This is a genomic window from Ruegeria sp. HKCCD6428 (assembly GCF_013110595.1).
Lineage (GTDB): Bacteria > Pseudomonadota > Alphaproteobacteria > Rhodobacterales > Rhodobacteraceae > Ruegeria.
In genome coordinates, this window is record NZ_WVQX01000012.1 from 1 (window position 1) to 109,819 (window position 109,819).

Sequence of the window (109,819 nt, forward strand, 5' to 3'; positions counted from 1 at the left end):
GGCTCATAACCTGAAGGTCAGAGGTTCAAATCCTCTCCCCGCAACCAACTTCCAGCAGCCCGTTCGATCTACAAACAGTCCACTGGACTGTTTGCTTAACGATCAAACCTCGTCAGGCTCATAACCTGAAGGTCGCAGGTTCAAATCCTGCTCCCGCAACCAATAATTCCTCAACTAAAGCAATGCGTTAAGGGTCGGATCAAGCGGCAATGCCGCCGCGCGCCAACACCCCGTGGAAGCACTGTGGAAGCAAGCGACACACAAACCGCGTGTGGCGAACGCGCAACAAACGAAGCTTGCGCAAATTCCAACAAATGAGCCCGTAGCGGTCATTGCCAGTATAGCCGATCGATAAATCCGCTATGAGAGTGCTCCCAAAAACTGGCGATTTTGAGAAAGAAGTTGGCACAGATTAAAAAGGCACATAACTCTTAGGTAAGTAAATCTAATCCGAAGACACTGCCACCATGCCGAGTGATAGGATTAGCAAATGAAGCATCTGGTCTTAGCTACTATTTTGACTTCTAGCGCCGGGGTCGTGTCAGCCCAGAGCCTAGATGGAAACGCGCTGTGGGAAGTTTGTAGCAGTACTGTGCGCAGCGACGAAGCGTTCTGTTCCGGCTACGTTTTTGGCGTAAATGATGGTGGAATGTACACTGCGCTTGCCGCACAACAAAACGTCGAAGGGTCGAGCCTTCAAGAAACGATGAGAGCGGTCACGGATGTCCTCGGATACTGCACTCCGAACACTGTCAATTCAGTGCAGATGGTCGATGTGTTTGTAGCTTACTTGAAAGAGAACCCCGAGCTTCGCCACATACCCGCACAAATTCTGTTTACGAATGCTCTGACGGAAGCATTTCCCTGTGAATAGGAGCCGGTCCAACGGAAGTTTTTGTCCACATAGCCGCTGTCCACGGCGCAAAATCACTGCATCTTTGATTTAAAGTCCGCTTCCTGTGCATTGCCGACGTCGCTGAGACCCAGTCTTGCACTAGCAGCGAAGGGCAGCTCAGTGGCCCTTACTCAAGACAACCGATACTTCCCGCGCGCTTTGGACAACCTTTCAGGGAGCGGTGTAGAGTTTTCTTCAATCAGCCGAGCCAAAACATCCGAATGGTTCTCCAAAAAGTCGCCAAAACTGTCCGCAGACACGTCCGAAATCGCTGCGCGCGTTACAAACAGCCCTGCAAGCTGCGCGTCCAATTCCCGCATCTTCGCAGCCCGGTTAGCTTTAACTACATCGCTGGGCAGAACGCCCGCACAGTTCTGCAATAGGTCGTTGCCAACCACAGCCTCAAATTGGTGCCAAAGTTCGTGGGTGGGCCATCGGGCGCGGTTTCCGTCTGCGGTCGGCATGCAGTAACGAATGCGCCCCAGCGCGTCTGTGAAAGCGTCCCCGATGATATTATTCACATCCTGCCAATTCCGCATTTCGAAGCGGTTGCGGAGTTGCTTGGAGCCAAGCCGCACCTCAAAGCGCCAGACCTGACTTGATGCCCGGTCAGTCAGATCAAGGGGCGGTTTGCCCGCAGCTTCCAGTGCCGCATTCCAGATGGTTAGCCAGCCCATCTTGTTCTGCTGGATCACTTCGGCCCGCTTGTCATAGATCGCCAATTGCCGGTTGGCGACGGCCCCGGCACGCAGGCCAACCACACGCGCCCCGCTGGCAACCGTCGCGGTTTCATCAACGCCCGTGTATTCCGTGACTTTGGTGCCGGGTGGAACAACCAAGGCTTCGCGGTCGGGTTCAAACCAAGGGGCCAGCAAGTCCACGGCGAAGTCAGCCCGCGCGACCCGCAATTGCGTTTCTACATATTTGATGCCAAACGCTTCCATGCAGTGACGAAAGTGTTGCTCAGCATCTTCCAGACCGCCTGTAGCAAGGCCAAAGGCGCGAAAGTCGACGGTGATGCCGGGATTGTTGGAAATACGGTCCTGCGGGTCTTGGAACAGCCATACGGCCCCGTGGTCGCCTGTATGAGCGGTAAAGCCTCTTGCACCTTTGCTGGTCACGTTGAGTGACACGGTGCCAAATTCAAGGACGCAATCTCCGTAGGTTTCTTTGGCATGTTGCTTGGCAGATGCCAGTTCTTCGCGAAAGTCGTCGGGGATATCGGCTTGAACAGTAAATTTCAGCCCATCGAAGCCCGAATGCAGGATAGTAGCTTCCATTTACGCTGACCTTCGCTTTCGTATTCGTGGAGGGGGGTGTTACAAGACCCCCCTCAATCGCGGCATACCCTGCCGCTGGGATAATTGGCGATGTGGGGAAAAGAGTGCGGGGGCTTATGCCCCCTTTGTGCCTCCGGCGGGGCAGCATTTGTTTTGGGGCCGGAGCGAAGCCGCTCCGGCGCTGCCATCACCTGGCATTGGTTTGACGGCCAATCCAGATTTCGGCGCGCTCCGCGCATTTGGCAATATTGAGCAGGTCCGAATGGTGGAAGCTGTTCGAATTGCGCCATTCGCCGGTGTCGGTTTTGTAGGCGCGGGACATATCGACCGAATAGAAGCCGTCATTATCCCAGATGGTTGCAGTGATCAGTCCAATTTTGAATTTCTGTGCAGGCTGATTTGCCATGGTTCAGTGTCTTTCTGTTGATGTTTGAGGAAAGGGACGCGGGACCGTTTCGACCGCGCCCCGTCAGAGCCATTCCGGCCCCAAAATCCCGCGCAGCGCTGCCAACCCTGCGCGGGCAAAACTCAGGCTGCGGTGTAACTGCTGGTGTTGCCGTAGCGGCGCGCCTCAGCCCATTCCAAAAGCTCACGGCGGCGGTAGCGGACAGACCGACCCGACTTGTAGAATTTCGGGCCAAACCCCGTCACGCGCCATTTCTGGATGGTGCGCACGCTCTGACACAGGAAGTCGGCGGCTTTGCTTTCGTCGATAAAGCCATCGAGATAATCTGTCGCGGGGCGGTTGTTGTCGTTTGCAGGTTCGTTGATGAGCATCGATTTACTCCGTGTTGAGTTGCTGATGCTCTAGACTTGGACAAATCCCCAATCTCTAAAAATATCTCTAAAATCCCAAACAATTTATAGATTTGAGATTTTCTTCAAATCATTGAAAAACGGTGAAAAAATTCTGTGAATCGTTTTGTCCGACATCTGAGCAGGTGGCACGTCTAGGTCTGGACGGTTCAATTCAAGCCACCGTCTGACTTTAGGGTAGTGCGACATTTGCGATGCCGTTGGGTCTATTTCGCCAGCTTCATGGAGCGCATGAAAAGCTGCTTCGATGTCAGATTTGACCGATGGTCTACCCGGCGCGCGCGACGGTGTGGTGTCTACATGACCGCGCTCAAGGATTTCATTTCGAATACAATTGGTGGTGAGACGTACCTCAATGAACTCCAATCCCCTAAAGCTCAGTTTTCCCTCATCCCAATTGCAGCGGCCAGACCACGCTGCGTTAGGAATTGCTATCGGGGTACTGGCAACTTTCCTTGGCGGCTCAAAGCCATAGGCGTGAAGATGGCCGCCCGCGATGTATTTTAGGATGTTCTCTTGTAGGGTTTGTCTAACAGTATTGCGTGCCTCTAGGATTTTCTGTGGTCCCTCCAGCAGCATTTGAAATTTGGTGACTGCGTCTGCCTCCATAGCCGAAGCTTTGGTCATTCCATCTTCAAGGGCGCTGATGGCTGACGATCTCTGCAGCTCTTCCCAGCGTTCCTTTAACTTAGGCTCCGCATACACGACCCAAGCTTGGGTCATAGCAAAGCCACTACGCCACAAACGGTCTAGCTGGTTGGTTGTTGGTTGGCTCACTGCTCCGCCCTTTCAAATGCCCGGGATAGGTACGCGATGTAGTGAGTAAAGTTAATAGGGTGCAACGTCCCCTGTATATCTTATGTACGGGACACAAACTTAACCTGCGTACAGCTAGACCGATCATTAGGGCACCTCTGTTTCAGAAGGGCAATGTCCGCCATGCGGACAAAACAGACATTCCCTGCAGGTGCTATACATGAAAAATCACCGGCAGTCAGACGACACGAGTAAAGCAAAGTGGGTGTTGTCGCGGCGTTCGATTGAGCTACGTCACGTCGGGGCTGATAACTCGGAAAACGATTGGGAGAAGTGAATGAAAGAAATTGTTAAGTCTGCCAGTCTCATTACTTTCGCTGCAGCGCCCGCGCTTGCTCAAGAAACTGTCACGCCCAAGACATACATCCGGGCTGAAGTCGACATGTCCTTCTCCCAGTTCCAGCTTAATGCTGGAAGTGACGTGAACCGCTTCTACTACATCCGCAAGCCGACGCCACTGGACGCGCAGGCCGTGGTACGGATGAACCGCGATACGCTTTATGCCGGCTCCGTGGTCGATACCGAGGGCGGCGCAACGATCACGATTCCTGAGTTTCCGGATGACCGCTATTTCTCTATCCTCGTCATCGACAACGACCACTACGCGCCCGTGGTCTTCTACGAGCCGGGCACTTACGAGATCCCGGGCGACACCAAATATGTCGCTCTGATCATGCGGATCCAGATCATGGACCCGAGCGATCCGGCGGATGTGGCGCTCGTCAACGATATGCAGAACAAGTTCGTCATCGAAGCGGCAAGCCACGATCTCTTCCCCGAACCGCAATGGGACGTGGACAGCATGCTCGCCCTGCGTGCCGAGTACGAAAAGGAATTCCAGAAGTTCAGCCAGTACGAGCCCGACTGGATGGGCCCGCGAGGCGAAGTGAACGAGGAAACCCGCCATCTCGCAGTCGCTGGTGCCTGGGGGCTCTTCCCGGAGAAAGATGCCGTCTACATCAACTACACCGGCCCGGCCTCAGCGGAAGCCTGCTATACGGCGACCTACGAAGTGCCGCCCAATGATGCCTTCTGGTCGATCACCGTCTACGGCGCCGACGGCTTCATGGAGAGCGACAACAACATTGTTAATGACCGCAACGTGAGCCTGAACGACGACGGCACCTTCACTGTGCACTACGGCGCTGAGGTGCTCTGCGGCGCACAGCCCAACCGCGTCGACATCAGCGACGGCTGGAACTTCTTGATGCGCATCTACCGCCCCGGCCAGGCCGTGCTCGACCGGACATACACATTGCCAGACGTCACGGAGGCAAACTGATGACCCGAACATTTGCACCTGTGTTTTTCGTCGGCATGATCTTTGCCGGTGCGGCCATGGCTGATGGCACCCAGGTCACTCTCGACAATTTTACGATCGCCGAAACTGACAAATACATGTCGGAGCACTCTGCTGAGCATGAAGTGAACACAATCCGGCATTCGCGCGAGCCATCCAGTCCGGACAACCAGTTCGTAATCACCGAGAACAAGGATGTGCTCTATAGCCATGCTGTCGTCGATACGATGGGTGGTGCGACGATCACCAATCCTGACTGGGATTACCTTTCGATGATCCAGATCATCGACGAGGCGCACTATACTCTGCACGTGCTTTATGCTGGCGAGAGCGTCACTCTGACCCCTGAGGACCTGACCACAGGCCGCTACGTGTTTCTCAACATGCGAACCGGGTTGAAATCAACGGATGAGGCCGGACTTGCAGAGGCGCACGCGCATCAGGATGGCTTCCTGATTGAGGCCGCTTCGACAGAGCCCTATGCGCCCAAGGGGTTCGATACCGAAAGCCTCGATGTTGTCAGGGCCTCGCTGGTCGCTCGAGCAGCAGAAGCAGACAAGCCGGAGTTGTTCTTTGGCCGCCCGGAGGATGTTGACCCGGAAATGTTCCTGATTGCCACAGCGAAAGGGTGGGGCGGCTTGCCTTACAAGGATGCTGTCTACATTTCGACGATCGTTCCTGAGGGCGCTTCGGCTGAAGGCGCATGTTCCGAGATGACCCTGCCGTCCCCACCTCTGAAATTTGACGACGGTGCGTTTTTCTCGGTGACGACCTACAGTGCAGAAAGCTGGATCGTCGAAGAGAACTTTGCTCTGAACAATCGGGCGGCGGAAGAGAACGCGGACGGTTCCATCACGTTCCGATATAATTGTCCGGGGCAGCCAAACAACATCGACGTGCAACCCGGCTGGACGCAGGTCATCCGCCTCTATCAACCGGAAAGTGCCGAAGCTATTACGGATTACGTGGCCCGAATTACCTCAGAGGTTAAGGTCGTTCCTATCAAATAGCGAACACGCACCTGCAAGTCTTACAGATCACCGCCGGGCACTGCCCCTCCCCCTGATATGCCCGGTGGTTCCGGGGCGGTGCTCTTCCTGTCGCCGCCCCGTCTCAGACAGAGCGAGACTGGCTGATATTTTCAACGTTTAGCGCATTCTCAAAACGGCCGATCGAGTAAATTCTTAGCAGTGATCCGTTGAGCCCTTTTGTCCGAGTGTCCGACATCGGTGCCCCAAAGTTCTTTGCGCTGTGAATGAATGACCTCTTTTAATTTGCGGCGCAGTCATTGGATTTGGCAAAAAGTTCGCTGCATTTGCGAAAGGCGAACCAATAGCACCTCCGCTTCGGGCTCAGAGCGGTCATTGGAGGTATCGGCTCGAGGCGAGGCTTTTTACTACCCTACGTATACGCGGAGTTGTGTTTGCCTCGGGTGGGCAGAAAATCCCTATGTAACGTATCGTATACGTAGGCGCGCTACGTAATGTAGGCAGCCTACGTATACGTCTTTGGAGTTGGTCGCCCTTAATGCCTTACCTAACCAGACGCAGCCTCCTGCCGGTTTCCTGCCCTCCGACCAACGTATTGAGTCGCGACGCATTTTCTTCTGCAGCCTGCCGTACTGGATCATCTGCCAAATGCGCATACCGCATGGTGGTCTGAATCTGACTGTGACCCAGCAACCGCCCGACCATCTGGATCGGCATGCCCGATGACACGGCGTTTGATGCATAGGTGTGGCGCAAGTCATGAATACGAACATCATTCAAACCGGCCCGCTTACGTATACGACGCCATGGCTTTTGCAGGTCGGTCGCGTAGTGGCCGGGAACAGCCCCGGTGATTACATAAGGGTTGTCAGGAAGCCGTGGTAGGGTGCTCAGAACCGCTCGGGCCGGTTGGGGCAGGGGAATGCGCCGCGCGCCCGTCTTGGTGTCAGGAAGCTCCATTCCTGCGTCTGTGATGAAAGACCATTGCAAGGTTTGAATCTCACCGAGACGGCACCCGGTCAGGATTAGTAGCCTGAAAGCGGCGACGACAAAGGGCGACTCCGAGCCATCCCGTTCCGCGTCTGTCAAAGCCTGCCCGAGTCGTTGCAACTCATCTTGGTTCAGAAACCGTTCCCGTTTCTCTTCGCGGTATTTTGGGACATGGCGACAGGGGTTCGACCCGTCAGGTCGTAAACCCCAGATTTCCGCCAGATTGAACATCTTGGACAAAACGCCCAACGTCCGGTTGGCTTGATAGGGTTTGTCCCGAAACTTGTGGTGCAGTTCGGCAATATCTTTCCGTTCCACGTCGACCACTTTGAAGCTGCCAATTGCTGGAACGATAAACAGGTCGATTGCCCTGCGATACTCCCCTTGGGTGGACGGCTTGCAGCGTTCCTTGACGTGGGTATCAAAGAACCGCTCGCACAGAGCCGCGACCGTGGGCGCGCGGCGATGCTGGGCAATCTCTTCGGCGGGGTTCTCACCCTTAGCCACTTGCCCCATCAGTTCCTTTGCCAGCTTCCGGGCCTCGTCGACGGTGATCTTGCCATGTCTTCCGATGGAGACGCGTCGTGTCCGTCCGCCTTTGCGATACTGCGCCTGATAGGTCTTTGCCCCAGAGGGCATGACACGGACACCAAACCCCGCAATCTGGCTGTCCCAAACAAAGTAGTCTTTCGCCTCAACCGGTAAGGCTTCTACGGCGCGTTTGGTCAGTTTGGGCATCCCTCATCCTTTCTCTGTCATCGCCCCGTGGAAGCATTATGGAAGCAACTGGAAGCGGTTCATGGCGTAAGAGGTAGGAACGGGGCGCGCTTGTCGTCAATAATAAAACAACGATTACAATAAGATAGGGAAAATCAGCGTTTTCTAGCGTAGTTGGTGCAGGCGGCCATAAGCTATCTCATAACCTGAAGGTCGCAGGTTCAAATCCTGCTCCCGCAACCTGCGTCGCAATTCCCAAAACAAACCCTCAAACCAAAATCAATCCAACTGATCCAATGGATCAATGGCTTCTCCGCGACAGCCTCGCAAAACGAAACTCACAGACACAAAAGACGCATAAAACGATTCCTAAGGGCCAAATCTTATCTATTAGATTTGGATAAATGCTCTTAATCCATGATTTAACACCATACTGAGTGATATTAACGTTGAAGACGCTCGCGCACCGATTTCCATTGGCTTTTTGGTTTGGAGCCGACAACAAGCATGTCGACACTGCGGATAGATCGGCGCTTCCGACGATATTGCTGAGGATGACAACTCTTCGCTTCTTTTAAATGTGACCCGCTCAAACGGCGAAGTCATTTACGACCCGCTCGCCGCATGAACACCGATTGAAATATCGAGAAGACATCGCAACAAAAAATTGCTCACTCAGCCAACGTCGTTATCGCTTTAGTGCACCTAAATCCATCATCTCAATGGATTACAGGCCGATGATGCACTAACAATCAACTTGGACCAGTCTGATGAGGATGCTCAGGATGACTTGGAGCCGTGGGAGAGAAGCGTGAGATACGTTGTCAAAGGTGTTTTCATTTGTTGCGCTGTTGCGCTTGTTTTTGTCTTTGCGGCCTGGCTATTCCTGTCCTCCGCGTTGTTTTCTTCTGTCAGGGCCACTTTTGTTGAGAACCTGATCAGTAAGAAACTTGGTCAGGACGTCAGAATAGAAGATGAAGTGCGTCTCGGTCTGGGTCGGCAGTTGCAGATATCAGCGGCGGGGTTGGTACTACCCGGGGCGCCGGAAGCAGATGCGACGCTGGCGGCAATCGACAAACTTGAATTCGAGGTTTCCGCGCGTGACCTCTGGAACAATAAGCTTTCTCTAAGTGGCCTTTCTATCTCGGGTTTTCACCTGAATCTGATCACTGACAAGGATGGCGTTGGAAATTGGCACTCTGTTTCTCAACCGAATGCAGCAGCTTCGCAAACCGCAAAACCTCCTATGCTACCGGTCGCCGGAATTCTGTCGGACCGCACAGTTGACCTGACCGACATCACCATTTTTTATCAGAATGAATTGAATGGGATTGAACTGAATCTGCAGCTTCCTGAACTGCTTTTGAAGCGTGACGATCAAACCAACACGGCCTCTGCGGCTGGGGAAGGTTCGCTGAACGGCGAGTGGTTTGAGCTCAGCGGAACGTTTCCAGCGGAAGACCCGTTTCGGATAACAGCGGTTTTTGAACAAGTCTCTATTCTTGCCGAAGAAGTCCCTCAGGAAGCCGGGCTTGAGGTGAGGACGACTATAGAGATTGTGGAACTTGGCCAGCTTCTCGACATCCTGAAACTTGATCGAGTATTGGAAGGCTCTGGGCGTATTGGCGCAACGTTCCATACGGCGAATGGCACTTCCCGCATCGATGATCTGGCCGTGCTGGCGGAGTTGGATGGTGGTCAAAGCCTCTCGCTGAACGGGCAAATCGGGGAATTGGGAAACCCCGAAGATGTATCGCTGACAACACGTATTCGGTTGTACCCGGAAAATGCTGAACCAGCCCCCGCCGCATCACGATATGATCTTAAACTTGTTGCGGTTGATATGGTAATGGATAGTGTTCCTGGGCAGGTTCCTCAGCGACAAATGGTTATCAAAACCAACGGGTTCACATTGGACACCTCGGGCGAAGGCCCGCCTCCAATCAAGTTTTCCGAGCTATCCAGAACACCCGAAGGCGCCTTGCGTGTTGGAAGCATCAACCTGAGAATTGGGAACCCGGCTGATCCGTTTGTCATTTTGAACGGCTCGGTCGATGATGCGCTGAGGTTGCAAGGCATATCAGCTGAAGGTCTGATGGATATTCCGGCAAGCAGTCTGATCTCTCCAGAGTTGTTGGGGCCGGACGACCAGCTTGGCAGGTTTTCCGGCAACTTTCATTTGAACGGCGGCATAAATCAGCTGACTTTAACGAATCTGGATGGCCGGACAAGCGAAACGGAAGTCTGGAATCTCGAGGTGCATGGCAAGGTCAAGAACGTGCTCAAATTCGAGGACCTGGATCTGGCAATTGATGTCGATGTCCCATCCGGGGCGGATCTGTTGGAGGCGCTGTCACTTGAACGTGTCGAAACCGGTCCTGCGCGGTTTGAAATCGGGCTTGTCAGCCAGGGCACTGACTGGAACGCAAATGCTGCTGTCGAGGTAGCCGACTCTGTCCTGCAAATCGTGGCCGATCTTGATGATGCAACAAGTGCCCCTGTATTGCGGGGTACTATTGAAAGTGAGCTGATCAAGGTGGATCAGATTCGCACCATCATTCAGGCCGTCGCACAGTTGAGGAAGTTAGGCGGTTCAGAGGCGGACGAGGAAGATGCCGATCAAGAAGACAGTGCCACCGGTCCGCTGAGAGATGTGACGCTTGAACCTATCGGCCGTTCAATTCTCTTGTCCGGTATGGATATGGATGTTGATATTGAACTTCGGCATATCGAAGGCGCCAGAGGCATAAGCAGTTTGCAGAGTGATCTGACCCTCAACGAAGAAGAGCTTAAGGCCGGGCCGTTGAAGTTTGAATACGGAGGCGCCCATTTCGACGTCAGCGGGCAAATGGATCTGTCGAATGACGCGCATCTGCTTACTTTGACCGGCAAGGCGGGCGGCTGGCAGCTGGATGACATCCTCCACAATCTGAACTTCAAAAAGGGCGCCAGCGGTACGATCTATGCTGATTTTTCGGTGACCGGCGGAACTGATTCACCAAAACATTTTGCCAACACCATGAATGGCAGTGCTACAGTTTCAATGCGGGACGGCTCGATCGAAACGCAGCTTCTGGATCTGGCGGGGCTTGGGGTCTTGCCTTGGGTATTTACAAAAGAAAAACAAAAGGTTGCGCCAATCGTATGCTTGCGCGCGCCGATCAATATTTCAAATGGAAATTTTTCGACCAAACAAACCACCCTGGAAACAGATCATGTCCAGGTTGTTGTTTTTGGCGATGTTAATGTGGCGGGAAAATCTCTGGATTTGAATCTGCAACCCCGAAAGATTGGCGAACCCCTTTCGAAAAGCCCCTGGCCAGTGACTTTGAGGGGTCCATTGTCCAAGCCGAACGTCAAGGTCAAGGATGGGCCGAAAAGGCTGAAACGATCTGATGGTGCGGATATAATGCCGGCCAAAAGAAAACTCTGTGTTCCGGATATTTTGCAGCTCCAATAGTGGGCGAGCGGCTCGGTACCTGACCGAACCCAGAGTTCGTGAAGGATCGTAATGTGACTGCTAAAGATGTCTGTTTTGGGCAAGGAGCGTGGATTGAAGGCCAAACCACGCTAGATGTCCAACGTCTTGTGGGCACCCGGAACCCCCGTGTTTGCGGCAAGGCCTGGATCATCAGTCACAGGCTTCCACAGCTTCCAAAACAGGTCCGGCACTCCGTGCATGCCTAAAACTAGCCAACAGCATACGCACACTGACACCGTGCAACGCGGCAATTGACTGCAATCTTCGGGGATAACACCAACTACCCCATGCCGCCTTGCGACATGCAAAAGGTTGCTTGTTTGCGAAAGCCCGGAGCCCAGCTAGGATGCAAGATACTGATTTTCGAGAGGTTGAAATGAAAAACCTGTTTCCGTCCCTGCCCGAAGACGCGAATCTGGGCCACGTCTATCGCGCTTTCCCGGAGAAATTTGGACCTCTGGCAGAGTACCAAAATCGTGTCATGCGGGGCGACAGTGAACTCAGCATCGCGGAACGAGAGATCATTGCAGCCTATGTCTCCGGATTGAACGCCTGCGCTTTTTGTCATGGCGCGCACACCGTGCATGCCAAGGCTTTCGGCATTGATGTCAGCACCATCGAGGACTTGATGGATGATCTTGAAAGCGCGGATATCGACGACAGTCTAAAACCCATTTTGGCTTATTCCGGGAAATTAACAACCAGCCCCTCCCGCATGACTGAAGCCGATGCAAAAGCAGTCTACGATGCCGGCTGGTCCGAGAATGCGCTGTTTGACGCTATACAAGTTTGCGGTTTGTTCAACTTGATGAATCGTATGTTAGAGGGCACCGGAATTACCGAGTATCATTCAGATACTAATTCCGCCGGTGAAGACGTGCTCGACAACCTGCGTAGCAAAAGGTGCTACCTTGATTTTGGCAAGGCAAACGGGCTTTTCGCATGACTTCTGATCTGTTGGTCTGGGCCAGGGGCCTCGCAAAAGCGTATGGCGGGCGTGGCACAACAGCTTGAAACGGTAATCCAAATCAACAGGCCCGCCGGATCGGCGGGCCTTTTTGAGCTCTGCGTTGTCAGTCTTTCGTGCCGACGTTTTCTTCGAACGCAACCTTGAAGGCGGCCTGTTTCTCGGGGCTGGCCTCGGTTTGATATTTCGATTTCCATTCATCCATCGTCATGCCGTAGAAAATCTCGCGGGCTTCATCCTTGCCCAGTTCGATTCCCTTTTCGTTTGCCGCTTCCTGGTACCAGCGCGACAGGCAGTTGCGACAAAACCCGGCGAGGTTCATCATGTCGATGTTCTGAACGTCCGTGCGGTCTTCCATCAGGTGTTTTTGCAACCGGCGAAATGCGGCAGCCTGAAGTTCAATTTCGGTTTGCTTGTCCATGATCTGGCTCCGGATGGCGAATGAGTTGCTTCTGACCTAACAATCCAGTGGACCCGTTACAAGAAACGGACGTGCCGAAGCGCCTTTTCACATCAATTTCAATGCTAGCCAAGGCACGATGCAGAAAACCAGCGTCAGGATTTTGTAGTTCGCAAGATACCTGAAATAGGCGCGTTTCACATCCGGGCGTTCCATCCGAAACATCCTGCCGTGAATGTCGGCAATCCAATCCTGCAAAAGCAGAACCATCAGGGTGGTAAACAGAAGCACCGCGATATTGAGCACGGCCATCCAACCAAAAAACGTCGTCAAAAACTCTTGTGTCATGATGACCCCCTTTCCCAGTTGATATGGGACATGAAGGCCGTGCTCACAACAGCGTGATGAGCGGAAAAGCACGCGCAGGACTTGCGGTCAAAGGTCGCTGGCTTCCAATGCATCTTGCAGGATCACCGCCAATCGCTCGGCCCATTCCCTTTGCCCCGCATGGTCTGCGATCAAGTCGTTGCGCAGCTCGATCAGTGCGTTGGGGCGTCCAAACGCGGTACAGTGTTTGTCGATCGCATCCCCCGGCAGAACTCCGGTATACGGCTGGTTGACGCCAACGCACAGATCTTCCTCGGCCTGAAGCCTTTCGATCAGCGGGCCAGAGAACCGCTCGTCCGAGGTGTGCAGCACGCCAATGTGCCACGGGCGCGGCTCACGACCGCGCAGCTGGCGGGTGAAGGAATGCATCGAAACGATCACAGCATGGGGCAGGGCCGCCATTTGTGCCAGTGCCTCGTGGTAGGGGCGGTAGCACATATTCAGGCGACGTTCGCGCTCGTCATCATCTGCATGGCGATTTCCGGGTATGATTGACCCATCATAGAGCTTCATCAACAGCGTGGGATCGTCCTCACCCCGGTTCGGATCGATGACCAGCCGCGAGAAGTTGGCGGCAATCACAGACGCGTTCAGGATCTCGCCCAAGTGTTTCGACACCTCATACGCGCCGACATCATAGGCGATATGGCGTTCCATATCCTCGCGCGGCAGGCCGAGGTCGCCGCCATTTACGTCTGGGGGAACAGTGTTGGTTGCATGGTCGCATGTAATCAGCCAGCGAGACGGGCGATCCGCACCGTGGACGAAAAATGGAGTGTATGTCATGAGCCTGTCATCTTGTTTGCCGCTGGTGTAGGGCAGTTGCTTTGAAAAGGGAATTGCGCAATAAGCATCGAGATGATGTTTGCGGTAACATTTTGCGTAAGCCGATCTGCAAACTTGAGAAGACGTAAGGAGGTCTATGCCAATGCGACGCCTGAGAAATGTGAAAATCGTGGCGACGCTGGGGCCAGCGTCAAATGACTATGAAACGATTCGTGCGCTGCACGAGGCTGGCGCGGATGTCTTTCGTTTGAACATGAGCCACGGCAGCCATGATGAGATCCGCGAACGGCACAAGATCATTCGGCAGGTGGAAAAGGACCTGGACAGCCCGATTGCCATTCTGGCCGACCTTCAGGGGCCCAAGCTGCGCGTTGGTGTCTTTGCCAATGAGGCAGAGGAGCTGGAAGAAGGTGCGTCCTTCCGGCTCGACCTCGACCCTGCTGCGGGCGACATCAACCGGGTCTGCCTGCCGCATCCCGAGATTTTCGCGGCGCTTGAGCCGGGCGCGCGCCTGCTGGTGAATGACGGCAAGATCCGACTGATCGTTCAGGACTGCGGGCAGGATTTTGCAAATTGCACGGTCGAGGTGGGTGGCACGATCTCGAACCGCAAGGGTGTCAACGTTCCTGATGTGGTGCTGCCGCTGGCGGCTTTGTCGGCCAAGGACCGAGAGGATCTGGAGTTTGTCTGCCAACTGGGTGTGGACTGGTTGGCGCTGAGCTTCGTGCAGCGCGCCAAGGACGTTTTCGAGGCCCGCGCGCTTGCGGATGGTCGCGCGGCGATCCTGTCCAAGATTGAAAAACCTGCGGCAGTTGAGGCGTTTGACGATATTCTTGATGCGTCGGACGGGATCATGGTGGCACGCGGCGACCTGGGCGTGGAACTGCCTGTTTCTGCCGTGCCTCCGATCCAGAAACGACTGGTCCGTAAATGCCGTGGGGCAGCCAAGCCCGTCATCGTCGCCACACAGATGCTGGAAAGCATGATCGAAAGCCCGATGCCGACCCGTGCCGAAGTGTCGGACGTTGCGACGGCGATCTACGAAGGCACTGATGCCATCATGCTCAGCGCGGAATCGGCAGCCGGTGCCTATCCGATCGAAGCGGTGCAGACGATGAACAAGGTTGCCATCGAAGTCGAAGCCGACCCGACATATACGCAGATCATCGCAGCCTCGCGTACCGCCAAGGGAACCACCGTTGCGGACGGGATTGTTGCCGCCGCGCGTGAAATAGCCGAGAAAACCGATATCAAAGCGATCTGCTGCTTTACGCAAAGTGGCACGACAGCCGCATTGACCGCGCGCGAACGTCCCGGTGTTCCGATTATCGCGATGACGTCGCTGATGGGAACGGCGCGCAGACTCTGTCTGAGCTGGGGTTGCAACTGCGTCATGACGCCCGAGCTCGAACGGTTCAAAAGCGCGGTTGTAAACGCAGCGCGCGCCGCAAGGGCAGGGGGCTTTGCAACTGAAACCGACCAGATCGTTGTCACCGCCGGGGTGCCGTTCAACGTACCGGGTACCACCAACATTCTGCGCGTGGCGCCCTGTGACGAGCGACTGATCTACAGCACGGATCCCGAATAACCGGAACGGGTATCAAGGCCCGGACACCCGTTGGCCAACCGGCTCTTTCACGGCCTCCATGACCGTGAATGAGCTGGTTTGGTGAATCCCGGGCAGCTTGTTGATCTTCTCACCCAGTATCATCCGGAAATGCGCGATATCGCGGGTGCGGACTGTCAGAAGATAATCGAACGACCCTGCCACCATCAGGCAGCTTTCGATTTCCGGCACATCGCGTACGGCCTCGTTGAATTTTTCCAGGGATTGCTCGGCCGTTGCGGTCAACGACACCTGTACGACGGTCAGAAGGGCCAGCCCCATTCTCTCTTTGTCGACGATGGCGCTGTAGCCCTTGATATAGCCGTTCTTTTCCAGTCGTTTCACACGCTCGGAACAGGGCGTGTTTGTAAGGTTTACGCGCGCCGCAAGCTCAACTATTGAGAGCCGGCCATTGGCCTCAAGCTCGTGCAGGATGCGTTGATCGATATTGTCCAATTCTCTACTAATCAGTAAAACTTCCTGTTATTTTAGTGTAAAACGACAATTTCCACTGAATATAGACCAAAAAAATCCCCAATTCCTAGTGAAAATTCCTGATACTTACCAAAGGGCGGTCTTATTGAAAGTTCCAAGTTCCGGCTGCCCTGCCGGGGGCACGGGCCTCGGCCAAATGAAAAATAATGGAGGAACGACATGACAACAAAGATTGTCATAGGACTCGACGGGACAGAGACCGGTGAGCGCGTGATTACCTTTGCCAAAGATTTGGCAAAGTTGATCGGGTCGTGTGAACTGGTGGTCGCTTATGTGATTGAATGGTCCCCTTACACCTTTCAGACACCGGAAGAAAACGCACAGCGTCACAAACGACGGGAAGAAGAGGTTGATCTGGCGACGTCGCGGATCGTGACACCTGCCGTTGAGGCCCTCAGAGAGGCTGGTTTTGAAGCGCAGGGTGTTGTTCGCCACGGTGACGTGGCCGAGACCTTGAACGCCATTACAATGGAAATGGGCGGCTCGCAGATCGTTGTCGGCCGGTCTTCGGCGGACGGGATCAAGAAACGTATCTTCGGCAGCTCGACCCAGAACCTTGTGATGCATGCCGATGTTCCGGTCACGGTTGTGAACTGAAGGGAGGGACAAAATGAGAATGCTTAAACAACTCGGCGCCTCAATGGCAGCCGCTATTGTCGCCAGCCCTGCCTTTGCGCAAGAAGCTCCGGGGCTTGATGAAAAAATCAACCAGACTTTCGCTGATCTGACCGGTCCATTCGTCAGCTTCATCTTCGCGCCATTCCCCGGGACCAGTTTCCCATGGATCGTGATGTGGCTGGTGATCGCTGCGACGGTCTTCACGCTGTATTTTGCTTTTGTGCAGATGCGGTTTTTTGGCCACGCAATCAGTCTTGTCAAAGGTGACTATTCCGACCCCAATGATGCGGGCGAGGTCAGCCATTTTCAGGCTCTGGCCACGGCGCTTTCCGGTACGGTCGGTCTGGGGAATATCGCGGGTGTTGCTGTTGCCGTCGGCATCGGCGGACCGGGCGCAACCTTCTGGATGATCCTGGCGGGTCTCCTGGGGATGGCGTCGAAATTCACCGAATGTACGCTGGGCGTGAAGTACCGCAACGAGTACGAAGACGGCACCGTCTCGGGTGGCCCGATGTACTATATGTCCAAAGGGTTCAACGAACTGGGCTTGCCGGGTGGCAAGATCCTGGCGGTTTTGTTCTCTATCTTCTGTATCCTTGGCGCGCTGGGTGGGGGCAACATGTTCCAGGCCAATCAGGCGCATCAGCAGATCGCGGGAATCGTGGGTGACTATCCGGGCTGGATTACCGGGCTGGTCTTCGCAGCGGTTGTTTTCATGGTCATCGTTGGTGGCCTGAAGTCTATCGCACGGGTGACCGAGAAGGTGGTACCGTTCATGGGCATTCTCTATGTTCTGACCGCTCTGGTCATCATCTTGATGAATGCGGATATGATCGGCTGGGCCTTTGGCCAGATCTTCGCCGGTGCCTTCACCGGTCTGGGTGTTGCAGGCGGCATGGTCGGCGCGCTGATCCAGGGCTTCAAACGTGCGGCGTTTTCGAACGAAGCGGGTGTTGGCTCGGCAGCGATTGCACACTCGGCTGTTCGGACCAAGGAGCCGATCACCGAAGGCTTCGTTTCCTTGCTGGAACCGTTCATCGACACCGTGGTGATCTGCACGATGACCGCTCTGGTCATCATCATCACCCAGCAATTGATCATCGATCCCGAAACCGGCAACTACATGCTGAATGAGGCCGGCACGGCGATTGCCACTGTTGACGGCAACTCGGGCGTCAGCCTGACCTCTGCCGCCTTCGGCAGCGCGTTCGGTTTCTTCCCGTATATCCTGGCGGTTGCGGTGATCCTGTTTGCCTTCTCGACCATGATCAGCTGGTCATACTATGGCCTCAAGGCCTGGACCTACCTGTTCGGTGAGGGCCACACCAAAGAGCTGGTGTTCAAGATCATCTTCTGCATCTTCGTCGTCATCGGTGCCGCAGCCAACCTTGGCCCGGTCATCGACTTCTCGGATGCGGCGATCTTTGCGATGGCGGTGGTCAACGTCTTTGCGCTCTACTTCCTGATGAAAGTGGTGCGTCAGGAGCTGGCTTCGTATTCCGAGCGCCTGAAAACCGGTGAAATCCGGAAATTCGAACACTAAACCCAATCACTGGGGCGGCCTTTGTCGCCCCAGTGCCCGATCAGCCGGCAAAAAGCGCAGAATCTGATCCAAACCCCCTTGCCAGTATGACCGAACTTGCGTAAACGGCGCTTCTGATCGCGTGACCGGCCGAGATGGCATGCCGAGTCGCGTCTGGAACCGAACCCGAAAAAGGAGACGGAAATGCCTAAGATGAAGACAAAGTCGAGCGCCAAGAAGCGCTTCAAGGTGACTGCGACCGGTAAGGTCCTTGCTGGCCAGGCCGGCAAACGTCACGGCATGATCAAGCGGACCAAGAAATTCATCCGCGACGCCCGTGGCAACACCACCCTGTCCGCCCCCGACGCCAAGATCGTCAAGGGCTACATGCCCTACGACCGCTAAGAGGAGATTAAGACATGTCCCGCGTTAAAGGTGGAACCGTAACTCACGCCCGTCACAAGAAGGTCATCAAGGCCGCCAAAGGTTACTATGGCCGCCGCAAGAACACCTTCAAGGTTGCCCGTCAGGCCGTCGACAAGGCCAATCAGTATGCAACCCGCGACCGTAAGAACCGCAAGCGCAACTTCCGCGCACTGTGGATCCAGCGGATCAACGCTGCTGTGCGCTCGCATGACGAAGCACTGACATATTCCCGCTTCATCAACGGCCTGACCCTGGCCGGTATCGAAGTGGACCGCAAAGTTCTGGCCGACCTGGCCGTGCACGAACCGGAAGCGTTCGGCGCGATCGTCGCCAAAGCTCAGGCTGCTCTGACAGCCTGATCCTCTTTCGAGAGACAGTGAAAGAAAGGCCGTCCCATTTTGGGGCGGCTTTTTTGTTTTCCATAGATTGGACGTCGGTGTTTAGCACACTCTGGACATCGTCCAGCAGTCGTGCGCACCTTAAACTATGTCGCTGGTACAAGACTTTGAGCAAGTTTTAGAAACTGCCTTGCCACGCGATCCCAGCTTTCGGCGGATCGAACAGACGGCGATAGACAGTTGCATTAGTGATGCTCGAAGATACGCTTCAGAAGGTCTAAAAGAGGCCTTTCTGTTTTCAACAATGCGCCTACTGGCACTTCCCGACAACGGGCACACACGGCTGATTCCGAATGATGCCATCTCGGTGCTCCCGCTGAGATTCGTGAGCATCGGAACTGCCATCCAGTTAGTTGGTACGGCACCGGAAACAACGGCGCCCAGAGGAAAGCTGGTTGCAGTCAACGGCACACCGTTAAGTCAAATCGAAGCCGCCTCAGAAACATTTCTGGCAGGAACGCGCCAAAGGAAACGGGTAATCGGATCGATTATACTCGTGTGGCCCTATGCTTTGGCTCGTCTCGGTTTTTCCTCAAAAGACGAAACGACCGAGTATCGCGTGCAAGACGAGAACGGTCAGATGTCCGAATTCGAAGTGGAAAACGGCCATACGGTTCCTGCATCAACGCTCTACCCGAGAAACGAGCATGGCCGGGCCGATCCGGCTTGGACACCCGAGAGACTTATGGAGACTAAGGGCTGGCGGGGACTTGGGCTTGCGATACTGTTGCCCAGTTTTCTCGATTCAGGAGAAGGTGCGCTGCCGAAAGCCATCTCAGGTGCAGCAGAACAAGTAAGCGTTTGCTCGGAAAAAACGCTCTTGATTGACATTCGTGGAAACACCGGTGGCGACTTTCTCAAAACGATGCCCTTGATCGACGCCATCTCTGAAAACGCAAGCAGGCAGGTTGTTGTGCTTGTCGATAAATTCACGTTTTCGGCTGCGATAGTTTTTGTCGCCATCCTCAAACATCGATTGGGACCTAGGCTCAAGCTCATAGGGGAAGAAATGGGTGACGGGTTGACGTTTTTTGCCGAGGGAGGTTCGCTCGATTTGCCAACCAGCGGGGCGGTCGTTCGATACTCATCGGCTTTTCACGATTGGGAGAACGGAACCAGCGATGCAACCACACCAGCCGAGATCGCGCGGCAACTAGTTCCGGCTGGAACACTGGATTTGGATTGGGAATTGATCACCGAACCTAGCGCTGAAGATGCACACGGCGCGTTCTATCAACGAATTCTCAGAAGTCTGAGAAATTAGACGAATGGCAGGAAAGCCCGCGTAGATGCCACGCGAACGCAAAAAAACCGGCGCATTCAGCGCCGGTTTTCGTAAATTCATTGAGGGAACTCACCCGAACACACGCCCCAGCGCGCCATCGACCGCGTCGGTGATCTGGTCGATGTCATCAGCCGTGGCGATCAGGGCGGGCGAGAAGCACAGCGTGTTGTTGCGGCTTGGGATCGAGCGGTTTGTGACACCGATGATCACGCCCTGGTTCATACAGTCGGCCACTACCGCCTGTGCCAGTTTCTCGTCCACAGGCTCTTTGCTGGCACGGTCTGCAACCAGCTCGGCACCCAGGAACAGGCCCTTGCCGCGCACGTCGCCGATGACCTTGTGCTTTTCCATCAGTGCCTGAAGGTTGCCCATCATGCGGTCACCCATGGCCGCGCAATTGCCCAGCAGGTTTTCATCCTCGATGATGCGCATGTTTTCGATCGCAGCAGCCGGACCGGCAGTGCAGCCACCAAAGGTCGAAATGTCGCGGAAATAGCTCATCGGGTCCGAAGCATCATCCTTGAACATGTCAAAGACCTCCTCGGTGGTGACCATGCAGGCAATCGCGGCATAGCCCGAGGCCACGCCCTTGGCCATGGTCACGAAATCCGGCTTGATTCCGTATTGCTGATAACCGAACCATGTGCCGGTGCGGCCCACGCCGCAGACAACCTCGTCGATATGCAGCAGCACGTCGTATTTCTTGCAGATCTCCTGCACGCGCTGCCAGTAACCCTCGGGCGCTTCGATCACGCCGCCACCTGCGGTCACCGGCTCAAGGCACAGCGCGCCAACGGTGTCGGGGCCTTCGCGCAGGATGACCTGTTCGATCTGGTCTGCCGCCCATTCGCCGAAATTCTCTTCGGGGGCACCGTCCAGTTCGTGCTTGCGATATTCCATGCAGTGGGGCACGCGCACGAAATCAGGTGCAAAGGGGCCGTATTGTGCGGTGCGCTCGTCCTGACCGCCTGCCGACATGGTTGCCAGCGTCGAGCCGTGATAATCGCGGTCACGATACAGAATCTTGGTCTTTTTGCCGCCGTACTTCTTGTGCGCGATCTGGCGCACCATCTTGAAGGCTTTCTCGTTCGCCTCGCTCCCTGAGTTGGTGTAATACACGCGGCTCATGCCGGGCATCTTGTCGATCAGTTGCTCGGCAAAGATCGCGCCGGGGATCGAGCCGGCCGAATTGGCGAAATAGCACAGTTTCATCAGCTGGTCGTAAACGGCCTTGCAGATCGATTCGCGGCCATAGCCGACGTTGACGGTCCAGACACCGCCGGAAACCGCATCCAGATGCTCTTTGCCTTTCTGGTCCCAGACGCGCATGCCCTTGCCTTCGACAATGATGCGGGGGTCATTGGTTTCAAAGGGTTTGTGCTGGATCAGATGATGCCAGATATGGGCGCGGTCGGCCTCGACCACGCGGGAAAGATCGTTTTCGTTGAACGTGCCGTCCATGACAAGTCCTTTCAGTGAGGTGCGGTGCACGGGGTGCGGAAATGGTGTGCCCCGGCATATGTTTAAGATGCTTCAGATCACCGCGAATGGCCGGATCTAAGTAGGGCCAGATCGCACCATCCCGTATTGCCAGTCAATAAGGGTATCGTAATACTACGGATTTGTCAGAGCACCAAGTTTGTGCTCAAGTCGCGCAAACCGAGTGCAGGGAGGATCAGCAGTTGGTAGCGACGAATACCTATGAGCGTCATTTGGACAAATGCCGGGCGAATTACACACCCTTGTCGCCCCTCTCTTTCATTGAGCGCACGGCGCAGGTTTATCCCGATTACCCGTCGGTCGTCTATGGTGAGCGGCGGTATACTTGGGCTGAAACCTATGCCAGGTGCCGCCGGCTGGCGGGGGCCCTGAATGCGCGGGGTATCGGAAAGGGTGATACCGTTTCAATTATCGCCGCAAACATCCCCGAGATGTACGAAGCGCATTTTGGTGTGCCCATGGCGGGTGCCGTTTTGAACGCCATCAACACGCGTCTGGATGCTCCGATAGTCGCTTTCATCCTGAACCACGCCGAAGCCAAGGCCTTGTTGGTTGACCCCGAGTTTTCCGGCGTCGTGAAAGAGGCGCTGGAGCAGGTTGATCATGATATTCTGGTAATCGACATCGAGGATCCCAGCTTTGAAGGCGGTGAAAGGCTTGGCAGCCTGACCTATGACGCCCTGATATCAGAGGGAGACCCCGAATTTGACTGGTCACTGCCCGAGGATGAATGGGACGCGATCACGCTGAACTATACGTCCGGCACAACGGGCAATCCCAAGGGCGTGGTTTATCACCACCGCGGCGCCACGCTGAATGCACAATCGGATTTGCTGGACTGGGATATGCCCAAGCATTCGATCTATCTGTGGACCTTGCCGATGTTTCACTGCAACGGATGGTGCTTCCCCTGGGCCATGGCCGCCAATGCGGGCGTGTCCGTCTGTCTGCGCGCCGTGCGTGCCGAGCCGATCTATGCGGCATTCCGTGATGAGAAGGTCACCCATTTCTGCGGTGCTCCCATCGTTTTGAACATGCTGGCCCACGCGCCGGATGAACTGAAAGACTTTGACCATCAGATCAAGGTTATGACCGCGGGCGCTCCGCCGCCGGCCGCCGTGATCGAAGCGATGGAAGCTATGGGGGTCGAGGTCACGCACGTTTATGGCCTGACCGAGACCTATGGGCCCTCGGTCGTTTGTGCGTGGAAGGATGAATGGAACGACAAGGGACCCGAAGACCGTGCTGCCCTGAAAGTAAGGCAGGGCGTGCGGTATACGGCGTTGTCTGGCCTGATGGTGGCCGATCCCGAAACGATGGAGCCCGTGCCCGCGGATGGCGAAACCATGGGCGAGATCTTTATGCAGGGCAACGTGGTGATGAAAGGGTATCTCAAGAACCCTGATGCCACCGATGGGGCCTTCAAGGGCGGCTGGTTCGCATCCGGCGATTTGGGCGTCATGCATCCGGATGGCTATATCGCGCTCAAAGACCGGTCCAAGGACATCATCATTTCAGGCGGCGAGAATATCTCCTCCGTCGAGGTCGAGGGCATTCTCTACAAACACCCGGCAGTCATGGAAGCCGCGGTTGTGGCCCGGCCAGACGAGAAATGGGGCGAAACCCCCTGTGCCTTTGTCGAGCTGAAGCCCGGTACAACCGCGACCGAGGCAGAGCTGATTGCCTTTTGCCGGGACAACATGGCCCATTTCAAAGCGCCCAAGACCGTGGTGTTTGGCACCCTGCCGAAGACTTCAACCGGCAAAGTGCAGAAATTCGTTCTGCGGGATCAGGCGCGGGCGCTGGGCTGAAGCGTGTCAAAGATCGACAGGTCCAGATCCAGCATTTCACCCATCCAGATCGCGCGATCGCGGTGATCGGCCAGATGGTCTCCGGTTTCCGGGTGGGTGAAAACCGTAAGGCCCCGGCGGTTCAGCATCAACCACGGAGTGACCTGATCGAAGGCATCAGCCGCAAAACTCAATTGGCAGCTCCAGCGCGGGTGGGGGCCGACATTGCGGCTATGCATGCGTCCCATCCGGACGGGGAACAGACGGGCGGCCTCTTCGCAGACCTGTTGCGCCGTGTGCTGCGTGTCGGCGTCGTAATAGACATGGGCGTGGTATCCGGTGATCTCGGGCATCAGAACCTCTTTTGCTTTGATGAAACAAAGCTAAGTCCGATTGCGACGGACGCCTAGGCACACCGGCACACAGGACCTGTGCAAGCTTATTGGGGTGCGTGCCTGTCAGGATGCGCCGCGACAAATGCGGGGTGATCGGCGCAGGCCTTTTCGACACCCAGCAGACGCGGCATGTCCGACAGGTCGACCTTCCACCGGCGTGCATTGTAGATCTGCGGGATCAGGCAGATGTCGGCGAGGCCGGGCTGTGAACCGACACAATAGGGGGTTTGTTCAAACTCACCCAACATGGTCTCGAAGGCCTGCAACCCCGGCCGTATGAAGTGCCGCATCCACTCTCCGGGCATGTCGGTCGGGTCTTTGCTGAGGGTGGTCGCATGGCGAGCAACTGAAAGGTTGCAAACAGGGTGAATGTCCACCGCAATCGCATAGGCCAGCGCCTGCACGCGCGCGCGCCCTGCTGCATCGTCGGGCAGAAGGTTCAATTCACGTGTCTTGTCCAGATAGTCGAGAATGGCCAGAGACTGTGTCAGCCGCTGCCCGTCAATATCCAGCACCGGAACCAACCCTTGTGGATTTCGCGCGATATGTGCATCGCCCTTGTGTTCGCCGCCCACCAGGTCGACGACAACCGCGCGATAGTCGATCCCGGCCAGATTCAGAGCGATCCGCACCCGATAGCTGGCCGAGGACCGCCAATAGTCATAAAGGACGGTTTTGCTCACATTCGAATCCGTCACTTGTCGACCAGGGTGGCGGCGCGAATAGCGTCAGACAACACCGCCTTGTCGCCGATGTGATTGGCCAGCACCAGAACCAGTCGGGCGTTCAGCGCGTCACTGCCGGCTTTTTCAAGCCCTTCATGCGCGGCCAGCAGCTCGGCATAGAAGTCGTCAGCATCGTCGATATTCGGGGATAGGATCAGGTCAGACATCGCGCTCACTCCTTGCCACAGGCTCTGCGGATTGCATGGCGGAAACTGTTTTCTTCATAACTGTCCCGGCGCGCCGCCACGTGCTGATCAGGACGGATCAGGTAAACCGCGCTGGTTGCGTCGCCCAGATAGCGACGTTTCAGCGCCAGGGTCTGGTCATCCTTGACCGACAGCGCCAACCGCGTGACCTCGACCCCGTCTTCTTCCAGCACTTCTGGGGCATCCGTATCAATCGTCAAAAGGGTGAATTTGCCTGCCAGTTTGGGCAACAGGAACGCATCACCCAGCGGCGCATCCGGGCAGGCCGAGCCGGGGCGCGTTTCGGCTGGGCCATCCAGCGCGTCGGCAGAATTCAGGGTCGAGCCGTCATAGGTGCAAGGTTGACTCAGGCGTCCTGAATTCACCAACGGACGCGCAAATTCGTACTTCTCGCTGAGGTCCAGAACCGCATCCCGCAGAACCCGCGACATTTCGGATTTCGGCGTGATGAAATCGGTGGAGCGGCTGGATTTCTGGATGTTCTCATCAGCCCCGTGCACGCGTTCCGCGTTGTAGCTGTCCAGCAGGCTTTCTGGGGCTTTCCCATCCAGCACCAGTTTCAGTTTCCAGCACAGGTTGTCAGTGTCTTGCAGGCCGGAATTGGCACCGCGCGCGCCAAAGGGGCTGACTTGGTGCGCGCTGTCGCCGGCGAATAGGACACGCCCTTTGCGGAAGCTCTCCATGCGGCGGCACTGGAACGTATAGATTGAGACCCACTCCAGCTGAAACTCGACGTCATCGCCCAGCATCGCCTTGAGGCGCGGGATCACATTCTCGGGGCGCTTTTCGCGTTCCTTGTCGATGTCCCAACCCAGTTGCAGGTCAATACGCCAGACATTGTCGGGTTGTTTGTGCAAAAGCGCGGATTGCCCGCGATTGAACGGCGGGTCAAACCAGAACCAGCGTTCCGAGGGGAAATCGGCATCCATGATCACGTCCGCGATCAGGAAATTGTCTTCGAAAACACGCCCTTCGAAATCGATGCCCAGCATGCGCCGGGTGGGCGACGCGGCACCATCGCAGGCGATCAGCCATTCGGCCTCGAGTGTATAGGGGCCTTCGGGGGTTTCGACCTCCAGCCGAACGTGATCTTCGTGCGTACCGATTGCGTCAACCTTGTTGCGCCCGCGAATTTCAATCGGTGCGCCTTTTGCCTGCAACTCGCGCACGCGTTCCACAAAGAAGTTTTCAAAATGGTATTGCTGCAAGTTGATGAAGGCCGGGTTGGCATAGCCTTCGTCCGGCTGAAGGTTGAAATCATAGACCTGACGGTTGTCGAAAAAGACCTTGCCCCGGTCCCAAAGCACGCCTTTGTCGACCAATCGCTGGCCGCAACCCAGCCGGTCCGCAATTTCCAGCGTGCGCTGAGAAAAACAGATGGCGCGGCTGCCGAAGCTGACTTTGTCATTCTCGTCCAGAACCACAACTTCGACCCCTTGCTGGGCCAGATCGATGGCGGCGGCCAGACCAACCGGCCCCGCACCGATCACGATGACCTTGTGCCTGACGGGCGTCGGGCTGTCCTGATCCGGGCTGCGTTCATATCCGTAAAGCGGCGTTTCAAAGATCTTGTTCATGGGCTCCCCCCCGAAACAGATGCACCGATGTGCTGCATGTCCTGTCCCCCGGCGACGGGCGCCGGAGGTCTTAGTTTATGGTTCCATCGAATCCCGCCGCAAAAAACGATCTGGATCAAACTCGACCGTTTTTCGTCAGCCTTGCAGGGCTTCCCACATCTCGAGGTCGCGCTGGGCGGTCCAGATGCGGGGCGTGTCAATGCCGCGCGCCTCGTCATAGGCGCGGGCCACGTTGAACGGCAGGCAGTGCTCGTAGATTGCGTAGTCGGCGAACTTCGGATCACATTCAGCGCGGACTGCGTCCCAGGCCTCTTTCAGGGACCCGCCGCGCGCCGCGACCTTCGCCGCCGGCCGGTATGTGCTTTCGACAAAATCGCGGGTGTTCTCGATGGCCGCATTCACCATGTCCTTGCCAACCAGCGCATCGCCGCGCCCCGGTGCGATGGCGTCGACATCGAACCACTTGATCTCGTCCAACGTGTCACCCCAATCGCTGAAATGACCGTCACCGCAATAGCAGGCCGAGTGATATTCGACGATATCGCCGGTGAACATCACGTTCTGATCCGGCACATGGATGACGATATCGCCTGCCGTATGCGCGCGCCCCAGATGCATCAGGTCGATCCGGCGGTTGCCCAGATACACCGTCATCGTATCGCTGAAGGTGGTGGTGGGCCATGTCAGGCCGGGGATGCTTTCATGCCCTTCAAAGAGGCGCGGGAAGCGCTGGAATTCGCTGTCCCAGTCTTCCTGACCCCGCTCGACGACCATGGCGCGCGCCATGTCCGACATCAGGATCTGCTGCGCGCCGAACGCGCTTGCGCCCAGAACACGCACTGCGTGGTAGTGGGTCAGGGCCACATGCGTGATCGGTTTGTCGGTGACGGAACGCACGCATTCGATTACCTTGTTTGCCAGACGCGGAGTCGCCTGCGCCTCGACGATCATCACGCTGTCGTCACCGATGATCACACCCGAATTCGGATCGCCTTCGGCGGTGAAGGCATAGAGCCCTTCTCCGACTTCAGTAAAGCTGATCTTTTTTTCCGACATGTCCCCCTGGGACGCGAATGCCTTGGCCATCGTGGGTTCCTTATCGTGAATATGGGTTTTCAAGAGCGGGCAAAACGGTGCCGACACATTCACCGAAGCCGATCGTGTAGCCGTCGCCACGAGCTGCGCCGGTAAGGGTCAACGTGTCGCCATCCTCGATGAAGCTGCGGGTTTCACCGCTGTCCAATGTCAGAGGTTCCTTGCCGCCCCAGCTAAGCTCCAGCAACGAGCCACGTTCAGGTTTGGTTGGCCCGGAAATGGTTCCCGATCCCAGCAGGTCGCCCGTGTTCATGGGGCATCCTGATGTGGTGTGATGCGCCAATTGCTGCGCAGCGGAATAGTACATCTGGTTGTAATTGGTCCGGGCAATCGTCGTGGCGGGTTGTCCGGCAGGTGCCATGGTGATCGCCAGATCGATGTCATAGAGCATCGGGCCGCAATCCTTGAGGTGATCCAGCAGCTCGAACTCGCGGGGCGGCGTATCACAGCGGAATGGCTCCAGCGCCGCCTTGGTCACGATCCACGGGCTGATCGAGGTTGCCGTGGCCTTTGCCTGAAACGGGCCCAGCGGCTGATATTCCCATGCCTGAATGTCGCGCGCAGACCAGTCATTCAGAAGCACGTAGCCGAAAATATTGTCATCCGCTTCTTGCACGGTGATCGGACCATCTGAGGGTGTTCCGACAATCGCGCCCATCTCAAGCTCGATGTCAAAGCGACGGCTGGGCAGGAAGGCGGGCAAGTCCTGATCGGGGGCTTTCAGCTGACCCCAAGGGCGGCGAATTTCCGTTCCAGATACCACGACCGAAGATGCCCGGCCGTTATAGCCAATCGGAATATGCAGCCAGTTCGGCGGCAAGGCGTTTTCCGGCCCCCGGAACATGGTGCCCACGTTGAAGGCATGGTTTCGGCCTGCGTAGAAATCGGTGTATTCGCTGACCGCAAAGGGCAGATGCATTTCCGCATCTTCTTGTTTGACAAGCAGCGGCTCGACCTTGGCTTGTTCATCTGAACCTTCGGCCAGCAGGCTGATCAGCCGCTCGCGCAGCGCGGTCCAGACGGCTGGACCTTCTTCCATGAGGGGGTTCCAGAACGGCATGTCGAACAGAGGCTCATCGGTCAGGGAGATCAGACCCTCGGCCTCGGCTGCGGTAACGTCAAGGATCATGTCACCGATGGCCACGCCGCAACGCGGATCATCACCTTCGGTCGAGAAGACACCATAAGGCAGGTTGTTCAGTGGGAACGGATGTGTCGCGTCATTGGCCGACGCCACCCATGAAGTCATCAAAGGCATGTCTTGCCCCTATTTTGTTATGTTCTCAGAGGTTCGGAAGGATTCTGGCTTTGGAACGGAGATAGCAATAGCACGAAGCCGCCGCGGTTGTGGCATGTCATATGCACGAGGCGTCGCTGCACACCGATTGCCGAGGCGTGTCGGGTCGGCAACCGGTTCAACTCCGGCGTGTTCAGCGCGGGCAGGACGACGGCAATGAAACTGAACCAATGGCGGTTCATTTCTTGCCCGGCGTTCCGTCGAACTTCTTCTCAAGCGATGTCCAGCAGTCGATGTAATCATCCTGCAACGGCGCCTCGGTGGCGGCAAACGGGGTCAGGTGCTGCGGGAAGCGGGTTTCGAACATGAACGACATTGTCTGGTCCAGCTTGTCCGGCCCCAGGTTGGAGTATGACGCCTTGTCGAAGGCTTCCCTGTCGGGGCCATGCGGGATCATCATGTTGTGCAGGCTTGTGCCGCCGGGAACAAAGCCCTGAGGTTTCGCGTCGTACTGGCCGTAGATGTTGCCCATCAGCTCGGACATGATGTTCTTGTGGTACCACGGCGGGCGGAACGTGTCTTCCATCACCATCCAGCGTTCGCGGAACAGGACAAAGTCGATATTGGCCGTGCCGGGCTGGCCGGACGGAGCCGTCAGAACGGTAAAGATCGACGGGTCGGGGTGGTCAAACAGGATCGCGCCGACGGGGCAATAGTTGCGCAGGTCGTATTTGTAGGGCGCATAGTTGCCGTGCCATGCCACGACATCCAGAGGACTGTGGCCGATCCTGGTGGTGTGGAATTGCCCGCACCATTTGATTGTCACGGTAGAAGGGGTTTCACGATCCTCATAAGCGGCCACCGGTGCCTTGAAGTCGCGCGGATTAGCCATGCAGTTGGCACCGATTGGTCCGCGACCCGGCAGTTCAAACTTCTGACCGTAATTCTCGCAGACAAAGCCGCGCGCAGGGCCTTCCAGAACCTCGACCCGGTACAGCAAACCGCGTGGAATGATCGCGATTTCCTTGGGTTCCAGGTCGATGATTCCCAGTTCTGTCGCAAATCGCAGGCGCCCTTCCTGTGGCACAACCAGCAATTCGGAATCAGCCGAGAAGAAATAGTCATCCACCATGGATTCCGTGACCAGATAGATGTGGCTTGCCATGCCGACCTGCGTGTTCACGTCACCTGCGGTCGTCATGGTCCGCATACCCGTCATCCAGTTCAGACCTTCATCGGAATGCGGGACAGGATCCCAGCGGTACTGGCCAAGGCTGATTACATCCGGATCAATGCAGGGGGCCGATTTCCAGTAGGGCAGATCGATTTTTTCATAACGGTGTGAATGCTTTACGGATGGGCGAATTCGATAGCACCACGTACGCTCAGGCGGGTTGGCGGTAAAGGCCGTGCCACTCAGCTGCTCTCCGTAAAGACCATAGTTGCACCGTTGCGGGCTGTTCATGCCTTGCGGCAGGGCCTCGGGCAGGGCCTCGGTTTCAAAGTCGTTCCCAAAGCCTGGCATATAGCCTGCATGAGTTCCGACAGGCGTCGCAGCCTGTGTCAGCGTATGCGGATCAGTCGGACGATTCATTGCGTTTTCCTCCGTTTGCTGCTTGTCGGTTAATAGTTGATTTTGTAACTAACAAGCATGACACACGATGAATCCGAAAAAAATGATGACTTTTATCTGCAAAATTTTCTGCCCTTCCTGCTGAATCAGGCGGCCGAACGGGCTTCGCTTGAGTTTCAGGCAGTTTACAAGGGCCGTTATGGGATGCTCAGAACCGAATGGCGGGTATTGTTCCATCTGGGTTTGTTTGGCGAGATGACCGCCAAGGAAATCGGTGAGCGCGCCAGAATGCACAAAACCAAAATCAGCCGTGCTGTCGCCAAGCTGGAACAGCGTCGATACCTGAAACGCACACGGGACGAAGCGGATCGGCGGGCGGAATGGTTGACACTAACACCAGCAGGGCAAGCTGTGTATCGTGACCTGCGCGGCGTTGCTGCCAATTACGATGCGAAACTGTCAGGCCTGTTCAAACCGGAAGAGGCTGCGTTGTTGCGACAAATGCTGCAAAGGTTGGCTGGTTTGGACTGACCTATGGCAATTGATGCGACCTGCCCCCAAATGGGGATCATACTTGATACGGACAACAAAATGACATTGCCAGATTCCGCTTCAGTTTTCTCACATTCCCTGATTGATTGGCTGGTCAACAAGGGGCTAGAGGGCGCCGGGCAAGAAGAGCTGTTGGAAGGGTTTTGTGCCCGATTGGTGGAAATGGGTATTCCGTTGATGCGCTTTCATGCGGCGCAGTCGACCCTGCATCCGGTTTACGGAGGTACCGGTTACAGCTGGTACAACGGCGCGGGCGGAGAATCCGAGAAGTTTGAATACACGGAAACGCCCAGCGAAGTTTGGCAGCAAAGCCCACTCTATGCGCTGCTGAACGATGATCTGGATGAAATCCGGGTCAAACTGGTTGACCATAATGAACCCAGCCGCTTTCCTTTGTTGAATGATCTGCGTGAAATCGGAGCGACAGACTATTATGCCACCGGCCTGTCATATGAAGGGACCAGTCAACTGCGCCCCGACGGCACGAAGAAGGTCAGCGATGGTGTTCTGATGTCCTGGACCAGCGACGCACCGAACGGATTCGAAGACAGCGATCTGAACAAAATACAAACTGTACTGCCGCATCTGGGGCTGGCGCTCAAATCCGCCAAGAACCAGGATCTGGCCAAGGATCTGATGCGGGTTTATCTGGGGCGGGATGCCGGTCGCCGGGTTCTGTCGGGTGAAATTCGGCGTGGGTCTTTGCAGCAAATCGATGCTGTGATCTGGAATTTCGACCTCGAAGGCTTCACCACGCTGTCCGAAGACCTGCCTGGCCATGAGATCATCGACATGCTGAACGACTATCTGGCCGTCGCGGTGGGTGTGGTGCATGACAAGGGCGGCAACATCCTGAAATTCATGGGTGACGGCCTGATGGCAATGTTCGATGTCGGAGAGATCGACGAAGACGCCCGTGCCGCGCTTGATGCTGTGCCTTTGTTGCAGTCCCGCATGGATGAACTGAACGCAAGGCGCCGCGCGCAAGGTCTGCCGGTGGCCAACTATACGCTGGCCCTACATTCGGGCGAGATTCTCTATGGCAATATCGGGTCCGAGACCCGGCTGGACTTCACTGTGATCGGCCCGGCTGTCAACCAGGCCGCCCGCATTGCGGGAATGCACCGGTCTTTGGGTCAAAGGATCCTGATCTCGGACGATGTCGCCCGCGCTGCACAGCCCTGCGCGCAGGAGCTTGTCTCGGTCGGCCGCTACATGCTGCGCGGCGTGAATGAGCCGAAAGAGTTGTTTACGGTATACAGTCCCGGCGGGCCATCAGAATCCGATTGAATTTGCGGCTATTCCTTCCAGCGGTTCCGAAACTGAAAGGCTTGATGGAACGCCTTTAACCCGCCGGGTTTGAGCGGCGGTTTGGACCGGATGTTCGACTATAGTGTGAATATGAACATTAAGCTGGTTAGAGCCCAAAGCTGTCGATGACTCATCTCACAGCAGTCCTGCCCAATGAGCGATAAACGCTGAGGTAGACTCTGGTCCTTGTTTGCAATGGCCGTGCAGGAATTTGTTTCCGCCGGATGAACCTTTGCCAGGTAAAGGCAAAGATTGAATTAAGAAATCCGCTGCGGCATTGTCCGGCCCATGGAATTTCTGGACTTCGGACATAACCCTTGGTTGGTGGTTACATCGTTCGTTGTGGCGCTAGTTGCTGGGGCCACGGGATTGTCTTTGACGAGGGATTTGTCCGAAAAGTCGCTTTCACAACGCAGGTTGGCCATCGCGTTGGGTGCCGTTGCTTTGGGTGGTGGGATCTGGTCAATGCACTTCGTAGCTATGCTTGGCCTAAGGCTGCCCATCCTGTTTTACTATGATGCCGCAATCACGCTCGCATCTGCGCTTATTGCGATCCTTATGGTCGCCTTGGCGCTTGTCCTTTTGCATTTCACTGAGCGTTCCAAGGGGATCATCATTGCTGCCGGAGCAATCGTAGGCGCGGGCATCTTGGCGATGCACTATGTGGGAATGGCTGGCATGCAGCTTTGCAAACCCGTTTATACCCTTCAAGGGGTGCTCGGGTCGTCGGTATTGGCTATTGTCCTGTGCATTCTCGCGATCGGCATTGCCTATAATGAGCGTTCCAACAGGACCATCGCGATCGGCACGCTGTGTTTTGGCGTAGCTGTCTTTTCAGTGCATTTCCTGGCCATGGCAGGAACCAATTTTGTAGCCTTGAAGGATATCCGAGAGTTTGGGCCCGTCATCAGCAACGAAGTCATGGCCGTTGGGGTGATCCTGTCGAGCTTTGTTATCTTCGGCGCATTTTTGTGGGTTGGAACAACTTATCTTGTGCCTACGCAAGCCACAGAGATCCCGATGACAGGCGTGGCCCAAGACGAGCCTTCACCAGATCAGACCCCACCTATTCGCATCCCCTGTGAAAGAGACGGAGGCAAGGTCTTTATTGCCGCGCCTGACGTTGCATTCGTCAGGGCGGATGGTCACTATACGCAGGTCTACACCCGCACAGAAAAGTACTTTTGCGTCTGGCCGATCACTGAAGCGGTCAAACGGCTGGAGCCAACCGGCTTTTTGCGCGTGCATCGCAGCTATATCGTGAACCCCAAAAAAGTCGCGCGGTTTGAACGGACCAAAGACAAGGGACAATGCACCTTTGGTGAGGCCGATCTTCCCCCGGTGCCGGTCAGCCGATCAAACCTGAAAGCAGCACTGACCGCCTTTGGGTAACGCGTGGTAATTCAGGCAGCGCAACTCGTGCGTCCTGAAGCGCATTTCGTGCAAAATTAGCGAAAACAAAGTGTTTTCCCGGGTCAACAACCCGACGTCGCGCGAGCTTCTCTAACAGCCAGAACAGTTGCTGCAGGGAGGAGAGGCAATGATTCCAGCTGCCTTTGAATATTATAGACCTAAGGATTTGGCGGGCGCCCTGTCCGTACTTGTGGAGCACGGAGATGACGCACGGGTCCTCGCAGGGGGGCACAGTCTGATACCCATGATGAAGCTCCGCATGGCCGAAGTGCCACATCTGATCGACTTGCAGGATGTGGAGGGATTGAGCGGCATCTCCATTGAGGGGGATAGCATCCGCATTGGCGCGATGACGACGCAACATGACATCATCTACAACGCTCAATTGGCGTTGGCTGCTCCGATCATGCGCGAGGCTTCTTTGCAAATCGCTGACCCGCAAGTGCGCTACATGGGCACAGTTGGCGGCAACGTCGCCAACGGCGACCCGGGCAATGACATGCCGGGTTTGATGCAGTGCCTGGACGCGACCTTTACCTTGGTCGGGCCGGATGGTGAACGCAAGGTCGCGGCCCGCGATTTCTACGAAGCGGCTTATATGACTGACCGCGAGGATGAAGAGATCCTGACAGCGGTGAAGTTCGATGCACCAAAGGGCGGTTACGCCTATGAAAAGCAAAAGCGCAAAATCGGCGACTACGCTACTGCGGCTGCTGCGGTTCTTTTGACTAAAGAAGGTGGGACTTGCACCTCGGCTTCCATCGCGATGACCAATCTGAGCGATACACCGGTTCATTCTGAAAAAGCTGGCGCTGCGCTTGTCGGCACGTCCCTGGATGATGCGGCAATCAAAGCGGCGGTGGACGCGATGTTGGGCGACATTGACCCCACACAGGACAACCGCGGTCCCATTGAATTCAAACGTCACGCAGCGGCGATTATCTTGCGCCGTGCGATCGAAAACGCCTGGGCCAGAGCCTGAGGAGAGAGATCATGTCAAAGAAGAAACACTTCACTCTAACAGTGAATGGCGAGGAGCAAGAGTTCTTGGCTGAACCGCGCGAACTGCTGATCCACACCCTGCGCGAACGACTGCGCAAGACCGGTCCGCACATTGGTTGCGAGACCTCGCATTGCGGCGCTTGCACCGTGACCATGAACGGCAAATCGGTGAAGTCCTGTACCGTGTTCGTAGCACAGGCTGACGGTGCCGAAATCACCACGATCGAAGGGCTTGGTAACCCGGACAGCCTGCACGTGCTGCAGGAAGCTTTCAAAGAACACCACGGTCTTCAATGCGGCTTCTGCACACCGGGTATGATCACCCGCGCATCAAAGCTTTTGGAAGAAAACCCGAACCCAACTGAAGAAGAGGTGCGCTTTGGCATGGCGGGTAACCTCTGCCGCTGTACCGGGTATCAGAACATCGTCAAATCTATCCTCGCCGCCGCGGCCGAGATGAACTCTGCGAAGGAGGCGGCACAATGAACAAGGAACTGACCCGCGAAGAACGCACCGACGCACTGGGAGGAATGGGTTGCAAGCGCAAGCGCGTTGAAGATGCCAGGTTTACCCAAGGCAAAGGCAATTACGTTGACGACATCAAACTGCCCGGCATGCTGCATGGTGATTTCGTGCGTTCGCCCTATGCCCACGCCAAGATCGTGTCGATCAATGCCGAGGCCGCTTTGGCGCTGGACGGTGTGATTGCCGTACTGACCGCCGAAGACCTCGCCCCTCTTGGTCTGCACTGGATGCCGACGCTGGCGGGCGACAAGCAGATGGTTTTGGCTGACGGCAAGGTGCTCTTCCAAGGTCAGGAAGTGGCATTTGTGGTGGCAAAGGACCGTTATATTGCAGCCGATGCAGTCGAGCTGGTCGAAGTGGAGTATGAAGAACTCCCCGTTTTGACCGATCCCCACGCAGCATTGGAATCCGACGTGGTTCTTCGCGAAGACCTGATGGGCGAAGGTGGAGCGATTCCAGATGGGGCCCACGGCCCACGCAAACACCCTAACCACATCTTTACCTGGGAGGTTGGCGAGAAGGATGCGACCGAGCAGGTAATGGGGGAGGCTGACGTGGTCGCTGAAGAGATGGTGTATTACCATCGCACGCACCCATGTCCGCTCGAAACTTGTGGCTGCGTGGCTTCGATGGACAAGGTCAACGGCAAGCTCACGCTGCACGGCACGTTCCAGGCGCCTCACGCTATTCGCACAGTGGTCAGCCTGATCTCGGGCATTGAAGAGCACAATATCCGCGTGATCTCGCCCGACATCGGTGGCGGCTTTGGCAACAAGGTTGGGGCTTACCCCGGCTATGTGTGCTCGGTCGTGGCCTCGATTGTCACCGGTGTTCCGGTGAAATGGGTCGAGGACCGTATGGAAAACCTGATGACCACCGCTTTTGCCCGTGACTACTGGATGAAAGGTAAGATCAGCGCCACCAAAGAGGGTAAAATCACCGGTCTCTGGTGCCACACGACCGCAGACCACGGCGGCTTTGACGCCTGTGCCGACCCGACCAAGTTCCCGGCTGGGTTTATGAACATCTGTACCGGGTCTTACGACATTCCGACTGCGTATTTGGCAGTGGACGGCGTTTACACCAACAAGGCGCCGGGCGGGGTCAGTTATCGCTGCTCCTTCCGTGTAACCGAAGCCGCTTACTTCATTGAACGCATGATCGAGGTTCTGGCGATAGAGTTGAACATGGACGCGGCCGAGCTGCGCCGGATCAACTTCATCAAGAAAGAGCAGTTTCCCTATCAGTCCGCGCTTGGGTGGGAGTATGATTCCGGCGACTATCACACTGCTTGGGACAAGGCACTAAAGGCCGTCGATTACGAAGGGCTGCGTGCAGAACAAGATCAACGGATCGAGGATTTCAAGGCGGGCAAAACCCGAAAGCTGATGGGCATCGGCCTGACGCATTTCACCGAAATCGTCGGTGCTGGACCCGTCAAAAATTGTGATATCCTTGGTCTTGGCATGTTCGACAGCTGTGAAATCCGCATTCACCCGACCGGCTCAGCGATCGCACGCCTTGGCACCATCTCGCAAGGCCAGGGCCATGCCACGACCTTTGCACAGATACTCGCAACCGAGATCGGCCTGCCGGCGGATAGTATTACCATCGAAGAGGGTGATACGGATACCGCGCCCTACGGTCTTGGAACATACGGCTCGCGCTCGACGCCTGTAGCGGGTGCCGCGACCGCGATGGCAGGGCGCAAGATCCGCGCCAAGGCACAGATGATCGCGGCCTACCTGCTGGAAGTGCATGACGATGATGTCGAATTCGACGTGGATCGTTTCGTGGTCAAGGGCGCGCCTGAAAAGTTCAAGACGATGAAGGAAATCGCCTTTGCCGCCTACAATCAGGCCATTCCGGGCATCGAGCCGGGTCTGGAGGCGGTCAGCTACTATGACCCGCCGAACATGACCTATCCCTTTGGCGCCTACGTCTGCGTGATGGACATCGATGTGGACACCGGTGTGACCGACATTCGCCGCTTCTATGCGCTGGATGACTGCGGCACGCGCATAAACCCGATGATCATCGAGGGCCAGGTGCACGGTGGTTTGACCGAGGCGCTGGCTGTCGCTCTGGGGCAAGAGATCGCCTATGACGAGATGGGCAACGTCAAGACCGGCACATTGATGGATTTCTTCCTGCCGACCGCATGGGAAGTGCCGAATTACGAGACCGATCACACCGTTACCCCCAGCCCGCACCACCCAATAGGTGCCAAGGGTGTCGGCGAAAGCCCTCATGTGGGCGGCGTGCCCTGTTTCTCCAACGCGGTGAATGATGCCTTCCGTGCCTTTGGCCTGCGTCACACCCATATGCCGCACGATCACTGGCGGATCTGGAAGACAGCAAACGAACTGGGCCTTCACGGCTAAGCTTCCGGCGCGCGCGGCAGGGATGGCTGCGCGCGCCTCATAAACCACTTGAGGCTCTGATGACCTGGACCGATCTCCAATCTGCACTTGTAGAACAGAACTACGTCGCCTCAGACGATCTGGCGGTGTCGCTGCATTTGGCTTTGTCATTGCGCCGCCCTCTACTGCTGGAAGGCGCGGCGGGCGTAGGAAAAACCGAAGTTGCCCGAGTACTGGCTGCGGCCCAGAACACGCAGTTGATCCGCCTGCAATGCTATGAAGGTCTGGACGCCTCTCAGGCGATCTACGAGTGGAATTACCAACGACAACTACTGGCGATCCGTGCGTCCTCTGAAGCAGGCGAGGCCGGCAAGGCGGTCGAGGATCGGATATTCTCGCGTGAGTATTTGTTGGAGCGCCCCTTGCTGTCGGCGATCACGCAAGACGTTTCTCCGGTTTTATTGATCGATGAAATCGACCGCGCAGACGAAGAGTTCGAAGCTTTCCTGCTCGAGATCCTCGCTGATTACCAAATCACCGTTCCGGAGCTTGGCACCATCAAAGCCACCGCCGTGCCAACAGTTATACTGACCTCGAATGGCACCCGCGACTTGTCGGACGCGCTGAGGCGTCGCTGCCTTTTCAGTTATGTCGATTATCCCGACCGGACAACGGAACTCGCGATCCTAAAAGCCCGGTGTGCTGGGATTGAAGCGCAGCTGGCCGATCAGGTGATCGGGTTCGTCCAGACGCTGCGCAAGGAAGAGCTTGAGAAGGTGCCCGGAATCGCGGAGACACTGGATTTTGCCGCCGCGCTCATGGGGTTAGGGATTGCTGATCTGACGGAAAACCCGGCAGCCCTCCAAGCCACACTCACGACACTTCTAAAAACGCAGAGCGATCGCGCACATATAACCCGCGAAGTGGCACAACGCATCGCGGGGAAGGCCGCATGACCCGCGTGACCCGCTTTGCTGGCCGCGATCCCGGCGCCACGGCGCGCATGGCAGGGTTCGTGGCCCATTTGCGGGAGAATGGCCTGCGCCTTGGCGTCCAGGAAACCGAAGCAGCTCTGACGGCGTTGACCTATATTGAGGCAGCCAACCCTGAAGAGGCGCGTTGCGCACTCAAGGCCGTCTGCACGGGATGCAAGGACGAAGCGCAGAGGTTTGATTTGCTGTTTGATAGTTTCTGGATGGATGCCGGTCGCGTGCGAACAAAGGTCACGCCGAAAATGTCGACCCACCCCAAGGGCGACGACAGCGTACATTCGTCACGAGATGCCAAAGGAGAAGACGTTGGAGGCGCTGGCGATGCGACAGCGCCAGACGGAGGTGACGGTGATGCCGAAAGTGATGGCGACGGTAAGCTGATCGCCACCGAAATGCGCAACCTGTCCCGGCGCGATCTACGTGATCTGGTACGGGCAGAAGAGATTGCCGAGGCCGAAGAAGTTGCTCGCCGCCTCGGACAAGCGCTGCGCGACCGCCGCTCCCGCCGCCGCATCGCTGCCCGCAAGGGCGATCGACTGCATTTCCGCAAAACAATCCGGCGCAGCCTGGCGACAGGGGGCGAACCCATCCGACTCATCAAGCGCAAACGCCCTGATCGTAGCCGTAAAATCGTAGCGCTATGCGATGTTTCCGGCTCTATGACCGTCTATGCGCAAGTATTCCTAGCCTTTTTGGCCGGCCTGATGCGCGGTGATCCAACCGCCGACGCATACCTGTTTCACACACGCCTCGTGCGGATAACCGAGGCTTTACGCGATAAGGACACGATGCGCGCCATCGGTCGGATGTCCTTGATGGCGGATGGGTTCGGCGGAGGTTCCAAAATCGGGGAAAGCCTGGATCGATTTGCATCTACCTACGCGCGCCGTTTTGTCGATGGGCGTTCAGTCGTGATGATCCTCTCGGATGGCTATGACACCTCTTCCCCTGACCACATTGACGCGGCGCTGACCAAGCTGCGCAAACGCGGCTGCCGCATTCTTTGGCTGAACCCGCTCAAAGGCTGGCGCGACTATGCGCCCGTCGCAGCGGGCATGACGGCAGCCTTGCCTCATTTGGACCTCTTTTCCGCCGCCAACACGCTGGCGGACCTCGCCGCGCTGGAGAAGGAGATGGTATCGCTATGACCCCCGCTGAGTTGTTTTCATCTGACTTGGCAGAAACAGCCCAATCACTGCGCGCAAAGGAACAACCTTTTGCCTTTGCAACAATCGTGCGCACTGCCGGAACCACCGCGGCAAAACCCGGCGCAAAGGCAATCATTGGTGCGGATGGCACCATATTGCACGGGTTTCTTGGTGGCGGCTGCACCCGTGGCGCTGTGAGGCGAGCCACCTTGGAAGCCCTCGAAACCGGCGCACCCAAGCTTGTGTCGGTCGCGCCGGAAGACTTTTTGAACGATATCGGCGTCAGTGCCGGAGCAATGGTGGAGGGCGTATTCTATGCGCGCAACGGTTGTCCCTCTCGTGGCACCATCGACATTTTTATTGAGCCCTGTCTTCCGATGCCAGAGTTGACAATACTCGGAAACTCGCCGGTCGCAGAGGCTTTGGCACAAATCGCACCGCATTTTCACTGGTCAATCTCACGTGCCGTGGATGAGGAGAATGCACTTGGAAAGATGAGTGCGATCGTCGTGGCGACGCAAGGGCAGGGTGATCTTGACGCCTTGCGCGACGCGCTTGCTTGTGAAGCAAACTATGTCGCCTTTGTGGGCAGTAAGAAGAAATTCGCGGCCCTGTCTGAAAAGCTCTCCGAAGCTGGTGTGCCCGAGGTCACACTCGCGATGGTTTCAGCCCCAGCTGGTTTGGACATTGGTGCTGTCACACCTGAAGAAATCGCGCTTTCCATCCTGGCGGAACTGATCACCGTGCGCAGGAATTCCGTAGAAAGGAACCCAAATGCGTAAACTTTTCAAAATCTTAACACGTGGTTTCAAGCCATCTACAGAGCAGGCTGAGGTGCTTGCCACGATTAAATACCCCTGTTGCTGAACAAAGAAAGGAACCGCCATGGAACTGGCCGACGAAATTATCATCGATGCCCCTAGGGATGTGGTTTACGCAGCTTTGAACGACCCCGAGATACTTAAACGTTGTATTCCCGGGTGCGAAGAACTGATCAAGAAATCCGACACCGAACTTGAAGCCAAAGTTGTACTCAAAGTTGGCCCCGTGAAAGCGAAATTCAGCGGAGATGTGGTGCTCAAAACCGATGGCGCGCCAGAGACGTTTTCGCTGGATGGCCAAGGCAATGGTGGCCCGGCTGGACATGCAAAAGGCGGAGCCGACGTCACACTGACTGAAAATGGGTCTCAGACCATTCTGCGCTACGAAGCCAAGGCCGTGATCGGCGGCAAGCTGGCGCAACTTGGGAGCCGTCTTATCCAGAGTACAGCAAAGAAACTCGCCGCCAAATTCTTCAAATCCTTTGCAGAAGTCATGTCGGAAGAACCCGTTTCTTGATCCACACGTCCTGAACACCGGGTTGATGTCCTTGGCCATGCAGTTGACCAGCTAAACGTTGGTAAGCTGTTTGTTCTGATCACATCGATCAGTATCAAGGGCTGAACGGCGCGCGAAGTAGGTTCGCTCGCCGTTGTCTCTTCAAGCGGGAGGATGGTCGGCTATATGTCCAATGGCTGAATTGACCGGGACATCCGACTACAGGTGGTCTCGGTGCTTGAAACCGGCGGCACGGCCAAAACGATCCGAAACGTTGCAGGGTCTTCTTTCTTTGCTCTCAAGCTTCCATGCGGGAAGTCTTTGCAGCTGTTTCTGAATGCAAGTCCAGAACCAAAGAACATTCATACTGCCTAAAAAAGTCCGCATAGCGGCCGCCGGGACAGCTGATCAGAAGTCAATCTCCACACCCGGCAGATTCAGCTCTTTCATCATGTCACGCAGTTCCTGCCGGGCTGCGATGTTCGAGATGTTCAGCTGTTTGACCCCGATATCCTTGAGGTCCAACAGGGTCAGGCCACGGGGGAACAGCTCGCGGAAGATGACGCGTTCGGAAAAGCCCGAAGCGACGCGAAAGCCGATACGCTGCGACAGCATCTCGATCGCGCGCTGCATCTTTTCCTTGTTGACCATCCGCTGCGTACCGACCCGGTTGCGGACAACGACCCAGTCGATCGGCTTCAGCCCCGCCTGTGCCCGCAGTTGACGGGCGTTCCAGACCATTTCGGAATAGACGGACGGGCCAAGGATTTTTTCGCCCTTCGAGTCGATCCGCGCCAAAAGGTCAAAGTCAATGAAACTGTCGTTCAACGGGGTGATCAGCGTGTCGGCCAGCGAATGCGCCACCTGACTCAGACGGGTGTGAGACCCCGGGCAGTCGATCAGAATAAAGTCGCTGTCGCTTTCCAGCTGGGATACGGCAGCAGACAGGCGATGGTCATAGATGTTCTCGCCCGGTTTCAACGTTGCGGCATCGATCTCGGGCAGGTCGTGATGGCGCGGGCTGGGCAGAGTCAGGTCCGAGCTTTTGAGGAAGTTGTTGCGGTTCTCGAAGTATCGTCCCAGACTGCGCTGACGCAGGTCCAGATCCAACGTGCTGACCTTGTGTCCCAATCGGGCCAGCGCGGTCGCCACATGCATCGACACGGTCGATTTGCCTGCGCCACCCTTTTCGTTCCCGACCACAATGATATGTGCCATGCTTGTATTCCCAAGTCCCGCCGTGCTTCACTACACGTTGTTGTCAGCCACTATATGTTGTGTCGGCGGCGAAGGAAAGAACCTCAAGCGGCGCTTTCGGGCAATATCAGACTCTATTCGGGAAAACCCAACGCCGTGCACGGGTTACACAGGGTGCTTGCCATTGCAATGGCGCTGATTCACTGTCGAAAAACGGTTTCAGCAAGGAGAATTCTGTTTGGAGCACCTGTTCCTGAACGTACTGAACGTGGTTCTGCCAGTTCTGATCTGCGCTGGAATTGGCTATGCTCTGGCCGTGATTCAGGCGCCTTTCGACAACAGGGTCATTGGCGGGATCGTCTCAAAAGTCGGCTATCCGACATTGATCATTTCTCATCTGTCGAACACCAAACTGGCCGTGGGCACGTTTCTTGACATGATGACCGCCGCTGCCCTTGCGGTGGCCGGTTTCGGGGTTTTGGGATATGTCGGGCTCAAGGTTCTTCGCTTGCCGGTGAGGGCATTTCTGACGCCGTTGATGCACGGGAATGTCGGCAACATCGGCCTGCCAATCACTTTGCTGGCGCTGGGCGATGCAGGTATGGCCTATACCATGGCGTTCGTGGTGGTGGTGCTGATCAGCATCTTTACCGTCGGCATGTGGATCCCGGCCGGAGAATTCTCGCCCAGGAAACTGGCGACGTCCCCGATTATCTACGCCGTGGGCCTCGCTCTGATCCTGATGGCAACGGGGCAGAGCCTGCCGCAACCGGTCGCGAAGTCCTTTGACATCTTGGGTGGATTGTCGATTCCGCTCATGCTGCTGACACTGGGGCATACGCTCGCGACGCTGCGTGTGAAAAGCCTGGGTCGTGCGGTTCTGCTGACGGCCCTGCATCTGGCGATGGCCGTTGCAATTGCCAGTGTTCTGATCTGGTTGTTTGGTTTCACGGGAACCGAGCGGGGTGCGCTGATTCTGTGTTGCCTGATGCCTTCATCCGTGGCGACTTATCTGTTTATCGACCAGCATGTTCCGGAATACGGGCCAGATGTGGCCGGGTTCATTCTTGTCTCGACGCTCAGCACCGTCCTGGTGCTGCCCGTTGCGCTGTCTTACTGGATCTGACGCACCCCTATGCGCAAGGCCAGAAATCGTTAAACTGATGTTGATTGTATTCAACAGTCTTGGTCAGTGGGTGTTTTATGGGCGACGAGAGCTCGGCGAATGTATCTCCGCAGTCCCGCGCCCGCGTGGTGCTGGCCATGACGGCCATCTGCATGATGGTCGTGGGGTTCAACACCACTGCTGTGACCACCATCTTGCCCAACCTCAAGGCCGAGTTCGATTTGACCCCTTCAGGAGTGCAATGGGTGATGGCCGCGTATTCCGTGACCAGCGCGACGCTTGTCTGTATCGTTAGCCGGTTGGGGGACATCACCGGCAAGATGGGTGTTTTCTTCATTGGCATGATCGTCTTTGCAATCGGGTCTTCCTTTGCGCTGTTGGCGCAGGACGGGGCGATGCTGCTTATCGGGCGCGGCGCGCAAGGCGCGGGCGCGGCTGCTTTGTTCGGCACGTCCCTGTCATTGTTGACGGCGGCCACGCCCGAAGAGCAGCGCGCCAGCGTTACCGGCATCTGGGGGGCGATTGTCGGTCTGGCGATCGGTGTCGGGCCCATCGTCGGTGGCGCTTTCGGCCATTATGTCAGCTGGCGCGCCGTCTTTGCAGCCGACCTGGTTCTGTTGGCTGTGGCCTTTGCCATCGGGCTGCATGTCAGCAAACGGAAATACGTTCCCGATACCCGTCTTGCCGGGGCAAAGTTCGATTATGCGGGGGCCGTTGCCATTCTGTTTTTCCTCGGGCCATTGTCCTTTGCGCTCAGCAACGGGGAAAGCGGCGGGTGGACTTCGCCTTTGACACTGGTGCCGCTGGTCGTGGCGGCCGTGTCGACAATTGCCCTTGTCATCGTATCCCGCCGCAGCGACGACCCTTTGATCGAGCTTCGGTACTTTCGCCATCCGCGTTATCTGATGGCCGCGGCGGGGATGTTCTTTACTGGCTTCACGCTGTTCTGCTTCTTCGTCTATTTCAATACATTCGTCCAATCACCCGATGCCTTTGGGTATTCGTCCATCGATGCGGGTCTGGCGATCATGCCGCTCAGCCTCAGCATGTTTGTGATCTCGGTCACTGCACCCCGCTTTCTTGCCCCCTACAGCTTTCAATGGCCGATCGCCATTGGCCTGGGGGCGATGGCCTGCGGGTTCCTGCTGCTGATGACAACAACGAACACAACGCAGTTTTCCGAAATCTGGTGGAAGCTGCTGATCGTCGGTGTCGGATTGGGCATCTGCTTTTCGCTGTTGCCACGTCTGGGCCTGCGCCTGCTGCCCGAGCAGCATGTGGGGCAGGGTTCGGGGGTCATCAACGCCTGTCTCTATTTCGGAGCAACCCTTGGTGCCGTGGTGGGCGGTTTGGCTGAAGCGATCACCAGACGCCGAGGTCTGTCCGAGGTGATCGACGCGTTGCCTGCCGGGTCAACCCAGCGCGAGGATCTGGCCCATGCGCTGGCACATGGAACGCCGAACCAGATACAGCAATTGATCTCGAGGATGGATCCGACCGCGGGAGATGCATTGGCGAAGGCCCTGCGGGATGTGCAGGACAACGCTTTTGACAATGCCATGTTGGTTGCCGCGATTGCGGCGCTGGCCGGAATGACGCTGGCGCTGTTGTTGTTGCGCGGGCCGGTTCCCCCTGTACACAGTGCGGCGGAATTGACCCGCAATCCGCGACAACCAAGCTCCTAACCGCCGAGGTAGACCCCTTTCTGAGGGCGAAAAAAGACCTTCTGATCGTGTAGCTTGCCCAGAAGTTCGTGAATACGCCGCAACGTGTCTTCCCGGTCGGTCCTGCTGTCCTCTGGTTCATCCGAAGCAGCATGTGACAACGAAGCGATCGAGTCGCGCAACGCCGTTTCAATCAGATCCATATCATCGACTGAAAGCTCGATCATGTCGTTGTACTGGGGCATGTCCGGGTCTCCGTGGAAGCTGAGGGTTGTTCACACGGAGTGTAACATCACTGGGTCTTTGCAAAAACGCATCTTGTCCGGTTTCGCGTCCATAAGACACATGGAAGCTTCCAGAAAAAAGGCCGCCCGCAAGGGACGGCCTTTCGAAATCGAAACAAGTCAGACTTAGAAGCCCAGACCTTCGTATTTCTTTTTGAACTTCGACACGCGGCCGCCGGCGTCCATCAGGCGCGACGAACCACCAGTCCATGCAGGGTGCACGGAGGGGTCGATTTCCAGAGCCAGCTGGTCGCCTTCGGCGCCCCAGGTGGATTTCATCTGAACCACTGTGCCATCGGTCATTTTGACGTCGATGACGTGATAATCGGGATGGATGTCTTTTTTCATCTTTCCGTTCCTTACGCTTCGGCGCCAGCCTTGGGCTTGTAGTTCGTGACCTCTGCGATACGCGCGGACTTACCGCGGCGGGTGCGCAGATAGTACAGTTTGGCGCGACGAACGCGGCCACGGCGGACAACGGTGATGCTGTCGATGTTGGTCGAATACAGCGGGAACACACGCTCCACGCCTTCGCCGAACGAAATCTTGCGAACGGTGAACGAACCGGCAATGCCATTGCCGTTGTTGCGCGCGATGCAGACGCCTTCGTAGTTCTGCACACGGGTGCGCGACCCTTCGGTCACCTTATAGCCGACACGAATGGTGTCACCGGCCTTGAAGTCGGGGATGTCTTTCCCCAGGGCGGCAATCTGTTCCGCCTCAAGCTGTGCGATAAGATCCATCGCAGGTACTCCTATATGCTCGTGGTTGGCCCACGAAGTTTGGGCACGGCCTGAGAGCTCTTGGTCTTCACCGGGTCCTGCATGCAGCCCGCCAGAGGTCAGATCGAATGTTCCTTTGGTCTGGTTTGATCTGACACATCCCCGCCGAAGAAAGCCGGGCTTGAAGCCGATAATCAAACCAAAACACCGGAGTCGCAGAATGCGGCACCGGATTGCGGTCGTTTAAGGGTATTGAGTGCCGGGATCAAGAACAAATCGTATGGCGAAGCAGTAGGAATCCGCCTTTCGAAAATCCCACCGTTGCCACAGCGGTCAGATCAGGCATTCTGAAGGAAATTGAAAGAGCAGAAATTTCAGACAGGACCCCATGATGCGAATTGCACTTATGCTGACGATTGCAGCCGCTTTGCTTATGTCGTGCGGGCGCGGCGGCCCGAAACCGCAGGTCGTGGAACCCACGCCGGGTGTGGACAGGACAGCGCCGTCCGTAATCTATCCTGATTTTGGGGACGCCGATCCGCATGACTGGGAGGGCCGTCACCCCGGCTTGTATCCGATCCACGGGCTTGACGTCTCGCGCTGGCAGGGACCGATAGACTGGCGCACAGCCAAAGCTTCGGGCGTAAGCTTTGCGTTTCTGAAAGCAACCGAAGGCGGCGATGTGGCGGATCCATTATTCGACGACCACAGGCGCGGTGCTCAGGCGGCGGGCGTGCCGTGGGGGGCTTATCATTACTATTATTTCTGCCGATCGGCCCGGGAACAGGCGCGTTGGTTCATTCAGAACGTCCCGAAAGGGGCAGATCTGCCGCATGTGCTTGACATGGAGTGGACGCCGCATTCCAAGACCTGCACGTTGCGGCCCGATGGCAGAACCGTCCGCGCCGAAGCGCAGCGCTTTCTGGACATTCTCGAACGGCATTATGGCCGGCGTCCCATCGTCTATACGACGGTGGATTTCTTTGCGGATACGGATATCGGGCGTTTGCCCAAAACCGAGTTCTGGTTGCGATCCGTCGCAGGCCATCCGCGTCAGGTCTATCCCAGAACGGTCTGGCGGTTTTGGCAATACACCGGCACCGGGCTGGTGCCGGGGGTTCAAGGCAGGGTGGATATCAACACGTTCAACGGCACCCCAGAAACTTGGGCCAGCTGGAAAGCGCGCCGCTAGTTTTTGGCTGTTCCGTAGGTTTCGATAGTGCCGCCCCCGACCAGGTGGTCCAGCCGCCGTTCGCGTTCATCACCAAAGGCGTTGCGCACCCAGAACGATTCACCCGCGGTCAGTTCGCGCCGCTCGAAACCGCGTGCGCGCAGGCAGCGATCAACCTGATCGATTTCGCCCTGTTGACGCAGCTCGTCCTGAAATGGCGCGGTGACCGCAGGCCCGATGATGATGCCCCAAAGCAGGATATTGGTTGCATAACCGCCGATTACGGCGCTGTTGCCGCCCTCGTCAGCTTCCTGAGAGCAGGAATCAACGGCAACCTTCGCAGAGTGCAGATTGTGACCGGCTTGCGTCGGAACCGACATCCCAAGCGGTTTGGTGGTACAGGCGGAGGCAACCAGTAACGTGCCAAGCAATAGCTTTTTCATAATGCCTTCTATTTCACTTCTTATTACCCAAAAACTAATGGGGCATGGAAGTGAATAAGTTCAGGTGCGTTCAACTTCAAATGGCATTCTGACAAACAACGAAACTGAGGCATCCCGGCCACAACGAGCGGGTCTAGTCCTAGGATTCTGATCTGGCTTTGACGTATTCTGCCCAGATATCAGGACGCCGTTCGCGCGTGATGTCTTGTGCCATTTTTTGCCGCCATTCCGCGATCCGGCCATGGTGGCCCGACATCAGTACCTCGGGGATCGGGCGCCCTTTCCAATCTGCGGGGCGGGTATACTGGGGGTGCTCCAGCAAACCCGAGGCAAAACTTTCTTCTTCGGTCGAAGCCTGATTTCCAAGCACTCCGGGAATCAGCCGTACCGTGGCATCGATCAGGGCTTGGGCCGCGATTTCGCCGCCGGTCATGACGAAATCACCCAACGACACCTCTTGCACGCCATAATGTTCCAAAACGCGCTCGTCCACGCCTTCAAAACGACCGCACAGAAGGGTCATGCCGTCACACCGGGCAAGATTCTGCATCATGCGCTGATCCATGCGGCGCCCGCGCGGGCTGAGGTAGATCAGCGGCCAGTTCCCTTGAACGCCTGCCATCGCATGCTCGATCGCGTCACCCAGAACATCGGCCCGCAGAACCATGCCGGCGCCACCCCCGGCCGGGGTGTCATCAACGTTGCGGTGTTTGCCTATACCGAACTGTCGCAGATCCACTGTTTCCAGTTGCCAAAGCCCTTCCTGCAAGGCTTTGCCTGTCAGGCTTTCGCCCAGAACACCGGGGAAAGCGGACGGGAACAAAGTGATGATCTTGGCTTTCCAGACCCCGTGCAGATCAGGGCTCGGCGTCATCAGCTCGCGTGGTTTCAGGGAAGGACGGATCGCCTTGCGGCCGTGGGATCTGCTGGGTTTCTCTGTCATGTCTGGCGGGCCAGTTCGTTCTGTGCGGATTGAATCAGTGCTTTCTTCTGGGTGATCATGGCGGCGTCGTCCAGCGAGGATCGGTTCAGCGCCAGGATTTCCTGTAGCACATCGTCTGAAAATGTTGGCGTGCCATGTGCAGGCCCGACAAGCTGTGACGAAAGCTCGGGTGGCAGGTTCAAAAATTCGGCCAAGGGCGCACCTGCACCAAGGCGGTGGTTCTGCAACGCCTCCATCCACTCCGTTCTGACCTTGACGGATGGCAACCGATTCCGGACGGCATCAGCGGTTTCCTGAAGCGATGGCAAATGGGCAAGGTCGGAGGAAAAGGCGTCCAAGTCCTGCACCGTGCGTGATTTCTGCAAGTCGTGTGCCCACAGGCTCCGCAGCCATTGATCGCGGGCGCGCAAGGATATGTAGATCGTGATGTCGGTTTCATGACCCAGGAACCGACGCCGCACGACGCTGACCAGAGTTTCCGCCAGCTCCGGTGCGGCACCGTAGCCTTCGCGCTTGTTTCTGCTGGGGCGCAAGCCTGCGAAATTCTCTTCGCTCAGGATCAACCCCCGGCGTGCGCCGAAATCCAGATCGTCCAGAAACGCGTGCAGGTGGCTTCCAAAACCCGCCAATGTGGAATCCAGCCGGTAAAGCGAGTGACGCGTGGCGCTCTCGCTCAAGCCGCTGTTGCGCGTCTTGTAGGGCAGAACCAACGCGAAGCGTGGCCAGATCAGTTTCCGGTTTTCATAAAGGAAGGACTGTGCTGCGGTCATGCCTGTCTTGTGCAGGCCCAGATGCAGCAGGACCCGACGCATCAGATCAGGCCTTCGGGCGGGTCGGCCACGATACGGCCTTGTTCCAGATCCACCGTGGGTACAACTTGCATCGTGAAAGGCAGCAAAACCGTGGTTTTCAGGCCCGGCCCGTGCAATTCCAACAAGTCCGCGGCCCCGTGGTTCTGCACCGATTTGACCTTGCCCAGCAGGGTGCCTCCGGTGTCATAGACATCCAGCCCGATCAGATCGTTGTGGTAGAATTCATCATCGGGCAGCGACGGCAGTTGATCGCGCCTTGCATAAAGGCGCAACCCATTCAGGGCATCCGCCTGTTCCTTGGTTTCAACGCCACCAAGGCGGGCCGCGAATCCGTTCTTGATGGTGCGCGTCAATACCACCGGATAACGCTCTTTGCCCGCTTCATCGGTCAGCGGCGAATAGGTCTCGATATCTTCGGGAACGGCGCAAAAGCTTTTCAGCCTCACCTCGCCTCGCACACCGTAAGCCCCCGCGATGCTGCCGACGCAGATCAGATCACTCATTGGCTGCCCCAGTCGTCAAACATATCCCGTTTCTCCATTCGCCAAGCCCGTTGCAGGCTTCGCGCTGGTTGTTGCGTTCGAAGAACACGCCCACAATAAAGGCGATCAACAGCAGAATGGGAAGTCGTATCAATCCGAACATGAGGCCTTACCGTGTTTCGATCGTCAGGCCCTGCGCCCGGGTTTCCCAGCCGACCTGTTCCAGTTCAGGTGTATCCGACATCTGTTCCGGCCGGCCGACACAGAAATAGCCGATCAGGCGCCAGGTTTCAGGAACATTCAGATCGCGCTTCATCTGGTCGGGATCCAGAATGGAAACCCAGCCCAGCCCCAGCCCTTCGACCCGAAGTGCAAGCCAGAACAAAGTGATCGCTGACACGACAGAGTAGCGCCGCATCTCGGGCATCGTGCCGGCGCCCAGCCCCAGCCCTTTTTCGGTGCTGTCGTCGCAAAAGACGGCCAGTTGCACGGGCGCTTCCTGCATCCCGGCAAGCTTCAGCCTGCTGTATAGCTGCGCCTTGTCCCCCGAGTAGCCCGCCAAAGCGTGGTCGTTGGCGGTGCGAAAATTCTTCAGCGCTGCGGCCCTTGCCGCTTCGCATTCGACGCGGATCACGCGCCAGGGTTCGCTGAGCCCCACCGAAGGGGCCAGTCGAAATGCGTCGAGGCAGCGCGCCAGCACTGCCTCGTCAATCGCATCGGTGCGGAACCGGCGCACATCCCGCCGGAGCCGCAACAACAGGTCGAACTGCGTGCGAAAATCGTCTGTAAAGGGGTGATCCCGCACGCGTGCGCCTGCTTATTCTTCTGCTGCGGCTTCTTCTGCCGGAGCAGCAGCTGCTTCGGCTGCTTCAGCAGCCTTGGCGGCTTTCTCTTCGGCGCGCTCCTGGGCTTTCTTGCCCGGAGTTCCCTTGTTGGGGTTGTTGCGCTCGGCCTTGTCACGGGCACCGGCCGCTTCCAGCATACGTGCGATACGGTCGGTGGGCTGTGCGCCCTGATCCAGCCAGTACTGGATGCGCTCCATGTTCATTTTCACGCGCTCTTCGCTGTCTTTCGGCAGCAGCGGGTTGTAGGTGCCCAGTTTCTCGATGAAACGGCCATCGCGCGGCATACGGCTGTCGGCCGCAACGATGCGATAGAAAGGACGTTTTTTCGAGCCGCCGCGGGCGAGACGAATTTTCATTGCCATGGTGGTATCTCCTTTGAATGGCGTTACTGGGATTTCCCAGTCAATTCTGGTGTTTCTTGTGGTGTCGGATGACTTCCTGAATGATGAAATTCAGGAAAGCCTTGGCGAAATCGGGATCCAGGTCGGCCTCATTCGCCAGGTCTTCTAACCGTGCGATCTGCGCAGCTTCGCGCGAAGGATCGGACGGGGGAAGGTCGTGTTCGGCCTTGAGCTTGCCAACGGCCTGCGTGTGCTTGAACCGCTCGCCAAGTGTATAGACAAGGATCGCGTCCAGCCTGTCGATGCTTTCGCGATGCTCTTTCAACAGCGTGGCAGCCTGTGTCACGGGGTTGGTCATTGGCCGGTCCTTTCGGTGGTCAAGTCAATCTGCGGATGGCGCCAGATCTGAGCGTGCTTGCCCAGAAGTTCGGCATTCTCAAGCTCCAGCGTTGCACCAAGCCGTTCAGCCAAAGCGCGCGAACGATCATTTGCATGGGCGATGTACGAGATCACGCCGTTCAGGCCCTGATGCCGGGCGGCATGATCACGCGCAGCCGCTGCGGCCTCAAAGCCCAGACCTTTGCCTTCGGCCTCTGCCATCAGCGTCCAGCCCAGCTCGGGCTCCGCCCAGCCGGGTACGTAGATCATGCCTGCCCATCCCACGAATGCGCCGCTGGCCTTTTCAGTCAGATGCCACAGACCATAACCGCGCAGCGCCCAATGACCCAATCTGTTCGAAAGAGAGCTCCAGCTTCCAAGCGCGTCCTTGGGACCACCAACCATATGGCTGCGCTGGGTCGCGAAGAATGCGGTCATCGCGGGCAGGTCATCCAGATGCGGCGCGCGCAGGATCAGGCGTTCGGTTTCAATTGTGGGAATGGTGAAAGAGGTCATGCATATGCCTCCATTCCGCCATTCACCAGATCCGAGGGCGCCGGGTGCCGCCAGATTTCGGATTTTCCGAACTTGGGGTGGTCATAGTGATACTCGAACTGCGCGCCCAGACGCTTGGCCACGGCCTTGCTGGCGAGATTGTCCAGGTCGATCAGTGAGATCGCGGTTTCCCAGCCCAATACATCATAGGCGTAGGCGCGTGCAGTCAGCGCGGCCTCGGTCGCATAGCCCTTGCCGGTGGCGTGGTTCAACAGGGTCCAGCCAACCTCGGGTTCCGGCCAGCCTTCGGGAAACCAAAGCCCGATCCGCCCGACATAGGTGCCGGTGTCTTTTTCATCGACGCTCCAATACCCATAGCCGCGCAAGGCCCAGTGCCCCAGCAGCGAGGCGACCACCCGCCAAACCTCGTCCCTGCGCAGAGGGCCGCCGACGAACTTGGCCGCATCGCTTGCAAAGAAGGCGGTGTCCGCATCGATATCGGCCTCGGACGGTGCGCGCAGGATCAGGCGTTCGGTTTCCAGCGTCGGGATCGGCATCGCGAATGTCATGCCTGCACCTCGCGGTAGCGCCAGACATGCTGGGTTGGCCCAAAGGCGCTTTCTGCATCGGCATCACGCGCTGCGCCCAGTCGTTGGGCAAGCGCGTTCGAACGGGTGTTGGATTGCGAAACATAGCTTACGAACTGCCCCGATCCCAGCAGGTCAAATCCGAAATCACGCACGGCGGTGCAAGCTTCGGTGGCATAGCCCTGCATCCGGTGTTCAGCGCCGAACATATAGCCAAGTTCCGGTTCGCGATCATCCCATTCCAAGCCCAGAACGACGAAGCCAATTGCCCGATCATCACTCTTGAGCGTGACCGTGAACAGCCCGTGACCATGCAGAAGCCAGCCCGCGGTATAATAGGAAAACTCGGTCCACGCGGCTTGCGCTGTGTCACCAAAGCTGTCCTTGCAGATCGACGTCCACACCGGCAGGTCGTCCAGAGTGGGCACGCGCAGGACCAGCCGCCGGGTCTGAATGACCGGCAGGGCTGCGCGATATTGCACTGCTGCCATCGCCGCCTTTCCGGACGGGGGCTGGGTACAGCGTGCGGGGGTCACTTTTTCTTTCCGAACCCGCTCAGGCCTGGTGGCAGACCCATGCCGCCGCCCAGACCGGGCATCTTGCCGCCCATGGCCTTGGCCGCCTGTTCCAGCGCCTTGGGATCCATGCCTGCGGCCATCTCCTCGGGGCTGGGGCCGCCTTTGCCGAACATGCCTTTCATGGCCTGTTTTAGCATCTTGCCTTTGCCCATCTTGCCCATCTTCTTCATCATGTCCGACATCTGCCGGTGCATCTTGAGCAGCTTGTTGAGGTCGCTGACCTCCATCCCGGACCCCGCCGCGATGCGTTTCTTGCGGCTGGCCTGAAGGATCTGCGGGTTGGCGCGTTCGCGCTTGGTCATCGACTGGATCATGGCGATCTGCTGGCGCAGGATCCTGTCGTCCAGACCGGCCTGATCCATCTGCTTGGCCATCTTGCCCATGCCCGGCATCATGCCCATCATGCCCTGCATGCCGCCCATCTGGATCATCTGTTCCAGCTGCATCTTCAGGTCGTTCATGTTGAACTGACCCTTGACCATGCGCTTCATCATGCGCTCGGTCTGTTCCATCTCCATCGTTTCCTGGGCCTTTTCGACCAGGGCAACGATGTCACCCATGCCCAGAATTCGACCGGCGATCCGGTCCGGCTCGAATGTTTCGAGCGCGTCCATCTTCTCGCCCAGACCGACAAAGCGGATCGGCTTGCCGGTCACGGCGCGCATCGACAGGGCAGCACCGCCGCGCCCGTCGCCGTCCATCCGTGTCAGGACCACGCCCGAGATACCGACCTTGGCGTCGAACTCTTCAGCGACCTCAACGGCAACCTGCCCGGTCAGCCCGTCGACGACCAGCAGCGTCTCGCGCGGGTCAACCACGTTGCGCACCTGCTCGACCTCGTCCATCAGTACTTCGTCGATGTGCAGACGGCCCGCAGTGTCGAGCATGTAGACGTCGTAACCGCCCAGCGTCGCCTGCTGCTTGGCGCGCTTGGCAATATCGACAGGTTTCTGGCCGGGAACGATCGGCAGGGTGTCCACCCCGATCTGAGTGCCCAGAACCGCAAGCTGATCCATCGCCGCCGGACGGTAGACGTCCAGCGAGGCCATCAGGACCTTCTTGCCCTCTTTCTCTTTCAGACGTTTCGCCAGCTTGCCGGTGGTCGTCGTCTTACCCGAACCCTGCAAGCCGACCATCAGGATCGGCGCGGGCGGGTTGTCGATCTTCAGCGCACCGGGGTCTTCCTCGCCACGCAGGGTGTCAACCAAAGCGTCATGCACGATCTTGACGACCTGCTGGCCGGGGGTGATCGACTTGGTGACTGCCTGACCGGTGGCCTGGCTTTGAACTTTCTTGACGAATTCCCTTGCAACCGGCAGCGAGACGTCGGCCTCAAGCAGGGCAACGCGGACCTCACGCAGGGCGGTTTTGACGTCTTCTTCGGACAGGGCGCCCTGTTTGGTCAACCGGTCGAAGACGCCAGAGAGGCGTTCGGATAGATTTTCAAACATGCCTGCGGCCTCCTTAGCCGGTTCTGATTTGGCGCCCCTTAGATAAGGGCAGACGGGTCAATGCACAAACGCCCCCACGGGCGAAACTCGCTGGTGGGGGGCGATCCCTGAACGACTCAAGGGACCGGAAGATCGAAACGCTTCCGGATGTTGGGGCGTCATCTACGCCTCTGGGCCGTGTGAGTCAAGATAAGCTATGTGAGTGTCACATTGCGGGCTATTCTGCGTGATTGAAGCTGAGGGAGGGGGCGATGAAGAATGGTCTGCCGCGAAAGACGACCGACTATGTCGGCGAAGTGACCAACACCGATATATGGTCCGGATTCGAGATCCGGCCCAGCGACGTCTTTGTGTGCACACCGCCCAAATGCGGCACCACTTGGACGCAAACACTGGTGCGCATGCTCATCACCGAAACGGCCGCCCCCAGCGTGTACGACAACAGGGTCTCACCGTGGCTTGATTGCGGTTTTCGCGATCGGGTCGCGCAGGCGGATGAACTGAGCGCGCAAAGACATCGGCGCTGTATCAAGACACATACCCCGCTTGATGGCATCGCATTCTCGCCAAATGCGCAATATCTGGTTGTTCACCGCCATCCGGTTGACGTTCATTTTTCAATGCGCCGCCATGTCGAGAATATGAAGCATAACTGGCTTGATTACCTGTTCCCCGACGATCTGTCGGAAGCTTTCGACATGTTTTTGAACCGGCCCGCGTCATCCAAGGGCACAGATGACCTGACCCTCAGATCGATCATTCATCACTTCCATTCCTTTTGTATGTATCGCGACCTGCCCAACATTCATTTTCTGCACTATGCCGAGCTCAGCCGAGATCTTCCGGGACAGGTCGCGCGGCTTGCACGGATCATGGACATCGAAATTAACTCGGATCTGGTCAAGCACATAGCCGAGGCCGGCAGTTTCGGATCGATGAAAAACAATGCCATACGTCTGGAGCAAACCCCCGGATTCACCAGCGGGTTTCACGACTTTGCGCAGTTCTTCTTTTCGGGCACAAGCAACAAGTGGGAAGGCAAACTGACCGAGCAGGACATGGCGCAATATGACGCCTGCATTTCCCGGCTGGTCTCAGCCGAAGAACGCTTGTGGCTGGAACGCGGCCTGGCCTCTTAATTCGTCCCGACTGCGCGACGGTCTTGGCCGGGCTTAGATGGAAGCCAGTCATTCACCGCCTCGGCCAACCGGTGAGAGCCGGAGCCGCCGGAAAACGCTTCGACAATTGGATGGCGACCCGCGCTCATGCCTTTCTCAAGAACAAGGACCGGGCGATACAGCGTCGAGGTGCCGTTTTTGCCACGGGATGTCGTGCTTTCGATTTCTGCGTGGGACAGGTTGGACAGTTTGTGTTCAACCGCTTCATACCCGAAAACCGATTGGCGGCGGATCAGGATACTGTCTTTGTGCCGATCCAGAATGGTCTGAACCCGTCTTACGAAAGCGCAAAACGCACCAAACCCAAGACCGCCTCCGCCAAGGGCAAAGATCAGGCCGAACCAGATGCCTTCGCCGCCCGTGCTCATCAGAAAGATACCGGGGCCGACAAAGGCCAGAATGAAAATGACCAGCGTGATACCGATGAACCAGGGCATATTGGCGATGATCAGTTGGTTCGGGGTGTCTCGGGTCACTTTCATGGCGGTACGCTAGCACCGTTTCAACACCCTGTTCCAGTTTGTTTCATCACGGTCTTTCGTGAAATCAGGCTGAAACGCGCAGGGCCAGCGCAGCACCGTCCTTGATCTCGGGCAGTGTGGTTGGCGGGGTCAAGGCCAGGTTCGGCAAGCCAGACGCTGACTGCGCCTGTGATGCGCGCGATTTTCATTCGGGCGGGTATCACCCACGCAATTGTATGTCTCGCGCTTGAATTCCAAGCTTTGTTGCGCGATGAGCAATCCCCAAAAAGCGAGGGCTTCATGGACGCTTCATCCACCCATCAGGACACTTTGCCGCTGAGTTCGGACGCATTGCTTGCGCAGATGGAAGATTGGGGGCTGACCTATCGCCTGCATACCCATGTGCCATTGCGTACGGTCGAGGATGCAAAGGCGGTCGAAGACCAGTTCATGACACCCGGAGAGAACGCGCTGCGGGTCAAGAACCTGTATCTGCGCGACAAGAAAAAGCGCAACTATCTAGTGACCTTGGAACAAAGTCGCGAGATTGATCTCAAGGCTTTGGGGGCCGAGTTGGGCATAGGCAACCTGTCCTTCGGCTCGGCGGACCGGCTGTTTCAGAATCTCGGCATACGTCCCGGCGCCGTCAGTCCGCTGGCGATGATCAACGGTGTTCAGAATGATGTCAGGTTCTTCATGGATGCGGCGGCGCAGCAGGCTGAGGTGATTTACATGCACCCCCTTGTCAACGACCGCACCGTGGCCCTGACGCGGGCCGACATGATGGCCTTTTTCGATCGCATCGGCTGCGCGGTCACGTGGTTGCCCTGATTACGTCAGCGCCTCTTTCAATGCGGCGGCGACATGCGCGGCTGACGGGTTGACGAACAGATGCCCGTCAGCTTCGAACACCGGATCGTCCAGGTGGTTAGGAAAAGCCAGTGGAAGCTCGGTACAGGCCAGCAGGATCGCGGTTCCGGGGCTGGCGTGCTTGTCGCAAAACGCCAGCAGTCTGGCGCGGGCGATGTCAGACGCACCACCGTAGAAATCACTGTCGATCATGGCCTGCATCTGGGAAATCTCGGGTTCAGGCAACCGTTCATTCGCGGCAATGCCTTCGGCGGCCAATCGGTTCGCATAGTTGGTGGCCTGCATTGTCACGGTGGTTCCCAGGACCAGAGCCCGTGATGCGCCGGTACCTGCCGTCGCCTCGGCGGTTGCGTCAAAGATGCTGAGGATCGGCATCGAGACACCCTGCCGTATCGCGTGAAGCCGCGCATGGGGGGTGTTGGACGCGATAATGCCAAAATCGCACCCGGCGCGTTCGAGAGTCAGCAGGGCGTCGCGGAACACCGCGTCAAAATCCGCCCAGCTTGCCTCATCACCGGCGACACCGCGCAGGGCGCGCGTTCTGGCCTGCGTAACGGATTCGATGGTCATCGGTGGGATCGGCAAAGGCGAACCATGGCCGCGTTCCGCGTGATAACGCCCGGCCCCTTCGGCAATCGCCCGGTAATAATCGACGGTCGAGGCCCAGCCCACACCGCCCAGAATGCCGATTTTCTTCATGTGGCCCATCCAGTCTGCCTGTTTGCTCGCATGCAGACTGGACGTTTCCACGCTCGTTGGCCAGAGGCGATCAGGCAGCAAGCTCCGCAACCGCCTTGTGGGCATTTTCCAGCGCCGCATCCGGGTTCACGGCCATCTGATCCGCGGCGATGACGTCGACGTCATGAATGCCGATGAAACCCAGAACGTGGCGCGCGTAATTGGTGGCGAAATCAGCTTCGGATCCGACAGGAACACCGCCTGATGCGATGGCCAGAATGGCACGTTTCCCTTCCAGCAGACCTTTGGGTCCGTTTTCCGTGTAGGAAAAGGTCAGGCCCGCGCGCGCCACGAGGTCGACCCAGGCCTTGAATGCGGCAGGCACTGAAAAGTTGTAGATCGGCAGGCCGATGACGATGGTGTCGGCCTCTTGCAGTTCGGAAACCAGTTCGTCCGACAGGGCCAGCCGGTCGCGCTGTAGATCGTCGCGCTGCTCGGCGGGGGTGAAATTGGCGGCGATCCAGTCTTCTGTCAGCAGGGGCAGGGGGGTGGCCAGATCGCGGCGGATGATGCGGTCTGCACCCAGTTGCTTGACCACACGGTCAGACAGATCGCGCGTGGTCGAGTTCACGCGGCGGGCGGATGAGTCGATGTGAAGGATCGTTTTGGTCATTGTTTTGCTCCTTTTGGTCAGGGGAATCTTGTCCTTCGCCCAATATGATTGTTGCGTTGGTGAACAAAACTCGGATACATCAACAGTTATTGTTGGAAATTGCACAGTGACGACATTGCCATGGATAATTGGGATGAAGTGAGAACCGCCTATCAGGTGGCACGCATGGGGACGGTCAGCGGCGCGGCAGAGGTTCTGGGCGTTCACCACGCCACCGTGATCCGCCACATAGATGCGATCGAGGCGCGATTGGGTGTCAAACTGTTCCAGCGCCATGCCCGCGGGTATACGCCGACCGAAGCAGGCGACGATCTGTTGCGCGTGGCCCAGGCGACCGAAGATCAGTTCAACCAGCTTGTGGGCCGGATGAAGGGACGCGGAGACGATGTCTCGGGTGAATTGGTCGTGACTTCCCTGGGGTCTCTTGCCCCGTTGGTGGTGCCGACGCTCACCGCGTTTCAAAAGATGCATCCGGACCTGATCGTGCGATACCTGACGGGCGATCGGCTGTTCCGGCTGGAATACGGTGAGGCGCATGTGGCGATCCGCGCCGGATCGGCCCCCGATCAACCCGACAATGTCGTCCAGCCTTTCCGACAAGAGGAAGTTGGTCTTTATGCCAGCGCCTCGTACATCGAACGGTTCGGCAAGCCATCCGGAATCGAAGATTTTGCACGCCATCACTTCGTCAGTTCCGATGACGAAACCAGCCGCGCGCCGTTCACACGCTGGCTGCGCGCGACGGTACCCGCCGACCGCATCACCTTCCGCTGTACCAACAACTTCTGCATGCGCGAGGCGGTTCTGGCCGGTGCCGGCATCGGCTTCATGGCCCGTTGGGAGGCTGCCCGCCACGACAATCTGGTCGAGGTGATTGATCCGCTGCCGGAATGGTTCGGCAATCTGTGGCTGGTGACCCACGTGGACTTGCACCGCACCACCAAGGTACAGGCCTTTCTGAGCTTTCTGAAAGAAGAAGCCAAAGGCTGGCAGCCATGAGCCCGCAGATGCGTGGCCATCTGGCCATGCTTGCCTTTTCAGCCCTTGTGGCAGGCAGCTTTTCGTTGGGGTCCATGATCGCCAACGAAATCGCGCCAGCCGCCCTGAATGCGGTTCGCTTTGCGATTGCGGCTGCCGTGATTGGTTTGGCCGCACTGGCGACAACCGGCCTGCCGCGCAGCGCCGCGCAGGCCCCTTGGCGCTATCTGGTGCTCGGGGCTTTGTTCGCCACCTATTTCGTCCTGATGTTCTATGGGTTGCAAACCGCCCCACCTGTCAGTGCGGCAGCGGTGTTCACCCTGACACCAGTTGTCTCTGCCATGGCGGGGTGGGTCTTGTTGCGCCAAATCACGACTCCGCGCATGGCGCTGGCCCTGACCATTGGCGCTGTGGGGGCGCTTTGGGTGATTTTCCGGGCCGATTGGCAGATGTTCCGCGCCTTTGAAATCGGGGGCGGCGAAATCATCTATTTCTGGGGCTGCGTCGCCCATGCGATCTATACGCCCATGATACGCAAGCTGAACCGAGGAGAGCCCGCCGTGGTATTCACCTTCGGTACGCTGGTCGCCGGGTGTCTGTTGTTGGTCGTGTTCGGCTGGTCCGAGCTGATGGCAACCGATTGGGCCGGGCTTCCTGCTATTGTCTGGATCGGCCTGTTCTACATTTCGTTCTTTGCAACGGCAGCCAGCTTCGTGCTGGTGCAGTTTTCTTCCTTGCGGCTGCCGTCGGCCAAGGTCATGGCCTATACCTACCTGGTTCCCAGCTGGGTCATTTTGTGGGAGATTGCGCTGGGCAAAGGCGTGCCAACCGGTTTGATCCTGGGTGGTGTGGCGCTGACAATCATCGCCCTGCTGATGTTGTTGAAAGAGGAAGTTCCGCCCTCGGTGCCAGTGCGCCGCGCCATGGAATAAGCCATGTCTTCGCTGGAAAATCCGGCAGATCCAATATGCATTCCAGAGGTGGAATTTGTTGAGCCAGATCAAGGCACCCCTGTGGGCCTTTCCATAACCTCTTTGGCAGGCAAATGGAGGAGATCATGTTCAAACACATCATGTTGCCGGTTGACCGGCATCTGCCGCCCGAAGTTCGCAAAGCAGCCGATGTTGCCGGGCAGGTTGCAAAGTGGCAGAGCGCCAAAATCACTCTGGTCAGCGTCACCGGGGCCCATATGGGTGAATCCTCGGAAACCGAGGCCGAGATCGACAAGGAATTGGCGGAGTTCACCGAACAGTTGGCCGCAGAAAGTGGATCTGACGTTTCGATGCGCAAAATCCACTCGGTCGACGTTGCCGCTGAGGTGGACAGCGATCTGACCCGCGCGGCCGAGGAGATCGGCGCAGATCTGGTCATTGTCGGCACCCACGCGCCCCGGATCACCGACTATATTTTTTCCAGCCACGCCGGTTATCTGGCGAAACACGCCAGCATGTCTGTTTTTGTGGTGCGCTAGGCCTCGCCCGACGTTGGCAGTTCAGCTTCCAGAAACCGTTCGAACGCGTCCAGATTGACGGGCTCGAATTGTCCGAACCCCTGCATCCAGACCGAAGCGGCGCGCAAGGCGTCGGGTTCCAGCTTGCACCATTTTACCCGACCGCGTTTTTCCTGACTGATCAGACCGGCCTTGGTCAGTATGACCAGGTGTTTGGAGATCGCGGCCAGCGACATTTCGAACGGTTCGGCCACATCCGTCACCGCCATGTCATCCTCCAGCAGCATCGCCAGAATGGCGCGGCGGGTGGGGTCGGCGAGGGCTGCAAAGACGGTGTCGAGATCGTTGGACATGCGTCCGCTCAACCATAGCCGCCGGGATTGGTCAACCATTTGGTTGAATATGCGGATTCAGGGCTTTGGCGGCGCAATGGTGGCCCTCGAAACCAATGACACGCCCCGGGACTTCTGAAAACCAAAGCATTTTCAATGATCTAGGCTGCGTCAATGAGGGCATTCAAGGTCGTTGACTCTGCGCGCTTCGCGCCTTAGCACCATGCCCAAGATTGTACGAGGGAAACGCCCGTGACCGATGATGACCAAAAGCAGCGTATGGCGCAGCTTGAGGCCAAGATCGAAGCGGCGAAAAAGGCCAAAGCGCCAAAGCCTCGTGCGGATGCTGACGTGTCCGGGGGTGAGCTTGCCTGGCGGATGGTCATCGAAATGGTATCCGGTCTGGGGATCGGATTTGGCATCGGATACGGGCTGGACAGCCTGCTCGGGACGATCCCGATCTTTCTGGTGCTGTTTACATTGCTGGGCCTTGTCGCGGGCGTGAAGGTTATGCTCCGCAGCGCGAAAGAGGTTCAAGAGAAACAAACGGCGGCAACGGCTGCCGAGAAGGACGAGAGGGACTGAACGTGGCAACCGAGACCACCGCAGCAGAAGGCAGCAGCCTGGTATTCCACCCGATGGATCAGTTCATCGTCAAGCCGCTGTTCGGCGATGGTGCAGTAGGCATGTTCACCGTCACCAACGTGACCCTGTGGTTGTTCTTTGCGGTGCTGGCCATAATCGCTCTGCTGGTACTGCCCACCTCGAAACGCGCCATCGTTCCGACCCGTATGCAGTCGGTGGCCGAGCTGGCCTATGGCTTCATCTACAAGATGCTGGAAGACATCTGCGGCAAGGAAGGCGTGAAATACTTCCCCTATGTCATGACCCTGTTCATGTTCATCGTCTGCGCGAACTTCCTGGGGCTGATCCCGACCTCGTTCACCACCACGTCGCATTTTGCCGTGACCATCCCGCTGGCGCTGGCCGTGTTCCTGACCGTGACCGTGCTGGGTTTCGTGAAAAACGGCGCCGCATTCCTCGGTCTGTTCTGGGTCTCCAGCGCGCCTCTGGCGCTGCGCCCGATCCTGGCGATCATCGAGCTGATCTCGTACTTCGTGCGTCCGGTCAGCCACTCCATTCGTCTTGCCGGAAACGTCATGGCTGGCCACGCGGTTATCAAGGTTTTCGCAGGCTTCGCCGCGATTGCCGTGATCTCGCCCGTGTCGGTTCTGGCGATCACCGCTATGTATGGTCTTGAGGTCCTCGTGGCCTTCATTCAGGCCTACGTATTCACCATTCTGACCTGTGTTTATCTGAAAGATGCGCTGCATCCGTCGCACTAAGGTCCGATACCCCAACATCGAAACTTCCAATTCGTAAGGAGATACATCATGGAAGGCGATCTCGCACACATTGGCGCAGGCCTGGCAGCAATCGGTTCCGGCGCAGCCGCAATCGGGGTGGGCAACGTAGCAGGCAACTTCCTGGCCGGCGCCCTGCGCAACCCTTCGGCGGCTGCTTCGCAGACCGCAACCCTCTTCATCGGTATCGCGTTCGCAGAAGCCCTGGGGATCTTCGCATTCCTGGTCTCGCTGCTGCTGATGTTCGCCGTCTAATCTGCGGAACCTGATCCTTACGCGCAGGTGGGTCCAAGCCATAGCGGCCCACCTGTTGTAAAGACAAGTTTCCGACGGAGGATATCATGGCGACTGAACCCCTTACAAAAGAGGTAGCTGGCTCGTGCGTCGACTCCTATGGCTCTGCCATCGGGATGCCGCAGCTCTGCTTCGATTGGTTCCCCAACCAGATTTTCTGGCTGGTCATTACGCTGGTCGTCATCTTTCTGGTCCTGTCCCGCGTGGCTCTGCCCCGCATCGCGGCAATCCTGGCTGAACGTCAGGGGACCATTACAAATGACCTGGCTGCGGCCGAAGATCTGAAGGCCAAGGCGGTCGAGGCCGAAGAGGCCTATAACAAGGCGCTGGCCGATGCCCGTTCTGAGGCACAGCGTATCGCAGCGGAAGCACGCGCTGAAATTCAGGCTGGACTGGATGACGCGATTGCCAAGGCGGATGCGGAAATCGCTGCCAAGGCGGCTGAATCGGAAAAGGCAATCGCCGAAATCCGTGCCGGTGCGCTGGAAAGCATTCAAGTGGTTGCCAAGGATACGGCGGCTGAACTGGTCACCGCACTGGGCGGCGAGGCAGATGCCAAAGTCATCGACAGTGCAGTAGACGCACAGACGAAAGGATAAGTGACATGCGGAACACTCTTGCCCTTATCCTGACCGTTGGTGCCGCCAGCCCCGCGCTGGCTGCAAGCGGCCCGTTCTTTTCGCTTGGCAATACCGACTTTGTTGTCCTTCTGGGCTTCATCGTCTTCATCGCGGTCCTGTTCTACTTCAAGGTCCCCGGTATGATCGGTGGCGCGCTGGACAACCGTGCCGAAGGCATCAAATCTGAACTGGACGAAGCCCGTGCTCTGCATGAAGAAGCCCGCAGTTTGCTGGCCTCGTACGAGCGCAAGCAGCGTGAAGTTCAGGGGCAGGCCGATGCGATCGTCGCGGCAGCGAAGGAAGACGCGGCCCTGGCGGCAGAACAGGCGAAAGCTGACTTGGAAAAGTCGATCGAGCGTCGTCTGGCCGCAGCTCAGGACCAGATCGCTTCGGCCGAAGCGTCTGCACTGAAGGAAGTGCGTGATCAGGCCGTATCGGTTGCGGTTTCGGCGGCCAGCTCGGTTCTGGCAAAGCAAATGACCGCAGCGCAGGCCAACAAACTGATCGATGCATCGATTGCAGACGTGGATGCCAAGCTGCACTGACGGGTGACCCCGACAGACACGCGATACAGACGACCCGAGAGCTTTTGGCTGTCGGGTCTTTTGTTTTCGTCGTGCTTCTGCTTCTGTTGTTTCAAACACTCCGAATCCTACGACCTGCTGGGGATCAGGTTGATAGGGGCGCTCTGATGAGAGCGTGACAATAACAGGGAAAGACAGGCGGTGTCAGGCAACGCAGTTTCGATGAATATTGTCGGCGTCGTCCGAAATGGCGGGTCAGCGCTGATCGACACGATCAACAGAATCGAAAACCTGTCTGCGCAGTTGCACCGGTTCACCGTCACCATTGCCACGAACGACAACACGGACGGTACGGATCAAGTGTTGTCCGACTATGCGGGTCAAAGCCGGTATGTTGATATCCTGCAGCTGGATGGTCTTGCGTCAGAATTGCCAAACCGGGTCGAGCGTATCACGGCGGCCAGAAATGCAGTTCTCAAAAAACTCGAGGATCAGGACACGGACCTGGAGTTGACGCTGGTGTTGGATCTGGATGGTCCGAATACCTGTCTGGATGCTCAGGCGGTTCTGACAGCAGCGCAGCGGGTCGCCCCGTTGTGGGAGGGTGTTTTCGCCAACCCCAAACCAGCATATGACGATATCTACGCTTTGCGTTGTTCGGGTTGGTGTGATGAAGACGTGTGGCAACGCATTCAAAGCACGCGCCGGCCGCTGTTCGGGCGTCGCAAGTGGCGCCGGTCTGTCATGAAGTCCGCTGTTTTTGACCGCCAGTTCCACATTCCTGCCGATACGCCCCTGATCCCGGTCGACAGCGCATTCGGCGGCGCCGGTTTGTATAAATCCCGCGCGTTGCGAGGGTTGCGCTATACTTGCCGGGACGAAAAAGGCCAACAGGTGTGCGAACATGTAATGCTGCACAAACGTCTGAGAGATCGCGGCGCAAGGCTGTTCATCGACCCGGCGCTGACGACACTGGCCGCGGAGGACCGTCTGGGAGAAGGCAGCGGCACGCCGTTCCCCCGACATCTGCTGCCAGCCGTGTCAGGTGCTGCCTAGTCCCGGCCTTGCCCTGCCAAGTCTGCAAAATCCGGACCGCGCTCAGCCCCGCCCGGTTTCGTGTTGCAGCCTTTGTTGCGCAATAGCTTCGTTCCGATCGGTCTTTTGCTGGTCCGCCATGCAGCGTTCCACAAAATCCAAATGGCGTTCGATTGCATTTCGGGCGGCCAGAGGATCACGCTCTTGCAGCGCCGCATTGATGGCGCGGTGCTGATCCAGGATGGCCTCGCGGGTGGCGCGCTGACGGAACATGGTCTGACGGTTGTAGAACACCCCCTGCACCAGAAGGTCATACATCGACCGCATCATGTGCAGCATCACCACATTGTGGCTGGCTTCGATGATGGCCATGTGGAACTCGGCGTCCAGCTGCGCCTCGTCATTCGCGGCGTTTCGGTTGTGGGCCGCCTGCATCTTGTCAAAGATCGCCTGAACGACCTTCAGGTCGCTGTCTGACCCCAGGCGCGCCGCCCGTTCCGCCGCCAGCCCTTCCATGTCACGGCGAAAGGACAGGTAATCGAATACGGCTTCTTCATGGCTGCCAAACAGGCGGATCAGTGCCGGTGAAAAGGCAGAGCCCAGAACCTCGGCCACATAGATCCCGGATCCGGCTTTCGCGGTCAAAAGGCCCTGTTCCTGAAGGTCGGAAATCGCATCTCGCAGGGACGGGCGCGAAACGCCCATGCGCTCTGCCAACTCCCGCTCGGATGGCAGGCGCTCGCCGGGGCGCAGGATGCCTCGCAGGATCAAAAGCTCGATCTGGCGAACGACTGCGAGCGACAGCTTTTCCGTCTGAACTTTGTGAAATGGCATCTCTTCTTCCGAAATTGGTCAATTCATTTGACCATGGACGTCGGTGCTGTTCAAGAATCCCCGGTCGCATCCATTGAATAATTAGGTCAGTAATATTGACTTTAATAGTGGAGAGCTTAGGCTGCGCCGAATTGAGATCGGAGGAGCCTCATGTCCCAACACCCTTTGTTTGCCACCCGGGCCTCGCGAATGAAAGCGTCAGAGATTCGCGAATTGCTGAAGCTGCTTGACCAACCCGGCATCATTTCCTTTGCCGGTGGGATTCCTGATCCCGCACTGTTTCCCGCCGATGCGTTTGCACAGGCGTTTCAGCAGGCCCTGGGGCCGGATTTGCAAGCGCAGGCGCTGCAGTATTCGGTCAGCGAAGGCTATGTCCCATTGCGGCAGTGGCTGGCGCAGCACATGCGCGAAATCGGGGTGGCCTGTGACATCGACAACATCCTGATCACCTCGGGGTCACAGCAGGCGCTGGACTATCTGGGCAAGCTGTTCCTGTCCCCCGGTGACACGGCCCTGGTCGGGTGGCCCACTTATCTGGGCGCGCTGGCTGCATTCAACGCCTACGAGCCACGCTTTGACCGGCTCAATGGCAATCAGGGGGCCAAGGAATACAAGGCCGCAGCGGGCGCAGGCGCAGTGAAATTTGCCTATCTGTCGGCGGATTTTGCGAACCCGACAGGAGAAACCGTGGACTTGCAGGGCAGAGAGGCTCTGCTGGATCTGGCCGAGGAACTGGATTGCGCGTTGATAGAGGACGGAGCCTATCAGGCGCTGCGCTATGACGGGGATCCGATCCCCCCCATCCTGTCATTGGAGCAGGCCCGCAAAGGGTCAATCGAGGACTGTCGGACGATCTATTGCGGCAGTTTCTCGAAAACGCTGTCGCCGGGTTTGCGCATGGGATGGGTCGTTGCGTCCAAGCCAGTCATTTCCCAGATGGTGCTGCTGAAACAGGCAGCCGACCTTCATTCCGCGACCATCAACCAGATGGCCGTGCATCAGGTGGCGCAGGCCTGTTTCGACACCCATATTCCGAAAGTACGAAAGGTCTATCGCGCCCGCCGTGATGTGATGCTGAACGCGATGGAACAGCATATGCATGACGGGGTGGAATGGACACGTCCCGAGGGGGGAATGTTCATCTGGGTCACGTTGCCCGAGGGGATGGTTGGCTCTGACCTGCTGGCGCGTGCGCTGGACACCGTCAAAGTAGCATTTGTTCCGGGGCAGGCGTTTTTCCCGGATGGCAGCGGGGCAAACACGATCCGTCTCAGTTTTTCGAATTCTGACGAGGCGACAATACGTGAAGGCATTCGCCGGCTGGGAGAGGTGCTGCGGGCCTGACGTCCGGAAAGGTTCTGTTAACCAAAATGCTGCAACTCTGCGGCATGATCCGGTTCCTCGCACCTCTCTTGCTGGCCGCCTGCGCCGCCGGCACTCCGCATTTCCGCGACGTTCCCGCCACGCGCGTGGCTGTGAATGGCAGTGTCTTTGATGTGCGTGTGCGCGGCGACCTGGCCGAAGCTGTGCGGATCAACGCGCAATACGCCCCCCGGCTGGGCCAGGTCCGGGATCGCGCCGCTTTGGCGATGGCGCAGGTTTCGGGATGTCCCATTCTGGACGTGCTGGGGGATGCAGCCGTGACCGTTGGGGTTTTGGGGTGTGACCGCGATGCGGGTGAGCGGCTTTTGCTGACGGCCGTCTCGACCCCCAATTACGAATGCATCGACTTTGGTCTTTATGAAAACGTCGGTGGGGAAAACGGGTATCAGGTCTTTGAATGCACGCCGTATTGAGATGCGCGCGTTCTTGCGTATTTCGGCAAGATGTTGTGGATAACTTGGGGTGATATCCCATATCCTGCGCAACTCCGTTGACTCAGACCCCATCCCTTGCGCAGACTTCCAATGCACAGGAATCATGGGACACGCAGCCATTGCGTTTCAGCAAGCTCAAACTGACCGGCTTCAAAAGCTTTGTTGATCCGACCGATTTGATCATCGCGGACGGGTTGACCGGTGTGGTGGGCCCGAATGGTTGCGGCAAATCCAACCTTCTGGAAGCTTTGCGTTGGGTGATGGGCGAAAACCGCCCCAAATCCATGCGCGGTGGCGCGATGGAAGACGTGATCTTTGCCGGGGCCGCCACGCGACCCGCGCGCAACTTTGCCGAAGTTGTCCTGACCATGGACAACTCGGAACGTCTGGCGCCGTCGGGGTTCAACGACAGCGATCAACTGGAAATCGTCCGCCGTATCACCCGCGATGTGGGCAGCGCCTACAAGGCGAACGGCAAGGACGTTCGTGCGCGCGACGTGCAGATGTTGTTTGCCGATGCTTCGACCGGTGCGCATTCGCCCGCCTTGGTCGGGCAGAACCGCATTGCCGAACTGATCAACGCCAAGCCGCGTGCCCGTCGCCGCATTCTGGAAGAGGCCGCCGGGATCTCGGGCCTGTATCAGCGTCGCCATGAGGCCGAGCTCAAGCTGAAAGGCACCGAAGCCAACCTGACCCGCGTCGATGACGTGCTGGAGCAGTTGGGCGGACAACTGGCCCAGCTTGCGCGTCAGGCCCGTCAGGCCGCCCGCTATCGCGAAATTGGCGAACAGCTGCGTCAGGCCGAGGGGATGCTGCTTTATCGACGTTGGAAAGAGGCCGACATGGCCCGCCAGCAGGCCGAAGAAAAACTGCGTGAGCGGATCACCGAAGCCTCCCGTGCCGAGGCTGAAGCCCGCGCCGCTGCCGCAAAACGCGCCGAGATCGAGGAAACCCTGCCGCCGCTGCGCGAAGAAGAGGCCATCGCCGCCGCCGTGCTGCAACGCCAGCAGGTGCAGCGCGATCAATTGTCCGACCAGGAAACCCGCGCCCGTCAAACGATCGAGACGCTGACCAACCGGATTCAGCAGCTGGCCAACGATATCGAACGCGAAGCCGGTCTGAACCGCGATGCGGGACAAATGATTGAACGGCTGGAATGGGAAGCGCGCGAACTGGCCAAGGCGGCAGAAGGTCACGACGAGAAAGTGGCCGAAGCGGCGGAAATCGCCCGCGAGGCAGCCTCGATCCTACAGGAACGCGAAGACCACCTGTCGCAGCAAACCGAAGATATGGCCCGTCTTGTCGCCCGGCACCAGTCCGCCCAGCGTCTGGTCGAAGACAGTCGCAAGACACTGGCCCGATCCGAGAGTGAAGAGGAAGAAGCCCGGAAAGCCGTGGACGAGGCCAAGACGGCCCTGATCCGCGCCAGCGAGGCGTTTGAAGACGCCCAATCGGGCGAAGAAGAAGCCCGTGAAGCGGTGGAAGCCGCCGAAGAGGCGCTTGCCGCGGCGGATGAACTGCGCAACGAAACGCAAGCACGCGAAGCCGAGGCTCGGGCGAGACGGTCCGAGGCAGAAGGCGAGCTGGGCGCGATCCGGGCCGAAACCACGGCGCTGGCCAAGCTGGTGGAACGCGACACGGCGGAAGGCGGTCAGGTGCTGGACCTGCTGCGCGTCGAACCCGGTTATGAAAAGGCTTTGGGTGCTGCTCTGGCCGACGATCTTCGCGCGCCGCTGGTCGAGGGTGACGGGCCATCCGGCTGGGTGCAGGTGGCTGGATATGACAGCGACCAGCCATTGCCTGAAGGGGCCGAGCCTCTGGCGCTTCATGTATCGGGCCCCGATCGTCTCAGCCGACGCATTGCGCAAATCGGGTTGGTGGATGCGGATCAGGGCGCACGGTTGCAGGCATCGCTGAAACCCGGCCAGCGTCTGGTGTCCCGCTCGGGCGACCTTTGGCGCTGGGACGGGTTCCGTGCCTGGGCCGAAGACGCGCCAAGCGCTGCTGCTCTGCGGTTGGAGCAGCTCAACAAGCTGGAAGCACTGAAACAGGACCTTGCCCGTGCCGAAGCACAGGCTGACGGTGCCCGTGCCGCGCATGAGGCGCTGTCTCAGCAATTGGCGGATGTGACCGAGGCAGACCGGCGCGCGCGTGAGGCCCGCCGTGCTGCTGATCAGCGCATGGCCGAAACCGCGCGCGCACTGTCGCGGGCCGAGGCCGACCGCAATCTGGCCCAGGGCAAGCTGGAAACTCTGACCCTCGCCGTTGACCGCCACAAGGACGACGCCACGGCCGCCCGCGCGCAACTGCGCGACGCCGAAGCGGCTTTGGCCGGTCTGGGTGATCTCGACAGTGCCCGCGCACAGGTCGAAGACATCAAGCAGACGGTCGAGGCGGCGCGGATCACCATGCTGACCCACCGTTCGACTCATGACGAGCTGCGCCGTGAGGGGGACGCTCGCACGCGTCGTACCCAGGAGGTCGCGAAAGATCTCAGCGGGTGGCGCCACCGTTTGGAAACGGCTGAAAAGCGGATTTCCGAACTTGCCGAGCGCAAGGAAAGCTCGGAAGAAGAGCTGACGGAGGCCATGGCCGTGCCCGGCGAAATCGCCGAGGCGCGTGAGGAGCTGAACGAACAGATCGAAGCCGCCGAAGCACGGCGCGCCGAAGCCGCCGACAAATTGGCCGAAGCCGAGGCTATGCACCGTGAAATCGTTCTGGCCGAACGGGAGGCCGAGCGTCTGGCATCAGAAGCGCGCGAAAGCCGTGCCGCGGCCGAGGCGCGCTGTGACGCGGCCAAGGAAAGTGTTGTCGCGGCGGCCGAACGGATCGCCGAGGATCAGCAACTGACCCCGAACCAATTGCTGAACCAGTTGGACGTGAACCCCGACCAGATGCCAGCTGCGGACGTTCTGGAATCCGAAGTGAACCGTCACAAACGTCAGCGCGACGCGATGGGGGCCGTGAACCTGAGGGCCGAGGAAGACAGCAAGGAAGTTCAGGAAGAATTCGATACGCTCAGCAGCGAAAAAGCCGATCTGGAAGAGGCAATCAAGGCGCTGCGCAGCGGGATCGCCAGCCTCAACCGCGAAGGGCGCGAGCGGTTGCTGACCGCGTTTGAACAGGTGAATTCGAACTTTGCCATGTTGTTCAAGCATCTCTTTGGGGGCGGCGAGGCCAATCTTGTGATGGTCGAAAGTGACGACCCGCTGGATGCGGGCCTTGAGATCATGTGCCAGCCGCCTGGCAAGAAACTGTCGACTCTCAGCCTGCTGTCGGGCGGAGAACAGACCCTGACGGCGACCGCGCTGATTTTCGGCGTCTTCCTTGCCAATCCAGCTCCGATCTGCGTGCTGGACGAGGTTGATGCGCCTTTGGATGATGCAAACGTGACGCGTTTCTGTGATCTGCTGGACGAGATGTGCCGCCAGACTGACACGCGGTTCCTGATCATCACCCACCATGCGGTGACGATGGCGCGCATGGATCGCCTTTTCGGTGTCACAATGCAGGAACAGGGAGTCAGCCAACTGGTTTCGGTCGATCTGAAGAAGGCCGAACAGATGGTCGCCTGACCGCTCACTGGAAGTTTATGACGGTTGCGGCTTTATCGCGCTAACGTGAGCGCATGACGCGCTTCCTGATCCCCGCCCTCATCGCCGCCGGCCCTGTATTTGCAGCCGACTGGCCCGTCAAAACCGGGGATACGCCCCTTACAGCCGCAGAGCTTGATGCTTTGGCGGGGCAGACACTGACCTTTTACGACGACGGACAGGCCAAATTCTCGGCCGGGGGCGCCTATTCCTACACATACGCAAGCGGAGAATCTGCCTTTGGAACTTACGCGATTGCCGATGATGGCAGCGTGTGCATCGCGTACCGCAATGGGTTCAGCCGCTGTGATCTGTACGTGCGTAGCGGGGGGCGACTGATCCTGATAGACGAGAAGGGCGACCGCTATCCGGTGCGGCCGGAGTAGTGCGTACCATGATTAGTGTTCTTTCTTCGCCGCGAGAGGACGGACAAGTTCGGAAACGGCACTTTGAACGATAAGTATGTTCCGCCGCCAAGCTTTAATATTCTTAGGATCAACGTCAGGCCAATCATAGACTGAGCCATGATGATTGATGGTTACAAGTCTGATCTCTGCGAATATATCGTCAGAAACGTATAGAAGTAAGTCGCAGCCTTTTCCACCTAACTCAGCGGCCAGCGGGTTCAGCGATTCACGACATAGCAAAGCTTTATCGTCGTCTTCTTGGCCGATAAAATCTACTTGTGAATAAAGACGAGACACGGTTTGCGGGTTTTTGAGTGGGGAGTAGTTTGGATTCAATATGGCTCGCAATGATATGCCAAGCGTCCCTTCGGGCACATGAATTTCTAGTGCTTCTAGATCTTGGTGTCGCCAATAGACTGAGGTTGCATCCTCGGATAGCCAGGCAATCTTATCGTCTGACCAAGCGGGGGAGACCACAAAGCACACAGCTGTCTCTCTTGAAATCAATGGTAAATAGCCTTCTCCACAAACTGTCTCAGTTGAGGGCCTGTCAGAGTTGCCTTGTTCTGGTTTGTCGATCTTGCGCAATGGCAAGATGAAAGGGACAATAAGAAGCAATACAATTGAAATCACGGTAGCGCGTCGAAATTTTGAGCGATTGCTGGAGAGCTTTGGCATCATGACCGCAAGTTGAAGACTTCTGCTAAATGCAAGACTTAGTAAGACACTATAATTTTCCTAGCAACTCCACCGTCGGCCATGCATCCGCAGGCAATCCCAATCTCACCTGTTCGGCCCGCACTGCGGCGCGGGTACCGGCACCCAGAATCCCGTCGATCTTGCCCACATCATATCCTTTGGCTTGCAGCTTGGTTTGCAATTGCTTCATCTGCGCGCCGCTCAGGCCCGGCGTGGGGTTGCCAGCATCATAAATTTGTGCCCCTTCCAGACGTGTCCCGAAATAGGCGGCAGTCAATACATAGACAAAGCTCTGGTTCCATTCGAAATAGACGTCGAAATTCGGATAGGCCAGAAAGGCCGGGCCCTTGTGCCCCTGGGGCAGGATCAGCGAGGCAGGCAGGTTTGCCAGCGACCCGCTGCGTGCCTGAACGCCCATGGCCTGCCAATCGGCCACCGACCGGGGCTTGCCGGGGCCGGACAGAGACCAGTCCATCTGCGCGGGCACCGCGACCTCTTGCAGCCACGGTTCGCCTGCGCGCCAGCCCAGATGCGACAGCATCTTGGCCCCGGACATCAGCGCATCGGGGGCCGAGGTTTTCAGGCGGACATGCCCGTCGCCGTCACCATCGACACCGTTTTCCAGAATGTCCCGCGGCAGCATCTGGACCATACCGATTTCCCCGGCCCACGCGCCCGTTGTGCGGGCCGGGTCGAAATCACCATTCTGATAAAGTTCGATGGCCGCGAAGATTTGAGGGCGGAACAGGTCGGGGCGACGGCAGTCATGGGCCAAAGTCACCAGTGCATTGCGGGTGTTGAAGTCGCCCTGAAAGGATCCGTAGTCGGTCTCGAATGCCCAGAAGGCCAGCAACACCCCGCGTGAGATGCCGTATTGCTTTTCGATCCGGTCAAACACCGCGTCATATTTGCGCGACATCGCCTGCCCGCGTTCGATCCGATTGGCCGAGATCAGCCGCCGGGAAAACTCGATAAAGGGTTTCTGAAACACCCCCTGCGCCCGATCGGCCTTCAGCACGGCGCTGTCCTGCTGCACGCCTTTGAAAAATGCGTTCACGGTGGATTTGTCAAAGCCTTGCTGCACGGCCTCGGCCTTTAGCCCTTTGACAAAGGAATTGAAGCCACCACCACATTGGGCCAGGGCAGGTTGGGCAAACAAGGTGGCGGCGATCAGGCCGGAAAGAAAACGCATGACAAATGTCCGTCAGTAAATCAGGTCGATCCCAACCGACACCGACACGAGCCCAAGCGCAAGCCCCCAAACACGCCACAACATGCGACATGCGCGGAAAATGTCCAAAGCTCCGATCTCGCGCTGAGCGTTGCAATTGACCCATGCCAGATCCCGCACCTTGCCGTCATAGCTGCGCGGCCCGGCTAGGGCGACGTTCAGCGCGCGGGCCATGGCGGCCTCGGGCCAGCCCGCATTGGGCGAGATGTGACGGTGCGCATCTGCCAAGATTTCGCGCCAGCGCGACCAGTGGCCCGACAGCGCCACGATCATCACGCAGGTCAGGCGGGCTGGGATCAGGTTCAGCAGGTCGTCGAACCGTGCCGAAGCCCAGCCAAACGCGCGGTACGTTTCGTTGCGATATCCGATCATGCTGTCGGCCGTGTTCACCGCCTTGTAGACCAGCAGCCCCGGCAACCCGGCAATCAGAAACCAGAAAGCAGGCGCGATGACGCCGTCGCTGAGGTTCTCAGCGGCGCTTTCGATGGCCGAGCGTGCCACTTGTGCCTCGGTCATGTCCCGTGTATCGCGCGAGACGATCATGGCCACCCGTGCCCGCCCCTCTGACAGCGAGGCCATCAGCCCTTCGCCCACGGCGCGCACATGGGTGACCAACGATTTTTGCGCCAACAGGATCGCGCAGACTAGGATTTCAATCACCGGCCCCAACAGGGACAAACCCCAGCCAAGCGCCCCTGCGCCGCAAACCAGCAGGACAAGCACACCTACCCCTTTTGAACGGCGCTGGGCCCCGTGGTTCAGGCGTGTATCCAGCCAGCCGATCAGGTTGCCGATGATCACCGCCGGATGCCTGACGCGCGACCAGAGCCAGTCGGGTTCCCCCAGTGCTGCGTCCAGACACATGGCACAGACCAGCATCAGGCCAGGGCTCACAGGGCGGCCTCCAACCTGTTCCATCCATCCTTGGGCGGGAGCCCAAGGCGCAGATAGGTTTCAGAATAGGGGAAGATGCGGCTCCAGATATGAGACTGTGCCAGACGACCTTGCCAATGGGCGGCGTTGTCGACCTGATAGAGTCGGAACAGGCTGGTGCCGCCGATCGCCTTGGCCCCTTTTCTCGTGACCAGCGCATCCAGCCTTGAGGCCTCGTCAGCCAGGCACGCACGCGTGGCGTCCGCCCAGCGGTTGTCCATCAAAGCCTGTGTGCCGACCCGCAAGGCCGGGCCTGATACCGACCAAGGGCCGGTCAGATCGTTCAACCGACTGATCATATCCGGCCGTCCGATGGCAAACCCCAGCCTTACCCCGGCCAGCCCCCAGAATTTGCCAAAACTCTTCAGCACGATCACGCCGGGGCGGTCTGCAAGATGGATCAAGGACTTGTCCGGCATGACGTCGCAAAAGCTTTCGTCAATCACGGTAAGTGGTGCCGATACGTCGCCTTCCTGCCAGATACGCCCGTCCGGGTTGTTCGGATGGACGATCACGCGGGCGTCACACGGACCGTCTTGCCGTACCTTCCATCCCTGCGCCGAAAAGGCGGCGGCGTGTTCGTTATAGGTGGGCGGCGTGATCTGTACCGTACCCGCCGCAGTTAGCGCGGGAAGGCGCGCGATGATCGCCGACGCTCCGGGCGCGGGCAGGATCGCTGCACGCTGCGGCACGTTCCAGAACCCGCGCGCGGCACCGCTGAGCCGTTCAAACGCCCCGTGATCCGGCAATTCAGCCCAATCCCCCGCAGTCAGCCCGGACACGGGGTAGGCATGAGGATTGATGCCGGTGGACAGATCGATCCAGTCGGTGCGTTGTCCACCATATTGTGCAATCGCCCTGTCCAGCCCACCGCCGTGGTCGCGAACCGTGCGTGGATCCAAGTCTTGATCCGGTGTGTTCATCTGCTCTCTCTGCGAGAAAATACCGCTTTTGGCCTGCTTCAAGCGGATTTTCGCCTCTAATACAAGCAAATCCGCCTGTTCACGGACCTGTAGGGCCGCTGTTAACACTTTGTTAAGGAAATAACGAGATCACGGACCACGGGGGTCGGCACCACTCACCATACCAAGTGCCGAGGTTGTTGCAAATGAAAGTTCTGATTGTTGAGAGTAATCCCGACCTTGGTCGGGTCTGGAAAAGGCATCTGGAACGGCAGGGCGCCGAGGTCACGCTGGTCGAGACGCAGGAAGCCGCCATTCTGGCGCTGTACGGCACGGATTTCGAAATCATCGTGCTGGATCTGGTTCTGGAAACCGGAAGTGCATTGGCCGTGGCCGATTTTGCAAGCTATCGCCGCCCCCAGGCGCGGGTGATCTTTGTGACCAACACCACCTTCTTCTCGGATGGATCGATATTTGCCCACAGCCCGAACGCCTGTGCTTATGTGCAAAGCGAAACACCGCCAGAGGATCTGGCGGCGATGGTCGAGCATTACGCTGCAGGGCGCTGATCGCGGCGGTGCGGTTCTGCGTAATCCAGCACCGGGTTTACCGGAATGATCCGGTGCGGATTGATGCTGTCATGGCTGTAGTGATAGTGGCGCACGATATGGTTCATGTTCACGGTGGGCGCCACGCCGGGCCATTGGTACAGTTCACGCGTATAGGCCCATAGGTTCGGGTAATCGATCAGGCGCCGCTTGTTGCATTTGAAGTGCAGATGATAGACCGGATCAAAGCGGATCAGCGTCGTAAACAGCCGCCAGTCAGCCTCGGTGATCCGATCCCCCATCAGGTAACGGTTCCGGGCCAGACGATCTTCCAGCCAGTCCAGCGTGTCGAACAACAGGCCCACGGCGGCGTCATAGGCCGCTTGCGAGGTGGCAAAGCCGGACTTGTAGACGCCGTTGTTGACGTCTGAATAGATGCGTGCGTTGACCTCTTCGATTTCATCGCGCATCGCTTCGGGCCAGTAATCATCGATATTGCCGGTGACCCCGTCGAAGGCCGAATTGAACATGCGGATGATTTCCGAGCTTTCGTTCGACACGATGGTTTCCTGCCGCTTGTCCCACAGGATCGGCACGGTCACGCGACCCGAATAGGCTGGATCGGCTTTGGTATAGATCTGGTGCGCAAAGCCCAGCCCGAAAAGGTCATCTCCTGTCGCGCCGTGAGCGTCTGTTTCAAAGGTCCAACCCTGATCCAGCATGTCCGGATGCACGACCGACACCGAGATCAGATCGCTCAGCCCTTTCAACTCGCGAAAAATCAGCGTGCGATGGGCCCAGGGGCAGGCATAGCTGACGTACAGGTGATAGCGCCCGGATTCTGCTTTGAACCCGCCTTTGCCTGATGGTCCTGCCTCGCCGTCAGCTGTCAACCAATTGCGAAACTGCGCGGCGCTGCGCTTGAATGCACCGCCCGTGGATTTGGTGTCATACCAGGTATCGTGCCATTTTCCGTCGACCAGCAGGCCCATGTCTTTTCCTCCGCATTTGCGTTTCGAAAAACATAGGGCCAGGGCTTGCATCTTCCTATGCGAGCGCCCGCGCAAATGCTCTGCATCCGTGCACAGTCGAGTTCGGGATTTCTGTGCAACAAACCTCGGCCGGATCGTGTTTCTGTGACGTGGTTCACTGGATTTTTACAACTTATCCCGCACAATAGAAGTCATTCACGGGGGAACGGATTAATGAGTACCTATGTTTCAAAGGAAATACGCGCCGAGTTGGACGCGGCCCGAATCGCCACATTGAAAAAAGCCAGCCGTTTACGGGTGGAGATGGGCGACAATACCTACAAAATACTCAAATTGTGGAAAGACGGTTTTACGGTTGAAGCGGAAACCACGCCGCGCTTGCGCGGGCTTGTTGATATCTTTGACGGGGCCAACCATCTCTATCAATGCCTCATCGTCGCGGATGAGGATGAAGGCGGTGAGATGCGGTATGAATTCAAACGCAGCACGGCCGCCCATGACAGCGCGCCGCTTGACTTTTACCGCGCGCCCGATGCGCCGATCGCCCTGCTGGGGCATGACGACTAGGGGCGAATTTCAACTGGTATTCCCATTTGGCCCAGGGTTTGGTCGATGCCAAAGGCCAGCGGTGCCAGCCTAATGGCAGGCACGCGCGGCCCAAAGCGGCCTCAACCAAGGCAACCGGCACCTGTGAAAACAGGGCAGGGTTTGCAAGCCCCGGCCGGCACGTACTTATTGCAGATCCCCGAAAGCACGTTTCAGCCGCAGGCAAGCATCCTCGACCCGCGCCCGTTGCGTGGCGAGGTTGAACCGTTCAAACGTTTCTCCTCCAGTGCCGAAACCCGGACCTGACGATGTCGCGATCCGCGCGTCCTCGCGCAACCGGCGGACAAATTCAGCGTGATCCATGCCGGTGCCCGAGAAATCGACCCAGGCCAGATAGGTCGCCTGCAAGGGCATCGACCAGAGCCCCGGAATCTCGGTGATGGTCTGATCGAACAGACGCCTGTTTCCCTCCAGATGCGCGATCTGGGCATCTACCCATTCGGCCCCTTCGGGGCTGTACGCGGCGGTGATCATCGCCACGCCCAACGCGCCGGGATCGTAGTCCAATGTTTGCAGCCGTTGCTTCATGGCCGCGCGAAGTTTGGGATCGGGAATGATCATGTTGCCGGTCCGCTGCCCGGCGATGTTGAAGGTCTTCGACGCCGCAGTCAGCGTCACGGTCCATGGGCGTGCATCCGGGGCCGCCACGTCCATCGGCACAAATTTAGCGCCGGGATAGACCAGATCGTGGTGAATCTCGTCCGACACCAGTATTAAACTGTTCCGTTCGGCAAACGCAGCCACGGCCTGCAACTCGTCGGGCGTCCAGACACGACCCGACGGGTTTTGCGGCGAACACCACAGCAGCATCTTCTCGGACCCGTCCAACCGGGACTGGGCGTCGTCCAGATCCAGGCCGTAACTTTCCCCGTCCCGCACCAAAGGGCATTCCACGACCCGGCGGCCCGATTTGTTCACCTTGTGGGCAAACTCATGGTAAACGGGGGTGAAGATCACGATGCCATCACCGGGATCGGTCCAGACATCCAGCGACAGGGCGATTGCATTGCCCAAGCCCTGGGTGGTCAGGATCCAATCCGTGTCGATTTCCCAATCATGGCGGGTTTTCATCCACCATTGAACCGAGGCCAGATAGTCCGGGTGCATCCATGAATAGCCGAACACGCCGTGATCTGCGGCCTTGCGCACGGCCTCGATCACGCAGGGTGCCGTCTGGTAATCGGAATCGGCCGTCCACATGGCCAGACCGTCCTCGGGCGAGACGCCATACAGCATCTCCATCTTGTCCCATTTTGAACTGTTGGTGCCCCGGCGGTCGATCAGGTCGTTGAAAGTCATGTCTGCTCCATTTTCTCGACCGAAAGCTAACCGCAAATCGGGCGGGTGCAAGGGGGGCGTTGCGGCGCGGGGCGGGATGGCCTAAATCAGCCTCATGAAACGCACTATCCTGATCCATCCCGATCCCCGCCTGAAAAAGGTCTGCGCGCCCGTATCCGACCTGACGGACGAGCTGCGCACGCTGGCTGACGACATGCTGGAAACCATGTATGACGCGCCCGGGATTGGCCTCGCCGCGCCGCAGATCGGTGTGCTGGAACGGTTGATCGTGCTGGATTGCATCAAGGAAGAAGGCGAAACACCGCGCCCGCTGATCATGTTCAACCCTCAGGTCATCGCCTCTTCCGAGGAAACCAATGTATACGAGGAAGGATGCCTTTCGATCCCGGATCAATATGCCGAAGTGACCCGCCCCAAGGTGGTCGATGTCACCTGGATGGACGAGAAGGGAAACCTGCGACAGGAGACGTTCGACGGGCTTTGGGCCACTTGCGTGCAGCATGAAATCGACCATCTGAACGGCAAGCTGTTCATTGATTACCTAAAACCGCTGAAACGGCAGATGATTACCCGCAAGATGCAAAAGCTTAAACGTGAACGGGCGCGCGCATGACCGTCCGCACCTGTCTGCCCTGGCCTGACAAACGCTTGCGCACAAAGGCGGATGAGGTGACTGAAATCACCGATGACATTCGCCGGATTTGGCAGGACATGATCGACACGATGGAGGCCATGCCCGGTGTCGGTTTGGCCGCGCCGCAGATCGGAGTGCTGTTGCGTCTGGCCGTGGTCGATGGGTCGGCCGAGCGGGGCAAGGCCGTGCGTCTGGCGAACCCGGAAATCCTGCACAGCTCGATCGAACTGCGTGAACATGAAGAGGCCAGTCCGAACCTGCCGGGCCTGTCGGCCAAGGTAAAACGCCCGCGCGCGGTGACTGTCAAATTCCTGAACGAGCAGGGCGTGGTGGACCGTCGCGATTTTGTCGGCATCGAGGCCACCAGTGTCCAGCACCAGATCGACCATCTGAATGGCCGGATGTATTTTGACCGGCTCAGCAAGGTCAAACGCGACATGCTGCTGCGCAAAGCCAAGAAACAGGGGTAAAGATGCGCGTTGTTTTCATGGGAACCCCGGACTTCTCGGTGCCGGTTCTGGATGCGCTGGTCGAGGCCGGGCATGAGATCGCCGCCGTCTATTGCCAGCCCCCGCGCCCGGCGGGGCGGGGCAAGAAGGATCGCCCGACACCGGTTCACGCGCGTGCCCAGGCGCTGGGTCTGGACGTGCGTCACCCAACCTCGCTGAAACCGGCCGAGGAGCAGGACAGTTTTGCGGCACTGAACGCGGATGTGGCGGTGGTTGTGGCTTATGGGCTGATCCTGCCCCAGCCCATCCTCGATGCGCCGGCTCATGGCTGCCTGAACATTCATGCCAGCCTCTTGCCGCGCTGGCGCGGGGCGGCTCCGATCCACCGCGCGATCATGGCGGGCGATGCGCAAACCGGCGTCTGTATCATGCAAATGGAGGCGGGCCTTGATACCGGCCCCGTTCTGTTGCGACAGGCCACCGATATCGGGCCCGAGGAAACCACTGCGGAACTGCATGACCGGCTCTCGGCGATGGGCGCGGCTTTGATTGTCGAGGCGTTGGCAAAGCTGCCCGGCCTGACCCCTGATCCGCAGCCCGAGATTGGTGTCACCTATGCCGCCAAGATCGACAAGTCCGAGGCCCGCGTGGACTGGTCGGGCCCCGCGGTCGAGGTCGATCGGCAGATCCGCGGCCTGTCGCCCTTTCCCGGGGCCTGGACCGAGATCGACGGCAACAGGGTAAAGCTCCTCGCTTCGCGTCTGGCGCAAGGGAAGGGCGCACCGGGGGAGGTTCTGAATGGCGATCTGTATGTGGCTTGCGGGCAGGGCGCCATAGAACTGCTGCGCTTGCAAAGGGCGGGCAAAGGCGCGCAGGATAAGGAAACGTTCCTGCGGGGCTGGCCAATCCCGATCGGCACCCGGATGTCTTCGGAGTAAAGCCATATGTTCATGGTGATGATGGGCACTGTCGTGATTGCCGGGATCGTCGGGTATCTGTCCGAACAGACCGGTTTCACCCATAACGGCTATTTGCAATCCATCATCATCTGTGTGGGCGGGGCGTTCCTGTTTTATTTCGTCCGCATCATGTTCGGTATCAGCTTTGGTCCTCCGGGGCTGGATGCGGTGATTTCCTCTGTTGGTGCCTTGATCATCGTGCCGACCCACTGGAGGAAATGACATGCCAATCGTCGCCCTGATCATCATCGGTGCAGCGGCAGGGTTTCTGGCCACCCGCCTGATGCGGATCGAGGCGGATATCCCGACGACCATGCTGATCGGTATCGCAGGTGCCCTGATCGGAGGGATGCTGCTGCGGTTTCTTGTAACCGTTATGGGGTGGCTGTCTGGTTTTGTCGGGGCGGTTCTGGGTGCGTTGCTGGAGATTTGGATCTGGCAGACCTACCTGCGCCGTTGACCCCTTGACCCGGCGTCTTTCCTCCGTCCAGATCGCCTTCAACGAAAAAGGGGAATGATGATGCCGTATGATTTGAAGCCGGGTGATGTCGCTCTGATGGGCGTTCCTTTGGATCTGCATTCCTCGTTCCTGCAAGGGCCGGCCTTCGCCCCCGGACGCATCCGCGAGGCGCTGCATTCCGGTGCCGCCAACCTGACCGCCGAAGATGGTACCGATCTGGGTGCAAGCGCCAAATTCAGGGATACCGGCGATCTGGATGTGTTCGAAATGCGCGGGCAGGAACCGATTGACCAGATCGAGGCTGAAGCGGCGAAACGGATCGCAACCGGCGCGCGCCTGTTGTCGCTGGGCAACGACCATTCCGTGGCCTATCCGCTGATCAAGGCCCATGCAGATCGGTACGAAGGCCTGAACATCCTGCATATCGACAGCCACCCTGATCTGTACGACACGCAGGATATCGGACCGCTCGGCCATGGCTGCCCCTTTGCCCGGGTGATGGAGACCTGCCCGGTCAAGCGTCTGGTGCAGGTCGGCATCCGCACCATGAACGCCCATCAGCGCGAACAGGCCGACAAATTCGGCGTCGAGGTGACCGACATGCGCAACTGGCGCCCCGACTTGCAGATTTCATTCGATGGCCCGGTCTACCTGTCCCTTGATCTGGATGCGCTGGACCCGGCCTTTGCGCCGGGCGTCTCGCACCATGAACCCGGTGGGCTGAGCACGCGCGAGGTTATCGACCTGATCCACCGGTTCAAAGGTCAGCTGGTCGGGGCGGATATCGTCGAGCTCAACCCGCATCGCGACCCCTATGGCATGACGGCGATGGTGGCCGCGAAATTCGTCAAGGAAATCGGCGCGCGCTTGCTGAACGGCTGACTTACCGTTCGTCGCACACCGTCGCAGACCCAAGTGCCGGAGCACCCCTGGTGGTCAAATCGAACCGGTTCGCCTCGGCAGTGGTCATCCAGTGCATACTGTCGGCCGGGGCTGCGAACAGGGTGTACCAGTAAAACTCCTCGTCCACGCCGATATCCTTGAAATAGTCCAGGTATCGGTCATGTTCGGGATCGTCCTCGGGCAAGTCGGTCGCCACCAGACCCGACCCGGCCCAGCTGTGGACACCGACACAGGCCCCCGGTTGCAGCACGCGGCGGTTTCCGGCCAGGAACAGATCGGTGCCCCCGCTGGCCACCAGCCCGTTCGATGGAACGACGGTATCGAACCCGGCCCTGTGCACTTCGCGGGCGAAGATGACATTGGCGTCATCATCAACCGATCCTTCAATGTATTGCAGAACCAATGTGCGGGCTTCGGGGTTTTGCGCTGTCACTTCCTCAAAGGCAGACAGCGTTGTCTCGTCAATCGTGCCCGAGGCGATGATCTGGTCGCCCTGCGCAACAAAACTGACGGGGGTGTAATACGCGCCGCATGAGGCGAGCAGGGCCAGGCAGGCTGTGATGGATGCAAGTCTGAATGTCACGTTGGCCTCCGGGCTGTGCTTTCAAAAGGGGTATCAGCATGCCGCTTTGGCGTCCACTGTCGGGCTCAGCTGCGCGGCGGACGGCTTTTGTAGACCGGCAATTGCCAGCCAAACATCAACGACCCGGCGCGCAACGCCCAGCACACCAAGGCGCAAAGAGCCAGAGAAATCGCAGGCTCTGCCCCCAATCTGGCAGCCAGAACCGCCGTCAGGGCACCTGTAAAGGCGCAGGACACATAGAGCTCACCTTGTTTCAGCACCAGCGGCACTTCGTTGCAGACCACATCGCGCATCAGCCCGCCCAGGCATCCGGTCGTCACACCCATCAAAACGACAATGACCCCGGACTGGTCCAGCGACAATGCCGCGCCGGTTCCGGCCGCGACAGCCACTGACAGTGCAAAACTGTCCAGCCAGACCAGCCAGTTATAGCGGCTTTCCACCAGATGTGCGGTAAAGAACACCAGGACCGACGCCGCGACTGCGATCAGGATGTAATCCGGCTGCCCGACCCAAAAGATCGGGTGACGGTCCAGCAAAAGGTCTCGTACAGTGCCGCCACCTACGGCCGTCAGGCAGGCCATGAAGGCAAATCCCACCAGATCCAGCTGGGCACGGCTGGCCACCAGTGCCCCTGTCAACGCGAAGATCAGAACCGAGGCATAGTCCAGCAGCGTCAGCGCGGTCACGCCTGTGCCTTCTTCGGTTTGAACGGCGCCATTCCGGCCCGGGCCAGCTCATCAGCTTTTTCATTCTCGGGGTGGCCTGCGTGGCCCTTGACCCATTCCCATGTCACATCATGCCGTTCCTGCGCCTCATCCAGACGCTGCCAAAGATCGACATTCTTGACCGGTTTCTTGTTCGAGGTTTTCCATCCGTTGCGTTTCCAACCGAAAATCCAGCCGGTGACGCCGTTCTTCACATAGGCGCTGTCGGTGACGACGGTTATCTTCGACGGTCGCTCCAGCGCTTCAAGGGCGCTGATGGCGGCCAGCAACTCCATCCGGTTGTTGGTCGTCTCGGCTTCGCCCCCGTTCAGCTCACGCTCTTTCAGAACGCTGTCCCCGTCCATCGCGCGCAACAGCACGCCCCAGCCTCCGGGGCCGGGGTTTCCGGAACAGGCACCATCCGTATAGGCAAACAATTCAGGCATGGGCGAACACCAGAATATATCCGTCATACGATCCGGCCAGGCCTTTGCCCATGCCATGGACTGCGCGGTCAATCGTGCACCCTGCCTTGTTCAAGGCGTCCTCGATCTCGGCCTCGGTGTAATAAGTATAATAACGATCCAGATCATCCCGATGTTCACCAGTGCCCAGCTTCATCCCCAGAAACAGCTGTCCACCGGGTTTCAGAGCCCTGTGGATCGCAGTCAGATGTCGCTGGAAATCGGCGCGCGGCGCGTGCAGCAGGGAAAAGCTGGCGTAAACACCGTCATATTCGGCCGTCTCAGTGACGTCATCGAACGTACCCAGATAAGCATCCACACCGTTTTCCCGCGCATGTTCGACAAAGGCTGGCGTGGCATCCAGCGCGCGAACCTTCAGCCCTTGACGCATCAGGAACCCGCTGTCCGACCCCGGCCCGGACCCCAAATCCAGTACATAGCCGCCTGCGCCGACCGCATCGGCAAAAGCCTGACGGGCCTCAAGCTGCTCGGGCGGCAGGGGGATTTTCAGATATTCTGCCACCTTGTTTGTATAGGCGTTGATCGTGCGTTCATCGGTCACAGGTACACTCCGACTGCAAGACTGGCCAATACGACCGCGGTCAGCAGGATGCGCAACCGCATCCACCAGACCGGTGTCAGGCGCCAGTAGGAAAACAGGGCATCCAGCAACAACAAACCAGCGAACCCATACATCAGATTGGTGCCCGCATTGACCGGCCCGCCACCTGTCATGGCAAAGGCCCAAAGCGCGGGCAGAACCGACAACAGATAACACAGGGCCGCTTTGCTGCCCGATGTCTTGGTGGCAAAACCCCAGAGAACACCGGACATGAAGCTGAGGATGACCGATCCATAGAACAGTTGCACATAAGGCCCCACGAAACGTGGGCCAAAGGTTTGCGTGCCCCAGGCATTCAGGTCGCTGTTCAGATAGGTCAGGGCGCCCCAGACAAACGGGATCAGTCCCGCCAGCCCCAGACAGAGAGGCGCTTTCGGCACTCCGTTCACGCCGGTTGCCTCAACACGCGGGGGACTTTGAACTCGACGTTTTCAACGGCGGTTTCGACCGGCTCGACGGTGACATCATAATGCGCGCTGAACGCTTTGATCACCTCGTTTACCAGAACCTCCGGGGCCGACGCGCCTGCGGTGACAGCCACGGTCGAGATACCCTCGAGCGCGCGCCAGTCAATCTCGGTGGCGCGCTGGACCAGCTGCGCGTACTGGCACCCCGCGCGCGAGGCAACCTCGACAAGGCGGCGCGAGTTCGATGAGTTCGGCGCGCCCACAACCAGCAAGGCATCCGCCTTGGGGGCCACGGCTTTCACCGCTTCTTGCCGGTTGGTGGTGGCATAACAGATATCTTCCTTGTGCGGTCCGACAATGGCCGGGAATCGGGCCTGAAGGGCGGCGATGATATCCTTGGTGTCATCGACCGAAAGGGTGGTTTGGGTGACAAAGGCCAGCTTATCCGGGTCACGCACCTGCACCGTGGCCACGTCGTCCACGGTCTCGACCAGCAGCACATCGCCCTCGGGCAGCTGCCCCATGGTGCCCACGGTTTCGGGATGGCCTTTGTGGCCGATCATGATCATCTGCAACCCCGCGTCCGCGTGGCGCTGCGCCTCGACATGCACCTTGGAAACCAGAGGACAGGTGGCGTCCACATAGATCATCTCGCGCTGGGCAGCCTCGGCGGGAACGGATTTCGGCACCCCGTGGGCGGAAAAGATCACCGGGCGGTCATCGGGGCATTCCTGCAATTCCTCGACGAAAACGGCCCCTTTGGCGCGAAGGCCGTCGACCACGAATTTGTTGTGCACGATCTCGTGGCGCACATAGACCGGTGGGCCCCATTTCTGCAAAGCCATCTCAACGATTTTGATGGCACGGTCCACACCGGCGCAGAACCCGCGTGGGGCGGCAAGGTAAAGTGTCAGTGGCGGCTTTTTCATCAGGCTGTCTCCTTGTGGCACAGGTAAGTCTTTTCCCGGCCTTGGTCCAGACAGGACATCGTCATTCATCTGACACGAATCGTTGCTAATCGGGTGATGTTTAAGCACCTGTACCTTGTTAAAGAAGCGCGGCCAGGACCGATGTCCTGACCGCGCGATTTTTCCCCATCATGACAGGCCTATCGTCTTGTCAGCTGTTGCTGGCAACAGCGACGCTGCGATGCTCCGTCGGCATTTCACGCGGCGGGCGACCGATGACATCGCGCAAATCCTCCAGCTCGATGAAATTGTCGGCCTGGCGGCGCAGTTCATCCGAGATCATCGGCGGTTGGCTGCGAATGGTCGACACCACCGATACGCGCACGCCCTGCCGTTGCAGGCTGGCGATCAACGGGCGGAAATCCCCATCACCCGAGAACAGCACGATATGATCGACGCGCGGCGCCAGTTCCATGGCATCGACGGTAAGTTCGATATCCATATTTCCTTTGACTTTCCGACGCCCCATGCTGTCGGTGTATTCCTTGGCCGGTTTCGTGACCATGGTGAAGCCGTTGTAATGCAGCCAGTCAACCAATGGACGGATCGGCGAATACTCGTCGTTTTCCAGCAGCGCTGTATAGTAGAAGGCCCGAAGAAGCTTGCCGCGGCGCATGAATTCCTGCCGCAGAAGTTTGTAGTCAATGTCGAAACCGAGTGCTTTTGCCGCGGCATAAAGATTCGAGCCGTCGATGAACAGCGCTAGCCGTTCGTCTTTATAAAACATAAATATTCCCTTCCGGTATAATCCAGTGCGTGCCGCGTTACGTGAGTGAGTGAGTGATAAAATGACGCGCTCTGGTACGCCTATAATTAGAACTTCTGTCGATTATCGCAAGTATGCAATGGGTCGAATGTAGGGTATCACATGAGCAAATCCATGCCAAATGCCGTTGTTGCGCTGGGCGCAAATCTCGATTTGAGAGGAAATGGTCCCGCTGTAACACTTCAGAACGCGCTTGACGCGTTATCGCGTCACGATGTGGTGATTCGCTCCGTCAGTCGTTTTTTTGCAACGCCGTGCTTTCCCGCCGGGGCCGGCCCGGACTATGTGAATGCCGCGGCGCTGATTGCAACCGAGAGGTCTCCTTCGCAGCTGTTGCAGGTGCTGCACGAGGTGGAGCAGGAATTCGGGCGCGAACGGGTGCAGCGCTGGGGGATGCGGACGCTGGATCTGGATCTGGTCTGTTTCGAAGATCAGGTCCTGCCGGATCGCGCCACGTTTGATCGCTGGCTGACCCTGCCGACCGACGCGCAAAGGCAAGAGGCACCGGATCAGTTGATCTTGCCGCATCCGCGCCTTCAGGATCGCGCCTTTGTCCTCGTGCCGATGGCCGATATCGTGCCCGACTGGCGCCATCCGGTTCTGGGTCGCACGGTCTGCGAGATGATCCAGACCCTTCCCGCGGCAGAGGTTGCGGCGGTCACGGCGTTGTGATCCGTGCAAATGCAGCATTTCCTGCTTGTCAAGGCGCGGATTCGCGCTTAGATAAACCCCTTCCTGACATGGATTCAGAAACGGAGAGCGCCCAATGGCCCGCGTGACGGTTGAAGATTGCGTAGACAAGGTTCCAAACCGGTTCGAGCTGGTGATGCTCGCCGCCCATCGGGCGCGTGAGATTTCCGCCGGTGCAGCGATTACCGTTGACCGCGACAACGACAAAAACCCTGTCGTGTCTCTGCGTGAGATCGCCGACGAAACCCAAAGCGCGGACGAACTGCGCGAGCGCCTGATTGAGGCCAACCAGACCCAGATCGAGGTTGACGAGCCCGAAGAAGATCAGATGGCGCTGCTGATGGGTGCCGAAACGGACAAACCCGCCATGGACGACATGTCGGAAGAGAAGCTCCTGCGCGCTCTGATGGAGGCTCAAGGGCAGGGGTAAGCCCTGAAGACGAAGGTGCGGACCGGATGATTTCTGCTGACGATCTGATTGCGCTGGTCCGCAACTACAATCCCAAGACGAATGCTGACCGCATTGCGCTGGCCTATGAATTTGGCCAGCAGATGCACGAGGGGCAGTTCCGCCATTCCGGCGAGCCCTATTTCACCCATCCCGTTGCCGTTGCCGCCATCCTGACCGAACAGCGTCTGGATGATGCGACTATCATCACGGCGCTGCTTCACGACACGATCGAAGACACCAAGGCCAACTATGGCAAGGTGGCTGAACTTTTCGGGGATGAAGTCGCCAAACTGGTCGACGGCGTCACCAAGCTGACCAATCTGCAACTGTCTAGCCGCGAGACCAAGCAGGCCGAGAACTTCCGCAAGCTGTTCATGGCCATGTCCAAGGACCTGCGCGTGATTCTGGTCAAGCTGGCCGACCGTTTGCACAACATGCGCACGATCAAGGCGATGCGTCCCGAAAAACAGATCGTCAAGGCCCGCGAGACGATGGATATCTACGCACCGCTTGCGGGCCGGATGGGTATGCAGTGGATGCGTGAGGAACTTGAAGACCTGGCTTTCCGTGTCCTCAACCCTGAAGGCCGCCAGTCGATCATCCGCCGCTTTATTACCCTGCAACGCGAGACCGGCGACGTGATCCATCGCATCACCGGCGACATGCGGCACGAGTTGGAAAAGGCCGGGATCGAGGCCGAGGTGTTCGGCCGCGCCAAGAAACCCTATTCGATCTGGCGCAAGATGCAGGAAAAGGATCAGGGCTTCTCGCGCCTGTCAGACATCTATGGGTTCCGCATCATCACGCAGACCGAAGAAGACTGCTATCGAACCCTGGGGGCCATCCACCAGCGCTGGCGCGCGGTGCCGGGGCGCTTCAAGGACTATATCAGCCAGCCCAAATCGAACGGTTACCGCTCGATCCACACCACGGTGTCGGGCCGGGACGGTAAACGGGTCGAGGTCCAGATCCGCACCCGCCAGATGCACGACGTGGCCGAAACCGGGGTTGCGGCGCATTGGTCCTATCGCGACGGTGTGCGCACCGAGAACCCGTTCGCCGTCGACCCGGCCAAATGGATTTCCAATCTGACCGAGCAGTTCGACAACGAGGAAGATCACGAAGACTTCCTCGAGGCCGTCAAGCTCGAGATGTATTCGGACCAGGTGTTCTGTTTCACCCCCAAGGGCGACGTGGTGAAGCTGCCGCGTGGCGCGACGCCGATCGATTTTGCCTATGCCATTCACACCCGGATCGGTCATGCCTGTGTCGGGGCCAAGGTTGATGGTATCCGCGTTCCGCTCTGGACGCGGCTCAAAAATGGCCAGTCCGTGGACATCATCACCGCCGATGGTCAGACGCCACAGGTCACGTGGCTGGAGATTGCAGTCACCGGCAAGGCCCGTACCGCCATTCGCCGCGCCCTGCGCGAAGTGGATCGGGAACGATTCATCAAGCTGGGCAAGGAACTGGCCCGTTCCGGGTTCGAGCATGTGGGCCGCAAGGCGACCGACAAGGCGCTGGATACCGCGGCAAAACACCTACGCCTGAAAGATCGGCACGAGCTGCTGGCCCGCCTCGGCAGCGCCGAACTGACTGCGCATGAGGTGGTTCAGGCCGTCTATCCCGAACTTGCCAAGGACGACGGCGACGCCATTCCGCTGCGCCGTGCGGTGATTGGCCTGGAGCCGGGGCAGAAGTTCGACCGGGCCCCCTGCTGTCAGCCGCTGCCGGGGGAACGTATCGTCGGTATCACCTATCGGGGCAAGGGCGTGGTCGTGCATGCCATCGATTGCGATCGGCTCAGCGAGTTCGAAGGCGAACCTGACCGTTGGGTCGATCTGCACTGGCATTCGGGCACGCACCCGGCCGTCTATGGCGCGACTTTGGATCTGACCATTGGCAACGATGCCGGGGTTCTGGGGCGTATTTGCACATTGATCGGCGAGAAAAAGGCCAATATCTCAAACCTCGAGTTTGTCGATCGCAAACCGGATTTTTACCGCCTTCTGATCAATGTCGAACTGCGCGACCTTGAACAGCTTCACTCACTCATGCTGATGCTGGAGGCGGAAAGCGATGTTGCTGCGGTCGAACGGTATCGGGATCAGGTCAAAACTTCGGTTGCGGCTGGCTGAGAAGGGGTGATCACGGGTGGTATTCAAGCGCCGAGACCGACGCTCTCCAGTCCAGATCGCATCGGATTTCGTCTATCCGCGTGGCGGATGGACCCGCGCCTTCCATTACGTGAAACACCGCGTCCGGCGCTTGCCGGATACCCCTGACCGGATCGCGCGCGGTATAGGGGCGGGCGTCTTTGCGGCCTTTACGCCGTTCTACGGGTTGCATTTTCTTGTCGCCGCCATCGGTGCCCGGCTGATCAAGGGGAACATTCTGGCTGCGCTCAGCGGCACGTTTTTCGGCAACCCGCTCACCTATGTTCCGATCGGAGTGATCTGTCTTCAGACCGGGCATTTCCTGCTGGGCACCGAATACGAAGAAGGCGACACACAGGGGCTTATGGGCAAATTCGCCAGTGCCCTGGGGGATCTCAAGAACAATTTCCTGGCGTTGTTTACGGATCGCGTGGCCGACTGGCACGGGCTGTCGCAGTTCTACGACGACGTCTTCTACCCCTATATGATCGGTGGGATCATTCCGGGCCTCGTTGCGGGGGTGATCTGCTATTACCTCAGCCTGCCGCTGATCCTGACGTATCAGCAGCGTCGTCGCGCCAGAATCAAGGCGAAGTTTGATGAAATCAAGCGTTTGGCCGAAGATTCGGCTGCCGTTTCTTCGGCAGAGCCTCTAGGCTCGGGCCAAAACATGCAAAAGGAATCGAGGGATGTCTGAGAACCAACTGCGTCTGGGTGTGAACATCGATCACGTGGCCACGGTGCGCAATGCGCGGGGCGGGGACTATCCGGATCCGCTGCGCGCCGCCAAACTGGCGGAAGAGGCCGGCGCCGACGGCATCACCGCGCATTTGCGCGAAGATCGACGCCATATCTCGGACGCCGATATCGACGGGCTGATCGAGGTTCTGTCGGTGCCGCTGAACTTTGAGATGGCCGCGACACCCGAGATGCAGAAGATCGCCTTGCGCCACAAGCCTCACGCGGTCTGCATCGTGCCCGAAAAGCGCGAGGAGCGCACCACCGAGGGTGGTCTCGAAGTCGCGCGCGAGGAAAACAAGCTGGCGCATTTCATCGCGCCTCTGCGTGAGGCCGGCTGTCGGGTGTCAATCTTCATTGCCGCCGATCAGCGTCAGATCGAAGCCGCGCATCGCATCGGTGCCGAAGTGATCGAGCTGCACACCGGCGCCTATTGCGACGCCCATGCCGAAGGTCGCATGGAAGATGCCGAACGCGAGCTTGAGTCGCTGCGCCAGATGTCCACCTTCGCTCATTCGCTGGGGCTCGAGGTTCATGCGGGCCATGGCCTGACCTATGACACCGTAAAACCGGTTGCCGCCTTCCCAGAAGTCAAAGAGCTGAATATCGGTCATTTCCTGATTGGCGAGGCGATTTTTCTGGGCCTCACCCCGGCCATTCAGGAAATGCGTCGCCTGATGGACGAGGCGCGCGCGTGATCACGCCCGGCTTTGTCGCCATCTGGCTGGCCTGGCTGATGGCCGGCGGCTCTCCGGGGCCTGCCACGATGGGCATTGCAGGAACCGCCATGAACGAAGGCCGCCGCGCCGGTCTGGTCTTTGCGCTGGGCATCTGTGCCGGGTCCGCCGCCTGGGGTATTGCCGCTGCTCTGGGCCTGTCGGCGATCATGCTGGCCAATGTCTGGGCGTTCGAAGTGATCCGCTATGTCGGCGTGGCCTATCTGGGTTGGCTGGCCCTCAAGGCCCTGCGCCGCGCGATGACCGCGGATGAGGTTGCTTTGGGCAAACCGGTCACGGGCGCGCTGCCGACGATCTTCGCCAAAGGTGCCGCCATCTACCTGACGAACCCCAAGGCGATCCTCAGCTGGGGCTCGATCTACGCCATCGTCGCACCCAATGATGCCAGCCTGTCGATGCTGCTGGGCTATTTCGCCATGCTCTATGCGGGATCGTTGATGATCTTCATCGGCTATGCGTTTCTGTTTTCTTCCGAGCGCATGGTCCGAACCTACCGCCGCGCCCGCCGCTGGTTCGATTTCGCCTTTGCCGGGTTCTTTGGCGTGGCGAGTTACAAGATCCTGACGGTGCGGTTGGGGTGGTGAAACTTTGGACACCCGAACAGAAAACCTTGTTGTTTAACCGGGTTGGATACGTGGCGTTGTTCATGATTTTTCTTGTGCTGTCGGTAGGCTCAGGCTTTGCCGAAGAAAAAATGGGCCTTAAAGGTATTTTTTTCTTTCCGCTCGATGCCTTGGTATTCCCAGTTATTTTGGCGTCGTTGGTCCAAACTCTTCTATGGTCTAAGCGGCTTACTCAAGCGAATCCAAACGCTACGCTATGGTACAACGCCACTTACATGGTTGGTCTGTCATTGTCGGTTTTATGGGCTGCTCAAATCTCAGTATTGGTTTACGGATTTGGGCATTGGCATAGAATTGACTTCTGGGACCTGATCCTGAGAAACGTCTTTTTACTTTTCTGGGCAGGGGTTGCCACAGCTATTTGTCGTGCTGTGTTGGGGCAAGCTATGCAAACAAAGCAAACGCTTTTTGGCGAAAAAAGAAACTGAGAAAATGATCCTCGGCATCGGCACAGACCTCGCAAACATCGACCGCATCCAGGGCACGCTCGACCGGTTCGGCGACCGGTTCCGCAATCGTGTCTTCACCGAGACAGAGCAGCACAAGGCCGAACGCCGCGCCGATACGGCCGGAACCTATGCCAAGCGCTGGGCTGCGAAGGAGGCCTGTTCCAAGGCGCTGGGCACCGGTCTGCGGATGGGCATCGCGTGGAAGGACATGGCCGTCACCAATCTGCGCACCGGCCAACCGGTGATGCACGTGACCGGCTGGGCCGCCGAGCGCCTCAAGGAAATGACCCCCGACGGGCACGAGGTGATCATCCACGTCACCCTGACCGATGATCACCCCTGGGCGCAGGCTTTTGTGGTGATCGAGGCGCGTCCGCTTCAAGATCACACCACGCAGCCTTGACTTGCCCCCATCGCCCCCGCATGTAGCAGCGAAGCCAAGCAAAGAACTGGAGAGAGCAGTATGGCCGAGGAAGCCAAGACCGGAAATCCCGTCTGGGAGACGATCAAGACTATCGTCTATGCGCTGCTGATTGCCGGCGTGTTCCGTACCCTCTTCTTTCAGCCGTTCTGGATCCCCTCGGGCTCGATGAAGCAGACGCTGCTGATCGGTGATTTCCTCTTCGTCAACAAGATGGCTTATGGCTATTCCTACGCATCCTGCCCCAGCCTGATCATCCCCAGCGTCGGCCTGAACGTGGATGCCGAAGATATCTGTGGCTGGATGCAGGGCGAAGACAATACCCGTATCTGGGGCGGTGATCCGGAACGTGGCGATGTCATCGTCTTTCGCCATCCGGTCACCGGGCGTGATTATATCAAACGCCTGATTGGCTTGCCGGGCGACCGGATCCAGGTCCGCAATGGCCAGATCATCCTCAATGGCACTCCGGTTCCTCAGCAGCCCGATGGCGTGTTTACCGAAGTCGCGGAACCGCAAGGCCCGCAGCGCCTGCGCCCGCGCTGTGAAAACGGCCCTGTCGGTATTGGCGGCACCTGTGAAAAATCGCGCCTGATCGAAACCCTGCCCAATGGCGTGTCCTACGACGTGCTGAACATCGGCAACCAGGCATCGGACAATACCGGCATCTACACCGTGCCCGAGGGCCATTATTTCTTCATGGGGGACAACCGTGACAATTCCAGCGACAGCCGTCTGCCGCAATCTGCCGGCGGTGTCGGATACGTGCCTTACGAAAACCTGATCGGTCGCGCCGACCGGATCATGTTCTCGTCCGCGGGCCGTTCGATGCTGTTCTTCTGGACATGGCGCGGTGATCGGTTCTTCAAGGCGGTCAATTGAAGCTTTCGTCTGAGATAAAGGCGTTCCAGCGGCGATTGGGGTATGAGTTCAAAAACCCCGAACTGCTGGTGCGCGCGCTGACCCATGGCTCGGTGTCTTCGTCCACCCGACCCGACAACCAGCGGCTGGAGTTTCTGGGTGACCGCGTTCTGGGCCTGGTCATGGCCACCGCGTTGCTTGAAGCTGACAAAAAAGCCTCCGAAGGCCAGTTGGCCCCCCGGTTCAACGCATTGGTCCGCAAAGAGGCCTGTGCAGATGTGGCCCGCCAGATCGATCTGGGCGCGGTGTTGAAACTCGGCCGGTCCGAGATGCTGTCCGGTGGCCGTCGCAAGCAAGCGCTGCTGGGCGATGCGATGGAGGCCGTGATCGCCGCCATCTATCGGGATGCGGGGTTCGAGGCTGCCCGCGATGTCATCCTGGCGCTTTGGGGGGACCGCATCCACAAGGTCGAGGCAGATGCGCGTGACGCCAAGACCTCGTTGCAGGAATGGGCGCAGGCGCGTGGGCAAAAGCCGCCCTCATACGTCGAAATCAAACGCAGCGGCCCGGACCACGCCCCGATCTTCACCATCGCCGCCCGCCTTCAGGACGGCACCGAGGCACAGGCCACCGCAGGATCCAAACGTCAGGCCGAACAGGCCGCGGCGAAAGCTTTGCTGGAGCGGTTGAGTCCGGCCAGCTCGTCCTAGGGGCATGAAGCTCAGACCAGCCCGGAAATCGGACGCGGCCAGCCTGGCCGCGTTGTCGATCGAAGTCTGGATCGGCACCTACCTGCGCCATGGCGTAAGTTCTTTCTTCGCCGAGTTTGCATTGTCCGAGTTCACAACCGCACGGTTCGAAGCGCTGCTTGAGGAAGAGAGTGATCTTCTGGTGGTGTCTGAAAACCGCGATGGAATCGATGGCTACATTCGGTTGGCAGAGGGCCGTCCCGCCCCCATCGACGGGCTTTCCGATCTTGAGATCGTGACCTTTTACGTGCAGCCGCGCCACCACGGAAAGGGCATCGGGTCAGCGTTGTTGCAGGTGGCCATTGACCATTGCCGGAACAAAGGCCGCCCCGAAATCTGGCTGACGACCAATTCCCAGAACGCTCCGGCCATTGATTTCTACCTGTCCAAAGGCTTCCGTCAGGTCGGCGTCACGGATTTCCGTATCGCGGACCAAGCCTATCCGAACCACGTTCTGGCGTTGAACATGTCACCACCGGGCTAGGGTCAGATTACCCGGATGAACCCGGCCAGTCCGGTTTTCTGGTGTTCGATCACGTGGCAATGAAACGCCCAGTCGCCGGGATTGTCCGCGACCAGCGCGATGTCTACGGTCTCGTCTTTTAGCAATAGCATCGTATCGGACAGCAACGGTGGCAGTTTGCGCAGGTTCGAGGTCAGCGGAACAAAGGCCAGCCCGTGCAGATGGATCGGGTGCAGGTTGGGCGATTCATTGCGCAGTCGCAGAACATAGCTCTTGCCCCGTTGCAGCACGGCCAGTGGCCCGGTTCCCTGCGCCGCATCGCCCGGCCAGGGCGTTCGGTTGATCGACCAGAAACTATAGCCCAAAGACCCGCAGAACCCGTCATTCGGGGCGCCGCCTTCCGGGGTCCAGCCGAACACGAACTCATGCAACTCGGCCTGACCCAGATCAGGGCGCGCGACAGGGTTCGGGCGCAATGGGCGCAGCTCTCGCAGATCACGCGCAATGGACTGTCCCGTGGCCCGCAACCGGACCATGGCGCGGTGTTTCTGCCCGGGAAACTTTGCCATCAGCTGGGCTGACTGCCCCTCGTCGTCCGGCATCCGAACCGCCAGGTCCACCCTTTGACCCGGGGCCAGCAAGAGCGGCTGGGCTGCTGTGGGCCGTGTCACGTCTGTTTCTACCGGATGTCCGTCCCATGCGATGATCCGGGTCTCGGCCCCTTCGGGATGCAACCTGTAGATACGGGTCGTGTCCGTGTTGACCACCCGTACGCGCACCAGGCTGCCCGCGGCGTGGTCATATACTGCCTCGCTCTGCCAATTGGCGGTCTGCACGTTGCCGAACGTGCCGGTCCGCGCTGCGCCGCGGGCGGTATAAGCGGGCAGAAACGCGCCATCTTCGTCCAGCCGGAAATCCCGCAGATTGATCACCTGCTCGCTGTCGAACCCTGGGTCTTCCGGTTCGGCAACCACCATCACACCGGTCAGCCCTCGGGCCATCTGGTCCATCGTCATGCAATGAGGGTGATACCAATACGTGCCCGCATCCGGCGGTGTGAATTCATAGGTAAAGCTCTCGTTTTCGCCGATGGGCATCTGGGTCAGGTAGGGCACCCCGTCCATCTCGTTGCGGATGCGTAGACCGTGCCAATGCATCGCAGTATAGTCGGGCAGGGTATTGCGCACCGTCAGACGCAGTACCTCGCCCTGACGGCCGTAAAGAACCGGTGGCGGCGCATCCGGTGACAGGCTGACCATCCCCATGGTCGGCTGATCGCGCAACCGATAGCTGGCAGGTTGCACCACCAGTTCCCGAACGGGATCGCTGGCCGCCAGAGACAACCCTCCCAAACCCAGAGCACCGGCAGCGGCGCTACTTCCAAGAAGAAACTCGCGACGTTTCATGAAGACCTCACTGAACGGATCTGATGCCGGGCTGGGATTGGCTGGGCGTCCGCGTCCATCTGACACCTCAAACGCAAGGCTGCAATGCGACAAATCCCTCTGGTCCGCCGGACCTTTCTGCTATAGGGGTGCGCACCTGCAAACAGGATCGCCAGACTCATGACCACACGCGCCGGATTTATTGCCCTGATCGGAGAGCCCAATGCGGGCAAGTCAACCCTGCTGAACCGCATGGTCGGGGCCAAGGTTTCGATCGTGACGCATAAGGTGCAGACCACCCGCGCGCGTATCCGCGGCGTGGCGATGGAGGGCGACGCGCAGCTGGTTTTCGTCGACACGCCGGGGCTGTTCAAACCCCGCCGCCGCCTGGATCGCGCCATGGTCGCCGCCGCATGGGGCGGGGCCGCGGATGCCGACATCGTTGTGCTTATGGTCGAGGCGCATCGTGGCATTACTGAAGGTGTCGAGCGCATCCTCGAAGGTCTCGAAGAGATCGGGCAAGGCCGCACGATCGCGTTGGCCATCAACAAGATCGACAAGGTGCCGTCCGAGAAGCTGCTGGCGCTGACCAGTGACCTGAACGCACGCTACCCGTTTGCCGAAACCTTCATGATCTCTGCTGAAAAGGGACACGGCGTCGAGGACCTGCGCAAATGGCTGGCCTCTGAATTGCCTGAGGGCCCCTGGCTCTATCCCGAAGACCAGATCGCCGATCTGCCACTGCGCATGATCGCCGCGGAAATGACGCGCGAGAAGCTGACCCTGCGCCTGCATCAGGAATTGCCCTATCAACTGACCGTCGAGACCGAAAACTGGGAAGAGCGCAAAGACGGCTCTGCCAAGATCGATCAGGTCATCTATGTCATGCGTGACGGCCACAAAGGCATCGTGCTGGGCAAAAAGGGTGAGACGATCAAAGCCGTCAGCCAGGCCGCGCGCGCCGAGCTGGAAGAGTTCCTCGACCGCAGGATTCACCTGTTCCTGCAAGTGAAGGTCCGGCCCAATTGGCTGGAAGAATCCGAGCGGTATTCGGAAATGGGGCTGGATTTCAAAGACGGAAACGCATGACGCGGCTGACGGCGGAATTCTGGGTTCACGCCTATCTGGCGCGGCTGCGATTTCAGGATATCCCGGCCTATGTGGTGGCCCATGGTGATGACACCGCAGGCGCAGTTCTGGTCAAGCTGAACACACTGGACGGGCAGGCCGTTGCCTTCCAACGCAGCTTTGATCTGATGAGTGGCGAACGGAAATGGGTCGAACTCTCGTCCGGCCTTGAAGGTGACGTGGACCAGGCCATCCAGCGCCAACGCAGCTTTGACCCCGACCTCTGGGTGATCGAGGTCGAAGACCGTCAGGGGCGGCACCTGCTGGGCGAAGAAGGGCTTGAGTGACCAGTACTGAAGGGTCTTTGACGCAGAGACCAAAATGACTATTTTACCCCGGCAATTACACTGGCAGGGCTGGCTTGCCCTGTGGACAGGCGCAACCAAGAGGTGCTTTCGTGGCTGAAACGCTTGCTGAGAAACTGGAAAAATCGGAACTCGGCCACTGGATGCAGCGGTTCGAAAGCTTCATGGTCTTTGTCGGGGTTGTTGGTCCTTTCGCCACGCTTCCGCAACTGGTCAAGCTCTACTTTACCCATTCAGAACACGCTACTGGTCAGTCGCTTCTGTCCTGGTCGCTTTATGCCGGGCTGTCCTTCCTGTGGTTTGCGTATGGTCTGGTGGTGGGCAAGTTGCCCATCTATGTGGGCAACGGTATCTCGATGGTGCTGAACCTGCTGATGGTCATAGGAATTCTGGTTCATGCGGGTGTGACGTTCTGAACTTCACGCTGGCTTGGGTCTTTCTTGTTCGCGGTCGCAGACGATGCTCGGGTCCATCAATCCGCGTCGCCAAAATAGACAAAGCTCATCTTGTTCCCGTCAGGGTCGCGTGCGTAGGCACCAAAAAAGTTTGGGCCATATTGGGGGCGGTCCCCCGGATCACCTTCGTTTGTTCCGCCATTTGCAAGCGCGGCCGCGTGCGCATCACGCACTTCTTCTGTGCTTTGGCACAACAGGCCAACCATGTTTCCGTTGCCGATTGTCGCGTCTTTTTTGTCGAACGGTGTCGCGACCCATATGCATCCGCCGCCGCGCAGCTCATAGCATACAGCATGCGGCATATACTCGGCGACGACCTTTCCGCCGATCCGGGGCATAACCGCGTCGTAATAGCTGCGTGCCTTGGCAACGTCGTTGGAACCGATCATGACGTAATTAAGAGACATTTTGGGAATCCCGCTTTAGAACATAAGAAGAACATTATGGCCTGAACGGGATTAAAGCAACGCATTCTTTTGCCCGCAGTTGGCGACACCCCGGACGACAGACGGTGTTTCCATCGGCCAAGGGGCAGCAGGCGCGTTCTGGCGGGGCACATTGGTGATCTGAAGAATGGCGGCGGGATCATGTTGAGGCACAACGGAATCCACCGTGGTCAGGTCTGGTCGCTATATCGTACCGGACCGTTGCAATGAAAAGCCGATGCTCTGCCCTTCAGTCTATGCATGTCTTGGGATCACGCGCCATGTCCGCCGTTCCACCCGTCTTCGTACTCGCCCAACACCCTGGACAGGTGCAGCAGAGACGCAGAAAAGCGTGCGTAGACATCCCTCGACAACATCGGCTTGTTGTCATCCAGCACCTGCACAAGTTCGACGACGGTCGACGCAAACGTCGCATAGACCTGCATGTCTGCCGCCGTTGGGTCCGGTGTCCAGATTTCGCGTTCGTCGTAGTATGTGGCGGGTTTCGGTTCGTCATCGATCATGGTGCGGCCCCTTCTGTTGAAGCGCAGTTGGGGGTCGTAAAAACGCGTACAAGCCGGGTGGCGCGAAGTCACAAAACTATGGCGGCTTCGGAAAAGAACACGCGCTGAAAAGGGATTGAAGCACTTCCGCTCTTGCGCGCCAACGTCGCTTGGGATTTTCTGCGAACCAACCCAACCAGCAACAGGGTCAGGTTTTGGACTGGCGCGATCACGGAATTCTCCTGACATTACGCCGCCATGGTGAAACAGCGGCGATCATCGAGGTCTTTACCGAAGGCCACGGGCGTCACGCCGGTGTGGTGCGTGGCGGGACCAGCCGCAAGATCGCGCCGATCCTGCAACCTGGGGCGCAACTGGACGTGCTGTGGCGCGCGCGGCTGGAAGAACATATCGGCACCTTTCAGGTCGAACCCCTGCGGTCCCGCGCGGCAGCCGCGTTTTCAGGGCGGCTGGCACTGTCCGGGCTGAACGCGGTTGTTTCGCTGTTGTCCTTTTGTCTGCCCGAACGGGAACCACACCCGGCGCTTTATTCCCGGACGGAACAGTTAATGGATCTGTTGGGGCAGGATGAAGTCTGGCCTCTGGCCTATCTGCGATGGGAGCTCGCGTTGCTTGACGAGCTTGGCTTTGGCCTTGATCTGACGGCCTGCGCCGTGACCGGTGTGACCGAAGGATTGATCTATGTATCCCCCAAAACAGGCCGGTCCGTCAGCGCCAATGGCGCCGGGGAATGGGCGGACAAGCTGTTGCCCCTGCCGCCCTGTCTGCGAGGTGAAGGCACTGCACCCGATGCCGAGGTCGCAGAGGCCCTGCGCACGACCGGATATTTTCTGGAGCACCGCGTTGCTCCGTCTTTGGGGCATAATCCGCTGCCCGAAGCGCGGGCCCGGTTCGTGGATCAGGTCACTCGGCGGCTGTGAACACCATCTCGTGCCCGTCCTCATTGCGCAGGATCAGCGCATTGCCTGACACCTCGGATTGGGTCATGGCCATGAGGGCGGCAAAGTAGAACCCTTCCGCCTCGAGCCCCGCGCAGGCGGCGCGCGTCGCGTTGAGGTTCTGAACCTCAAACCACGGGTAGGGCGCGTTGAGTGTTCCGTCATAGCTATTGCACGGAGCGTTCCCGGCAATCCTGCCTTCTTCGGGAAACCGAAGCAGAACGCTCGCCTCATAGGGCTGACCATCGATCTCCCTCAGAACCCAGGTCTGGTCCGCCGCACCATAGGCGGCGACGGTTTCGTCCTTGTTGCATTGGAACAGTGCCAACAAGGGCAGGGTCAGGATCAGGCGAGTCATGGCTGGGTCTTAGCGCATAGAGGATGTCGTTGGAACCGGATCAGTAGGTAAGAGACCCGTTCAGCAGTTGCGCACGCACTTCCTGCCGGGGTTTCCAGTTATAGCGCGTATCTTCACGCACCGGCGCCCAGAACAACGCGCCACTGTTGCGCCAGGGATCAAGGATGATGCCGTCATACATCGAATCCCCCTTGGCGCTGATCAATGCCGAATGGTGGATGATGCGAAAAGACGTCGGCGGCGACGTGGCCCAGTGCAGATCCAATGTTCGGAAGTTTTCCTGCCGCAGCCGCTTGGTCATGGCTTCTGCCCAATCGTTGCACAGCCCCTTTTCGCGGAACCCGTTGATGACCTTGGCGTTGTGGATGATGGCGGGGTCGGTGACATTCCAATCCCGCGCCAACTGCTGCGAGTAGGAATAGGCGATGGTGGCCGCTCTCTGAGCCTCGGCCGGATCGACATCCGGCCCGAGCATTCGGATCGACTGGGCAAGCGCTTCGACATCGCTCTGATCGGCCGTTGGCGCAGGGGTGGTGCAGCCCGCAAGAACGAGCACCGCCAGAGTGGCGCAAAGTGCAAAGAAGGATCGGGTCATGCGATGTACCAGGTGCTGATCGGGTTTCGGTCGGGTCAATCTGACGCTCTAACGGCGAATGGGCCGGGATCAAAGGGGAAGTTTGGGTTGCTGCGGACACGGTTCGCCGTTGCCCTGCCGGTCAGAGATGCAAAAATGGTCCGTACAAAACGGAAGGTCCGTGGGTAGGAGGCGTACAAAACCTCAAAAACCAAGAAAAAGACCCGGCGCAATGGCCGGGTCAGTTGGGGAAACGGGCGCCGGTTCCGGTCACCCGAGCAGACGTCGTGCGATGACCTGTGCCTGAATCTCGGCCGCACCTTCGAAAATGTTGAGAATGCGCGCGTCGCACAGAACGCGGCTGATCTTGTATTCCAGTGCAAAGCCGTTCCCGCCGTGAATTTGCAGCCCGTTATCGGCGGCTGCCCAGGCCACACGGGCGCCCAGCAGTTTGGCCATGCCCGCCTCAAGATCACAGCGTTGGCCGTGGTCTTTTTCCCACGCGCTGAAATAGGTCAGCTGGCGCGCGATCATGATCTCGACCGCCATCATTGCCAGCTTGCCCGAGACACGCGGGAAGTTGATCAGCGATTTGCCGAATTGCTTGCGGTCGATGGCATATTGCATGGCGATATCCAGCGCGCTTTGCGCCACGCCGATGGCGCGCGCGGCGGTCTGGATGCGGGCACTTTCAAAGGTTTCCATCAGCTGTTTGAAACCCTTGCCTTCTTCACCGCCCAGCAGGTTTTCACCCTTGACGTGGAAGCCGTCAAAGCCCAGCTCGTATTCCTTCATGCCGCGATAGCCCAGAACCTCGATCTCACCCCCGGTCATGCCGGGGGTGGGGAAGGGATTGTCGTCCGTGCCCGGTGTCTTTTCCGCCAGGAACATGGACAGGCCGCGGTGATCTGTGCTGTCGGGATTGGTCCGCGCCAGCAAGGTCATGACATGGGTCCGCGCGGCGTGGGTGATCCAGGTTTTGTTGCCGGTGATCTGGTAATCACCGTTCTCGTCCTTCACTGCACGGGTGCGCAGGCTGCCAAGATCCGAACCGGTATTGGGTTCAGTAAAGACAGCCGTCGGCAGAATTTCGGCGCTGGCCAGTTTTGGCAGCCAGTTGGCCTTTTGCTCTTCCGTGCCGCCGGCGATGATCAACTCGGCCGCGATTTCCGAACGTGTGCCCAGCGAGCCGACGCCGATATAGCCACGCGACAGTTCTTCGGACACGACGCACATGGATGCTTTGGACAGGCCGAAGCCGCCAAACTCTTCGGGGATGGTCAGCCCGAAAACGCCCATTTCCGCCAGTTCTTCGATGATTTCCAGCGGGATCAGCTCATCCTTGAGGTGCCATTCATGGGCATACGGTTCGACCTTTTCCTGCGCATAGCGGCGGAACTGGTCGCGGATCATTTCCAGTTCTTCGTCCAGGCCCGACGCGCCGAACATGGTGGCGCCGGCCTGATCCTGCATCAGCTCGACCAAACGGCTGCGTGCGGCTTGTGAATTTGCCTGCGCCATCAAGGTCTGTACTTCGGACGACTGAAAGCCCGACAGCGCATCCCAGCCGAGGCCCATATCCTGAAGGCGCACGACTTCGCCCTGGTTCATCGGGATGCCACCAGCGACCTGATGCAGGTACTCGCCAACGGCTATCTGGTGAAGCAACTGCTCGAGTTCGCCGAACTTGCCTTCGGCCTGAAGTGCTTCGGCCCAGCGCTGCATCTGTTGCAGCGACTGGTTGTACGTGGCCAGCCATGCCAGTCCATGCGCGGCGGTCTGGTTTGCCTCGATCAAAGCACCAGAGATACGGCCATCCGCCGAGACCATGCCGCGCACGGATTCACGGGCTTTTTCAAAAACGGCTGCTACCGCGGGTACGGCAGCCCGGGTCAAGTTCAGAAGATCGGGCAAAACTGCAGCAGTTGTCATCTCGGTCATATCCTGTCCGTCGTGGGCCATGAATCGCGTCCTTTCCTCGGTCGTCTGGTCATATCATGCTGCACGTGCAGCGCAACAAAAATACTTATTACGCTGCGAAAAAGTTCAAATATTACCTCAACATTTTTGCAATGCAGAAGAAAATCCAGATGATATCTAGGGGACATGACCCTGTTTTCCATTCTTTCCCCGCAGGAACTGCTGATGGCCATGGCAATCGCGTTTGCCTCTGGATGGGTCAAAGGCATGGTTGGTTTCGCGATGCCCATGATTTTGGTATCAGGGTTGAATTCATTTCTGCCGCCGGATCTGACCCTGGCGGGACTTATTCTGCCGACGCTGGTGACCAATGGGCTGCAGGCCCTACGCGGTGGCCGTGTCGCCGCGATCGCCTCGATTCGGCGCTTTCGGGTTTTCCTTGTTGTTGGCGGTCTTCTTCTGCTGCTCAGCGCACAGTTGGTCGCATTGATCCCGGGGTCTGTCTTTCTGGTTCTGATGGGCGGCTTTGTGTCAGTTTTTGCGCTGTTACAAGTTCTGGGGTTCAGAATGGCGCTGAACCAACCCTCGACCGCAGTCGAGGCTGTGGTAGGTGGCGTGGCGGGGTTTGTCGGCGGCATGTCAGGAGTTTGGGGGCCTCCGACAGTTGCCTATCTGACGGCGCTGAACACCCCCAAGACCGAACAGATTCGAATTCAGGGCGTAATCTACGGTTTGGGGGCGGTTTTGTTGCTGGTCGCACATCTTGGATCAGGCATTCTGTACGCAGAAACACTTGAGTTTTCGGCAGCCCTGATCGTTCCGGCCCTGGCCGGGATGTGGATAGGCATGAAGCTGCAGGACCGTATTGATCAGGCAAGTTTTCGCAAAGCGACCTTGTTCGTTTTGCTGATTGCGGGCCTGAACCTGCTTCGACGCGGTTTGGTGGGGTAACGCGTCAACTCGGCCGCTTGTCGGCGAGCCGAAAAGCAAAATACAGGCCTAGCATCAGGAAGAACAAACCCGAGATATCGCCGATCAGGAATGCGATATATTCCACCGTCGCGCTGCCAAAAGCCAGGTTGGTCAACCCGGAGACAAGGAAGGACGTTACGATTCCGACGCCCATCACACATATCCAACAGGGTTTGCGATCCGGACGGGGAAACAGATCCCACCCGATTGCCTTCAGAAGAAAAAACACGGTTGGGACCGTCAGAACCGCAATCGCCATGGCCATCAGGCGGCTGGGCTCGAACACATCCGTTCCACCCAAATAGGCAAAAACGATGAACACGCCGGGCAATAATGCGAAAACGGCGCGCCACCCCAACAGCCAGGCTGTCAGAACCCGCACGCCATGCGGCAGAAACAACAGGCTCGCGCGGCTTGGGTATTCCGGGAAAAACACGTTCTGCAACGGCATCAGGACGGCGAATGTAAGGAACGACGCCAGCACATAGGCCAAAGAGGCCAAAAGCGTTTCAGTAGCCCACCCGCGCAAAGTAATCACGGCCTCTTGCGCGGGTGGATCGCATCATTTGGGTGCATGAACGACGTACCGTCCCCGGTTGGCGCTGCCGCTTTGAGAAAGATAGCCTTTTTCGACCAGCGATTTCAGCGCGCGAAAGAATGTTGGGCGCGAAACACTTTGAACCAACGTGTGCTCGATCAAACCGAATGTGCGCACTTCCTGATCGGACTTGGAAAGCTCTTCGGCGGCATAGTAGATGTCGCGTTCAACCGGAGATAGTTTCTCCAAGCCTAATGTACGCTCCATGCTTTGCATCAGCTTGCGCAGTTCGGTGAGTTTCGAGATCTCAGTCATAATGTTACCTATCGTTTGCCGTGTCATTTGCCGCCTAATTGCGACTGTTTGAGCCATGCTGAATGACGCGCAAGTCAGCAAGTCTCGTATTGACACTCATCCCCTCTCGCTTAGACTAGGTGACTGATTAGGATTGCTCAATCCAGCGTTGTGAGTGTGCGCACATGAGCGACTCCCAATCTAATTTCAGTCAGTACCCGGCGCAAAAGTGCCGGGTTTTTTCGTCTTAGCGATTATCAGGGCTAGCGCAAATTGCATTTTGAAACAACGCAATTGTATGTGCTTTTTGCGACAAACAACCTTAGCAAGAAGTACAGTGGGTGAAATAAAAAAGGGGCGCTGTGGCCCCTCTTCCTGTCTTATCCGATTGCGACGGCTTTGATGTCGTCGTCGATGAAGGGCAGATATTGTTCAAAGTTCTCGGCAAACATCTGCACCAGTTTTTCGGCCTGTTTGTCGAATGCTGCCTGATCGTCCCAGGTACGGCGCGGGTCCAGCAGAACTTCGGCAACCCCCGGGACAGAGACTGGAACGTCAAAGCCGAAATTGGCATCCTTGCGGAACTCGGCGTCGCGCAGAGACCCTTCCAGAGCGGCGGTCAGCAAGGCGCGTGTCGCGCGGATCGGCATCCGGCTGCCCACGCCATAGGCGCCGCCGGTCCAGCCGGTGTTCACAAGCCAGCAGGTCGCGCCGTGCTGGGCGATCTTGTCCCGCAACAGGTTGCCGTATTCCTCAGGGCGACGGGGCATGAACGGCGCGCCGAAACAGGTCGAGAATGTCGGCTGCGGCTCGGTGATGCCGCGTTCGGTCCCGGCCACTTTTGACGTGAAACCCGACAGGAAGTGATACATGGCCTGGGCCGGCGTCAGCCGCGCGATCGGTGGCAGAACGCCAAATGCATCGCAGGTCAGCATGATGATATTCTTCGGGTGACCACCCAATGCGCTTTGGGATGCGTTCGAGATATACTCGAGCGGATAGGCGCAGCGCATGTTGGCGGTCAACGAGTCATCGTCGAAATCCAGTTCCTTGGTTTCGGGATCAAAGACCATGTTTTCGATCACGGTTCCGAACTTCGAAGTGGTGGCATAGATTTCCGGCTCTGCCTCGGCATTCAGGTTAATGGTCTTGGCATAGCAACCGCCTTCGAAGTTGAAGGTACCGCGATCGGACCAGCCGTGCTCGTCATCCCCGATCAGTATGCGCGAAGGATCTGCGGACAAGGTGGTCTTTCCGGTGCCGGACAGGCCAAAGAACACGGCCGTATCGACCGGGTTTCCAACAGCATGGTTTGCCGAACAGTGCATCGGCATCACGCCTTTTTCAGGAAGCATGTAGTTCAGCAGGGTGAAAACGGACTTCTTGTTTTCACCGGCATATTCAGTGCCGCCGATCAGGATCAGTTTGCGGTCGAAATTCATTGCAATCACAGTCTCGCTGCGGCAGCCATGCTTTGCCGGGTCGGCCTGAAAGCTGGGGCAGTTGATGACGGTGAAATCGGCCGTGAACTCATCCAGGTCTTCGCGGTCCGGGCGACGCAGCAGGTGGCGGATGAACAGGTTGTGCCACGCCAGTTCGGTAATCATTCGTACATTGATTGCGTAAGCCGGGTCCGCGCCACCGACGAGGTCCTGTACGAAATAGTCGCGGCCTTTCATGTGGGCCAGCATGTCTTCGTACAGTGCGTCAAAGCCCTCGGGGCTCATTTCGGCATTGTTTTCCCACCAGATGGTTTCGGCAACGCTGTCGGTCTTGACCACGTGTTTGTCCTTGGGCGACCGGCCGGTGAACTTTCCTGTGGTAACTAGGAACGCTCCACCATTGCCAAGTGTGCCTTCGCCGCGCTTCAGCGCCTCTTCGATCAGCGCCGGTTCCATGAAGTTGTAATAGACATTGCCCAGACCCTCGATGCCCTGATCTTCGAGGCGGAATTGCGGGTTAACCCGTCCAGATGTCATGTGTGTCTTCTCCTGTGGCGGCGCGAAGGTCGTTGGCCGTTGCGCCTTTGGGGCAGTGAGCCGGGAAAACCGGCGGCTGAGCGCGTCTTATCACGGTCGTTCATGGCATGAACAGGCGGGTTTGACGCAGTTAGCGCAACCAAGTTCGGGTTTAGCGCCATCAGAAATTCAATGTCGGAAAAGCGGGCAGATTTTTGCGGGCATCAAGGCAAATTTGCCGCAGACCTGCCGCAACAAAGGCATGATTCGCAGTTACGGATTGATTCGGCGTCTTAAAACCGCCAACAATGCCTTACAAATAAGCGAATTATTGCGCGAGTGAGCAGGAATAGGGGTGAGCCCGATGTCAAAGATTGCACTTGTGGATGACGATAGAAACATTCTTACGTCTGTATCCATGACCCTCGAAGCCGAAGGTTTCGAGGTTGAAACATATAATGATGGCCAGGCCGCGTTGGATGCGTTCAACAAGAAACTGCCGGACATGGCTGTTCTGGATATTAAGATGCCGCGGATGGACGGCATGGATCTGTTGCAACGGCTGCGTCAGAAGACGCAGATGCCGGTGATCTTCCTGACCTCGAAAGACGATGAGATCGACGAGGTACTGGGCCTGCGCATGGGCGCGGATGACTATGTAAAGAAGCCTTTTTCGCAGCGTTTGCTGGTCGAACGCATTCGGGCCTTGCTGCGCCGCCAAGAGGCGACAAGCGGCGATGCGGTCGCATCCAACAGCAATGACACCAAAGTCATGGAACGCGGCGACCTGAGAATGGATCCGCTGCGCCATGCGGTCAGCTGGAAAGGCAATGATGTGTCCCTGACCGTGACCGAGTTCCTGCTGCTTCAGGCCCTGGCCCAACGTCCGGGATTCGTCAAAAGCCGCGACCAGTTGATGGATGTCGCCTATGATGATCAGGTCTATGTGGATGACCGGACGATCGACAGCCACATAAAGCGTCTGCGGAAAAAGATGCGCGCGGCTGATCCCGAGTTCTCGGCGATTGAGACCTTGTATGGTATCGGTTACCGGTACAACGAAGAATAGGCGCGGCCGCCTGCAAGAGGTAATGGGGTCTCGTGCGCGACACCGAACAAGCCAGCGAAATGCGCGACGGTGACGTCGTTCTAGGGGATGACTGGGTCATTCCTCAGGACCCTGAGTCAGCGGAGCTGAGGGAAAAGCGATCCCGGAGGAACCTGTTTTCTCTGCGTGGTTCACCTCTGGCGCGCAAAATCATCACGTTCAACTTGATCGCTCTGGTGATTCTGGTCACTGGGTTGCTGTATCTGGACGACTCGCGAAAAGAGAAGGTTCAGCAGACCGCCCGCAATCTGCTGGGCGATGCGCAACTTGTCAGCAACGTTTTTGAAACCCAGTTGCGTCAGGGCGTACAGCAAACCGGGCAGAATGCCGGGAACCTGGACGTCAAGGATACCTTGTCTGGCCTCACCTTGCCCGAAGGGGGCGAGGTTTTTGTTTATGACGCCAGTGGCACGCTGATCGGCTGGACACGTGGTGCCCCGCAAGCCTCTGACATGCCGGTTCTTCTGCAATCCGAGGCCGAGATGCAGACCGGCAGTACGGTGATCAGCGACACGCTGAATGCCGTCTGGACGGGTTTGTCAAACCTGCTCAACTGGTCGACTGAAACCGAGGCACCGACGTTGGCGCAGCGTGTTCAGACCATTATTCCACAAGCGATTGCCGGTCAAAGTCAGGTGCAGGCGGTACAGGATGGCGCGGGTGAGACGGTCATCGTGGCTGCCGCACCAATTCTTTATCAGGATGTACCCGCCGGCGCGGTGGCGATTACCGGCCCGGCTGGTGAAATCGACGCGCTTGCCCGCCGCGAGCAGGAGCGCATTCTTCAGATGTTTGTCGTGGCGCTGCTGGTTTCCGTGGGCCTCAGCCTTGTCCTGGCCTCGACCATTGCCAACCCGCTGGCCGATCTGGCATCCGCGGCAGAGATGGGCAAAGACCGGGGCACGGGTGTCAATCCCGGGCGCATTCGCATTCCCGACCTCAGCGCCCGTCCTGATGAAATCGGACGCCTCAGCCGCGCTTTGCGGGGTATGGTGACCGCGCTCTACAACCGGATCGACGCAAACGAACAGTTTGCCGCCGATGTCGCCCATGAAATCAAAAACCCGCTGGCCAGCCTGCAATCCGCCGTGGGAACGCTGCGGATGGTCAAGCGCGAGGATCAGCGCGACAAGCTGCTGGACGTGATCGAGCATGACGTACGGCGTCTGGACCGGCTGGTCAGCGACATATCAAATGCGTCGCGTCTGGATGCGGAACTGGTCAAGGAAGAAGAGCAGCCCTTTGACCTGCTCAAGCTGCTGGGCAATCTCGGCCAGTATCTGGGTGAAGATGCACGCTCCAAGGGCATCGATTACATTACGGATCTGCCCTCTGAGCCAATTGTGATCAACGGGCTGGAAGCGCGTCTTGCGCAGGTCTTTGTCAATCTGATCACCAACGCCATTTCGTTCTGCGAGGAAAATGACGCAATTCGCGTCTGGGTCCGGCAGCGGGACAACCGCGTGCTGGTTGTTGTCGAAGACACCGGCCCGGGGATTCCCGAACAGGCGCTTACCAAAGTGTTCAAGCGTTTCTACTCGCAGCGTCCGGCGGAACATTTCGGCAATAATTCTGGCCTCGGCTTGGCGATCTCCAAGCAGATTGTCGAAGCCCATGGCGGGGTGATCTGGGCTGAGAACATCCGCCCTACAGAGGCCGATATCACATCGGATCCGCTGGGTGCCCGCTTTGTCGTGGGGTTGCCCGTCTAAACCCATGCATATTGATTCGTTGTCACTCGCGAAAGATCAGGACAGCGCCTGTGTTCATGCCTCCTGCGTTTCGGTTGCCGGACGCGGGCTTTTGATCATCGGTGCGTCCGGCACAGGGAAGTCCGGGCTGGCGTTGCAAATGATGGCGTTCGGCGCGAAACTGGTCGCCGATGACCGAGTCAATTTGGAGATGCGGCAGAATCGGGTGATCGCTTCGGCCGTATCGCAGATCC

At 58.2% G+C, this 109,819-nt stretch carries 127 protein-coding genes (1 of these 127 cut by a window edge); 68 read left to right on the forward strand and 59 right to left on the reverse strand.

The features are described from left to right. The first annotated feature begins 490 nt into the window (after positions 1-490). Positions 491-874 (forward strand): Rap1a/Tai family immunity protein, encoded by a 384-nt coding sequence (locus tag GS620_RS19535; RefSeq protein ID WP_171172796.1) that lies wholly within the window; start codon positions 491-493, stop codon positions 872-874. Between the two features lie 152 nt (positions 875-1,026). Here GS620_RS19535 and GS620_RS19540 read toward each other — a convergent pair whose 3' ends face one another. The 4 genes from GS620_RS19540 to GS620_RS19555 all read right to left on the reverse strand — a co-directional run bounded on the left by GS620_RS19540 (position 1,027) and on the right by GS620_RS19555 (position 3,768). Then, positions 1,027-2,175, reverse strand: a complete 1,149-nt coding sequence (locus GS620_RS19540) for a hypothetical protein (RefSeq protein ID WP_171617478.1) — start codon at positions 2,173-2,175, stop codon at positions 1,027-1,029. 187 nt (positions 2,176-2,362) lie between these two features. Next, positions 2,363-2,581 carry a hypothetical protein gene (locus GS620_RS19545; protein WP_170601468.1) on the reverse strand — a complete coding sequence of 73 codons (219 nt, stop codon included), beginning with the start codon at positions 2,579-2,581 and terminating at the stop codon, positions 2,363-2,365. 122 nt (positions 2,582-2,703) lie between these two features. Then, a complete protein-coding gene (locus GS620_RS19550; protein ID WP_171617479.1) occupies positions 2,704-2,952 on the reverse strand; it encodes an AlpA family transcriptional regulator in 249 nt (82 codons plus the stop codon). Positions 2,953-3,036: 84 nt separating this feature from the next. Beyond that, the gene (locus GS620_RS19555; protein WP_171172782.1) at positions 3,037-3,768 is read right to left on the reverse strand and encodes a hypothetical protein; all 732 of its coding nucleotides are present in this window, start codon (positions 3,766-3,768) and stop codon (positions 3,037-3,039) included. A 316-nt stretch (positions 3,769-4,084) separates the two neighbouring features. Between GS620_RS19555 and GS620_RS19560 the strand changes: the two genes are divergently transcribed. Then, on the forward strand, positions 4,085-5,089 hold the full coding sequence (locus GS620_RS19560; protein WP_170337759.1) for a DUF1254 domain-containing protein: 1,005 nt from the start codon (positions 4,085-4,087) through the stop codon (positions 5,087-5,089). Continuing rightward, on the forward strand, positions 5,089-6,117 hold the full coding sequence (locus GS620_RS19565; RefSeq protein WP_209509258.1) for a DUF1254 domain-containing protein: 1,029 nt from the start codon (positions 5,089-5,091) through the stop codon (positions 6,115-6,117). Before GS620_RS19560 ends, GS620_RS19565 begins: the two co-directional genes overlap by 1 nt. Positions 6,118-6,639: 522 nt before the next feature. Here the strand turns inward: GS620_RS19565 and GS620_RS19570 are convergent. Further along, a complete protein-coding gene (locus GS620_RS19570) occupies positions 6,640-7,824 on the reverse strand; it encodes a site-specific integrase (RefSeq protein WP_171617480.1) in 1,185 nt (394 codons plus the stop codon). 790 nt (positions 7,825-8,614) lie between these two features. On the opposite strand from GS620_RS19570, the gene GS620_RS22325 reads away from it, so the two are divergent. Both GS620_RS22325 and GS620_RS19580 read left to right on the forward strand, forming a co-directional pair. After that, on the forward strand, positions 8,615-11,263 hold the full coding sequence (locus tag GS620_RS22325; protein WP_171617481.1) for an AsmA family protein: 2,649 nt from the start codon (positions 8,615-8,617) through the stop codon (positions 11,261-11,263). Positions 11,264-11,630: 367 nt separating this feature from the next. Continuing rightward, positions 11,631-12,230, forward strand: a complete 600-nt coding sequence (locus GS620_RS19580) for a carboxymuconolactone decarboxylase family protein (RefSeq protein WP_253283998.1) — start codon at positions 11,631-11,633, stop codon at positions 12,228-12,230. Positions 12,231-12,357: 127 nt separating this feature from the next. On the opposite strand, the gene GS620_RS19585 is transcribed toward GS620_RS19580, so the two are convergent. The 3 genes from GS620_RS19585 to GS620_RS19595 form a co-directional block, all read right to left on the reverse strand. Next, positions 12,358-12,672 carry a DUF1244 domain-containing protein gene (locus GS620_RS19585; RefSeq protein ID WP_152456994.1) on the reverse strand — a complete coding sequence of 105 codons (315 nt, stop codon included), beginning with the start codon at positions 12,670-12,672 and terminating at the stop codon, positions 12,358-12,360. Positions 12,673-12,759: 87 nt separating this feature from the next. Further along, the gene (locus GS620_RS19590) at positions 12,760-12,999 is read right to left on the reverse strand and encodes a DUF6868 family protein (RefSeq protein ID WP_152456995.1); all 240 of its coding nucleotides are present in this window, start codon (positions 12,997-12,999) and stop codon (positions 12,760-12,762) included. Positions 13,000-13,086: 87 nt separating this feature from the next. After that, positions 13,087-13,824: an N-formylglutamate amidohydrolase gene (locus GS620_RS19595; protein WP_171617482.1), complete on the reverse strand. Its 738-nt coding sequence runs from the start codon at positions 13,822-13,824 to the stop codon at positions 13,087-13,089. A 142-nt stretch (positions 13,825-13,966) separates the two neighbouring features. On the opposite strand from GS620_RS19595, the gene pyk reads away from it, so the two are divergent. Next, positions 13,967-15,412 carry a pyruvate kinase gene (gene pyk, locus GS620_RS19600; protein ID WP_171617483.1) on the forward strand — a complete coding sequence of 482 codons (1,446 nt, stop codon included), beginning with the start codon at positions 13,967-13,969 and terminating at the stop codon, positions 15,410-15,412. Between the two features lie 12 nt (positions 15,413-15,424). Here the strand turns inward: pyk and GS620_RS19605 are convergent, their stop codons facing one another. Continuing rightward, positions 15,425-15,886 carry an Lrp/AsnC family transcriptional regulator gene (locus tag GS620_RS19605; RefSeq protein ID WP_174830357.1) on the reverse strand — a complete coding sequence of 154 codons (462 nt, stop codon included), beginning with the start codon at positions 15,884-15,886 and terminating at the stop codon, positions 15,425-15,427. Between the two features lie 198 nt (positions 15,887-16,084). Between GS620_RS19605 and GS620_RS19610 the strand changes: the two genes are divergently transcribed. From GS620_RS19610 to GS620_RS19630, 5 genes are all read left to right on the forward strand, one after another. Next, positions 16,085-16,522, forward strand: a complete 438-nt coding sequence (locus GS620_RS19610; RefSeq protein ID WP_152456999.1) for a universal stress protein — start codon at positions 16,085-16,087, stop codon at positions 16,520-16,522. 13 nt (positions 16,523-16,535) lie between these two features. Continuing rightward, a complete protein-coding gene (locus GS620_RS19615; RefSeq protein WP_152457000.1) occupies positions 16,536-18,086 on the forward strand; it encodes a sodium:alanine symporter family protein in 1,551 nt (516 codons plus the stop codon). A 183-nt stretch (positions 18,087-18,269) separates the two neighbouring features. Then, positions 18,270-18,470, forward strand: a complete 201-nt coding sequence (gene rpmI / locus GS620_RS19620) for a 50S ribosomal protein L35 (RefSeq protein WP_010443552.1) — start codon at positions 18,270-18,272, stop codon at positions 18,468-18,470. Between the two features lie 14 nt (positions 18,471-18,484). Next, positions 18,485-18,850 carry a 50S ribosomal protein L20 gene (gene rplT / locus GS620_RS19625; RefSeq protein WP_171617484.1) on the forward strand — a complete coding sequence of 122 codons (366 nt, stop codon included), beginning with the start codon at positions 18,485-18,487 and terminating at the stop codon, positions 18,848-18,850. A 127-nt stretch (positions 18,851-18,977) separates the two neighbouring features. Beyond that, complete coding sequence (locus tag GS620_RS19630; protein ID WP_171617485.1) at positions 18,978-20,153, forward strand: peptidase S41; 1,176 nt, start codon at positions 18,978-18,980, stop codon at positions 20,151-20,153. Positions 20,154-20,243: 90 nt separating this feature from the next. Here the strand turns inward: GS620_RS19630 and GS620_RS19635 are convergent, their stop codons facing one another. Next, positions 20,244-21,635, reverse strand: coding sequence for an aspartate aminotransferase family protein (locus tag GS620_RS19635; protein ID WP_152457003.1), 1,392 nt, complete (start codon positions 21,633-21,635; stop codon positions 20,244-20,246). 221 nt (positions 21,636-21,856) lie between these two features. Here GS620_RS19635 and GS620_RS19640 point away from each other — a divergent pair, with 221 nt between their 5' ends. Further along, positions 21,857-23,485 carry an acyl-CoA synthetase gene (locus tag GS620_RS19640; RefSeq protein WP_171617486.1) on the forward strand — a complete coding sequence of 543 codons (1,629 nt, stop codon included), beginning with the start codon at positions 21,857-21,859 and terminating at the stop codon, positions 23,483-23,485. On the opposite strand, the gene GS620_RS19645 is transcribed toward GS620_RS19640, so the two are convergent. The 7 genes from GS620_RS19645 to hmgA all read right to left on the reverse strand — a co-directional run bounded on the left by GS620_RS19645 (position 23,464) and on the right by hmgA (position 30,293). Then, positions 23,464-23,817: a DOPA 4,5-dioxygenase family protein gene (locus GS620_RS19645; RefSeq protein WP_171205700.1), complete on the reverse strand. Its 354-nt coding sequence runs from the start codon at positions 23,815-23,817 to the stop codon at positions 23,464-23,466. The genes GS620_RS19640 and GS620_RS19645 overlap by 22 nt on opposite strands. An 86-nt stretch (positions 23,818-23,903) precedes the next feature. Next, on the reverse strand, positions 23,904-24,542 hold the full coding sequence (maiA, locus tag GS620_RS19650; protein ID WP_171120367.1) for a maleylacetoacetate isomerase: 639 nt from the start codon (positions 24,540-24,542) through the stop codon (positions 23,904-23,906). Between the two features lie 11 nt (positions 24,543-24,553). Continuing rightward, on the reverse strand, positions 24,554-24,751 hold the full coding sequence (locus tag GS620_RS19655) for a DUF2783 domain-containing protein (RefSeq protein WP_171169266.1): 198 nt from the start codon (positions 24,749-24,751) through the stop codon (positions 24,554-24,556). 5 nt (positions 24,752-24,756) lie between these two features. Beyond that, positions 24,757-26,367: an FAD-dependent oxidoreductase gene (locus GS620_RS19660; protein ID WP_171617487.1), complete on the reverse strand. Its 1,611-nt coding sequence runs from the start codon at positions 26,365-26,367 to the stop codon at positions 24,757-24,759. 135 nt (positions 26,368-26,502) lie between these two features. After that, the gene (locus tag GS620_RS19665; protein ID WP_039541551.1) at positions 26,503-27,453 is read right to left on the reverse strand and encodes an MBL fold metallo-hydrolase; all 951 of its coding nucleotides are present in this window, start codon (positions 27,451-27,453) and stop codon (positions 26,503-26,505) included. Between the two features lie 10 nt (positions 27,454-27,463). Continuing rightward, positions 27,464-28,720 (reverse strand): fumarylacetoacetase, encoded by a 1,257-nt coding sequence (gene fahA / locus GS620_RS19670; protein WP_171617488.1) that lies wholly within the window; start codon positions 28,718-28,720, stop codon positions 27,464-27,466. A gap of 217 nt (positions 28,721-28,937) precedes the next feature. Continuing rightward, the gene (gene hmgA / locus GS620_RS19675) at positions 28,938-30,293 is read right to left on the reverse strand and encodes a homogentisate 1,2-dioxygenase (protein WP_171617489.1); all 1,356 of its coding nucleotides are present in this window, start codon (positions 30,291-30,293) and stop codon (positions 28,938-28,940) included. A 57-nt stretch (positions 30,294-30,350) separates the two neighbouring features. Between hmgA and GS620_RS19680 the strand changes: the two genes are divergently transcribed. The 10 genes from GS620_RS19680 (at position 30,351) to GS620_RS19725 (ending at position 40,916) form a co-directional block, all read left to right on the forward strand. After that, complete coding sequence (locus GS620_RS19680; RefSeq protein WP_171120356.1) at positions 30,351-30,803, forward strand: MarR family winged helix-turn-helix transcriptional regulator; 453 nt, start codon at positions 30,351-30,353, stop codon at positions 30,801-30,803. A gap of 60 nt (positions 30,804-30,863) precedes the next feature. Next, positions 30,864-32,114 (forward strand): adenylate/guanylate cyclase domain-containing protein, encoded by a 1,251-nt coding sequence (locus tag GS620_RS19685; RefSeq protein ID WP_171617490.1) that lies wholly within the window; start codon positions 30,864-30,866, stop codon positions 32,112-32,114. Positions 32,115-32,423: 309 nt separating this feature from the next. Continuing rightward, a complete protein-coding gene (locus tag GS620_RS19690) occupies positions 32,424-33,527 on the forward strand; it encodes an MHYT domain-containing protein (protein ID WP_171617491.1) in 1,104 nt (367 codons plus the stop codon). A 148-nt stretch (positions 33,528-33,675) separates the two neighbouring features. Further along, on the forward strand, positions 33,676-34,530 hold the full coding sequence (locus tag GS620_RS19695) for a xanthine dehydrogenase family protein subunit M (RefSeq protein ID WP_171617492.1): 855 nt from the start codon (positions 33,676-33,678) through the stop codon (positions 34,528-34,530). 11 nt (positions 34,531-34,541) lie between these two features. Then, entirely contained in the window at positions 34,542-35,036 is a 495-nt protein-coding gene (locus tag GS620_RS19700; RefSeq protein WP_152457016.1) for a (2Fe-2S)-binding protein, read from the forward strand. Further along, the gene (locus GS620_RS19705; protein WP_171617493.1) at positions 35,033-37,459 is read left to right on the forward strand and encodes an aerobic carbon-monoxide dehydrogenase large subunit; all 2,427 of its coding nucleotides are present in this window, start codon (positions 35,033-35,035) and stop codon (positions 37,457-37,459) included. Before GS620_RS19700 ends, GS620_RS19705 begins: the two co-directional genes overlap by 4 nt. Positions 37,460-37,518: 59 nt before the next feature. Then, positions 37,519-38,394 carry a MoxR family ATPase gene (locus GS620_RS19710; protein WP_171205708.1) on the forward strand — a complete coding sequence of 292 codons (876 nt, stop codon included), beginning with the start codon at positions 37,519-37,521 and terminating at the stop codon, positions 38,392-38,394. Continuing rightward, a complete protein-coding gene (locus GS620_RS19715) occupies positions 38,391-39,578 on the forward strand; it encodes a VWA domain-containing protein (protein ID WP_171617494.1) in 1,188 nt (395 codons plus the stop codon). Before GS620_RS19710 ends, GS620_RS19715 begins: the two co-directional genes overlap by 4 nt. Beyond that, positions 39,575-40,360, forward strand: coding sequence for an XdhC family protein (locus GS620_RS19720; protein WP_171120343.1), 786 nt, complete (start codon positions 39,575-39,577; stop codon positions 40,358-40,360). Before GS620_RS19715 ends, GS620_RS19720 begins: the two co-directional genes overlap by 4 nt. A gap of 103 nt (positions 40,361-40,463) precedes the next feature. Beyond that, positions 40,464-40,916 carry a carbon monoxide dehydrogenase subunit G gene (locus GS620_RS19725; RefSeq protein WP_171120341.1) on the forward strand — a complete coding sequence of 151 codons (453 nt, stop codon included), beginning with the start codon at positions 40,464-40,466 and terminating at the stop codon, positions 40,914-40,916. A gap of 387 nt (positions 40,917-41,303) precedes the next feature. Here the strand turns inward: GS620_RS19725 and GS620_RS19730 are convergent, their stop codons facing one another. Continuing rightward, the gene (locus GS620_RS19730; RefSeq protein WP_152457022.1) at positions 41,304-42,113 is read right to left on the reverse strand and encodes a division plane positioning ATPase MipZ; all 810 of its coding nucleotides are present in this window, start codon (positions 42,111-42,113) and stop codon (positions 41,304-41,306) included. Positions 42,114-42,330: 217 nt separating this feature from the next. Between GS620_RS19730 and GS620_RS19735 the strand changes: the two genes are divergently transcribed. Both GS620_RS19735 and GS620_RS19740 read left to right on the forward strand, forming a co-directional pair. Further along, complete coding sequence (locus GS620_RS19735; RefSeq protein ID WP_171617495.1) at positions 42,331-43,218, forward strand: AEC family transporter; 888 nt, start codon at positions 42,331-42,333, stop codon at positions 43,216-43,218. A gap of 77 nt (positions 43,219-43,295) precedes the next feature. Next, positions 43,296-44,903, forward strand: coding sequence for an MFS transporter (locus GS620_RS19740; RefSeq protein WP_171617496.1), 1,608 nt, complete (start codon positions 43,296-43,298; stop codon positions 44,901-44,903). Here GS620_RS19740 and GS620_RS19745 read toward each other — a convergent pair. The 3 genes from GS620_RS19745 to rplS all read right to left on the reverse strand — a co-directional run bounded on the left by GS620_RS19745 (position 44,900) and on the right by rplS (position 45,909). Continuing rightward, the gene (locus GS620_RS19745; protein ID WP_152457025.1) at positions 44,900-45,127 is read right to left on the reverse strand and encodes a hypothetical protein; all 228 of its coding nucleotides are present in this window, start codon (positions 45,125-45,127) and stop codon (positions 44,900-44,902) included. The two genes, GS620_RS19740 and GS620_RS19745, sit on opposite strands and share 4 nt — an antisense overlap. Before the next feature lie 165 nt (positions 45,128-45,292). Beyond that, on the reverse strand, positions 45,293-45,514 hold the full coding sequence (gene rpmE, locus GS620_RS19750) for a 50S ribosomal protein L31 (protein ID WP_050605278.1): 222 nt from the start codon (positions 45,512-45,514) through the stop codon (positions 45,293-45,295). Between the two features lie 11 nt (positions 45,515-45,525). Then, positions 45,526-45,909 carry a 50S ribosomal protein L19 gene (rplS, locus tag GS620_RS19755; RefSeq protein ID WP_152457026.1) on the reverse strand — a complete coding sequence of 128 codons (384 nt, stop codon included), beginning with the start codon at positions 45,907-45,909 and terminating at the stop codon, positions 45,526-45,528. 370 nt (positions 45,910-46,279) lie between these two features. On the opposite strand from rplS, the gene GS620_RS19760 reads away from it, so the two are divergent. Beyond that, the gene (locus GS620_RS19760; RefSeq protein WP_171120334.1) at positions 46,280-47,080 is read left to right on the forward strand and encodes a GH25 family lysozyme; all 801 of its coding nucleotides are present in this window, start codon (positions 46,280-46,282) and stop codon (positions 47,078-47,080) included. Here GS620_RS19760 and GS620_RS19765 read toward each other — a convergent pair. The 11 genes from GS620_RS19765 to ffh form a co-directional block, all read right to left on the reverse strand. Then, positions 47,077-47,502, reverse strand: a complete 426-nt coding sequence (locus tag GS620_RS19765; protein ID WP_171229165.1) for a hypothetical protein — start codon at positions 47,500-47,502, stop codon at positions 47,077-47,079. The two genes, GS620_RS19760 and GS620_RS19765, sit on opposite strands and share 4 nt — an antisense overlap. Before the next feature lie 139 nt (positions 47,503-47,641). Continuing rightward, positions 47,642-48,445, reverse strand: coding sequence for a tRNA (guanosine(37)-N1)-methyltransferase TrmD (trmD, locus tag GS620_RS19770; protein WP_171617497.1), 804 nt, complete (start codon positions 48,443-48,445; stop codon positions 47,642-47,644). Further along, entirely contained in the window at positions 48,442-49,257 is an 816-nt protein-coding gene (locus tag GS620_RS19775; RefSeq protein WP_171617498.1) for a hypothetical protein, read from the reverse strand. Before GS620_RS19775 ends, trmD begins: the two co-directional genes overlap by 4 nt. Continuing rightward, positions 49,257-49,760, reverse strand: a complete 504-nt coding sequence (gene rimM, locus GS620_RS19780; protein WP_152457030.1) for a ribosome maturation factor RimM — start codon at positions 49,758-49,760, stop codon at positions 49,257-49,259. Before rimM ends, GS620_RS19775 begins: the two co-directional genes overlap by 1 nt. Positions 49,761-49,908: 148 nt before the next feature. Continuing rightward, positions 49,909-50,544 (reverse strand): 5,6-dimethylbenzimidazole synthase, encoded by a 636-nt coding sequence (gene bluB, locus GS620_RS19785; RefSeq protein ID WP_171617499.1) that lies wholly within the window; start codon positions 50,542-50,544, stop codon positions 49,909-49,911. Positions 50,545-50,556: 12 nt separating this feature from the next. Continuing rightward, on the reverse strand, positions 50,557-50,946 hold the full coding sequence (rpsP, locus tag GS620_RS19790; RefSeq protein WP_010437590.1) for a 30S ribosomal protein S16: 390 nt from the start codon (positions 50,944-50,946) through the stop codon (positions 50,557-50,559). Positions 50,947-50,986: 40 nt separating this feature from the next. Continuing rightward, positions 50,987-51,283 carry a chorismate mutase gene (locus tag GS620_RS19795; RefSeq protein WP_152457032.1) on the reverse strand — a complete coding sequence of 99 codons (297 nt, stop codon included), beginning with the start codon at positions 51,281-51,283 and terminating at the stop codon, positions 50,987-50,989. Then, positions 51,280-51,819, reverse strand: a complete 540-nt coding sequence (locus GS620_RS19800; RefSeq protein ID WP_171617500.1) for a GNAT family N-acetyltransferase — start codon at positions 51,817-51,819, stop codon at positions 51,280-51,282. Before GS620_RS19800 ends, GS620_RS19795 begins: the two co-directional genes overlap by 4 nt. Next, a complete protein-coding gene (locus tag GS620_RS19805; protein ID WP_171617501.1) occupies positions 51,816-52,367 on the reverse strand; it encodes a GNAT family N-acetyltransferase in 552 nt (183 codons plus the stop codon). The genes GS620_RS19800 and GS620_RS19805 overlap by 4 nt, the downstream gene beginning before the upstream one ends. After that, positions 52,364-52,876 (reverse strand): GNAT family N-acetyltransferase, encoded by a 513-nt coding sequence (locus tag GS620_RS19810; RefSeq protein ID WP_171617502.1) that lies wholly within the window; start codon positions 52,874-52,876, stop codon positions 52,364-52,366. The genes GS620_RS19805 and GS620_RS19810 overlap by 4 nt, the downstream gene beginning before the upstream one ends. Positions 52,877-52,917: 41 nt before the next feature. Beyond that, a complete protein-coding gene (ffh, locus tag GS620_RS19815; protein WP_171617503.1) occupies positions 52,918-54,414 on the reverse strand; it encodes a signal recognition particle protein in 1,497 nt (498 codons plus the stop codon). A gap of 251 nt (positions 54,415-54,665) precedes the next feature. On the opposite strand from ffh, the gene GS620_RS19820 reads away from it, so the two are divergent. Beyond that, positions 54,666-55,553, forward strand: a complete 888-nt coding sequence (locus GS620_RS19820) for a sulfotransferase domain-containing protein (protein ID WP_171617504.1) — start codon at positions 54,666-54,668, stop codon at positions 55,551-55,553. Here the strand turns inward: GS620_RS19820 and GS620_RS19825 are convergent. Further along, positions 55,550-56,074 carry a hypothetical protein gene (locus GS620_RS19825; protein WP_171617505.1) on the reverse strand — a complete coding sequence of 175 codons (525 nt, stop codon included), beginning with the start codon at positions 56,072-56,074 and terminating at the stop codon, positions 55,550-55,552. The two genes, GS620_RS19820 and GS620_RS19825, sit on opposite strands and share 4 nt — an antisense overlap. A gap of 279 nt (positions 56,075-56,353) precedes the next feature. Here GS620_RS19825 and GS620_RS19830 point away from each other — a divergent pair, with 279 nt between their 5' ends. After that, a complete protein-coding gene (locus GS620_RS19830) occupies positions 56,354-56,884 on the forward strand; it encodes a prolyl-tRNA synthetase associated domain-containing protein (protein ID WP_171617506.1) in 531 nt (176 codons plus the stop codon). Here GS620_RS19830 and GS620_RS19835 read toward each other — a convergent pair whose 3' ends face one another. Together GS620_RS19835 and GS620_RS19840 are read right to left on the reverse strand one after the other, a co-directional pair. Further along, complete coding sequence (locus GS620_RS19835) at positions 56,885-57,622, reverse strand: aspartate/glutamate racemase family protein (RefSeq protein ID WP_171617507.1); 738 nt, start codon at positions 57,620-57,622, stop codon at positions 56,885-56,887. 70 nt (positions 57,623-57,692) lie between these two features. Then, the gene (locus GS620_RS19840) at positions 57,693-58,274 is read right to left on the reverse strand and encodes an FMN-dependent NADH-azoreductase (protein WP_171617508.1); all 582 of its coding nucleotides are present in this window, start codon (positions 58,272-58,274) and stop codon (positions 57,693-57,695) included. A 120-nt stretch (positions 58,275-58,394) separates the two neighbouring features. On the opposite strand from GS620_RS19840, the gene GS620_RS19845 reads away from it, so the two are divergent. The 3 genes from GS620_RS19845 to GS620_RS19855 all read left to right on the forward strand — a co-directional run bounded on the left by GS620_RS19845 (position 58,395) and on the right by GS620_RS19855 (position 60,723). Continuing rightward, positions 58,395-59,273 carry a LysR family transcriptional regulator gene (locus tag GS620_RS19845; RefSeq protein WP_152457042.1) on the forward strand — a complete coding sequence of 293 codons (879 nt, stop codon included), beginning with the start codon at positions 58,395-58,397 and terminating at the stop codon, positions 59,271-59,273. After that, on the forward strand, positions 59,270-60,184 hold the full coding sequence (locus tag GS620_RS19850) for a DMT family transporter (RefSeq protein ID WP_171617509.1): 915 nt from the start codon (positions 59,270-59,272) through the stop codon (positions 60,182-60,184). Before GS620_RS19845 ends, GS620_RS19850 begins: the two co-directional genes overlap by 4 nt. A gap of 125 nt (positions 60,185-60,309) precedes the next feature. Continuing rightward, on the forward strand, positions 60,310-60,723 hold the full coding sequence (locus GS620_RS19855; protein WP_171617510.1) for a universal stress protein: 414 nt from the start codon (positions 60,310-60,312) through the stop codon (positions 60,721-60,723). On the opposite strand, the gene GS620_RS19860 is transcribed toward GS620_RS19855, so the two are convergent. After that, positions 60,720-61,055 carry a metalloregulator ArsR/SmtB family transcription factor gene (locus GS620_RS19860; protein ID WP_171120302.1) on the reverse strand — a complete coding sequence of 112 codons (336 nt, stop codon included), beginning with the start codon at positions 61,053-61,055 and terminating at the stop codon, positions 60,720-60,722. The two genes, GS620_RS19855 and GS620_RS19860, sit on opposite strands and share 4 nt — an antisense overlap. A gap of 231 nt (positions 61,056-61,286) precedes the next feature. Between GS620_RS19860 and GS620_RS19865 the strand changes: the two genes are divergently transcribed. From GS620_RS19865 to GS620_RS19890, 6 genes are all read left to right on the forward strand, one after another. Next, positions 61,287-61,619: an AtpZ/AtpI family protein gene (locus tag GS620_RS19865; protein ID WP_152457046.1), complete on the forward strand. Its 333-nt coding sequence runs from the start codon at positions 61,287-61,289 to the stop codon at positions 61,617-61,619. A 2-nt stretch (positions 61,620-61,621) separates the two neighbouring features. After that, positions 61,622-62,380 carry a F0F1 ATP synthase subunit A gene (locus GS620_RS19870; RefSeq protein WP_152457047.1) on the forward strand — a complete coding sequence of 253 codons (759 nt, stop codon included), beginning with the start codon at positions 61,622-61,624 and terminating at the stop codon, positions 62,378-62,380. A 48-nt stretch (positions 62,381-62,428) separates the two neighbouring features. Continuing rightward, positions 62,429-62,653: a F0F1 ATP synthase subunit C gene (locus GS620_RS19875; protein WP_005981269.1), complete on the forward strand. Its 225-nt coding sequence runs from the start codon at positions 62,429-62,431 to the stop codon at positions 62,651-62,653. A gap of 86 nt (positions 62,654-62,739) precedes the next feature. After that, positions 62,740-63,291 (forward strand): F0F1 ATP synthase subunit B', encoded by a 552-nt coding sequence (locus GS620_RS19880; RefSeq protein ID WP_171617511.1) that lies wholly within the window; start codon positions 62,740-62,742, stop codon positions 63,289-63,291. 5 nt (positions 63,292-63,296) lie between these two features. After that, positions 63,297-63,857, forward strand: coding sequence for a F0F1 ATP synthase subunit B (locus GS620_RS19885; protein ID WP_170344804.1), 561 nt, complete (start codon positions 63,297-63,299; stop codon positions 63,855-63,857). 201 nt (positions 63,858-64,058) lie between these two features. Then, a complete protein-coding gene (locus GS620_RS19890; protein ID WP_171617512.1) occupies positions 64,059-64,892 on the forward strand; it encodes a hypothetical protein in 834 nt (277 codons plus the stop codon). Between the two features lie 42 nt (positions 64,893-64,934). Here the strand turns inward: GS620_RS19890 and GS620_RS19895 are convergent, their stop codons facing one another. Beyond that, positions 64,935-65,705: a FadR/GntR family transcriptional regulator gene (locus tag GS620_RS19895; RefSeq protein ID WP_171617513.1), complete on the reverse strand. Its 771-nt coding sequence runs from the start codon at positions 65,703-65,705 to the stop codon at positions 64,935-64,937. 150 nt (positions 65,706-65,855) lie between these two features. On the opposite strand from GS620_RS19895, the gene GS620_RS19900 reads away from it, so the two are divergent. The 4 genes from GS620_RS19900 to GS620_RS19915 all read left to right on the forward strand — a co-directional run bounded on the left by GS620_RS19900 (position 65,856) and on the right by GS620_RS19915 (position 71,501). Continuing rightward, positions 65,856-67,049, forward strand: coding sequence for a PLP-dependent aminotransferase family protein (locus GS620_RS19900; protein ID WP_171617514.1), 1,194 nt, complete (start codon positions 65,856-65,858; stop codon positions 67,047-67,049). A gap of 26 nt (positions 67,050-67,075) precedes the next feature. Beyond that, positions 67,076-67,501 carry a hypothetical protein gene (locus GS620_RS19905; RefSeq protein ID WP_253283999.1) on the forward strand — a complete coding sequence of 142 codons (426 nt, stop codon included), beginning with the start codon at positions 67,076-67,078 and terminating at the stop codon, positions 67,499-67,501. A gap of 140 nt (positions 67,502-67,641) precedes the next feature. Next, complete coding sequence (locus GS620_RS19910) at positions 67,642-71,097, forward strand: chromosome segregation SMC family protein (RefSeq protein ID WP_171617515.1); 3,456 nt, start codon at positions 67,642-67,644, stop codon at positions 71,095-71,097. A gap of 53 nt (positions 71,098-71,150) precedes the next feature. After that, the gene (locus tag GS620_RS19915; RefSeq protein WP_171617516.1) at positions 71,151-71,501 is read left to right on the forward strand and encodes a hypothetical protein; all 351 of its coding nucleotides are present in this window, start codon (positions 71,151-71,153) and stop codon (positions 71,499-71,501) included. Positions 71,502-71,513: 12 nt separating this feature from the next. Here GS620_RS19915 and GS620_RS19920 read toward each other — a convergent pair whose 3' ends face one another. Genes GS620_RS19920 through GS620_RS19935 form a run of 4 tightly spaced genes read right to left on the reverse strand, consistent with a single transcriptional unit; the run spans position 71,514 to position 75,308 of the window. Beyond that, positions 71,514-72,200, reverse strand: coding sequence for a hypothetical protein (locus tag GS620_RS19920; RefSeq protein WP_171120294.1), 687 nt, complete (start codon positions 72,198-72,200; stop codon positions 71,514-71,516). A 49-nt stretch (positions 72,201-72,249) separates the two neighbouring features. Then, entirely contained in the window at positions 72,250-73,413 is a 1,164-nt protein-coding gene (locus tag GS620_RS19925; RefSeq protein WP_171617517.1) for a lytic murein transglycosylase, read from the reverse strand. A gap of 12 nt (positions 73,414-73,425) precedes the next feature. After that, complete coding sequence (gene cbiB / locus GS620_RS19930; RefSeq protein ID WP_171617518.1) at positions 73,426-74,346, reverse strand: adenosylcobinamide-phosphate synthase CbiB; 921 nt, start codon at positions 74,344-74,346, stop codon at positions 73,426-73,428. Further along, positions 74,343-75,308 (reverse strand): threonine-phosphate decarboxylase, encoded by a 966-nt coding sequence (locus tag GS620_RS19935; RefSeq protein WP_171617519.1) that lies wholly within the window; start codon positions 75,306-75,308, stop codon positions 74,343-74,345. The genes cbiB and GS620_RS19935 overlap by 4 nt, the downstream gene beginning before the upstream one ends. A 185-nt stretch (positions 75,309-75,493) precedes the next feature. On the opposite strand from GS620_RS19935, the gene GS620_RS19940 reads away from it, so the two are divergent. After that, complete coding sequence (locus GS620_RS19940; RefSeq protein WP_117869888.1) at positions 75,494-75,856, forward strand: response regulator transcription factor; 363 nt, start codon at positions 75,494-75,496, stop codon at positions 75,854-75,856. Here the strand turns inward: GS620_RS19940 and GS620_RS19945 are convergent. After that, positions 75,838-76,827, reverse strand: coding sequence for a glutathione S-transferase family protein (locus GS620_RS19945; protein ID WP_171617520.1), 990 nt, complete (start codon positions 76,825-76,827; stop codon positions 75,838-75,840). The two genes, GS620_RS19940 and GS620_RS19945, sit on opposite strands and share 19 nt — an antisense overlap. Before the next feature lie 213 nt (positions 76,828-77,040). On the opposite strand from GS620_RS19945, the gene GS620_RS19950 reads away from it, so the two are divergent. Continuing rightward, positions 77,041-77,394: a hypothetical protein gene (locus GS620_RS19950; protein WP_170344817.1), complete on the forward strand. Its 354-nt coding sequence runs from the start codon at positions 77,041-77,043 to the stop codon at positions 77,392-77,394. Positions 77,395-77,559: 165 nt separating this feature from the next. Here the strand turns inward: GS620_RS19950 and GS620_RS19955 are convergent, their stop codons facing one another. Beyond that, on the reverse strand, positions 77,560-78,732 hold the full coding sequence (locus tag GS620_RS19955; RefSeq protein ID WP_171617521.1) for a MalY/PatB family protein: 1,173 nt from the start codon (positions 78,730-78,732) through the stop codon (positions 77,560-77,562). Positions 78,733-78,826: 94 nt separating this feature from the next. Here GS620_RS19955 and def (GS620_RS19960) point away from each other — a divergent pair, with 94 nt between their 5' ends. Genes def (GS620_RS19960) through speB form a run of 6 tightly spaced genes read left to right on the forward strand, consistent with a single transcriptional unit; the run spans position 78,827 to position 82,116 of the window. Next, the gene (def, locus tag GS620_RS19960; protein ID WP_171120285.1) at positions 78,827-79,345 is read left to right on the forward strand and encodes a peptide deformylase; all 519 of its coding nucleotides are present in this window, start codon (positions 78,827-78,829) and stop codon (positions 79,343-79,345) included. Beyond that, entirely contained in the window at positions 79,342-79,836 is a 495-nt protein-coding gene (gene def, locus GS620_RS19965) for a peptide deformylase (protein WP_171617522.1), read from the forward strand. Before def (GS620_RS19960) ends, def (GS620_RS19965) begins: the two co-directional genes overlap by 4 nt. Positions 79,837-79,838: 2 nt before the next feature. After that, the gene (fmt, locus tag GS620_RS19970) at positions 79,839-80,753 is read left to right on the forward strand and encodes a methionyl-tRNA formyltransferase (RefSeq protein ID WP_171617523.1); all 915 of its coding nucleotides are present in this window, start codon (positions 79,839-79,841) and stop codon (positions 80,751-80,753) included. 6 nt (positions 80,754-80,759) lie between these two features. Further along, a complete protein-coding gene (locus tag GS620_RS19975; protein WP_170344822.1) occupies positions 80,760-80,996 on the forward strand; it encodes a hypothetical protein in 237 nt (78 codons plus the stop codon). Between the two features lies 1 nt (position 80,997). Continuing rightward, the gene (locus GS620_RS19980) at positions 80,998-81,234 is read left to right on the forward strand and encodes a GlsB/YeaQ/YmgE family stress response membrane protein (RefSeq protein ID WP_171617524.1); all 237 of its coding nucleotides are present in this window, start codon (positions 80,998-81,000) and stop codon (positions 81,232-81,234) included. Between the two features lie 60 nt (positions 81,235-81,294). Beyond that, positions 81,295-82,116, forward strand: coding sequence for an agmatinase (gene speB / locus GS620_RS19985; RefSeq protein WP_171617525.1), 822 nt, complete (start codon positions 81,295-81,297; stop codon positions 82,114-82,116). A gap of 1 nt (position 82,117) precedes the next feature. On the opposite strand, the gene GS620_RS19990 is transcribed toward speB, so the two are convergent. The 7 genes from GS620_RS19990 to GS620_RS20020 form a co-directional block, all read right to left on the reverse strand. Continuing rightward, positions 82,118-82,720, reverse strand: coding sequence for an alpha/beta hydrolase (locus GS620_RS19990; RefSeq protein ID WP_171617526.1), 603 nt, complete (start codon positions 82,718-82,720; stop codon positions 82,118-82,120). A gap of 65 nt (positions 82,721-82,785) precedes the next feature. Next, complete coding sequence (locus GS620_RS19995; RefSeq protein WP_171617527.1) at positions 82,786-83,409, reverse strand: TRIC cation channel family protein; 624 nt, start codon at positions 83,407-83,409, stop codon at positions 82,786-82,788. Further along, the gene (gene rnhA / locus GS620_RS20000; protein WP_152457071.1) at positions 83,406-83,873 is read right to left on the reverse strand and encodes a ribonuclease HI; all 468 of its coding nucleotides are present in this window, start codon (positions 83,871-83,873) and stop codon (positions 83,406-83,408) included. Before rnhA ends, GS620_RS19995 begins: the two co-directional genes overlap by 4 nt. Then, positions 83,866-84,453, reverse strand: coding sequence for a methyltransferase domain-containing protein (locus tag GS620_RS20005; protein WP_171617528.1), 588 nt, complete (start codon positions 84,451-84,453; stop codon positions 83,866-83,868). The genes rnhA and GS620_RS20005 overlap by 8 nt, the downstream gene beginning before the upstream one ends. Further along, complete coding sequence (locus GS620_RS20010; RefSeq protein ID WP_171617529.1) at positions 84,450-84,902, reverse strand: DUF3429 family protein; 453 nt, start codon at positions 84,900-84,902, stop codon at positions 84,450-84,452. The genes GS620_RS20005 and GS620_RS20010 overlap by 4 nt, the downstream gene beginning before the upstream one ends. Next, positions 84,899-85,849, reverse strand: coding sequence for a 4-hydroxy-3-methylbut-2-enyl diphosphate reductase (gene ispH, locus GS620_RS20015; protein WP_171617530.1), 951 nt, complete (start codon positions 85,847-85,849; stop codon positions 84,899-84,901). Before ispH ends, GS620_RS20010 begins: the two co-directional genes overlap by 4 nt. A 190-nt stretch (positions 85,850-86,039) precedes the next feature. Next, a complete protein-coding gene (locus tag GS620_RS20020; RefSeq protein WP_117869875.1) occupies positions 86,040-86,615 on the reverse strand; it encodes an NYN domain-containing protein in 576 nt (191 codons plus the stop codon). A gap of 141 nt (positions 86,616-86,756) precedes the next feature. Here GS620_RS20020 and folK point away from each other — a divergent pair, with 141 nt between their 5' ends. The 11 genes from folK (at position 86,757) to GS620_RS20075 (ending at position 95,013) form a co-directional block, all read left to right on the forward strand. Beyond that, entirely contained in the window at positions 86,757-87,326 is a 570-nt protein-coding gene (gene folK / locus GS620_RS20025) for a 2-amino-4-hydroxy-6-hydroxymethyldihydropteridine diphosphokinase (RefSeq protein WP_171120268.1), read from the forward strand. Between the two features lie 94 nt (positions 87,327-87,420). After that, a complete protein-coding gene (gene rpoZ, locus GS620_RS20030) occupies positions 87,421-87,774 on the forward strand; it encodes a DNA-directed RNA polymerase subunit omega (RefSeq protein ID WP_117869873.1) in 354 nt (117 codons plus the stop codon). Between the two features lie 26 nt (positions 87,775-87,800). Continuing rightward, positions 87,801-89,933, forward strand: coding sequence for a bifunctional (p)ppGpp synthetase/guanosine-3',5'-bis(diphosphate) 3'-pyrophosphohydrolase (locus GS620_RS20035; RefSeq protein ID WP_117869872.1), 2,133 nt, complete (start codon positions 87,801-87,803; stop codon positions 89,931-89,933). Between the two features lie 16 nt (positions 89,934-89,949). After that, positions 89,950-90,648, forward strand: a complete 699-nt coding sequence (locus tag GS620_RS20040; protein WP_171617531.1) for a DUF2062 domain-containing protein — start codon at positions 89,950-89,952, stop codon at positions 90,646-90,648. Next, positions 90,641-91,387, forward strand: coding sequence for a pyridoxine 5'-phosphate synthase (locus GS620_RS20045; RefSeq protein WP_171617532.1), 747 nt, complete (start codon positions 90,641-90,643; stop codon positions 91,385-91,387). Before GS620_RS20040 ends, GS620_RS20045 begins: the two co-directional genes overlap by 8 nt. Then, positions 91,384-92,010 (forward strand): LysE family transporter, encoded by a 627-nt coding sequence (locus tag GS620_RS20050; RefSeq protein WP_171617533.1) that lies wholly within the window; start codon positions 91,384-91,386, stop codon positions 92,008-92,010. Before GS620_RS20045 ends, GS620_RS20050 begins: the two co-directional genes overlap by 4 nt. Beyond that, positions 92,007-92,477: a hypothetical protein gene (locus GS620_RS20055; RefSeq protein ID WP_171617534.1), complete on the forward strand. Its 471-nt coding sequence runs from the start codon at positions 92,007-92,009 to the stop codon at positions 92,475-92,477. The genes GS620_RS20050 and GS620_RS20055 overlap by 4 nt, the downstream gene beginning before the upstream one ends. A 4-nt stretch (positions 92,478-92,481) precedes the next feature. Further along, the gene (acpS, locus tag GS620_RS20060; RefSeq protein WP_171617535.1) at positions 92,482-92,901 is read left to right on the forward strand and encodes a holo-ACP synthase; all 420 of its coding nucleotides are present in this window, start codon (positions 92,482-92,484) and stop codon (positions 92,899-92,901) included. A 60-nt stretch (positions 92,902-92,961) separates the two neighbouring features. After that, positions 92,962-93,801, forward strand: a complete 840-nt coding sequence (gene lepB / locus GS620_RS20065) for a signal peptidase I (protein WP_171617536.1) — start codon at positions 92,962-92,964, stop codon at positions 93,799-93,801. Beyond that, on the forward strand, positions 93,798-94,490 hold the full coding sequence (gene rnc / locus GS620_RS20070; protein WP_171617537.1) for a ribonuclease III: 693 nt from the start codon (positions 93,798-93,800) through the stop codon (positions 94,488-94,490). The genes lepB and rnc overlap by 4 nt, the downstream gene beginning before the upstream one ends. Before the next feature lie 4 nt (positions 94,491-94,494). Further along, entirely contained in the window at positions 94,495-95,013 is a 519-nt protein-coding gene (locus tag GS620_RS20075; protein ID WP_170344838.1) for a GNAT family N-acetyltransferase, read from the forward strand. A 2-nt stretch (positions 95,014-95,015) separates the two neighbouring features. Here the strand turns inward: GS620_RS20075 and GS620_RS20080 are convergent, their stop codons facing one another. Continuing rightward, on the reverse strand, positions 95,016-96,398 hold the full coding sequence (locus GS620_RS20080) for a multicopper oxidase family protein (protein WP_171617538.1): 1,383 nt from the start codon (positions 96,396-96,398) through the stop codon (positions 95,016-95,018). A gap of 159 nt (positions 96,399-96,557) precedes the next feature. Here GS620_RS20080 and era point away from each other — a divergent pair, with 159 nt between their 5' ends. The 3 genes from era (at position 96,558) to GS620_RS20095 (ending at position 98,226) form a co-directional block, all read left to right on the forward strand. After that, positions 96,558-97,466 carry a GTPase Era gene (gene era / locus GS620_RS20085; RefSeq protein ID WP_171169156.1) on the forward strand — a complete coding sequence of 303 codons (909 nt, stop codon included), beginning with the start codon at positions 96,558-96,560 and terminating at the stop codon, positions 97,464-97,466. Next, positions 97,463-97,792, forward strand: a complete 330-nt coding sequence (locus tag GS620_RS20090) for a DUF1491 family protein (protein ID WP_152457087.1) — start codon at positions 97,463-97,465, stop codon at positions 97,790-97,792. The genes era and GS620_RS20090 overlap by 4 nt, the downstream gene beginning before the upstream one ends. 110 nt (positions 97,793-97,902) lie before the next feature. Further along, on the forward strand, positions 97,903-98,226 hold the full coding sequence (locus GS620_RS20095; protein WP_152457088.1) for a SemiSWEET transporter: 324 nt from the start codon (positions 97,903-97,905) through the stop codon (positions 98,224-98,226). Positions 98,227-98,282: 56 nt separating this feature from the next. Here GS620_RS20095 and GS620_RS20100 read toward each other — a convergent pair whose 3' ends face one another. After that, complete coding sequence (locus tag GS620_RS20100; protein ID WP_152457089.1) at positions 98,283-98,672, reverse strand: VOC family protein; 390 nt, start codon at positions 98,670-98,672, stop codon at positions 98,283-98,285. A 290-nt stretch (positions 98,673-98,962) separates the two neighbouring features. Beyond that, positions 98,963-99,214, reverse strand: coding sequence for a hypothetical protein (locus GS620_RS20105; RefSeq protein ID WP_171617539.1), 252 nt, complete (start codon positions 99,212-99,214; stop codon positions 98,963-98,965). 194 nt (positions 99,215-99,408) lie between these two features. Between GS620_RS20105 and recO the strand changes: the two genes are divergently transcribed. Continuing rightward, positions 99,409-100,134: a DNA repair protein RecO gene (recO, locus tag GS620_RS20110; RefSeq protein ID WP_171169330.1), complete on the forward strand. Its 726-nt coding sequence runs from the start codon at positions 99,409-99,411 to the stop codon at positions 100,132-100,134. Here recO and GS620_RS20115 read toward each other — a convergent pair. From GS620_RS20115 to GS620_RS20125, 3 genes are all read right to left on the reverse strand, one after another. Then, a complete protein-coding gene (locus GS620_RS20115) occupies positions 100,118-100,510 on the reverse strand; it encodes an META domain-containing protein (protein ID WP_171617540.1) in 393 nt (130 codons plus the stop codon). The two genes, recO and GS620_RS20115, sit on opposite strands and share 17 nt — an antisense overlap. 40 nt (positions 100,511-100,550) lie before the next feature. Beyond that, positions 100,551-101,105, reverse strand: coding sequence for a hypothetical protein (locus GS620_RS20120; protein WP_171617541.1), 555 nt, complete (start codon positions 101,103-101,105; stop codon positions 100,551-100,553). Positions 101,106-101,354: 249 nt separating this feature from the next. Beyond that, complete coding sequence (locus GS620_RS20125; protein ID WP_171617542.1) at positions 101,355-103,046, reverse strand: acyl-CoA dehydrogenase family protein; 1,692 nt, start codon at positions 103,044-103,046, stop codon at positions 101,355-101,357. A 144-nt stretch (positions 103,047-103,190) separates the two neighbouring features. Between GS620_RS20125 and GS620_RS20130 the strand changes: the two genes are divergently transcribed. Then, on the forward strand, positions 103,191-103,955 hold the full coding sequence (locus tag GS620_RS20130) for a sulfite exporter TauE/SafE family protein (RefSeq protein WP_171169150.1): 765 nt from the start codon (positions 103,191-103,193) through the stop codon (positions 103,953-103,955). A 4-nt stretch (positions 103,956-103,959) separates the two neighbouring features. On the opposite strand, the gene GS620_RS20135 is transcribed toward GS620_RS20130, so the two are convergent. From GS620_RS20135 to GS620_RS20145, 3 genes are all read right to left on the reverse strand, one after another. Continuing rightward, complete coding sequence (locus tag GS620_RS20135) at positions 103,960-104,514, reverse strand: hypothetical protein (protein WP_371807894.1); 555 nt, start codon at positions 104,512-104,514, stop codon at positions 103,960-103,962. 24 nt (positions 104,515-104,538) lie between these two features. Then, a complete protein-coding gene (locus tag GS620_RS20140; RefSeq protein WP_171205750.1) occupies positions 104,539-104,829 on the reverse strand; it encodes a hypothetical protein in 291 nt (96 codons plus the stop codon). A 359-nt stretch (positions 104,830-105,188) separates the two neighbouring features. Next, the gene (locus tag GS620_RS20145; protein ID WP_171617543.1) at positions 105,189-106,787 is read right to left on the reverse strand and encodes a phosphoenolpyruvate carboxykinase; all 1,599 of its coding nucleotides are present in this window, start codon (positions 106,785-106,787) and stop codon (positions 105,189-105,191) included. 55 nt (positions 106,788-106,842) lie between these two features. Between GS620_RS20145 and GS620_RS20150 the strand changes: the two genes are divergently transcribed. The 4 genes in view from GS620_RS20150 to GS620_RS20165 are tightly spaced (at most 59 nt apart) and all read left to right on the forward strand, a layout consistent with a single transcriptional unit that may run on beyond the window. Further along, entirely contained in the window at positions 106,843-107,109 is a 267-nt protein-coding gene (locus GS620_RS20150; RefSeq protein WP_152457098.1) for a hypothetical protein, read from the forward strand. A 21-nt stretch (positions 107,110-107,130) separates the two neighbouring features. Continuing rightward, positions 107,131-107,835 (forward strand): response regulator transcription factor, encoded by a 705-nt coding sequence (locus GS620_RS20155; protein ID WP_171169148.1) that lies wholly within the window; start codon positions 107,131-107,133, stop codon positions 107,833-107,835. Between the two features lie 59 nt (positions 107,836-107,894). Continuing rightward, on the forward strand, positions 107,895-109,586 hold the full coding sequence (locus GS620_RS20160; RefSeq protein ID WP_171617548.1) for a sensor histidine kinase: 1,692 nt from the start codon (positions 107,895-107,897) through the stop codon (positions 109,584-109,586). Positions 109,587-109,590: 4 nt separating this feature from the next. After that, on the forward strand, positions 109,591-109,819 hold the 5' portion of the coding sequence (locus GS620_RS20165) for an HPr kinase/phosphorylase (protein ID WP_171617544.1). Its footprint extends 242 nt past the window's final position; the window shows 229 of its 471 coding nt (coding positions 1-229); the start codon lies at positions 109,591-109,593; its stop codon lies beyond the right edge, outside the window.

Coding starts and splice junctions, on each gene's coding strand:
- GS620_RS20080 (WP_171617538.1), bottom strand. CDS start 96,398: ATGAAACGTCGCGAGTTTCTTCTTGGAAGTAGCGCCGCTGCCGGTGCT.
- hmgA (WP_171617489.1), bottom strand. CDS start 30,293: ATGAATCGTCCGACTGATCCGCATACGCTGACACAGGCTGCGACGCCT.
- GS620_RS20130 (WP_171169150.1), top strand. CDS start 103,191: ATGACCCTGTTTTCCATTCTTTCCCCGCAGGAACTGCTGATGGCCATG.
- GS620_RS19890 (WP_171617512.1), top strand. CDS start 64,059: ATGAATATTGTCGGCGTCGTCCGAAATGGCGGGTCAGCGCTGATCGAC.
- GS620_RS19715 (WP_171617494.1), top strand. CDS start 38,391: ATGACCCGCGTGACCCGCTTTGCTGGCCGCGATCCCGGCGCCACGGCG.
- GS620_RS19580 (WP_253283998.1), top strand. CDS start 11,631: ATGCAAGATACTGATTTTCGAGAGGTTGAAATGAAAAACCTGTTTCCG.
- pyk (WP_171617483.1), top strand. CDS start 13,967: ATGCGACGCCTGAGAAATGTGAAAATCGTGGCGACGCTGGGGCCAGCG.
- GS620_RS19710 (WP_171205708.1), top strand. CDS start 37,519: ATGACCTGGACCGATCTCCAATCTGCACTTGTAGAACAGAACTACGTC.
- GS620_RS19810 (WP_171617502.1), bottom strand. CDS start 52,876: ATGGCAGCAGTGCAATATCGCGCAGCCCTGCCGGTCATTCAGACCCGG.
- GS620_RS19590 (WP_152456995.1), bottom strand. CDS start 12,999: ATGACACAAGAGTTTTTGACGACGTTTTTTGGTTGGATGGCCGTGCTC.
- GS620_RS20075 (WP_170344838.1), top strand. CDS start 94,495: ATGAAGCTCAGACCAGCCCGGAAATCGGACGCGGCCAGCCTGGCCGCG.
- GS620_RS20160 (WP_171617548.1), top strand. CDS start 107,895: ATGCGCGACGGTGACGTCGTTCTAGGGGATGACTGGGTCATTCCTCAG.
- def (WP_171120285.1), top strand. CDS start 78,827: ATGAAACGCACTATCCTGATCCATCCCGATCCCCGCCTGAAAAAGGTC.
- GS620_RS19610 (WP_152456999.1), top strand. CDS start 16,085: ATGACAACAAAGATTGTCATAGGACTCGACGGGACAGAGACCGGTGAG.
- GS620_RS20100 (WP_152457089.1), bottom strand. CDS start 98,672: ATGTCTCTTAATTACGTCATGATCGGTTCCAACGACGTTGCCAAGGCA.
- GS620_RS20105 (WP_171617539.1), bottom strand. CDS start 99,214: ATGATCGATGACGAACCGAAACCCGCCACATACTACGACGAACGCGAA.
- era (WP_171169156.1), top strand. CDS start 96,558: ATGACCACACGCGCCGGATTTATTGCCCTGATCGGAGAGCCCAATGCG.
- GS620_RS20155 (WP_171169148.1), top strand. CDS start 107,131: ATGTCAAAGATTGCACTTGTGGATGACGATAGAAACATTCTTACGTCT.
- GS620_RS19855 (WP_171617510.1), top strand. CDS start 60,310: ATGTTCAAACACATCATGTTGCCGGTTGACCGGCATCTGCCGCCCGAA.
- GS620_RS19540 (WP_171617478.1), bottom strand. CDS start 2,175: ATGGAAGCTACTATCCTGCATTCGGGCTTCGATGGGCTGAAATTTACT.
- rplT (WP_171617484.1), top strand. CDS start 18,485: ATGTCCCGCGTTAAAGGTGGAACCGTAACTCACGCCCGTCACAAGAAG.
- GS620_RS19980 (WP_171617524.1), top strand. CDS start 80,998: ATGCCAATCGTCGCCCTGATCATCATCGGTGCAGCGGCAGGGTTTCTG.
- GS620_RS19680 (WP_171120356.1), top strand. CDS start 30,351: ATGACACACGATGAATCCGAAAAAAATGATGACTTTTATCTGCAAAAT.
- GS620_RS19945 (WP_171617520.1), bottom strand. CDS start 76,827: ATGGGCCTGCTGGTCGACGGAAAATGGCACGATACCTGGTATGACACC.
- GS620_RS19550 (WP_171617479.1), bottom strand. CDS start 2,952: ATGCTCATCAACGAACCTGCAAACGACAACAACCGCCCCGCGACAGAT.
- GS620_RS19820 (WP_171617504.1), top strand. CDS start 54,666: ATGAAGAATGGTCTGCCGCGAAAGACGACCGACTATGTCGGCGAAGTG.
- GS620_RS19920 (WP_171120294.1), bottom strand. CDS start 72,200: ATGCCAAAGCTCTCCAGCAATCGCTCAAAATTTCGACGCGCTACCGTG.
- GS620_RS19760 (WP_171120334.1), top strand. CDS start 46,280: ATGCGAATTGCACTTATGCTGACGATTGCAGCCGCTTTGCTTATGTCG.
- GS620_RS19805 (WP_171617501.1), bottom strand. CDS start 52,367: ATGACATTCGCGATGCCGATCCCGACGCTGGAAACCGAACGCCTGATC.
- fmt (WP_171617523.1), top strand. CDS start 79,839: ATGCGCGTTGTTTTCATGGGAACCCCGGACTTCTCGGTGCCGGTTCTG.
- trmD (WP_171617497.1), bottom strand. CDS start 48,445: ATGACAGAGAAACCCAGCAGATCCCACGGCCGCAAGGCGATCCGTCCT.
- GS620_RS20120 (WP_171617541.1), bottom strand. CDS start 101,105: ATGACCCGATCCTTCTTTGCACTTTGCGCCACTCTGGCGGTGCTCGTT.
- GS620_RS19740 (WP_171617496.1), top strand. CDS start 43,296: ATGGGCGACGAGAGCTCGGCGAATGTATCTCCGCAGTCCCGCGCCCGC.
- GS620_RS20140 (WP_171205750.1), bottom strand. CDS start 104,829: ATGACTGAGATCTCGAAACTCACCGAACTGCGCAAGCTGATGCAAAGC.
- GS620_RS19940 (WP_117869888.1), top strand. CDS start 75,494: ATGAAAGTTCTGATTGTTGAGAGTAATCCCGACCTTGGTCGGGTCTGG.
- GS620_RS19685 (WP_171617490.1), top strand. CDS start 30,864: ATGACATTGCCAGATTCCGCTTCAGTTTTCTCACATTCCCTGATTGAT.
- GS620_RS19660 (WP_171617487.1), bottom strand. CDS start 26,367: ATGAACAAGATCTTTGAAACGCCGCTTTACGGATATGAACGCAGCCCG.
- GS620_RS19875 (WP_005981269.1), top strand. CDS start 62,429: ATGGAAGGCGATCTCGCACACATTGGCGCAGGCCTGGCAGCAATCGGT.
- GS620_RS19570 (WP_171617480.1), bottom strand. CDS start 7,824: ATGCCCAAACTGACCAAACGCGCCGTAGAAGCCTTACCGGTTGAGGCG.
- GS620_RS19905 (WP_253283999.1), top strand. CDS start 67,076: ATGCTGCAACTCTGCGGCATGATCCGGTTCCTCGCACCTCTCTTGCTG.
- GS620_RS19925 (WP_171617517.1), bottom strand. CDS start 73,413: ATGCGTTTTCTTTCCGGCCTGATCGCCGCCACCTTGTTTGCCCAACCT.
- GS620_RS19730 (WP_152457022.1), bottom strand. CDS start 42,113: ATGGCACATATCATTGTGGTCGGGAACGAAAAGGGTGGCGCAGGCAAA.
- def (WP_171617522.1), top strand. CDS start 79,342: ATGACCGTCCGCACCTGTCTGCCCTGGCCTGACAAACGCTTGCGCACA.
- rpmE (WP_050605278.1), bottom strand. CDS start 45,514: ATGAAAAAAGACATCCATCCCGATTATCACGTCATCGACGTCAAAATG.
- lepB (WP_171617536.1), top strand. CDS start 92,962: ATGGCCGAGGAAGCCAAGACCGGAAATCCCGTCTGGGAGACGATCAAG.
- GS620_RS19825 (WP_171617505.1), bottom strand. CDS start 56,074: ATGAAAGTGACCCGAGACACCCCGAACCAACTGATCATCGCCAATATG.
- speB (WP_171617525.1), top strand. CDS start 81,295: ATGCCGTATGATTTGAAGCCGGGTGATGTCGCTCTGATGGGCGTTCCT.
- GS620_RS19695 (WP_171617492.1), top strand. CDS start 33,676: ATGATTCCAGCTGCCTTTGAATATTATAGACCTAAGGATTTGGCGGGC.
- GS620_RS19745 (WP_152457025.1), bottom strand. CDS start 45,127: ATGCCCCAGTACAACGACATGATCGAGCTTTCAGTCGATGATATGGAT.
- GS620_RS20125 (WP_171617542.1), bottom strand. CDS start 103,046: ATGGCCCACGACGGACAGGATATGACCGAGATGACAACTGCTGCAGTT.
- GS620_RS19845 (WP_152457042.1), top strand. CDS start 58,395: ATGGATAATTGGGATGAAGTGAGAACCGCCTATCAGGTGGCACGCATG.
- GS620_RS19800 (WP_171617500.1), bottom strand. CDS start 51,819: ATGACCTCTTTCACCATTCCCACAATTGAAACCGAACGCCTGATCCTG.
- GS620_RS19720 (WP_171120343.1), top strand. CDS start 39,575: ATGACCCCCGCTGAGTTGTTTTCATCTGACTTGGCAGAAACAGCCCAA.
- GS620_RS19630 (WP_171617485.1), top strand. CDS start 18,978: ATGTCGCTGGTACAAGACTTTGAGCAAGTTTTAGAAACTGCCTTGCCA.
- GS620_RS19900 (WP_171617514.1), top strand. CDS start 65,856: ATGTCCCAACACCCTTTGTTTGCCACCCGGGCCTCGCGAATGAAAGCG.
- GS620_RS20090 (WP_152457087.1), top strand. CDS start 97,463: ATGACGCGGCTGACGGCGGAATTCTGGGTTCACGCCTATCTGGCGCGG.
- GS620_RS19595 (WP_171617482.1), bottom strand. CDS start 13,824: ATGACATACACTCCATTTTTCGTCCACGGTGCGGATCGCCCGTCTCGC.
- GS620_RS20020 (WP_117869875.1), bottom strand. CDS start 86,615: ATGTTTTATAAAGACGAACGGCTAGCGCTGTTCATCGACGGCTCGAAT.
- GS620_RS19765 (WP_171229165.1), bottom strand. CDS start 47,502: ATGAAAAAGCTATTGCTTGGCACGTTACTGGTTGCCTCCGCCTGTACC.
- rpmI (WP_010443552.1), top strand. CDS start 18,270: ATGCCTAAGATGAAGACAAAGTCGAGCGCCAAGAAGCGCTTCAAGGTG.
- acpS (WP_171617535.1), top strand. CDS start 92,482: ATGATCCTCGGCATCGGCACAGACCTCGCAAACATCGACCGCATCCAG.
- GS620_RS19950 (WP_170344817.1), top strand. CDS start 77,041: ATGAGTACCTATGTTTCAAAGGAAATACGCGCCGAGTTGGACGCGGCC.
- GS620_RS19665 (WP_039541551.1), bottom strand. CDS start 27,453: ATGGCCAAGGCATTCGCGTCCCAGGGGGACATGTCGGAAAAAAAGATC.
- GS620_RS19700 (WP_152457016.1), top strand. CDS start 34,542: ATGTCAAAGAAGAAACACTTCACTCTAACAGTGAATGGCGAGGAGCAA.
- rnhA (WP_152457071.1), bottom strand. CDS start 83,873: ATGCCTGAATTGTTTGCCTATACGGATGGTGCCTGTTCCGGAAACCCC.
- GS620_RS19775 (WP_171617498.1), bottom strand. CDS start 49,257: ATGCGTCGGGTCCTGCTGCATCTGGGCCTGCACAAGACAGGCATGACC.
- GS620_RS19880 (WP_171617511.1), top strand. CDS start 62,740: ATGGCGACTGAACCCCTTACAAAAGAGGTAGCTGGCTCGTGCGTCGAC.
- rpsP (WP_010437590.1), bottom strand. CDS start 50,946: ATGGCAATGAAAATTCGTCTCGCCCGCGGCGGCTCGAAAAAACGTCCT.
- GS620_RS19690 (WP_171617491.1), top strand. CDS start 32,424: ATGGAATTTCTGGACTTCGGACATAACCCTTGGTTGGTGGTTACATCG.
- GS620_RS19585 (WP_152456994.1), bottom strand. CDS start 12,672: ATGGACAAGCAAACCGAAATTGAACTTCAGGCTGCCGCATTTCGCCGG.
- GS620_RS19545 (WP_170601468.1), bottom strand. CDS start 2,581: ATGGCAAATCAGCCTGCACAGAAATTCAAAATTGGACTGATCACTGCA.
- GS620_RS19725 (WP_171120341.1), top strand. CDS start 40,464: ATGGAACTGGCCGACGAAATTATCATCGATGCCCCTAGGGATGTGGTT.
- folK (WP_171120268.1), top strand. CDS start 86,757: ATGAGCAAATCCATGCCAAATGCCGTTGTTGCGCTGGGCGCAAATCTC.
- GS620_RS19535 (WP_171172796.1), top strand. CDS start 491: ATGAAGCATCTGGTCTTAGCTACTATTTTGACTTCTAGCGCCGGGGTC.
- GS620_RS20045 (WP_171617532.1), top strand. CDS start 90,641: ATGTCTGAGAACCAACTGCGTCTGGGTGTGAACATCGATCACGTGGCC.
- GS620_RS19560 (WP_170337759.1), top strand. CDS start 4,085: ATGAAAGAAATTGTTAAGTCTGCCAGTCTCATTACTTTCGCTGCAGCG.
- GS620_RS19795 (WP_152457032.1), bottom strand. CDS start 51,283: ATGACCAACCCCGTGACACAGGCTGCCACGCTGTTGAAAGAGCATCGC.
- GS620_RS19830 (WP_171617506.1), top strand. CDS start 56,354: ATGGACGCTTCATCCACCCATCAGGACACTTTGCCGCTGAGTTCGGAC.
- GS620_RS19705 (WP_171617493.1), top strand. CDS start 35,033: ATGAACAAGGAACTGACCCGCGAAGAACGCACCGACGCACTGGGAGGA.
- GS620_RS19895 (WP_171617513.1), bottom strand. CDS start 65,705: ATGCCATTTCACAAAGTTCAGACGGAAAAGCTGTCGCTCGCAGTCGTT.
- rpoZ (WP_117869873.1), top strand. CDS start 87,421: ATGGCCCGCGTGACGGTTGAAGATTGCGTAGACAAGGTTCCAAACCGG.
- GS620_RS20115 (WP_171617540.1), bottom strand. CDS start 100,510: ATGACTCGCCTGATCCTGACCCTGCCCTTGTTGGCACTGTTCCAATGC.
- GS620_RS19885 (WP_170344804.1), top strand. CDS start 63,297: ATGCGGAACACTCTTGCCCTTATCCTGACCGTTGGTGCCGCCAGCCCC.
- ispH (WP_171617530.1), bottom strand. CDS start 85,849: ATGAAAAAGCCGCCACTGACACTTTACCTTGCCGCCCCACGCGGGTTC.
- GS620_RS19565 (WP_209509258.1), top strand. CDS start 5,089: ATGACCCGAACATTTGCACCTGTGTTTTTCGTCGGCATGATCTTTGCC.
- GS620_RS19955 (WP_171617521.1), bottom strand. CDS start 78,732: ATGACTTTCAACGACCTGATCGACCGCCGGGGCACCAACAGTTCAAAA.
- GS620_RS19835 (WP_171617507.1), bottom strand. CDS start 57,622: ATGAAGAAAATCGGCATTCTGGGCGGTGTGGGCTGGGCCTCGACCGTC.
- GS620_RS19915 (WP_171617516.1), top strand. CDS start 71,151: ATGACGCGCTTCCTGATCCCCGCCCTCATCGCCGCCGGCCCTGTATTT.
- GS620_RS19850 (WP_171617509.1), top strand. CDS start 59,270: ATGAGCCCGCAGATGCGTGGCCATCTGGCCATGCTTGCCTTTTCAGCC.
- rplS (WP_152457026.1), bottom strand. CDS start 45,909: ATGGATCTTATCGCACAGCTTGAGGCGGAACAGATTGCCGCCCTGGGG.
- GS620_RS19635 (WP_152457003.1), bottom strand. CDS start 21,635: ATGGACGGCACGTTCAACGAAAACGATCTTTCCCGCGTGGTCGAGGCC.
- GS620_RS20145 (WP_171617543.1), bottom strand. CDS start 106,787: ATGACATCTGGACGGGTTAACCCGCAATTCCGCCTCGAAGATCAGGGC.
- GS620_RS19645 (WP_171205700.1), bottom strand. CDS start 23,817: ATGCCCGAGATCACCGGATACCACGCCCATGTCTATTACGACGCCGAC.
- GS620_RS19975 (WP_170344822.1), top strand. CDS start 80,760: ATGTTCATGGTGATGATGGGCACTGTCGTGATTGCCGGGATCGTCGGG.
- GS620_RS19655 (WP_171169266.1), bottom strand. CDS start 24,751: ATGTCTGACCTGATCCTATCCCCGAATATCGACGATGCTGACGACTTC.
- GS620_RS19840 (WP_171617508.1), bottom strand. CDS start 58,274: ATGACCAAAACGATCCTTCACATCGACTCATCCGCCCGCCGCGTGAAC.
- GS620_RS19935 (WP_171617519.1), bottom strand. CDS start 75,308: ATGAACACACCGGATCAAGACTTGGATCCACGCACGGTTCGCGACCAC.
- rimM (WP_152457030.1), bottom strand. CDS start 49,760: ATGAGTGATCTGATCTGCGTCGGCAGCATCGCGGGGGCTTACGGTGTG.
- GS620_RS19860 (WP_171120302.1), bottom strand. CDS start 61,055: ATGTCCAACGATCTCGACACCGTCTTTGCAGCCCTCGCCGACCCCACC.
- ffh (WP_171617503.1), bottom strand. CDS start 54,414: ATGTTTGAAAATCTATCCGAACGCCTCTCTGGCGTCTTCGACCGGTTG.
- GS620_RS19615 (WP_152457000.1), top strand. CDS start 16,536: ATGAGAATGCTTAAACAACTCGGCGCCTCAATGGCAGCCGCTATTGTC.
- fahA (WP_171617488.1), bottom strand. CDS start 28,720: ATGCCTTTGATGACTTCATGGGTGGCGTCGGCCAATGACGCGACACAT.
- GS620_RS20035 (WP_117869872.1), top strand. CDS start 87,801: ATGATTTCTGCTGACGATCTGATTGCGCTGGTCCGCAACTACAATCCC.